105 protein-coding genes, 1 tRNA gene and 2 pseudogenes (1 of these 108 running past the window's edge) are annotated in these 113,330 nt (G+C 62.3%); 39 read left to right on the top strand and 69 right to left on the bottom strand.

What is annotated here, in order from left to right; genetic code table 11:
- Window positions 1-238 carry the 5' portion of an Lrp/AsnC family transcriptional regulator gene (locus RFM68_RS25945; RefSeq protein WP_320235874.1) on the bottom strand. 233 nt of this gene lie to the left of the window's left edge, so 238 of the gene's 471 nt are visible here — the first part of the coding sequence; the start codon lies at window positions 236-238; its stop codon lies beyond the left edge, outside the window.
- 228 nt (window positions 239-466) lie between these two features.
- Between RFM68_RS25945 and RFM68_RS25940 the strand changes: the two genes are divergently transcribed.
- The 11 genes from RFM68_RS25940 to RFM68_RS25890 all read left to right on the top strand — a co-directional run bounded on the left by RFM68_RS25940 (window position 467) and on the right by RFM68_RS25890 (window position 10,728).
- Window positions 467-1,528, top strand: coding sequence for a homoserine dehydrogenase (locus tag RFM68_RS25940; protein WP_320235908.1), 1,062 nt, complete (start codon window positions 467-469; stop codon window positions 1,526-1,528).
- Window positions 1,528-2,937 carry an aldehyde dehydrogenase family protein gene (locus RFM68_RS25935; RefSeq protein ID WP_320235873.1) on the top strand — a complete coding sequence of 470 codons (1,410 nt, stop codon included), beginning with the start codon at window positions 1,528-1,530 and terminating at the stop codon, window positions 2,935-2,937. Before RFM68_RS25940 ends, RFM68_RS25935 begins: the two co-directional genes overlap by 1 nt.
- A 133-nt stretch (window positions 2,938-3,070) precedes the next feature.
- Complete coding sequence (locus RFM68_RS25930; RefSeq protein ID WP_320235907.1) at window positions 3,071-3,850, top strand: ABC transporter ATP-binding protein; 780 nt, start codon at window positions 3,071-3,073, stop codon at window positions 3,848-3,850.
- Between the two features lie 44 nt (window positions 3,851-3,894).
- On the top strand, window positions 3,895-4,665 hold the full coding sequence (locus RFM68_RS25925) for a transporter substrate-binding domain-containing protein (RefSeq protein WP_320235872.1): 771 nt from the start codon (window positions 3,895-3,897) through the stop codon (window positions 4,663-4,665).
- 163 nt (window positions 4,666-4,828) lie between these two features.
- Window positions 4,829-5,551 (top strand): ABC transporter permease, encoded by a 723-nt coding sequence (locus RFM68_RS25920; RefSeq protein ID WP_320235871.1) that lies wholly within the window; start codon window positions 4,829-4,831, stop codon window positions 5,549-5,551.
- A 9-nt stretch (window positions 5,552-5,560) separates the two neighbouring features.
- Window positions 5,561-6,250 (top strand): ABC transporter permease, encoded by a 690-nt coding sequence (locus RFM68_RS25915; RefSeq protein WP_320235870.1) that lies wholly within the window; start codon window positions 5,561-5,563, stop codon window positions 6,248-6,250.
- Window positions 6,251-6,295: 45 nt separating this feature from the next.
- Window positions 6,296-6,586, top strand: coding sequence for a dihydrodipicolinate synthase family protein (locus RFM68_RS33670; protein ID WP_430694931.1), 291 nt, complete (start codon window positions 6,296-6,298; stop codon window positions 6,584-6,586).
- A gap of 158 nt (window positions 6,587-6,744) precedes the next feature.
- Complete coding sequence (locus RFM68_RS25905; RefSeq protein ID WP_430694930.1) at window positions 6,745-8,031, top strand: trans-sulfuration enzyme family protein; 1,287 nt, start codon at window positions 6,745-6,747, stop codon at window positions 8,029-8,031.
- A gap of 20 nt (window positions 8,032-8,051) precedes the next feature.
- The gene (locus RFM68_RS25900; RefSeq protein ID WP_320235905.1) at window positions 8,052-9,440 is read left to right on the top strand and encodes an aspartate ammonia-lyase; all 1,389 of its coding nucleotides are present in this window, start codon (window positions 8,052-8,054) and stop codon (window positions 9,438-9,440) included.
- Window positions 9,441-9,478: 38 nt separating this feature from the next.
- Window positions 9,479-10,288, top strand: a complete 810-nt coding sequence (locus tag RFM68_RS25895; protein ID WP_320235869.1) for a phosphotransferase — start codon at window positions 9,479-9,481, stop codon at window positions 10,286-10,288.
- The gene (locus tag RFM68_RS25890) at window positions 10,285-10,728 is read left to right on the top strand and encodes an Lrp/AsnC family transcriptional regulator (protein ID WP_320235868.1); all 444 of its coding nucleotides are present in this window, start codon (window positions 10,285-10,287) and stop codon (window positions 10,726-10,728) included. Before RFM68_RS25895 ends, RFM68_RS25890 begins: the two co-directional genes overlap by 4 nt.
- Before the next feature lie 27 nt (window positions 10,729-10,755).
- Here the strand turns inward: RFM68_RS25890 and RFM68_RS25885 are convergent, their stop codons facing one another.
- From RFM68_RS25885 to RFM68_RS25850, 8 genes are all read right to left on the bottom strand, one after another.
- Window positions 10,756-11,088, bottom strand: a complete 333-nt coding sequence (locus RFM68_RS25885) for a hypothetical protein (RefSeq protein ID WP_320235867.1) — start codon at window positions 11,086-11,088, stop codon at window positions 10,756-10,758.
- A gap of 124 nt (window positions 11,089-11,212) precedes the next feature.
- Window positions 11,213-12,328, bottom strand: coding sequence for an ABC transporter substrate-binding protein (locus RFM68_RS25880; protein WP_320235866.1), 1,116 nt, complete (start codon window positions 12,326-12,328; stop codon window positions 11,213-11,215).
- Window positions 12,329-12,386: 58 nt separating this feature from the next.
- Window positions 12,387-13,322 carry an SMP-30/gluconolactonase/LRE family protein gene (locus tag RFM68_RS25875; protein ID WP_320235865.1) on the bottom strand — a complete coding sequence of 312 codons (936 nt, stop codon included), beginning with the start codon at window positions 13,320-13,322 and terminating at the stop codon, window positions 12,387-12,389.
- A 48-nt stretch (window positions 13,323-13,370) separates the two neighbouring features.
- Complete coding sequence (locus RFM68_RS25870; protein WP_320235864.1) at window positions 13,371-14,426, bottom strand: ABC transporter permease; 1,056 nt, start codon at window positions 14,424-14,426, stop codon at window positions 13,371-13,373.
- Window positions 14,427-14,446: 20 nt separating this feature from the next.
- Window positions 14,447-15,943: a sugar ABC transporter ATP-binding protein gene (locus RFM68_RS25865; protein WP_320235863.1), complete on the bottom strand. Its 1,497-nt coding sequence runs from the start codon at window positions 15,941-15,943 to the stop codon at window positions 14,447-14,449.
- 79 nt (window positions 15,944-16,022) lie between these two features.
- Window positions 16,023-16,907 carry an NAD(P)-dependent oxidoreductase gene (locus RFM68_RS25860; protein WP_320235862.1) on the bottom strand — a complete coding sequence of 295 codons (885 nt, stop codon included), beginning with the start codon at window positions 16,905-16,907 and terminating at the stop codon, window positions 16,023-16,025.
- 1 nt (window position 16,908) lies between these two features.
- Window positions 16,909-17,484: a gluconokinase gene (locus tag RFM68_RS25855; protein ID WP_320235861.1), complete on the bottom strand. Its 576-nt coding sequence runs from the start codon at window positions 17,482-17,484 to the stop codon at window positions 16,909-16,911.
- Complete coding sequence (locus RFM68_RS25850) at window positions 17,453-18,220, bottom strand: SDR family oxidoreductase (protein WP_320235860.1); 768 nt, start codon at window positions 18,218-18,220, stop codon at window positions 17,453-17,455. The genes RFM68_RS25855 and RFM68_RS25850 overlap by 32 nt, the downstream gene beginning before the upstream one ends.
- A 127-nt stretch (window positions 18,221-18,347) precedes the next feature.
- Between RFM68_RS25850 and RFM68_RS25845 the strand changes: the two genes are divergently transcribed.
- Both RFM68_RS25845 and RFM68_RS25840 read left to right on the top strand, forming a co-directional pair.
- Complete coding sequence (locus tag RFM68_RS25845; RefSeq protein WP_320235859.1) at window positions 18,348-19,283, top strand: 2-hydroxyacid dehydrogenase; 936 nt, start codon at window positions 18,348-18,350, stop codon at window positions 19,281-19,283.
- A 15-nt stretch (window positions 19,284-19,298) separates the two neighbouring features.
- Window positions 19,299-20,330, top strand: a complete 1,032-nt coding sequence (locus RFM68_RS25840; protein WP_320235858.1) for an L-idonate 5-dehydrogenase — start codon at window positions 19,299-19,301, stop codon at window positions 20,328-20,330.
- Window positions 20,331-20,343: 13 nt separating this feature from the next.
- Here RFM68_RS25840 and RFM68_RS25835 read toward each other — a convergent pair whose 3' ends face one another.
- On the bottom strand, window positions 20,344-21,336 hold the full coding sequence (locus tag RFM68_RS25835; protein ID WP_320235904.1) for a LacI family DNA-binding transcriptional regulator: 993 nt from the start codon (window positions 21,334-21,336) through the stop codon (window positions 20,344-20,346).
- 613 nt (window positions 21,337-21,949) lie between these two features.
- On the opposite strand from RFM68_RS25835, the gene RFM68_RS25830 reads away from it, so the two are divergent.
- The 4 genes from RFM68_RS25830 to RFM68_RS25815 all read left to right on the top strand — a co-directional run bounded on the left by RFM68_RS25830 (window position 21,950) and on the right by RFM68_RS25815 (window position 25,474).
- Window positions 21,950-22,765, top strand: coding sequence for an oxidoreductase (locus RFM68_RS25830; RefSeq protein WP_320235857.1), 816 nt, complete (start codon window positions 21,950-21,952; stop codon window positions 22,763-22,765).
- Between the two features lie 69 nt (window positions 22,766-22,834).
- Entirely contained in the window at window positions 22,835-23,419 is a 585-nt protein-coding gene (locus RFM68_RS25825; RefSeq protein ID WP_320235856.1) for a TetR/AcrR family transcriptional regulator, read from the top strand.
- A gap of 71 nt (window positions 23,420-23,490) precedes the next feature.
- Window positions 23,491-24,399, top strand: a complete 909-nt coding sequence (locus RFM68_RS25820; RefSeq protein WP_320235855.1) for an alpha/beta hydrolase — start codon at window positions 23,491-23,493, stop codon at window positions 24,397-24,399.
- 73 nt (window positions 24,400-24,472) lie between these two features.
- Window positions 24,473-25,474, top strand: a complete 1,002-nt coding sequence (locus RFM68_RS25815; protein WP_320235854.1) for an NADP-dependent oxidoreductase — start codon at window positions 24,473-24,475, stop codon at window positions 25,472-25,474.
- A 226-nt stretch (window positions 25,475-25,700) separates the two neighbouring features.
- Here RFM68_RS25815 and RFM68_RS25810 read toward each other — a convergent pair whose 3' ends face one another.
- Window positions 25,701-25,967, bottom strand: coding sequence for a class II aldolase/adducin family protein (locus tag RFM68_RS25810; protein ID WP_320235853.1), 267 nt, complete (start codon window positions 25,965-25,967; stop codon window positions 25,701-25,703).
- A 714-nt stretch (window positions 25,968-26,681) separates the two neighbouring features.
- Between RFM68_RS25810 and RFM68_RS25805 the strand changes: the two genes are divergently transcribed.
- Both RFM68_RS25805 and RFM68_RS25800 read left to right on the top strand, forming a co-directional pair.
- Window positions 26,682-27,152: a hypothetical protein gene (locus RFM68_RS25805; RefSeq protein ID WP_320235852.1), complete on the top strand. Its 471-nt coding sequence runs from the start codon at window positions 26,682-26,684 to the stop codon at window positions 27,150-27,152.
- Between the two features lie 67 nt (window positions 27,153-27,219).
- Window positions 27,220-27,525: pseudogene (locus RFM68_RS25800) on the top strand (hypothetical protein); the annotation flags it as partial.
- Here the strand turns inward: RFM68_RS25800 and RFM68_RS25795 are convergent.
- The 7 genes from RFM68_RS25795 to RFM68_RS25765 all read right to left on the bottom strand — a co-directional run bounded on the left by RFM68_RS25795 (window position 27,507) and on the right by RFM68_RS25765 (window position 32,878).
- Window positions 27,507-27,899, bottom strand: coding sequence for a DUF1403 family protein (locus RFM68_RS25795; RefSeq protein WP_320235851.1), 393 nt, complete (start codon window positions 27,897-27,899; stop codon window positions 27,507-27,509). The pseudogene RFM68_RS25800 and the gene RFM68_RS25795 sit on opposite strands and share 19 nt — an antisense overlap.
- Before the next feature lie 217 nt (window positions 27,900-28,116).
- Complete coding sequence (locus RFM68_RS25790; protein WP_320235850.1) at window positions 28,117-28,569, bottom strand: helix-turn-helix domain-containing protein; 453 nt, start codon at window positions 28,567-28,569, stop codon at window positions 28,117-28,119.
- 63 nt (window positions 28,570-28,632) lie between these two features.
- Entirely contained in the window at window positions 28,633-29,886 is a 1,254-nt protein-coding gene (locus tag RFM68_RS25785) for a CapA family protein (RefSeq protein ID WP_320235849.1), read from the bottom strand.
- A gap of 77 nt (window positions 29,887-29,963) precedes the next feature.
- Window positions 29,964-30,812, bottom strand: coding sequence for a transporter substrate-binding domain-containing protein (locus tag RFM68_RS25780; protein ID WP_320235848.1), 849 nt, complete (start codon window positions 30,810-30,812; stop codon window positions 29,964-29,966).
- A 49-nt stretch (window positions 30,813-30,861) separates the two neighbouring features.
- A complete protein-coding gene (locus RFM68_RS25775) occupies window positions 30,862-31,611 on the bottom strand; it encodes an ABC transporter permease (RefSeq protein ID WP_320235847.1) in 750 nt (249 codons plus the stop codon).
- 11 nt (window positions 31,612-31,622) lie between these two features.
- Window positions 31,623-32,282: an ABC transporter permease subunit gene (locus RFM68_RS25770; RefSeq protein WP_320235846.1), complete on the bottom strand. Its 660-nt coding sequence runs from the start codon at window positions 32,280-32,282 to the stop codon at window positions 31,623-31,625.
- Between the two features lie 377 nt (window positions 32,283-32,659).
- Window positions 32,660-32,878 (bottom strand): helix-turn-helix domain-containing protein, encoded by a 219-nt coding sequence (locus RFM68_RS25765; RefSeq protein WP_320235845.1) that lies wholly within the window; start codon window positions 32,876-32,878, stop codon window positions 32,660-32,662.
- 228 nt (window positions 32,879-33,106) lie between these two features.
- Here RFM68_RS25765 and RFM68_RS25760 point away from each other — a divergent pair, with 228 nt between their 5' ends.
- Window positions 33,107-34,072: a LysR family transcriptional regulator gene (locus tag RFM68_RS25760; protein WP_320235844.1), complete on the top strand. Its 966-nt coding sequence runs from the start codon at window positions 33,107-33,109 to the stop codon at window positions 34,070-34,072.
- A gap of 11 nt (window positions 34,073-34,083) precedes the next feature.
- On the opposite strand, the gene RFM68_RS25755 is transcribed toward RFM68_RS25760, so the two are convergent.
- From RFM68_RS25755 to RFM68_RS25635, 25 genes are all read right to left on the bottom strand, one after another.
- Window positions 34,084-34,308: a DUF2274 domain-containing protein gene (locus RFM68_RS25755; protein ID WP_320235843.1), complete on the bottom strand. Its 225-nt coding sequence runs from the start codon at window positions 34,306-34,308 to the stop codon at window positions 34,084-34,086.
- A gap of 1 nt (window position 34,309) precedes the next feature.
- Window positions 34,310-35,452 (bottom strand): TraB/TrbI/VirB10 family type IV secretion system protein, encoded by a 1,143-nt coding sequence (locus RFM68_RS25750; RefSeq protein WP_320235842.1) that lies wholly within the window; start codon window positions 35,450-35,452, stop codon window positions 34,310-34,312.
- Window positions 35,449-36,510: a P-type conjugative transfer protein TrbG gene (trbG, locus tag RFM68_RS25745; RefSeq protein ID WP_320235841.1), complete on the bottom strand. Its 1,062-nt coding sequence runs from the start codon at window positions 36,508-36,510 to the stop codon at window positions 35,449-35,451. The genes RFM68_RS25750 and trbG overlap by 4 nt, the downstream gene beginning before the upstream one ends.
- Complete coding sequence (trbF, locus tag RFM68_RS25740) at window positions 36,507-37,196, bottom strand: conjugal transfer protein TrbF (protein ID WP_320235840.1); 690 nt, start codon at window positions 37,194-37,196, stop codon at window positions 36,507-36,509. The genes trbG and trbF overlap by 4 nt, the downstream gene beginning before the upstream one ends.
- A 3-nt stretch (window positions 37,197-37,199) precedes the next feature.
- The gene (gene trbL, locus RFM68_RS25735; protein ID WP_320235839.1) at window positions 37,200-38,576 is read right to left on the bottom strand and encodes a P-type conjugative transfer protein TrbL; all 1,377 of its coding nucleotides are present in this window, start codon (window positions 38,574-38,576) and stop codon (window positions 37,200-37,202) included.
- A 2-nt stretch (window positions 38,577-38,578) separates the two neighbouring features.
- On the bottom strand, window positions 38,579-38,905 hold the full coding sequence (gene trbK-alt / locus RFM68_RS25730; RefSeq protein ID WP_320235838.1) for a putative entry exclusion protein TrbK-alt: 327 nt from the start codon (window positions 38,903-38,905) through the stop codon (window positions 38,579-38,581).
- Between the two features lie 10 nt (window positions 38,906-38,915).
- Window positions 38,916-39,674, bottom strand: coding sequence for a P-type conjugative transfer protein TrbJ (gene trbJ, locus RFM68_RS25725; protein WP_320235837.1), 759 nt, complete (start codon window positions 39,672-39,674; stop codon window positions 38,916-38,918).
- Window positions 39,671-42,127 carry a conjugal transfer protein TrbE gene (trbE, locus tag RFM68_RS25720; RefSeq protein WP_320235836.1) on the bottom strand — a complete coding sequence of 819 codons (2,457 nt, stop codon included), beginning with the start codon at window positions 42,125-42,127 and terminating at the stop codon, window positions 39,671-39,673. The genes trbJ and trbE overlap by 4 nt, the downstream gene beginning before the upstream one ends.
- A gap of 10 nt (window positions 42,128-42,137) precedes the next feature.
- The gene (locus RFM68_RS25715) at window positions 42,138-42,419 is read right to left on the bottom strand and encodes a VirB3 family type IV secretion system protein (protein ID WP_320235835.1); all 282 of its coding nucleotides are present in this window, start codon (window positions 42,417-42,419) and stop codon (window positions 42,138-42,140) included.
- Window positions 42,419-42,745, bottom strand: a complete 327-nt coding sequence (locus RFM68_RS25710; RefSeq protein WP_320235834.1) for a TrbC/VirB2 family type IV secretion system protein — start codon at window positions 42,743-42,745, stop codon at window positions 42,419-42,421. The genes RFM68_RS25715 and RFM68_RS25710 overlap by 1 nt, the downstream gene beginning before the upstream one ends.
- Window positions 42,742-43,725 carry a P-type conjugative transfer ATPase TrbB gene (gene trbB / locus RFM68_RS25705; protein WP_320235833.1) on the bottom strand — a complete coding sequence of 328 codons (984 nt, stop codon included), beginning with the start codon at window positions 43,723-43,725 and terminating at the stop codon, window positions 42,742-42,744. The genes RFM68_RS25710 and trbB overlap by 4 nt, the downstream gene beginning before the upstream one ends.
- Before the next feature lie 531 nt (window positions 43,726-44,256).
- Entirely contained in the window at window positions 44,257-45,180 is a 924-nt protein-coding gene (locus RFM68_RS25700) for a nucleotidyl transferase AbiEii/AbiGii toxin family protein (protein WP_320235832.1), read from the bottom strand.
- The gene (locus RFM68_RS25695) at window positions 45,138-45,998 is read right to left on the bottom strand and encodes a type IV toxin-antitoxin system AbiEi family antitoxin domain-containing protein (RefSeq protein ID WP_320235831.1); all 861 of its coding nucleotides are present in this window, start codon (window positions 45,996-45,998) and stop codon (window positions 45,138-45,140) included. The genes RFM68_RS25700 and RFM68_RS25695 overlap by 43 nt, the downstream gene beginning before the upstream one ends.
- Before the next feature lie 190 nt (window positions 45,999-46,188).
- The gene (locus RFM68_RS25690; RefSeq protein ID WP_320235830.1) at window positions 46,189-46,626 is read right to left on the bottom strand and encodes a CopG family transcriptional regulator; all 438 of its coding nucleotides are present in this window, start codon (window positions 46,624-46,626) and stop codon (window positions 46,189-46,191) included.
- A 5-nt stretch (window positions 46,627-46,631) separates the two neighbouring features.
- On the bottom strand, window positions 46,632-48,620 hold the full coding sequence (locus tag RFM68_RS25685) for a conjugal transfer protein TraG (RefSeq protein WP_320235829.1): 1,989 nt from the start codon (window positions 48,618-48,620) through the stop codon (window positions 46,632-46,634).
- Between the two features lie 24 nt (window positions 48,621-48,644).
- The gene (locus RFM68_RS25680; protein ID WP_320235828.1) at window positions 48,645-50,381 is read right to left on the bottom strand and encodes a relaxase/mobilization nuclease domain-containing protein; all 1,737 of its coding nucleotides are present in this window, start codon (window positions 50,379-50,381) and stop codon (window positions 48,645-48,647) included.
- 264 nt (window positions 50,382-50,645) lie between these two features.
- Entirely contained in the window at window positions 50,646-51,353 is a 708-nt protein-coding gene (locus RFM68_RS25675) for a lytic transglycosylase domain-containing protein (protein ID WP_320235827.1), read from the bottom strand.
- A gap of 48 nt (window positions 51,354-51,401) precedes the next feature.
- Window positions 51,402-51,737, bottom strand: a complete 336-nt coding sequence (locus RFM68_RS25670) for a DUF736 domain-containing protein (RefSeq protein ID WP_320235826.1) — start codon at window positions 51,735-51,737, stop codon at window positions 51,402-51,404.
- Window positions 51,738-51,806: 69 nt separating this feature from the next.
- Window positions 51,807-52,352 (bottom strand): S26 family signal peptidase, encoded by a 546-nt coding sequence (locus tag RFM68_RS25665; protein WP_320235825.1) that lies wholly within the window; start codon window positions 52,350-52,352, stop codon window positions 51,807-51,809.
- A complete protein-coding gene (locus tag RFM68_RS25660) occupies window positions 52,349-52,867 on the bottom strand; it encodes a DUF2840 domain-containing protein (protein WP_320235824.1) in 519 nt (172 codons plus the stop codon). The genes RFM68_RS25665 and RFM68_RS25660 overlap by 4 nt, the downstream gene beginning before the upstream one ends.
- Window positions 52,868-52,964: 97 nt before the next feature.
- A complete protein-coding gene (locus RFM68_RS25655) occupies window positions 52,965-53,246 on the bottom strand; it encodes a helix-turn-helix transcriptional regulator (RefSeq protein WP_320235823.1) in 282 nt (93 codons plus the stop codon).
- A 128-nt stretch (window positions 53,247-53,374) separates the two neighbouring features.
- Window positions 53,375-53,878 (bottom strand): DUF2285 domain-containing protein, encoded by a 504-nt coding sequence (locus RFM68_RS25650; RefSeq protein WP_320235822.1) that lies wholly within the window; start codon window positions 53,876-53,878, stop codon window positions 53,375-53,377.
- On the bottom strand, window positions 53,769-54,140 hold the full coding sequence (locus tag RFM68_RS25645; protein WP_320235821.1) for a transcriptional regulator domain-containing protein: 372 nt from the start codon (window positions 54,138-54,140) through the stop codon (window positions 53,769-53,771). Before RFM68_RS25645 ends, RFM68_RS25650 begins: the two co-directional genes overlap by 110 nt.
- A 121-nt stretch (window positions 54,141-54,261) precedes the next feature.
- Window positions 54,262-54,522 carry a DNA -binding domain-containing protein gene (locus RFM68_RS25640; RefSeq protein ID WP_320235820.1) on the bottom strand — a complete coding sequence of 87 codons (261 nt, stop codon included), beginning with the start codon at window positions 54,520-54,522 and terminating at the stop codon, window positions 54,262-54,264.
- Between the two features lie 185 nt (window positions 54,523-54,707).
- Entirely contained in the window at window positions 54,708-55,034 is a 327-nt protein-coding gene (locus RFM68_RS25635) for a DUF736 domain-containing protein (protein WP_320235819.1), read from the bottom strand.
- Window positions 55,035-55,900: 866 nt separating this feature from the next.
- On the opposite strand from RFM68_RS25635, the gene RFM68_RS25625 reads away from it, so the two are divergent.
- The gene (locus tag RFM68_RS25625) at window positions 55,901-56,098 is read left to right on the top strand and encodes a hypothetical protein (protein WP_320235818.1); all 198 of its coding nucleotides are present in this window, start codon (window positions 55,901-55,903) and stop codon (window positions 56,096-56,098) included.
- A 787-nt stretch (window positions 56,099-56,885) separates the two neighbouring features.
- On the top strand, window positions 56,886-57,059 hold the full coding sequence (locus RFM68_RS25620) for a hypothetical protein (RefSeq protein ID WP_320235817.1): 174 nt from the start codon (window positions 56,886-56,888) through the stop codon (window positions 57,057-57,059).
- Here the strand turns inward: RFM68_RS25620 and RFM68_RS25615 are convergent.
- Together RFM68_RS25615 and RFM68_RS25610 are read right to left on the bottom strand one after the other, a co-directional pair.
- The gene (locus tag RFM68_RS25615) at window positions 57,049-57,813 is read right to left on the bottom strand and encodes a hypothetical protein (protein WP_320235816.1); all 765 of its coding nucleotides are present in this window, start codon (window positions 57,811-57,813) and stop codon (window positions 57,049-57,051) included. The genes RFM68_RS25620 and RFM68_RS25615 overlap by 11 nt on opposite strands.
- Before the next feature lie 193 nt (window positions 57,814-58,006).
- Window positions 58,007-58,990, bottom strand: coding sequence for an IS1595 family transposase (locus tag RFM68_RS25610; RefSeq protein WP_320235815.1), 984 nt, complete (start codon window positions 58,988-58,990; stop codon window positions 58,007-58,009).
- A gap of 147 nt (window positions 58,991-59,137) precedes the next feature.
- Here RFM68_RS25610 and RFM68_RS25605 point away from each other — a divergent pair, with 147 nt between their 5' ends.
- Genes RFM68_RS25605 through RFM68_RS25595 form a run of 3 tightly spaced genes read left to right on the top strand, consistent with a single transcriptional unit; the run spans window position 59,138 to window position 59,819 of the window.
- Window positions 59,138-59,329 (top strand): hypothetical protein, encoded by a 192-nt coding sequence (locus RFM68_RS25605; protein ID WP_320235814.1) that lies wholly within the window; start codon window positions 59,138-59,140, stop codon window positions 59,327-59,329.
- 11 nt (window positions 59,330-59,340) lie between these two features.
- Complete coding sequence (locus RFM68_RS25600; RefSeq protein WP_320235813.1) at window positions 59,341-59,550, top strand: hypothetical protein; 210 nt, start codon at window positions 59,341-59,343, stop codon at window positions 59,548-59,550.
- A gap of 5 nt (window positions 59,551-59,555) precedes the next feature.
- Window positions 59,556-59,819, top strand: a complete 264-nt coding sequence (locus RFM68_RS25595; RefSeq protein WP_320235812.1) for a hypothetical protein — start codon at window positions 59,556-59,558, stop codon at window positions 59,817-59,819.
- Window positions 59,820-59,884: 65 nt separating this feature from the next.
- Here RFM68_RS25595 and RFM68_RS25590 read toward each other — a convergent pair whose 3' ends face one another.
- From RFM68_RS25590 to RFM68_RS25545, 10 genes and pseudogenes are all read right to left on the bottom strand, one after another.
- A complete protein-coding gene (locus RFM68_RS25590) occupies window positions 59,885-60,052 on the bottom strand; it encodes a hypothetical protein (RefSeq protein WP_320235811.1) in 168 nt (55 codons plus the stop codon).
- A gap of 358 nt (window positions 60,053-60,410) precedes the next feature.
- On the bottom strand, window positions 60,411-61,340 hold the full coding sequence (locus RFM68_RS25585; RefSeq protein WP_320235810.1) for a DUF2493 domain-containing protein: 930 nt from the start codon (window positions 61,338-61,340) through the stop codon (window positions 60,411-60,413).
- Window positions 61,341-61,696: 356 nt separating this feature from the next.
- Window positions 61,697-62,755 carry a DUF7146 domain-containing protein gene (locus RFM68_RS25580; RefSeq protein WP_320235809.1) on the bottom strand — a complete coding sequence of 353 codons (1,059 nt, stop codon included), beginning with the start codon at window positions 62,753-62,755 and terminating at the stop codon, window positions 61,697-61,699.
- A pseudogene (locus tag RFM68_RS25575) lies at window positions 62,755-67,073 on the bottom strand (strawberry notch-like NTP hydrolase domain-containing protein). Before RFM68_RS25575 ends, RFM68_RS25580 begins: the two are co-directional and overlap by 1 nt.
- Before the next feature lie 161 nt (window positions 67,074-67,234).
- Window positions 67,235-69,361: a ParB/RepB/Spo0J family partition protein gene (locus tag RFM68_RS25570; RefSeq protein WP_320235808.1), complete on the bottom strand. Its 2,127-nt coding sequence runs from the start codon at window positions 69,359-69,361 to the stop codon at window positions 67,235-67,237.
- A gap of 65 nt (window positions 69,362-69,426) precedes the next feature.
- Window positions 69,427-69,834 (bottom strand): DUF2958 domain-containing protein, encoded by a 408-nt coding sequence (locus RFM68_RS25565; RefSeq protein WP_320235807.1) that lies wholly within the window; start codon window positions 69,832-69,834, stop codon window positions 69,427-69,429.
- The gene (locus RFM68_RS25560; protein WP_320235806.1) at window positions 69,831-70,793 is read right to left on the bottom strand and encodes an ArdC family protein; all 963 of its coding nucleotides are present in this window, start codon (window positions 70,791-70,793) and stop codon (window positions 69,831-69,833) included. Before RFM68_RS25560 ends, RFM68_RS25565 begins: the two co-directional genes overlap by 4 nt.
- 446 nt (window positions 70,794-71,239) lie before the next feature.
- Entirely contained in the window at window positions 71,240-72,601 is a 1,362-nt protein-coding gene (locus RFM68_RS25555; protein ID WP_320235805.1) for a DUF6538 domain-containing protein, read from the bottom strand.
- 129 nt (window positions 72,602-72,730) lie between these two features.
- Window positions 72,731-72,807: transfer RNA gene (locus RFM68_RS25550), tRNA-His, on the bottom strand.
- A gap of 342 nt (window positions 72,808-73,149) precedes the next feature.
- Window positions 73,150-73,614 (bottom strand): phasin, encoded by a 465-nt coding sequence (locus RFM68_RS25545; RefSeq protein ID WP_320235804.1) that lies wholly within the window; start codon window positions 73,612-73,614, stop codon window positions 73,150-73,152.
- Between the two features lie 242 nt (window positions 73,615-73,856).
- Here RFM68_RS25545 and RFM68_RS25540 point away from each other — a divergent pair, with 242 nt between their 5' ends.
- On the top strand, window positions 73,857-77,912 hold the full coding sequence (locus tag RFM68_RS25540; RefSeq protein WP_320235803.1) for a PAS domain S-box protein: 4,056 nt from the start codon (window positions 73,857-73,859) through the stop codon (window positions 77,910-77,912).
- Between the two features lie 252 nt (window positions 77,913-78,164).
- On the opposite strand, the gene RFM68_RS25535 is transcribed toward RFM68_RS25540, so the two are convergent.
- Window positions 78,165-80,123 (bottom strand): acetoacetate--CoA ligase, encoded by a 1,959-nt coding sequence (locus RFM68_RS25535; RefSeq protein WP_320235802.1) that lies wholly within the window; start codon window positions 80,121-80,123, stop codon window positions 78,165-78,167.
- Window positions 80,124-80,389: 266 nt separating this feature from the next.
- Between RFM68_RS25535 and RFM68_RS25530 the strand changes: the two genes are divergently transcribed.
- Window positions 80,390-82,270 carry an AsmA family protein gene (locus tag RFM68_RS25530; RefSeq protein WP_320235801.1) on the top strand — a complete coding sequence of 627 codons (1,881 nt, stop codon included), beginning with the start codon at window positions 80,390-80,392 and terminating at the stop codon, window positions 82,268-82,270.
- A 159-nt stretch (window positions 82,271-82,429) separates the two neighbouring features.
- Here RFM68_RS25530 and RFM68_RS25525 read toward each other — a convergent pair whose 3' ends face one another.
- The 6 genes from RFM68_RS25525 to RFM68_RS25500 all read right to left on the bottom strand — a co-directional run bounded on the left by RFM68_RS25525 (window position 82,430) and on the right by RFM68_RS25500 (window position 89,430).
- Window positions 82,430-83,248, bottom strand: a complete 819-nt coding sequence (locus tag RFM68_RS25525) for an ABC transporter permease (protein WP_320235800.1) — start codon at window positions 83,246-83,248, stop codon at window positions 82,430-82,432.
- The gene (locus RFM68_RS25520; protein WP_320235799.1) at window positions 83,245-84,210 is read right to left on the bottom strand and encodes an ABC transporter permease subunit; all 966 of its coding nucleotides are present in this window, start codon (window positions 84,208-84,210) and stop codon (window positions 83,245-83,247) included. Before RFM68_RS25520 ends, RFM68_RS25525 begins: the two co-directional genes overlap by 4 nt.
- Window positions 84,211-84,219: 9 nt before the next feature.
- On the bottom strand, window positions 84,220-85,359 hold the full coding sequence (locus RFM68_RS25515) for an ABC transporter ATP-binding protein (RefSeq protein WP_320235798.1): 1,140 nt from the start codon (window positions 85,357-85,359) through the stop codon (window positions 84,220-84,222).
- Between the two features lie 85 nt (window positions 85,360-85,444).
- A complete protein-coding gene (locus RFM68_RS25510) occupies window positions 85,445-86,542 on the bottom strand; it encodes a polyamine ABC transporter substrate-binding protein (protein ID WP_320235797.1) in 1,098 nt (365 codons plus the stop codon).
- A 341-nt stretch (window positions 86,543-86,883) separates the two neighbouring features.
- A complete protein-coding gene (locus RFM68_RS25505) occupies window positions 86,884-87,834 on the bottom strand; it encodes a DMT family transporter (RefSeq protein WP_320235796.1) in 951 nt (316 codons plus the stop codon).
- A 156-nt stretch (window positions 87,835-87,990) separates the two neighbouring features.
- Window positions 87,991-89,430 carry a helix-turn-helix domain-containing protein gene (locus RFM68_RS25500; RefSeq protein ID WP_320235795.1) on the bottom strand — a complete coding sequence of 480 codons (1,440 nt, stop codon included), beginning with the start codon at window positions 89,428-89,430 and terminating at the stop codon, window positions 87,991-87,993.
- 251 nt (window positions 89,431-89,681) lie between these two features.
- Here RFM68_RS25500 and aceA point away from each other — a divergent pair, with 251 nt between their 5' ends.
- The 3 genes from aceA (at window position 89,682) to RFM68_RS25485 (ending at window position 91,943) form a co-directional block, all read left to right on the top strand.
- Entirely contained in the window at window positions 89,682-90,971 is a 1,290-nt protein-coding gene (gene aceA, locus RFM68_RS25495; RefSeq protein ID WP_320235794.1) for an isocitrate lyase, read from the top strand.
- Between the two features lie 54 nt (window positions 90,972-91,025).
- Window positions 91,026-91,268 carry an SMc00767 family acetate metabolism repressor gene (locus tag RFM68_RS25490; protein WP_320213397.1) on the top strand — a complete coding sequence of 81 codons (243 nt, stop codon included), beginning with the start codon at window positions 91,026-91,028 and terminating at the stop codon, window positions 91,266-91,268.
- Window positions 91,269-91,559: 291 nt separating this feature from the next.
- Window positions 91,560-91,943 (top strand): response regulator, encoded by a 384-nt coding sequence (locus tag RFM68_RS25485; protein ID WP_320235793.1) that lies wholly within the window; start codon window positions 91,560-91,562, stop codon window positions 91,941-91,943.
- 49 nt (window positions 91,944-91,992) lie between these two features.
- Here RFM68_RS25485 and RFM68_RS25480 read toward each other — a convergent pair whose 3' ends face one another.
- Window positions 91,993-92,700, bottom strand: a complete 708-nt coding sequence (locus RFM68_RS25480) for an HAD family hydrolase (RefSeq protein ID WP_320235903.1) — start codon at window positions 92,698-92,700, stop codon at window positions 91,993-91,995.
- Window positions 92,701-92,786: 86 nt separating this feature from the next.
- On the opposite strand from RFM68_RS25480, the gene RFM68_RS25475 reads away from it, so the two are divergent.
- The 5 genes from RFM68_RS25475 to RFM68_RS25455 all read left to right on the top strand — a co-directional run bounded on the left by RFM68_RS25475 (window position 92,787) and on the right by RFM68_RS25455 (window position 98,534).
- On the top strand, window positions 92,787-93,602 hold the full coding sequence (locus RFM68_RS25475) for a hypothetical protein (protein WP_320235792.1): 816 nt from the start codon (window positions 92,787-92,789) through the stop codon (window positions 93,600-93,602).
- A 5-nt stretch (window positions 93,603-93,607) separates the two neighbouring features.
- Window positions 93,608-94,561, top strand: coding sequence for an ATP-grasp domain-containing protein (locus tag RFM68_RS25470; RefSeq protein WP_320235791.1), 954 nt, complete (start codon window positions 93,608-93,610; stop codon window positions 94,559-94,561).
- 97 nt (window positions 94,562-94,658) lie between these two features.
- Window positions 94,659-96,095 carry a glutamine synthetase family protein gene (locus tag RFM68_RS25465; protein ID WP_430694928.1) on the top strand — a complete coding sequence of 479 codons (1,437 nt, stop codon included), beginning with the start codon at window positions 94,659-94,661 and terminating at the stop codon, window positions 96,093-96,095.
- Window positions 96,096-96,102: 7 nt separating this feature from the next.
- On the top strand, window positions 96,103-97,389 hold the full coding sequence (locus RFM68_RS25460; protein ID WP_320235790.1) for an NAD(P)/FAD-dependent oxidoreductase: 1,287 nt from the start codon (window positions 96,103-96,105) through the stop codon (window positions 97,387-97,389).
- 257 nt (window positions 97,390-97,646) lie between these two features.
- Window positions 97,647-98,534 carry an SH3 domain-containing protein gene (locus tag RFM68_RS25455; RefSeq protein ID WP_320235789.1) on the top strand — a complete coding sequence of 296 codons (888 nt, stop codon included), beginning with the start codon at window positions 97,647-97,649 and terminating at the stop codon, window positions 98,532-98,534.
- Here RFM68_RS25455 and RFM68_RS25450 read toward each other — a convergent pair.
- Together RFM68_RS25450 and RFM68_RS25445 are read right to left on the bottom strand one after the other, a co-directional pair.
- Window positions 98,518-99,837: a Mur ligase family protein gene (locus RFM68_RS25450; protein ID WP_320235788.1), complete on the bottom strand. Its 1,320-nt coding sequence runs from the start codon at window positions 99,835-99,837 to the stop codon at window positions 98,518-98,520. The two genes, RFM68_RS25455 and RFM68_RS25450, sit on opposite strands and share 17 nt — an antisense overlap.
- A gap of 136 nt (window positions 99,838-99,973) precedes the next feature.
- Window positions 99,974-100,720, bottom strand: a complete 747-nt coding sequence (locus RFM68_RS25445) for an SDR family oxidoreductase (RefSeq protein WP_320235901.1) — start codon at window positions 100,718-100,720, stop codon at window positions 99,974-99,976.
- Window positions 100,721-101,118: 398 nt separating this feature from the next.
- Here RFM68_RS25445 and zwf point away from each other — a divergent pair, with 398 nt between their 5' ends.
- From zwf to edd, 3 genes are read left to right on the top strand one after another with little or no spacing between them, the layout of a single operon-like run.
- Window positions 101,119-102,588, top strand: a complete 1,470-nt coding sequence (gene zwf, locus RFM68_RS25440; protein ID WP_320235787.1) for a glucose-6-phosphate dehydrogenase — start codon at window positions 101,119-101,121, stop codon at window positions 102,586-102,588.
- Window positions 102,570-103,286, top strand: coding sequence for a 6-phosphogluconolactonase (gene pgl / locus RFM68_RS25435; protein WP_320235786.1), 717 nt, complete (start codon window positions 102,570-102,572; stop codon window positions 103,284-103,286). The genes zwf and pgl overlap by 19 nt, the downstream gene beginning before the upstream one ends.
- A 60-nt stretch (window positions 103,287-103,346) precedes the next feature.
- The gene (edd, locus tag RFM68_RS25430) at window positions 103,347-105,170 is read left to right on the top strand and encodes a phosphogluconate dehydratase (RefSeq protein WP_320235785.1); all 1,824 of its coding nucleotides are present in this window, start codon (window positions 103,347-103,349) and stop codon (window positions 105,168-105,170) included.
- 195 nt (window positions 105,171-105,365) lie between these two features.
- Here edd and RFM68_RS25425 read toward each other — a convergent pair whose 3' ends face one another.
- From RFM68_RS25425 to RFM68_RS25410, 4 genes are all read right to left on the bottom strand, one after another.
- Entirely contained in the window at window positions 105,366-107,024 is a 1,659-nt protein-coding gene (locus RFM68_RS25425) for a vWA domain-containing protein (RefSeq protein ID WP_320235784.1), read from the bottom strand.
- A 93-nt stretch (window positions 107,025-107,117) separates the two neighbouring features.
- A complete protein-coding gene (locus RFM68_RS25420) occupies window positions 107,118-108,116 on the bottom strand; it encodes a GlxA family transcriptional regulator (protein ID WP_320235783.1) in 999 nt (332 codons plus the stop codon).
- 16 nt (window positions 108,117-108,132) lie between these two features.
- On the bottom strand, window positions 108,133-109,032 hold the full coding sequence (gene folD, locus RFM68_RS25415) for a bifunctional methylenetetrahydrofolate dehydrogenase/methenyltetrahydrofolate cyclohydrolase FolD (protein WP_320235782.1): 900 nt from the start codon (window positions 109,030-109,032) through the stop codon (window positions 108,133-108,135).
- A 194-nt stretch (window positions 109,033-109,226) separates the two neighbouring features.
- Complete coding sequence (locus RFM68_RS25410; protein WP_320235781.1) at window positions 109,227-111,674, bottom strand: GumC family protein; 2,448 nt, start codon at window positions 111,672-111,674, stop codon at window positions 109,227-109,229.
- Between the two features lie 201 nt (window positions 111,675-111,875).
- Between RFM68_RS25410 and RFM68_RS25405 the strand changes: the two genes are divergently transcribed.
- Entirely contained in the window at window positions 111,876-113,171 is a 1,296-nt protein-coding gene (locus tag RFM68_RS25405) for a lipopolysaccharide biosynthesis protein (RefSeq protein WP_320235780.1), read from the top strand.
- Window positions 113,172-113,330 lie beyond the last annotated feature (159 nt).

Genomic DNA, 113,330 nt, shown 5'->3' with positions numbered 1-113,330 from the left:
AGTTTTCGCGCTCGATCTCCATTCCGACAATGAACGTCATCGGACTTCCAGCAACCTTGCGGTCCACAAGGGCGATTTCCGCGGAGATGATACCTTCCTCGCGCATCCGCTTAAGGCGGCGCTGAACAGCCGACGCTGAAAGGCCAACCATGTCTCCGATGGCTTCCGCCTTCATCTGACAGTCCCGCTGCATGATCTCAAGGATGGTTCGGTCGAATTGATCCAGTAGTTCCGCCATCTTCTCCTCGCACCGGTGACTTGCCGCAGCCTATAGTCCACATCCGCGGTCTATCGTCAAAATTTGGCCGATGCCCGCTTCTTTCCCGCGATAACTGATGGGTTTGTGCGTTTCCGGGCATTTTGCCCGCCCAGCGTGCACGGTGACCAATTCTTTGGCCATTTTGCAAGCTTCGATCTGCCTCTCTGCTCGTTCATCATCGATCCATCACTCACGAGAGGAACTGGCATGATACAGTACAACATCGCGCTCATCGGTTTCGGCGGTGTCAACCGCGCTTTGGCCCAGATGATCGCCGAAAACAATGATCGTTGGAATGCCGAGCTTGGCTTGCGGCTAAACATCGTCGCCGTTACCGATCTCCATCTCGGCTCGGTCATTTCTCCCAACGGTATCGACGCGCGCTTGCTCGTAGAGACCAAATTCGCCAGGGGCGGGTTCGCGCAACTGTCCGGGGGCAGTGCCGAGGCTGACAATGAAAAGGTCATCAAGCAGGCGCCGGCTGACATTGTCGTCGAGGCGACCTTCACCAACCCGGTCGATGGCGAGCCGGCCATCTCCCATTGCCGTTGGGCACTCGAGACCGGCAAGCACGTCGTCACAACCAACAAGGGCCCGGTTGCTCTGGCTGCCCCAGAGCTGAAGTCACTGGCGGCACGGCACGGCGTAAAGTTTGAATATGAGGGGGCCGTCATGAGCGGTACCCCGGTCATTCGTATGGCTCAAAGGACGCTTGCCGGCGCCGGGCTTCACGGTTTCGAGGGTATCCTAAACGGCACCTCCAACTTCGTTCTTGGTCGTATGGAAGGCGGACTCGGCTTGGAGGAGTCGATAAAAGAAGCACAAGATCTCGGCTATGCGGAAGCCGACCCCACCGCTGATGTTGAAGGTCACGATGTCCGGCTGAAAGTCGTCATCCTGGCAAATGAACTGCTGGGCGGAAAGCTGACGCCGCAGGATGTTGCCTGCAACGGCATTTCGGGCCTGACCGCGGCCGACATCGACGCGGCGGCACGGGAAGGCTATCGCTGGAAGCTGATCGGTTCGGCCTCGGTGAGCGGCGACGGCGGCATCGCGGCCCGCGTGGCGCCGCAGCGCCTTCCGCTCGATCATCCGCTCGCCGCCGTTGGCGGAGCGGTCAATGCCATCTCGTTCAAGACGGATCTTCTGGGCGCCGTGACGGTGACCGGACCCGGCGCAGGCAGGGTCGAGACGGCCTATGCGCTGCTCTCCGATATCATCGCCATCCATCAGTCTCGCCCTTCCGCCAACAAGAAGGAAGCCGCGTGATGACCGCTGCAAAATTGCGGATCGCCGATATCAGCGAACAGATCACCGTCAGAAATCCCTATGACGGAACGACGATCGGCAGCGTCGAAAGCACGGTTGCCGACCAGGTCGGCACGCTCATCGCTCGTGCCAAAATCGGAACTGTGTTGTCGCGCGCACTGCCGAGACACAAGCGGGCGACAATACTGGAAAAGGCTGCCGGCGTCGTCGAAAGCCAGAGAGAAGATTTTGCCCGGTTGATTGTACGGGAAGCCGGCAAAACCATCGTCCAGGCGCGCAAGGAAGCTTCACGCTGCGTCAATACGCTGAAGCTCTCCGCGGAGGAAGCAAAGCGCAACGCCGGTGAGGTTATTCCGTTCGACGCTTACGCTGGTTCCGAGGCGCGTCAAGGCTGGTTCACGCGGGAGCCGCTCGGGATCATCGCGGCGATCACTCCCTACAACGACCCGCTCAATCTTGTCGCCCACAAGCTCGGGCCGGCTATCGCCGGCGGCAATGCCGTCTTGCTGAAGCCGTCCGAATTGACCCCGCTTTCGGCGATCCGCCTGGTCGAAACGCTGGTCGAAGCCGGCCTGCCCGAGGAGATCGTTACGATCGCTGTCGGCGGCCCTGACCTCGGTAGGGCGATCATCTCGGAAAGAGAGGTCCGAATGGTGTCTTTCACCGGGGGTTTTGCGACCGGAGAAGCAATCGCCAGGACGGCAGGGCTGAAGAAGCTCGCCATGGACCTCGGCGGCAACGCACCGGTCCTCATCATGTCGGATTGCGACTTCGCGCAGGCTGTCGATGCGTGCGTCTCGGGCGCCTACTGGGCTGCCGGCCAGAACTGCATCGGCACCCAGCGGATTCTCATCCAGGCGCCTCTCTATGAGCGGTTCCGTGAGGCATTTGTGGCTGGAACGCGTAATCTGCTTGCCGGAAATCCGGAGCGCGAGGATACCGATGTCGGGCCGATGATTTCGGAACGGGCGGCCGAACGCGCCGAGACGATGGTCAATGAGGCCATCGCTGCGGGAGCAACGCTCCTTTGCGGGCACCATCGGGCAGGAACGGTCTATCAACCAACCGTGCTAGAAGGCGTGCCGCAGACGTGTGGATTGTGGACGGATGAAGTCTTTGCCCCCGTCGTCATGCTGCAGCCTTTCGACACGCTCGCCGATGCGATCGTGATGGCGAACGATCCCGAATACAGCCTGCACGCAGGTGTCTTCACCAGAAACATCGGCGACGCATTGGACGCCGCCGGGCAGATCGAGGCAGGAGGAGTGATGATCAACGACTCTTCCGACTATCGGTTTGATGCCATGCCGTTCGGCGGCTTCAAGTATGGCAGCATGGGCCGTGAAGGCGTGCGCTTTGCCTATGAGGAGATGACACAGCCAAAAGTCGTCTGCATCAACCGGCCCTAAGTCAGTTTTCTCCGCACAAAAGGCGTCATGTCGCGCAATTTCCGCGCAGCGGGCAAGAAATGCGCGGGAAAGCCGCATGCCGGACCGATATTATCCGGCAAAACGCAATAAGAATTCGACAGGGGACCAAGGCATGACGAAAAGGGCTGCTCCTGCCTTGCTCGTGGATGATGTTCACAAGAGCTATGCCATGCATGAGGTCCTGAAGGGGATTTCGCTGTCGGCGCAGAAGGGCGATGTCATCTCGCTCATTGGGTCCTCAGGATCAGGCAAGAGCACGTTTCTTCGATGCATCAATTTTCTCGAAATTCCAGATCGCGGCCGCTTCGTCATCAATGGCGAAGAGGTTCTCATGAAGCCTGATCGGGGCGGACGCGGGCATCCGGCCAGTTGGCGGCAGATCGAGCGTATCCGGACCGGCCTGGCCATGGTGTTTCAGAGTTTCAATCTCTGGCCCCACATGACCGTACTCGACAATGTCATCGAGGCCCCCGTTCATGTGCTGGGGATGGGCCGCAGGGAGGCGATCGATCGGGCCGACAGTTTGCTTGCGAAGGTCGGACTTTACGACAAACGACACGCCTATCCGGCCTTCCTGTCGGGCGGCCAACAGCAGCGTGCATCCATCGCTCGTGCCCTTTGTGTCGACCCGGCAGTGATGCTGTTCGACGAGCCTACTTCCGCTCTCGATCCCGAACTTGTCGGCGAAGTCCTGAAGGTTATTCGTGATCTCACGGACGAGGGGCGAACCATGCTGCTCGTAACGCATGAGATGAAATTCGCGCGCGACGTCTCCAGTCACGTGATGTTCCTGCACCAAGGGCGTGTCGAAGAAGAAGGGCCGCCGGCTCAAGTCTTCGGTGCGCCGATAAGCGCCCGTTGCCGAGAATTCACGGGCGCGCTGAGCGGCTGACCCTCCTGTTTCCAACCTGACGAAAACTCAAAAAGGGGAATTGCATGAAATTGCTGTCCATCCTGCTGACAGGGGCCGCGCTCGCGCTTTCAAGCGTCACGGCGAGCGCCGAAGTTCGCTTCGGCATCATGAACGAACCCTATCCGCCCTTCTTTACCAAGGACCCCTCCGGCAAGTGGGTCGGCTGGGAAATCGAGCTGATGGATGCCGTCTGCGCCGAGATGAAGGAAACCTGCTCGGTCGTCGATATGTCCTGGGACGGCCTCATTCCGGGGCTCCAGGCGAAAAAGTTCGATGTCATCTGGTCGTCGATGTCGATTACCGATGAGCGCAAGCAGACGATCGACTTCACTGACAAATACTACAATACCCCGAGCAAGCTGATCGGCGCCAAGGATGGCACGGCCGGAGCTTCGCCGGACGATGTTTCGGGAAAGACCATCGGCATCCAGGTTTCGACAATCCAGTCCGAATACTACAAGAAATATTTCGCCGACAAGGCATCGGAAAAGACCTATACGACGCTCGATGAGGCCTTCCAGGACCTTGCCGCCGGCCGGATCGACTACGTCTTCGGCGATTCCATCCCGCTGTCGGAATTCCTCAAATCCGACTTCGGCAAGGACTGCTGCAAAGACATGGGCAATGTGAAAGACGACCCGGCCATCCTCGGATCTGGGATCGGCGGCGGGCTGAGAAAAGGCGACGAGGCACTGCGCGAGAAGCTCGATGCGGCAATCGCCGCTGTCAAGGCAAACGGGAAGTATGCGGAAATCTCGAAGAAATACTTCGATTTCGATCCATACGGTAAATGAGTGCGGGCCACGGCGGATGACGTAGCCTCATCCGCTGTCCCTGTGTTTGCCCAACGTTTTTGCCGCGGTCATTGCCCGCTGCACCGCCGGATTGTCCCCGGGAACGGAAGCGCCTCCCGCTTCGCGGCTTTCGTTCCCAGTGACAAATCAAGATAGGCCTTAGATGACGTCGTCCCAATCGATCCTGGAAATGCTTTCACCCTATCCGCCTGGATGGGGCGGCGTGCTTCTCAAAGGCGCGCTTTCGACCATCTCGATATCGCTGGGTGCTTACCTTGTCGGGATGCTGATCGGTCTTGGGGGGGCACTTGGCAAACTCAAAGGCAACCGGCCGGTCCTGTTTCTTCTCGACCTCTACACGACCGCGGTTCGCGCCATTCCTGAACTGATCCTGATCATCGGGCTCTATTATGCCGGCACCGACGGCCTGAACCGGATTCTCTCGAGCTTCGGTATACCCGCCATCGAAATCAACGGTTTTGTCGCGGCCATCGCCGTGCTCGGTATCGTCCAGGGCGCCTATATGACGGAAGTGCTTCGTGGCGCGATCCTCGCGATTCCTGTTGGGCAGATCGAGGCGGCCAGTTCCTTTGGCATGCGTCCGTGGTTGAGGTTTCGTCGTATCGTTCTGCCGGCCTTGATGCCGAATGCCCTTCCCGGACTTGCCAATCTCTGGATGTCCGTGACGAAGGACAGCGCGTTGATCGCGGTCGTCGGCTATCAGGAACTGGCGCTCGCGACGCGGATCGCGGCCGGCAACACGAAGCACTACTTTGTGTTCTTCCTCGTCGCTGCCGCCCTTTATCTCGTCATCACGCTTCTCTCCAACGTCGTTTTCGGCCTGCTGGAGAGCCGCTATCGGCGCGGACAACCGAAAAACGTTTAGGACGGGCCGATGAATTTCTCATGGATATTGTCCTACTGGCCGCTTATTGCCGCAGGCGCGGTTCAGACTGTGCTCCTGCTCGTCATCTCCGTAGGGTTCGGTTTCATTCTGGCGATCGGCCTCGCGCTCGCGCAGGTCAGCGGGCCGAGATGGCTGAAATGGTTTGCCCGTGGCTACTGCACCTGCCTTCGCGGCACGCCACTGCTAATCCAGTTGTGGTTGCTTTACTACGGCGTCGGTTCGCTGTTGCCGATGGTACCGGGGCTGCGCGGTAGCTTCCTCTGGCCGATCGTGCGCGAGGGCTTCTTCTTCGCAGCGCTCAGTTTCACGCTCAACTATGCCGCCTATGAAGCTGAGGTGTTGCGTGGCGCGCTTCTCGCCGTCCCCAAAGGCGAGCTTGAGGCTGCTCGCTCCTTCGGCATGACTTCTTGGACGCTATTGAGACGGATCTGGCTGCCGCGCGCCATGCGCATCGCATTGCCGACGATAGCGGGCGAGGTCGTCCTGCAACTGAAAGCGACCCCCCTCGCCTTCACCGTAACAGTGATGGATCTCTACGCCGTCGCGTACAAGGTCAGGCAGGACACGCTGCTGGTTTACGAACCACTGATCGTTGTCACGGTCTTTTATATCTTCCTCACCCTTCTGATCACCCGCAGCTTCAAGATGGTCGAAGCCCAAGTTCCCGTGCGCCGCTGATCTATCAGTTCTGCCCAGACGGGACGAAATTCAAGGAATTCACGCATGTTCACCGGTTCGATTGCCGCCCTCGTCACCCTCTTTCGCGCTGGAAAAGTCGACGAGAAAGCCCTTCAGGATCTCGTGCAATGGCAGATCGATGAAGGCACGCATGGCCTCGTTCGCGCGGCGTTTCAGACAAGCGTGCCTGAGCGGCGACTTCAAGAAGGTGCTGGAAACGCGCTCGCGCGTCTTGGACGTATGACTGGCGATGTTCGGTTGCCGCTCTTCACAGTCAGCCCCGCCATTCGCACGTCATTCGCACGGAGATCGAAGAGGCGATGCTCCATGCCGTGAAGGATCGAATGGTCCGACGGAAAACGGGAGCAATGCATTTGGACGCGCTGGCGGCCCGTCGAACGCTTTCTAACCGCAGATTCCGCTCCAATCAGCGGTTACAAATACTGAGGCCGGATTAGAGTCCGCATAAATCGCATTCTGCAGGAAGGTCTTCCATGTCGTCGAACATCTCATCTCCCTTCGCAACTGACAGCTCGCGCTCGAAGGCACGCATGACCCGGTTGACCCCCGCAAGCGGCGGTGGAGCCCTGCGTCGGGAAACCTTGGCGCTCGACGGAGGACTGACCATCGATCCGATCACGAAGGCCATCGCGCCCAACATCTCAATGTCGGTCAACAATGTGTTGGTTCCCGGTGACGGTACCTTTTCCGCGGACGGAGTGTCGGACCTGACGGCTCTGCCGTTTCTGTATGCCCGCTGGACCAATCCGACTGTGCGGCAACTCGAGCAGCGCATGGCCGCACTCGAAGGTGCGGAGGATGCGCTCGCAACGGCGACCGGCGTGGCTGCGATCGCAGCCACCTTCCTTACCTTTCTCAAAGGAGGCGACCATCTGATCATCAGCGACGTCTGCTATGCGGGCGCCAACGAGCTGGCACGCCGGATACTGCCTGACTACGGCATTGAGGTGACAGCCGTGAACATGTCGGTCATTGGCGACGTTATCGCGGCCTTCCGCCCCAATACGCGGCTCGTCCATTGCGAAAGCCCCTGCAATCCAATCTTGCGCCTGACGGACTTGGCAGAAGTGGCGAAGCTGGCGCACGAGCGCGGCGCGCTGGTTTCCGTCGATTCCACGCTTGCCACGCCGGTCGCGACCCGCCCGGTCGTACTCGGCATCGATCTCGTCATCCACTCGTTGACCAAGTTCATCAACGGCCACGGCGACGCCCTCGGCGGCGCCGTGTGCGGGCGCAAGCAGCTGGTGGAGAAAATCCGCTCACGCGCCGGTGTCTATCTCGGCGCCTCTTTGTCTGCACAGAATGCCTGGCTTATCCTGCGCGGGATCGACACGCTCTTTCCCAGGCTGCGGACAATATCCGCATCAGCGATGCAGATCGCCCGCTTCCTTGCCGAACATCCAAAAATCAAGGCTGTCACTTACCCCGGCCTGGAAGCCCATCCGCAGCATGCGTTGGCAAAGCGTCAGATGGATGTGTTCGGGGGAGTTCTGACGTTCCAGACCGACGACCCGCGGGCGATGGCAGCCCAATTCGCTGACAGGCTCCGCGTAGCGCATTACGCCTTTTCGCTTGGCCACCAGCGCAGCATCGTCGTCCTTCTCGATACGATCGAAATGATGAAATCGACCTACGGTCTGCGGGGTGCACAGCTCGACGACTACCGCGCCTTCGCCGGAGACGGTGTCTTTCGCCTTTCCATCGGCCTGGAGTCGGTCGACGACCTGATCGAGGATCTTGACCAGGCGCTGCGTGCATAAGGCTCTTCCCGGGGGAAATGATGACATTGGAGCGGACCGAAACCGATATGCTCGGCGCGCGGGATCTGCCCGCCGAGGCGCTGTTCGGTATTCACACGCTGAGGGCAGCGGAAAACTTCGACGTATCGGGAATTAGCCTGCGGGACTTCCCCGAATTCATCCAATCGCTTGCCATGGTCAAAAAGGCGACTGCACGAACCAACAGAGACCTGCAACTGCTGGCTCCCGATATTGCCAATGCGATAGACCGGGCATGCGATCGACTGATGACTTGCGAGGATCTGGCCCGCCATTTCCCGATCGACATGATGCAGGGCGGCGCCGGAACGTCGACCAACATGAACGTGAATGAGGTCGTCGCCAATCTGGCGCTTCTGGAGATGGGAAAGGTGCCGGGCGACTACGCCGCGGTGCACCCGAACGACCACGTCAACCTGTCGCAGTCGACCAACGACGTCTATCCGACAGCCATCCGCCTAACGGTGCTCCGCGGCTGCGTCGCTGTGCTCGAGGCACAGGAAAGGCTGAGGGATGCCTTTGGCAGAAAGGGTGAGGCATTCGCAGAGATCACCAAGGTCGGGCGCACCCAGCTGCAGGACGCAGTCCCCATTTCCCTTGGCCAGGAGTTCGACGCCTTTGCCGAGACCGTCGACGAAGACGTAATTCAGCTTCGAAAAACCATGGATCTGATGCGCGAAATAAACCTCGGCGGTACCGCCATCGGCACTGGCGTCAATGCTCCAGCAGGCTTCTGCGCCAGCGCCTGCCAACATCTTTCGCGAATTTCACAGCTTGAAGTGGTTCCGGCACGCAACTTAGTGGAGGCGACGTCCGACACTGGCGCCTTTGTGTCGTTTTCGGGCATGCTGAAACGGATCGCTGTCAAGCTTTCCAAGATATGCAACGATCTGAGGCTTCTCTCCAGCGGCCCTCGAGCCGGCCTTGGTGAAATCAGATTGCCCCCGCGACAGGCCGGCTCCTCGATCATGCCGGGCAAGGTCAACCCTGTCATTCCCGAGATGATGAACCAGATCAGCTTTCAGATCATCGGCAATGATTTGACGGTGACGCTGGCGGCGAACGCTGGACAATTGCAATTGAATGCCATGGAGCCGGTGATCGTTCTCAACATCCTTCAATCCATGCGACTTCTGGCGCGCGGCATGGATATCCTGCGAGAACGTTGCATCGACGGCATCGAGGCGGATGCCGAGCGTTGCCGCTTTCTCTATGATCAATCGCTCGTTCTCGCAGCATCGCTCAATCCAATTGTCGGATACAGCAAGGCTGCACTTTTGGCCAAGGCGGCGCTCGCCTCCGGCACAAGCCTTCGCCATGCTGCCGAAGCCGACGGCTCGTTGAGCCGCGCTCAACTGGATCAGATTTTCGGCGTCGCGGAGCCCTCCTGAACTGTGTTGCAACGCGCTTAGCGCCGAAAGCATCGATCATGGCCGTATTCACCGACCTTTCCGATGATGACCGCGATTCAATCGCGGTCGCTTATGGCATAACCCCTTTGACCTCAGTAATCGGCATCGCCGACGGAGACACCGAGACGACGTATCTCTTCCGGTCACAGCGGGGCGAGTACATCGTCACTCTGTTTGAAAACGGCGCTGAGCCGTTCGACCTCGAGCGCGCGTTTCGGACCATGGAAGTGTTGTCGGCCGCGGGTGTTCCCTGCCCGAGGACCGTCCGCGACGAAAACGGTGAGGCAACGATCCGTGTGGCTGGGAAGCTTGTGGCGGTCGTCGGCTTTGTCCAGGGTTCGCCGTCCGCTTGCGCGAGCCCGGCCAAGTGTTTCGATCTCGGGCGGCGCATCGCGCAAATCCATCGAACGCTAATGCCTGCTTCTCCCGGCAATGGACAGGGCCTGCGAAGGGGGCCGATCCATGGGGCGCTGTTTCCGGACAATGTGTTTTTTCTCGGCGATAGCGTCAGTGGCATCATCAATTTCAGGCTTCGCCACGACGATGTTCTGATCGCAGAATTGGCAAACGTGCTGGTTCGCTGGACGATGCTTCAAGACGGAGCGCTGGATATGAACCGCGCGGAGACAATCCTGAAAGGATATTGCGGCGTTCGTCCGCTTCAGGATAATGAGCGGCAATCGCTGGCCGCGTTCGTTCTCGCCGCTGCTGCGACTTTTTTGGCTGTGTCGGACGGTGGCTCTGATCTACCGGTTCGGGTCGGAAATGCGTTTGTTTCAGCGCAAGGCTTGTTGCGGCTAAGGGAAACTCAGATTGATGCCGCATGAAACGGCTTCTTGACCGCGCAGACGAGCGCATTCTCTTGGAGCTGACCAAGAATGCGCGAATCTCGCACGCGGAACTGGCTGCGAAGGTCAATCTTTCTCGCAACGCCGTTCGCCAGCGGATCGAGCGCCTGGAGCGGGATAGCCTCATCAAGGGATATACGATCATTGCAGGCGAGGGACGCCCCGTGTCTTCGGCGATCACGGCAATGATGTTGGTCTATCGCAATGATCGTATGCGGGGCGGTGATGTCATTCAAGCGCTGCGACGCATCCCGGAGGTCATAGCTTGCGACGTAATGAGCGGCGAATTCGACCTGGTCGTGCGTGTGGAGGCGACGGAGGCAGATCGCATCCGGCAGATCTGGCAAGAGATTTCGGCATTGCCGGGTGTGCGAGATACCCTCACAGCGTTCGCGCTATCGTCGATGATCCGGCGTTGAAACCTTCATGGATTGCTGCCGGACTTGTCAGGCAGGAGCGTATTCGTTGGCCTCGAAGACGTGATGATGCACGCGGCCTGTGAACATCTTGAGTAGCTCGCCAGTCACCTCGCGGCTCTGCAATCTAACGCTGGACTGAAGCGCCTCGTTGCAGGCGTCCATATCGGGATAGCGGATAGCCAGCGCCATGGCATAGGCCGGCGCACCGTCGTCCCTCCCCGTGCCGTCCAGAACGCGCACTTCCTGCGCGCCCGGAAACTGCGTCCACAGCGGCACTAGGCTTTCCTTGACGAAGCGGCGGAACTCTTCCTCGCGTCCGGTATGGATTTCGCCTTCGAAGAGGGCGTAGCGGATGATCATTGAACAGCTCCTGCGCTGATGTTGTCGTCGCGCGGGCGAAATCGCCCGCGCTTTGTTGAACTCGCTGGGGTTTCGTTTGGGTAGCGGTGCGAGCGCATGCTTTTAGCGCCCGCGCCATGCGGGCCTACTTGCCCCAAATTTTCTTGTACTCGTCGCGGTAGCCATTGCCGGGATCGAACGAATTGTTAGGGCCGCCGTCGAACTCGACATTATCGGCCGTCACGACATGCAATGGCGACAGATAACCCGACCCTTTTTCGCCGGCGATGGCGCGGTTCAGTTCGTCGACCAGCTGCCAGCCCTGCAGGTTGAGCGGCTCGGCGACCGTCACCTTCTGGAACTGGCCGGCGCGGATGCGCTGATAGGCCGATTCCGAACCGTCGCCGGCCGCGACGTTGATCGGCGCATCGGTGCCGGCCTTACCGGCGGCGGCGAGCGAGGGTCCCATGAAGTCGAAATAGAGGTCGTTGATGGCCAGCGAATGCGTCCAGGCATCGCCGTATTTCTGCAGCAGCGACGTCGTCAGCTGCGGCATGCGCTGCGAGGTCTCGGCGATCGGCGTGTCGACATATTCGAGCACCTTGCCGCCCAGCCGCTCGATCTCCGCCTTCATCTTGTCGGCTTTGGCGATGGCGATCGCATAGGTCGAGTCGGTGAAGATGACGACGCCGAGCTTGCCCTTGGCGTCGGCATAGGCCCAGTCAGCCGCAGCGGTGGAGACCTGCATGGCGTCGGTCGATACATTGGCGAACACACCGCTCTTTTCGTCGGGCCCGATCACCGGACCGGCATGCCAGGATACCAGCGGAATGCCGGCTGCTTTCGCCTGCTCCAGCGCCGGCGCCTGTTCGACGGCGTCGAAGCCGTTGATGACGATGCCGTTGGGCTTCAGCGCCATCGCCTGGCCGAACGCCGCGGTGCGGCCACCGATCGAGCCGGCACCGTCGATCACCTTGACCTCCCAGCCGATCGCCTTGGCGGCTTCCTCGACACCGGTGGTGACGCCGAGAATGCCGCCGTTCTTGAGGTCGCCGGCCAAAACGACGATGGTCTTGCCCGGCTGCGCCTTCGGACCTGTGGTCGGACCGTCCCAGGCTGTGACTTTCTGCGCATATTTCTGCACGACAGCCATGGCGTCGGCCATGGCATCGGCTTTCGCCTGGCTGGACAACAGAGCTGGAGCCGCGATGGTGATGGCCATCAAGGCGGCGGATGATTTCAGAAATGTCCTACGTTGCATATTGGTACCTCCCTTTGCTTTCGTTTCAGAGTTTAACTGTTGGATCATCGGTGATGCGTCACCGGCTGATATCTCCGGCCACCGGGCCGGAACCGGCCGGATGGGCGTTGACATAGATGGCGTAGAGCGAAGTCTGCGCGGTGATGTAGACGCGGTTGCGCTTGGGGCCGCCGAAACAGAGATTGGAAACCAGTTCAGGAACTAGCACCCGGCCGATCAGCGTCCCGTCCGGCGCATAGACACGCACCGAGTCGGCACTCGAGGCCCAGATGTTGCCTTCGCGGTCGATGCGGAATCCATCGAACATGCCGGCCCCACACTCGGCAAAGACGTCACTTGCCCGAACCGAGCGGCCGTTGTCAGCGAGTTCATACGCGTGAATGGCGCGCGGCAGGCCCGGCACATGGCTGGCACCGGTCTCTGAGACATAGAGGGTCTTCTCGTCGTGTGAGAAGGCGAGGCCGTTCGGCTGCACCCTGTCAGTGATGACGGTACTTACCTCGCCTGAGACCGCGTCGAACCGGTAGACATGCGAGCCGCCGATCTCGGCTCTGGCGATCTTGCCCTCATAGTGGCTGTCGATGCCGTAGACCGGGTCGGTGAACCAGATCGACCCGTCGGACTTGACCACGACGTCGTTCGGCGAATTGAATCGTTTGCCGCCGATGCTTTCGACAAGCGCCTGCCAGCGCCCGTCATGCTCGAGCCGGGAGATGCGCCGCCCGCCATGTTCGCAAGCGACGACCCGGCCGTCGCGATCGAGCGTATGGCCGTTCTGATAGTCGCACGGTGTCTCGAAGACGCTGACGGAGCCATCCGTTTCGTTGTAGCGCAGCAGCCGGTCGTTGGGGATGTCCGACCACAGCAGATGCTTTGCCGAGGGTACATAGACTGGCCCTTCCGCCCAGCGGCTGCCGGTCCACAGCCTTTCAAGCTTGGCATGGCCGATAATCAGCTTGCCGAAGCGGTCGTCCAGAATCTCGTAGTCGCTCATACTGTCATTCCGAATAGGTTCCGGCACCGGGAGTGCGGCTGCGGCCGATCATTCCGCGGGTGGCTGGGCGTTCCTGATCCTGGCGTTCTGGGCGGCACCGCGCTTGCGCTGGGCGTAGCCGGCAATGCCGATAGCGACGAGCAGCGTCACCCCGTTGAACAGCGGCTCGACGAAGAACGAGCCGCCAAACTGCTGGATGCCAGAAATGCCGACGGCTAGGATGATGACACCGGTCATCGTACCCCAGACATTGACGCGCCCAGGCTTGATAGTCGTCGAGCCGAGAAAGGCACCGACAAGCGCCGGCAGCAGATATTCCAAACCGACGCTGGCTTGGCCGATGCGCAGCTTGGACGCCAGCAGCACCCCGGTCAGCGCTGTTAACAATCCTGAAGAGACGAAGGCCCCGATGACGAAGCGGCGCACGGGAATGCCGTTCAGCGCCGCAGCCTTCGGATTGGCGCCGATTGCGTAGACGTAGCGGCCGATCGGCAGGTATTCGAGGATGATCCACAGCGCAACGGCGATGGCCAACACATAGAGGCCGGTGATTGGCAGCCCGACCACCATGGTGCCGTTCAGCGCATAAAAACCGTTGGGCAAAACGCCAACGACTTGCCTGCCGCCCGTGTGCCACAGCGCCAGTGCATAGAGCACGGTGCCGGTCCCAAGGGTGGCGATGAAGGAATCGATACGGGCGACTTCTACCAGCAGACCGTTGAGGAAACCGGTCGCGGCCCCGAGCAGCAACACGATCAGCACCGCTAGCGGCCATGGGAAGCCGAACATTGTCTGCAGGCTGATGGCGAGGATGTGCCACAAGACAATGCCATAGCCGACCGTCAGGTCGATGCGCCCCGACGCCATTGGTATCATCGCAGCCAGCGACAGCAGAGCGATGATCGCCTTATCGGAGATGATCGAGCGCAGATTGAGTAGCGTCGGAAAGGTGTTCGGCAAAAGGACCGAAAACAGCAGGATCAACAGCACGGTCAGGATGACCAGTCCGTAGACGGGCAAAAGCCGGGCGATCTTCTGCCCCAGCGATAGATTGGCCATCTCACCGCGGGTCGGTTCAAGTGCGCTGGATTCGATCGATTGCATGGGCTTTGCTCCCAGAAAAGTCAGGCGGCTTCGGAAGCCGATGCCGCGGTAATCACGGCCGAAGTTGTGAGCTCTTTGCCGGTTAGTCCGCGCACGATGCGGCCGCGCGAAAACACCAGGGCCCGATGGCAGATGTGGGCGATCTCTTCGAAGTCGGTCGACACGACCACCACGGCGAGCCCGGCTTCGAGCGCATGCCCGATCAGCCGGTAGATCTCGGCCTTGGCGCCGACATCGACGCCGGCCGTGGGGTCCTCAGCAATTAGCAACGTACGGCCGGTATGCAGCCAGCGCCCAACCACAACCTTCTGCTGATTGCCGCCGGACAATGCCTCGATCGGCAGGTTTGGATCATTGGGGCGCAAGCCCACCGAGGCGCCGATGGCCTGCGCAAGGGCTGCCTCCTTGTGCGGGGCGAGAAAAGAAAACAGGCCACGCCTGCCGGCGCCTGGATTGAGAAAACTGTTTTCGCGGATCGACAGCGAGGCTGCGATCGATTCCTCGGTGCGGTCGCGCGCGATCAGCCCGACGCCGGACGCCATCGCGGTGATCGGGCTCGACAAATCGGGCGTGGCGTCGCGAATGGTCACTGCGCCGGCAAATGGCTGACAGCCGAACAGCGCACGACCGACCAGTTCCTGCCCGGCGCCGCGCAGCCCGACCAGGCCAAGCAGCTCGCCCTTGCGCACCTCGAATGACACCGGGCCGGCGCCCAGGCAAATCAAGTCGCGGACGGCACAGATGGTTTCCCCGGCCTTGGTCTCTGCCTTGGTGAAAACCTGGCTTACTGGACGGCCGACGATCATCTCGACCAGTTCTTCCGGACTGGTGTCGGCGACCTGCTTCTCACCGACCAGCCTGCCGTCGCGCAGCACAGCTACCCTGTCGGCGATGCGGAAGATCTCGTCGAGCCGGTGCGAGACATAGATCATGCCGACGCCGCGCTGCTTGAGCGGGCGGATGGCGTCGAACAGGCGATCGACCTCATCGGCCGGCAGGCTGGCGGTCGGCTCGTCGAGCACCAGCACATCGGCTTCCGTGGCTAGCGCGCGGGCAATGGCGACCAGCGACTTCTCTGTACGGGACAGATCCTGGACGCGGGTCGTCGGGTCGAAATCGCAACCGACCAGTTTCAGCGCTTCCCGCGCCCGTTCTTCCGTGGAGCGCCAGTCGATGAGGCCGGAGCGCAGTGAAAACCCTTGCGCGAGGCCAACATTCTCACCGACCGTCATCCATTCTATGAGACCGAGATCCTGGTGAATGAATGCCACTGGCTGGCGCTGGTTCGGGCGCGACGGGCGATGGTGATAGGGCTCGCCACGAAACAATATCTGACCGCCATCAGGCCTATAGATGCCGGCAAGCGTTTTGATTAGCGTAGACTTGCCGGCGCCGTTCTCGCCGAGCAGCGCCAGGATCTCGCCCTTGCCGACATCGAGTGTCACGTCGGAGAGCGCGCGGGTACCGCCAAACTGCTTGGTGATGGACTTGAACTCGATCAGTTTTTCTGCGGCCACAATGCGTTCCTCCCGAGATCGCTAAAATATGTTATCGATAACATTTTCGGGCGTCAAGCATCTAATTCGGCACCGCCGGTCAGTCGGTCTTGCCGTCGAGCAGGCGCATCATCTCGGCCGAGTCCTTCGGTCCCAACCCGGCAGCGCAGAGCAGCCGGTGAATCTCGACCACCTGGCCGGTCATCGGCAGCGGCGTCTTGGTTTTCAGCGCGAAAGCCTGCAGGGAATCCAGATCCTTCAGCATGTTGTCGATGCGGCCGGTCGGCGAGTAGTCGCGCGCGGCGAACTTCGCCATGAATTCCTGCAGGATGCTGGAATCGGCGCGCCCGCCCTTGAGCGCCGCCGGGATGGTCCTGGGATCGACACCGCCGGCCTCGGCGAGTTTGACCGCTTCGGCCACCGCCTGGAACAGCACCGCACAAAACAGCTGGTTGATGAGCTTAGTCGTCTGCCCTGCCCCACTTGGCCCCATCAGCGTGTAGTTGGCGCAAAGATGTTGCATCAAGACGCGGGCGCGTTCGAAGTTCGCCGGCTCACCGCCCGCCATCACCGTCAGCTGGCCAGCCAATGCGCCGGGAACGCCGCCCGATAGCGGGCAGTCGAGCCATTTCATTTGAGTTTCATCCGCAAGCCGTTTGGCCATATTGGCGGTCTCGACGGGGTCGATGGAAGACATGTCGATGAGAAGCTTGTCGCGCGAACCTTCGGCCGCGACGCCGCCCGCGCCGAAGACCACCGCGCGCACGATATCGGCATGGTTGAGGCTGAGGATGACGAAATCACTAGCCCGCGTCGCCTCCGCGACTGACATCGCCGATACCGCACCTTTGGCGGTCAGCGCCGCGACCTTGGCTGTGTCGAGATCAAACACCGTGACCGCTTGCCCGGTCTCGATCAGTCTTGTGGCAATCGCCGATCCCATGATGCCGGCGCCGACCACGGCGACTTTGGCTGCTTGGCTCATCTCAACGTGCCTCTCTCTTCATCCTGGCAGCGGGAATGATGCCGAGGGTGCTAAGCCCATTCAGCGCCGCAGCCGCGATACTGTCCACCGGGGCGTCGATGTCGACGCTGACCACCAGCGGCTCGTCGGCAGGACTCTCCAGCGCGGCGAGCTGGCTGTCGAGCAACGCCGGAGGAAAGAAATGACCGCGGCGCTCCGCCAATCTGGCCTGGAGCACCGCGCGCGTTCCTTCCAGGTGCACGAAGGACACCGCTCCGTATGCCGCTCGCCGCAAACGATCGCGATAAGAGGTCTTCAGCGCCGAACAGCTGACGACGAGCCCACGGCCCTCTTCATGTGCCTGACGAAGAGCAGCGCCGATCAGGTCAAGCCACGGCCGGCGGTCGTCGTCCGTCAGCGCCATGCCCGCCGACATTTTCTCGACATTGCCACGCGGGTGCAACGTGTCGCCTTCGACAAAGGCAAGGCCAAACCGCGCGGCGATCTCGATGCCGACGCTGGTCTTGCCGCATCCGCTCACACCCATCACGACGATGAGTGCGGGCTCAAAGGCAGGTCGTGATGCCGCCGTCGACATAAAGCGTGTGCCCATTGACAAAAGAGGAGGCTGGGCCGGCCAGAAACACCGCGGCGCCAACCAGTTCGCCGACATCGCCCCAGCGTCCCGCCGGCGTGCGGTTGGTCAGCCAGGCCGAGAATTCGGGACTGTCGACCAGCGCCTGGTTGAGCGGAGTCTTGAAGTAGCCCGGCGCGATCGAATTGACCTGCAGGCCGTGCTTCGCCCAATCGGCGCACATGCCGCGCGTCAGGTTGCGCACCGCGCCCTTGGTGGCGGTGTAGGGCGCAATGTTGGTTCGCGCCAATTCGCTTTGAACCGAAGCGATGTTGATGATCTTACCGCGCTTGCGCTGGATCATGTACCGCGCCACCGCCTGCCCGACGAAGAAAACGCTGGAGATGTTGGTGCGCAAAAGCTCCTCCCACTTGTCGGCGGGAAAATCCTCGAGCGGCGATCGGAACTGCATGCCGGCATTGTTGATGAGAATGTCGATGGCGCCGACGCCATCCTCGATCTGGGCAACACCGTTAGCCACCGCCACATGATCGGTGACGTCGAAGATTGCGCTGTGGGCTCTGAAACCTTTTGCCGTAAGCGCATCAACCGCCGCTTCGATTTTGCTCACTGTGCGACCATTGAGCACGATCTCGGCGCCGTGCTCGGCCAGCCCTTCCGCCAGGGCCATGCCTATGCCCTGCCCCGAACCGGTGATCAGCGCGCGCATGCCGGTCAAGTCGAACAATGAACTGCCCATGGGGTCCTCCCGAGGAATGTCCGGAAGCGGATACGATTTGCGTCGCGTCCCCGCCAGTCCCTATTGACATGTATGTTATCGATAACATAGTCAATGGGAAAAATGAACTCCTGGGAACGGACGCGCCATGACCGACATAATGATGATAGGCCCCTATCCGGAATGGGACTTGGAGGACCTCGAGCGCACCTATCGCGTTCACAAGCTCTGGCAAGTCGAGGACAAGGACGCGCTGATTGCCAGCCATGCCGGCACCATCCGAGCCATCGCCACGCGCGGCGAGCTTGGCGCCAGCGCCGCGCTGATGGCGAAACTGCCGAAGCTCGAGATTGTCTCCTGCTATGGCGTCGGCACCGATGCCATAGACCTTGCCTACGCCAGGGCCAACGGTATTCGCGTCACCAACACGCCTGATGTGCTGACCGAGGACGTGGCCGACATCGGCATCGGTCTTCTGCTTGCCGTGGCGCGCCAGATTCCCCAGGCCGACGCCTATGTACGCGATGGCAGATGGCGCAAGGCCAACATGCCGCTGGTCACACGCGTTTGCGGCAAAAGACTGGGCATTGTGGGGATGGGCCGTGTCGGCGCGGCAGTGGCCAAACGCGCTTCTGCCTTCGATTGCGACATCGCCTATTTCGATGTGCGAAAGCGAGACGACCTGCCTTACGACTTCTGCAGCGATCTGGTCGAGCTGGCGCGAACGAGCGAATTCCTGATCGTCACGCTGGCCGGCGGCGACAGCACAAAGCACATCATCGATGCTACGGTATTGGCCGCACTTGGGCCGGACGGCATCGTGATCAACATTTCGCGTGGCAGCACGGTCGATGAGACGGCACTGCTGACGGCATTGGAATCGGGAGCGATCAAGGGCGCCGGGCTGGACGTGTTCTGGAACGAGCCGACGATTGACGAGCGCTTCCTAAGGCTTTCCAATGTCGTGCTGCAACCGCACCACGCCAGTGGCACGGTAGAGACCCGCAAGGCAATGGGACAGCTGGTCCGCGACAATCTCGCCGCCCATTTCGGCGCTAGGCCGTTGCTGACGCCGGTTGTGTGAGGAAGGAGCGCCAGCATGAAGTCGATCGTCATCCACGCGGCAAAGGATTTGAGGATTGAAGAGACCGATCTCGGCGCGCTTGGCGCCGGACAAGTCGAGATATCAGTCGAAGCTGGCGGCATCTGCGGCTCGGATCTGCACTATTACAACCATGGCGGCTTCGGCGCGATCCGGCTGCGCGAACCGATGATCGTCGGTCACGAGGTCGCCGGCACTGTCAAGGCGCTGGGCGGCGGCGTGTCCTCGCTCGCTGTGGGCGACCGCGTGGCAATCTCGCCCAGCCGGCCCTGCAATGGCTGCCGCTACTGTCTGCAAGGCATGCAGAACCAGTGCCTCAACATGCGTTTTTACGGTAGCGCCATGCCGATGCCGCACATCCAGGGCGCCTTCCGCCAGCGCCTCGTCGCCGAGGCGTGGCAATGCCAAAAGGTCGCCGACCACGTCTCCATCAACGAAGCCGCCTTCGCCGAGCCCTTCGCTGTCACGCTGCATGCGGTGAACCGAGCCGGATCGCTGCTCGACAAGCGCGTGCTTGTCACCGGTAGCGGGCCGATCGGCGCGCTTTGCGTCCTCGCCGTAAGAGCCCACGGCGCGCGCGAGATCGTAGCCACCGATGTCATGGACGGGGTACTAGCGAAGGCTTTGGAGATCGGAGCCGACCGCACGATCAATGTCGCTGCCGATGGCGACAAGCTCGCCGCCTACAATGTCGACAAAGGCAGCTTCGATGTGATGTTTGAAGCCTCCGGCAATGAGCGCGCCGTGCGGGGCGGGCTCGACGTCCTGAAGCCACGCGGCGTGCTGGTTCAGCTCGGCCTTGGCGGCGACCTGTCGATCCCGCAGAATCTCATCGTCGCCAAGGAGATCGAGATGCGCGGCAGCTTCCGTTTTCACGACGAGTTCGCTCTTGCCGTCGACCTGATCAACCGCCGTCGCGTTGACGTCAAACCGCTGCTGAGCGCGGTCTATCCGCTCGATGAGGCGATCGCCGCTTTTGAGGTCGCCAGCGACCGCAACAAGTCGATGAAGGTGCAGATCGCCTTTTAGGGCGAGATGCGGGTCAGGTGCTTCCGCGCTCTATGACGCGGTAGGCGGTCAGGAATATCTCCTGCCCTCGTTTCTTCTCTCCGCCCCTGATTACCTGGATCAGCCGGCGCGCTGCCTGCTGACCGATGCCATAGCAATCGACGTTCATGGTGGTGATGCCGGGATGGCAGAAAGCGGCTACCTCATAATCGCCAAATCCCGCAATCGCGATGTCTTCCGGCACCCGCATACCACGGCGCTGGCATTCCATAAGGGCACCGAAGGCAGACAGATCCGACACGCACAGCACCGCCTCGGTATCTGGCCAGCGCTCAAGCATGCTCACGACTGCTTGGCCGCCCTGCTCGATCGAGATCGGCGGCACGCCGAACGACACCAGATGGCCGGGTGACAGACCGAGTTCCTCGATTGCCTTGATGAAGCCTTCGCGCCGCTGGCTGCCGCGCGTGTCGCGCGACGTGGTGCCGCCGATATAGCCGAATTTTCGGTAGCCCTTTGCAGCCAGGGTCTTGACCAAAAGCCCCATCGCCTCCTCATTGGAGAAGCCGACCACCTGGTCGATCGGCTTGGCCGGCAATTCCCAGGTCTCCACCACCGGAATCCCGGCGCTCTTCAGCATCCGGCGGGCCCGGTCTGTATGGGCGCCACCGGTCAGAATAATGCCTTCCGGCCGCCGGCGCAGCATTGCCTCGATCAGCTTTTCTTCCTTCTCGGTGGTGTACTCCGTGTAGCCAAGCAAAAGCTGCAGCCCGGTGCTCTCCAGCTCGTCGGTGATGCCGCGCGCCGTATCGGCAAAATTCGAATTGTTTATCGACGGCACGATGGCAGCAACGAACCCGGTCTTGCGCGACGACAGGCTGCCAGCAGACTGGTCGAGCACATAGCCGAGGTCGTTGACCGCGGCCATGATCTTTTCGCGCGTGGCCTTCGAAACCCGGCTGCCTTCCTTAAGGGCCCGCGAGACGGTCATCGCAGACACACCAGCACGGTTCGCCACGTCCGCCATTGTTGGCGCATGGTTGTCATCAGAAATCGTCGAAGCCACTTTGCCCATGAACGCCCTCCGTCAGCCAACTGCATCGTTCGACGGGAAAACAGATATCGAACTTCCTACCACCTCGTATGACCCGATGTTCCAAGCAGGGGTAGAGTACGAATCCAATCGGATCTTGGAAATGTTATCGATATCACGCGAGCTTAACAAGTGCAGCGATCAGGCGGCACGCAGAGATTCCAAGTGGCAAAGTTGTCGGGCACGCGTTCTCAAGCGACTGTGTCACCATGGGCCAAGACATGGGACGAACCGAGACCACCGGCGTCGGCTCGACCCGAAGGGACTTGGCTAACAATGCGCGCCACCTCCCGGCGTGCGTTCCCACAGGAATCGCATCGGCACGCCGGGCTTCTCGTTGCGGATCTCGGCGTCGTTCCGGCGCGCGATCGCAGCATCCACGTCGACCACGAAGGCCGGCCCATGCGAGACCGGCTCACCGTCACCCGCCCGGCCCGCTGTGATTCTCGTCTCGTGCTCCATGAGAGTACGAACATAAGTTAATCCTTGCATTGCGATCACTGAACGATTATTGTCGTATGATCATAATTCTAAATAGGAGCTCATAATGACATCAATTTCGCAGGTTGCGCTCGTAACAGGCGCCACCTCAGGCATCGGCAAGGCCGCAGCGACCGCCTTGGCCGCCGCAGGTTTCCAGGTGATCGGAACCGGCCGCAACACCGCGCAACTCACCGCGCCTCCCGGGGTGACCTACCTCGACCTCGACGTGACCAGCGACGAATCGGTCGCCTCAGCGGTCAAGCAGGTGATCGACCGGTTCGGGCACATCGACGTCCTGGTCAACAACGCCGGCGTTGGCTCAACCGGCGCAGCCGAGGAGTTCTCGATCACCCGGACGAAGGACATCTTCGACATCAACGTCTACGGCGTCATGCGCACGACCAAGGCGGTGCTGCCGCACATGCGCGCCCTAGGGCGCGGACGCATCATCAATGTCTCCTCCCTCAGCGGGTTCGTCCCCAGCCCGTTCATGGCCCTCTACGTTTCGACCAAGCACGCGGTCAATGGCTACTCCCAGTCGCTGGACCACGAGGTTCGCGAATACGGCGTCCGGGTCCTGCTCGTCGAGCCCGGCCCGATCAACACTCCGTTCGCAGGCCACAGCGTGGAGGCCGACATTCCCATGCCGCTCTATGCGGCGGGACGGCGCAATTACGACGAGCTGCTGGAGAAGAACCTCAGCAACGGCGACGACCCCGCCGTCGTCGCCAAGGTGATCGTCGCGGCGGCCACCGACCGGAACCCGAAACTACGGCGCACCGCCGGTACGACCGCCTGGACCATCAACGCGGTGTACCGCGTCGCCCCGGCCCGGATCTTCGACCGCGTCATCCGCAGGTTCAACCGGATGCCGACCTGATCGCCGCCGAGATCCACTAACCAGTCATACCGTATCCGGAGCGCAAGCCCGGCTGAGATGGAGGAACGCATGGTGCGTTACACGAAAGAACACAAGCAGGAGACGAGGCAGCGGATCATTGCGACGGCCGGTCGACGGCTCAAGCGGGACGGCATCGACGGCTCCGGAGTCGCGACACTCATGAAGGACGCGGACCTGACCAACGGCGCCTTCTACGCCCACTTCGAATCCAAGGACAGCCTCGTCGCGGAGGCAGTCGCCGACCAACTGCACACACTGCACGCCAACATCGTCGAACAGGCGGAGCCCGGCGTGGCCGGCCTTGAGCAGATCGTGCGCTGGTACCTGTCGGCCCACCACCGTGAAAACCTCGGCGACGGCTGCCCCAACGCTGCCTTGCTCGACGAGATCGGGCGCAGCCCAGATGCAATCAGGCACGCGTACACCGACGGCGTGCTGGTCGTCATCGACGGCCTCGCCGCCCGCATCGCACCCGAAGATCCGCCCTCGGCCCGCGTGAAGGCGCTCAGCCTCCTCGGCCTCATGGCCGGGACGCTACAACTCTCCCGCGCCCTGACCGACCGGCAGCTTTCCGACGACCTCCTCGAGCAGGGTCTGCGCAACGCCCTGGCCCTCGTGGACACCGAGCTCTGACCATGACCCTCAGTTCCGCGACAAGCCCCCGCACACCCGGCACCTCGCCCTCGATCAGGCAGGGAAACACGATGACCGAGCTTCCCTTCAACCCACAGCTGCCGGCCGCGCGGTTCCTTCCCCGCACCATCATCACCGCCGGAACGCTTCCCGCGCTCCGGGTCCTCACCAAGCTCACCAGGATCACTCGGCGGCCGGACGCGCAGATCGTATCCGTGGACGCCGACGTGTCGGTACACGTCTTCCGCCCGGCGTCGGCCCAGCCTCGGACCCCGGCCCTGTTGTGGATACACGGCGGCGGAATGGTGCTCGGCGACGCGGCCCAGGACAGCGGCTTCTGCCGCCGGATCGCCGATCAGCTCAATATCGTCGTCGTCTCGGTGGAGTACCGGCTGGCGCCCGAGCACCCGTTCCCGGCGCCGCTGGAAGACTGCTACACCGCGCTGCAATGGCTCGCCCGCCAACCCGACGTCGACCCCGCTCGTATTGCCATCGGCGGCGCCAGCGCCGGAGGCGGTCTGGCCGCGGCGTTGGCGCTGCTAGCGAAGGAACGCGGCGAGATCCGTCCGGTCCTGCAACTGCTGTCCTATCCAATGCTGGATGACCGGACTACAACCCGCACCGATATCGATCCGCGGCGGCTCCGCCTCTGGAGCCCGGCTAGCAACCGGTTCGGCTGGCGCTCCTACCTCGGCCCCGCCACCGCGGGAGGTAACGTACCCCCGCTGGCCGCACCAGCCCGCTACGGCGACCTCTCCGGCCTGCCGCCCGCATGGATAGGCGTCGGCACCAATGACCTGTTCCACGACGAGGACGTCACATACGCCCGGCGGCTGCAGCAGGCCGGCGTCGCCAGTACCTTGCACGTAGTGCCCGGTGCCTACCACAACTTCGACTCCATTGAAGCGAAAGCCGCCATCTCCCAGGCCTTCGTCGAGGCCCAGACGACGGCACTTGACGAAGCACTCAACGGCGGCTGAACGGACGCACACGACAGGTCACCCCGCCCGCGGCTACCTCGCGCGGCTAACACGTTTTTGGAAGGCAACTGCCATGAAGGCTTTCGTCGTTGATAAGTACAGCAAGAAGGGCATTCTGCGGCTGGCAGAGATGCCGGAACCAGTTCTCCAGGACAATGATGTCTTGGTCGAGATTCATGCCGCAGGCCTCAACCCTCTAGATTCCAAAATCCGGGATGGGGAATTCAAACTCATTTTGCCCTATCACCCACCCTTCGTCCTGGGGCACGACGTAGCGGGAACCGTCGTGCGGGTTGGGTCAAAAGTCCGCAAGTACAAGCCGGGCGATGAAATCTATTCACGGCCACGCGATGGCCGGATAGGTGGGTTGGCCGAATACATTGCCATCCACGAAGCCGACGTAGCGTTGAAGCCGAAAAATCTCACCATGGAGGAGGCCGCGTCCATTCCTCTGGTCGGCCTGACCGCTTGGCAGGTGCTGGTCGAAACGGCCAATCTGAATAAAGGCCAAAAAGTCTTCATCCAGGCCGGTTCCGGCGGAGTGGGCATGTTCGCTATCCAGCTTGCCAAGCATCTTGGCGCAACCGTCGCGACGACGGCGAGCGCGGCGGGCGCCGATCTTCTTAAAGCTCTCGGCGCCGACATCATCGTCGACTATAGGAAAGACGACTTCGAGAAAGTCTTGTCGGGCTACGACGTCGTCCTGAACAGTCAGGACGCAAAAACGCTTGAAAAATCCCTGACTGTGCTGAAACCGGGCGGCAAGCTCATTTCCATCTCCGGTCCGCCGGATCCCGAATTTGCCAAGGCACAGGGACTGAATTTGATGCTTAGGCTGGTGCTGCGCTTCCTCAGCCGCGGTATCCGCGCCAAAGCCAGACGGCGTGGCGTGAGCTATTCGTTCCTGTTCATGTGCGCGCAGGGTGATCAGCTGAGCAAGATCACATCCCTCATCGAATCCGGCGTGATCCGCCCGGTTGCGGATCGGATCTTTCCATTTGAAGCGACCAATGAGGCTCTGGCTTATGTCGAGACAGGACGCGCCAAAGGCAAGGTCATCATTAAAATCGGCTAGCAACGCTGGCTTTGTAAGAAACCAAAGACCACCTCGCTTGATATCCGCCCATGCCCCTCCGAGACCCCAGCTCGGTCGCCCTGTTTGTCTGCTTTCAGGAAGGGGCGAAGCTGGCTCTACGGCCGACCTTGGGCGCGAAACGGTCGTTCGCGTCGTGGAGAACGTTCGTCGGCCTCGAGCAGACTTTGCCGTTCCCCACCGATCCCTTGCTCGTCAAACGTCCCGATTACTTGTGCCGCGTCTCGAGCTCGGCGACCAGCCTTGCATCCAACCGCCGCACCGTCAGCGCTTTTGTCAAGATCACCAGTTTCGCCGTCTCTTCCAGTTCCTCGGCGGCGAAGACTGCGTCGCGAAAACTGCGTCCCGAAACCACCGGACCATGATTGGCCAGCAGGACGGCGGCATGTTCATGGGCATTGGCCACTACCAGCGGCCTTACGGCGGCAGAGCCTGGGTGGGTGTAAGGCAAAAGCGGCACGTGGCCGACGCGCATCACTACCTAAGGTGTAATTGGCGGGATGGCATCGTCGGGGTCGGTGTCTTCAAGGCAGGATAGTGCCGTGGCGTAGGTCGAGTGAAGATGCCCGACGCCGCCCCGACTTGAAGCCATGCACGTCCGTCCCCTTGATGGCTAGCAGAACCCCTGGAAGCTGTGTCCGAAAGTCCCTTGATCGGATGAGCAGCAACCAACCTCGATGCTCGGTTGAAACCATGAAGTAATCCTGATCTCACCTTAGCCTAACTTAAGTTGGGCCTGAGGGTTCCACCTGAAGGGGTCGGACCGGTTTGGACGACTTGCGCGACGTCGAAGCGTTTTGCTCCATTGCACGGCAAGCTTGCGGATTGATGGGCGCAGCGCATCCGCCGGCGTCTCGTCCTGCGCCATACACGGCGTCTTGGCGCGTCGGCCGACCCTCGGTGGCAGTGGGAAGGGTGGCGGCGGTGGCTAGTTTGCAAGCCGGACCGGAGGCGGGCAGATTCGTCCGGAAATGTCGATTTTTTAATTAGGCCACGGGGAAAATATAATGTTCCCAGTGGGAAGTATTAATTAAAGTTCCTTTTTGGGAGCTCCCGAAACAACTGGCGACAACCAGGAGTTAATTCAGGATGGAGTGCCGTTTCTTCATTTCAATTTACGCTAATTAACCACAATAGACCGATGATGACCCATATTAATTTGGGCTTCCGACTTAATAGGAGGGTCTCGATGACGTTGTTTCACACCACCGTCGGTGCTGCCTTGCTGGTCGCATGCCTGGACCAATCTGCGATCGCCACAACGCAGAATGTCATCTTCAATGGTACGGTCACCGCGACCTGTACGCTCGTTGTAGGCTCCAACGGCACGATGACGGTGAGTCCCGACCTCCAGTCGCTGAGCTCGCATAACAGCCGCGGTTCGGCTGGAATGGTCACGCTCGCCACCACCGGAGGTGTTTCGCTGAGCGTCGATCCGGTGACCCTCACCACCGTGCCGGCCGCTGACAGCACCGCCACCACCTGGACACCGACCTATTTGGCCAGCGGCGCCCACACGATCGCAGAAACGGGGGCGTCCACCGCCCTGACCATCCCCGGCGCCGATCTTGTCTCGGTCCATCTCGCCGGCACCAAGGGCGGCAGCAATCGCTTCGCGAACGGCAACTATCAGGCAACGGTAACGCTGCGTTGCGAATGACGTCCCCGCGAAGGAGGGGTCCTTGAAACATCCTCTGAACCTGGCGGCGGCGCTGGCCGTCGGATTGATGCCCATTGCCGCCGGCGCCCACTCGATGTCGCCGATGCGGGGTGAGGTCAACAGCTTCACCGACGCCTTCGCGGTCCGCGTCTTCCCCGCCAATCCCTACAGCCAGAAGATAAAGGTCGAAATCCGCGTCTACGATCAGAATTTTCAGCCAGTGGACGCCAAGATCTCTCCGAGTATCTTTCAACTGGGTTCGCAGGCTTCCCGTCCTGTCCTCGTGGTCGTGCCCTTCGCCGGCGCTGCCGAGCGTAAAGTGCGTATCTGTACCGAGAGCATCCCCTTTCCCAATCAACAGACGCAGATAAAGGGGACCTTTTCCAGCCGTTCGGCGCTGACGACGAGCGGTTGCCCGGCGAGCTGCCGCCAGGCACCAAGAATTGCGCCGGCGGGGCCGGGATCGGCACCGGCCGGGCAAAGCTGCCAGGCATCGCGCAGGGTGGCTTCGTCCTCGGCCCGGCCGGCGAGCCGCATGCTGGCGGCGGCGCATTTGAGCGCCAGTCGCTGCCGCCACGCGCCAGACCAAGCAGGCTGCACGCTGGCAAGCGTGTCCAGCGAAGCCAAGGCGGCGCCGGCCTGGAAGGCGGCGTCGGCGTCTCTAGACGCGGTGTCGGCGGCGAGAGCCCAGCCCGGGACGGCGGGCAGCGTGGCAGGACTGGCGGTCGCGGGATCGAGTCGAATCATGGGTTTGGAGGGTAAATCGCGCGTGCGCTTTGTACCATCAATTTCGCGCCAAAACGCACAGCCTGTCGCACAATCAAAACGAACGATAATGTTGCATTATCAGCCATTTAGGCGCAAACCTGACGAAGACCGGAGTGTTCGAAGCCGCTTCTCAGACCGGTCGCCAGGCATCTTGCCCAGCCGGTGCCAGTTCCCCGGGCAGCCTCGTCGTCATTCGTCATTGAGGGACGGTCAATTCTTCCCCGATAGCAGCGATCAGGGCAGATAGCTTGGCGCGCACCCGCGGAGGCAGTTGCATGGAACGCAAGATCAGACGCCGACCTTCCGAGCTGGCAATGAAGCCAATGCGCTCATCGGGGGGTAGAGGGGAAGGCTCACTGCGGCTCTCGCCATCCTCCGGGAGACCTTCGAAAAAGCGGCTGACCGGGACGCCCAGCGACTTGCCAATCTCGTAGATCATGGACGCACTGATGCGGTTCCGTGCGTTCTCGTATTTTTGGAGCTGTTGAAAGCTGACGCCTATCGATCGGGCAAGCTGAGCCTGCGATACGTCCGACAGCACGCGAACCGTCGCGATCTGTCTGCCTACGTGAATATCAGCGGGGTGGGGGTCACGCTTGATCTTTGGCTTTGGCGCTGCCCTGAAAGGACGCGAACGTTTCGGTTTCAACAATGCTTTCGATGCTCCAACAGGCCATTCTCCGTGCAGTGGCCCTGGTCGTTGTGTTGATCGTCAGCCAAATTTGCGCGCAGGCGGCAGGACTATTCTGCCGGAGTATCCGGATATTTCGACCCCTGCACCGAAAGCACGCGAGCGGCTTGCGAAACCCTCGAGAATATCTCGCGCCGCGTGTCCGCCCGCGGGGACGGGAACCAGTCCGCCTGTCTCGGATCCGTGGCGCCCATTTGCCTCGCCGATCACGACGGGCAGAAGGTCTATCGCTTCGAGGATTCCGTTCGCATCGTAGCGGCAAGCAGCGACAATGCTCTGCCAGACTTCGGGAGGATCCCATTCGCTCTCGTCCGGATGGACGTGAAAGAGGAAATTTCCGAGACCGTAGAAGATTGGCGAGCCATTGTAGATTTCCACCGCTTGAAGAACGGGGGCACCGTGGCTTACGAAAAGGTTTGCTCCAGCGTCAATGCATGTGCGGGCAAAGGCCTGAACCCAGCGCGGCACGTCCTGCCAGCCAGGTTCCCAATGGTGGTGGTGCAGATAGGCAATCACAAAATCGCCTTGCGTAGCCGCGTGCCGGATGGCCGACAATTGAATATTCGCACTCTGCGGATCGATCTCGATCAACCGGCTAAAGTCAGCTGCCTGGGTGAAGACGGTCCCGTAGAAATTCAGTTCTTTCCCGCTCGCCAGCTCGGGCGGGTCCTCTGGTTGCGCGTAGTTGGCGATCTCAAGATGCGAGCTTTGCAAATGATCGCCAAGCCTTGCGAGCCTCCGGAAATGCCCGTCCGGCACCCCGATCTTGCGAACCGTCTTCAGCCGGTTGACGCCAGGCCGAGCCGGACGCGAAGCCGTGCGGTTCTCGGCATACATGTTGGCCGGCCCAGGGCCTGCATCGAGCGCAAGCAGGGAGACATGGCGATAGCCCAGATGGCGCCGGCCGAGTTTCGCGGCGTTCGTCTCGTCGATCCCGATCCCGGCATGCAAGAAGCCGCGCGTCTCTACTTCGTCCAGCGTGGACTGGATGCCGCAAGGGCCGAGATCGAACGCGTGGTTGTTGGACAGGGCAAGCGCGTTAAAACCAATGTCCTGCAATGCATCCAGCACTTCAGCCTTGGAATAACCGAAGTACTTGCCCTTGGTCGGCCAACCGCCATGTTGGCCGAGGATCGTCGACTCAAAATTGGTGAAGACAACGTCACCTTGCTGCAGGAATCGTTCAACCTCCGCGAACCGTTCGTCTTGAACATGGCGGATGTCATGCGTGATTAATGATTGGCCGGTCACGACCGCACAAAATGGATCTTTCATGGAACTCGCCCTGTAGGTGTGAACGTGGGTGCTGGCGCGCAGCCAGCACCACTTACAAGTGTTTGGCTGCTATCCGGCTACTTTGAAACGGCCGGAGAAATGTCCATCTTGAACCACTTCAGGCTCAGCGCTTTGATCGTGCCGTCCTTGGTGGCAGCGTCGAGCGCCGCATTGAACTTGATGAGCAACTCTCTGTCGCCTTTCCGCATGCCGGCGCCCACACCCGGCCCCCAGAGACCACCGTTCAGCTCCGGTCCAAAAAACATCGCAACCGAGCCACCAGGCGCCTCCAAGAAATCGCGCCATGTGAAATAGTCGGCAAGGCCGCCGTCCACGCGCCCCGCTGCAAGGTCAAGCTTCAGATTGTCGAGGCTGTCGTAACTGCGAATAGTCACGACATCGCCCAGCAGTTGCTTCACGACAGCCTCCGAATTGGATGACCGCAAGACGCCGATGGCTTTGCCGCTGAGGACTGACCTGAGCCGCTCGATGGTTGTCTTCTCCCTGTCGCCAATGGTCGAGAGGTTGACCTTCTGCTTGGTGTCACCGGCGTCGAGCCCAAGTTCCTTGCGCACGATGAATTGGTTAAAGCCACTGGCGTAGGGGATCGAGAACGCGATCTGCTGCTTTCGCCTCTCGGTGATCGCCATGCCCGACATGATGACATCGTACTTGCCGACGAGCAGCGCCGGGATGATCCCATCCCAATCCTGCGCGACGAATGAGCATGTGAGCTTCATTCGATTACAAAGTTCGCGACCGACATCGACGTCGTACCCGTAGAGCTCGCCATTCGCATCTGTCCCGTCCCAGGGTGGCGAGGCACCCTCGGTGGCGATCGATATCGCGCGTTCACTTTCGGCACCGGCCGGGAATGCTGCGAGCAAGGACGCGATGGAAATGGCAATAGCCAGGGGCATGCGCATAAGGCACCTCTTTCGTTTGGTTTGGGTGGAAAGCGGTAAGGCTGCGTCGTCACGGCACGGGTGTCGTGATCTCGTGGTCAGGCAAGGCCGGCCGTAACCGCGCCTTGCGTCGTTGCTTCGGCGTGCCGTCCGTCGAAAGCCGTTGCTCCAGAATCTGGGTCGCTTTCACTGCCGTCGAGGTGAGCGCCAGATAGATCGCTCCGGCGACGATGAAGATCTCGTAAGGCGCGAACGTCGCCGACACCATCTGTCGAGCCATTCCAGTTATCTCGAGCAGCGTTACCGTGCTTGCCAGCGAGGATCCTTTGATCATCCCGACGATTTCGTTTCCGTAAGCCGGAAGAGAAATCCTGAAAGCGATCGGAAAGGTGACAAGGCGGGCGATCTGCAAGCGTTTCAGGCCAAGCGCCCTGGCGGCTTCCACGACACCTTTCGGCACGGACTGGAGACCGCGGCACAGTATTTCGGTGGTGTGCGCCGCGCTGTTTAGCGAAAAGGTAAACAGGGCGCACCAGAAGGGATCTCGCAGGATCACCCAGAAGATGCTGGCGCGCACGGCCTCAATCTGGCTCAGGCCATAATAAAGCAGGAAGAGCTGAACGAGCATGGGCGTTCCACGGAATGCGTAGGTATAAGCCAGCACCGTGAACGAGAGGCTCGGTCGCCCAAACGCGCGGGCAAACGCCAACGGCACCGACAGAAGAAATCCCGCCGTCAGCGACAGGACTGTCAGGGTCAAGGTGAGACCGATGCCCGAGGGCAGAACCAGCAAGGCGTCGAATATCAAGCCGAAGTTCATGGGGCGCCCTTCTATCGACCGAAGGCGGGATAGCGCCGCTCCGCCAACCGGATCGACAGCAAGGTGATCGTCGTCAGGAAGAGATAGAAAGCGGATGCCGCAAGGTAGAAGGTCAACGGCGCGCGCAAGGATCCGGCGCCGACATAGGCAACGCGCATGATGTCAGTCAGACCGACGACAGAGACGAGCGCCGTATCCTTGAACAGCGATATCCAAAGATTGCCGTAGGCGGGCAACGCCAGCCTCAGCATCTGAGGGCCAACGACGAACAGCCACCGCTGCAAGGTACTCAGCCCAAGCGACTTCGCAGCTTCGGTCTGGCCCGCTGGCACCGCCGCGATCGCACCGCGGAAGATTTCGGTCGCATAGCCGCTGAAGACAACGGTAAGCGCAATGACCCCCGCAGTGAAAGCGTTCACCTCCACATACCTGCCAGCGATCTTGCTGGCGAAGGTGGTTCCCCCGAAATAGATGAGGAGGATAATGAGGAGTTCTGGAACGCCCCGAACCACCGTGGTGTAAGTCGTCACGACACCTTTGAAACGGGCCGCAGGCGTGCCCTTCGAGATGGCCAACAGCAGACCGAATGCGGTGCCGAGGAATCCGCTAACGAGAGCAAGACTTACCGTAACCAGGAAGGCTACAGTAAATTGAGCAGCAAAACCACCCATGTGGCTCTTCCATCTATTCGCAATTTCGCAATACATGCCGCATCTTTCAGCGGCACATCTCTGTCTGACGACCTAAGATTGCGAAATCAACTAAGGGTATCCTGCAATAAATGTCCAGGATTACCCTCTAAATTACTGGTGCAGCTTTTTCATTCAATCTATAATTTTCAAAATTCTCTCTATAACGAATGATTATACAGGCGCTCCTTTCTCGCGTCCTGAAAATCAAGCGCCATGCAATTTGCCCGTGTCGGCGCAGCCTGCTGAGGCAGTCTCAGCGCCATCGCCTCGTGTAGTTGCGTTAAGCGCCTCTAATTCCGTCCTGTGGCGGGCAGGTGCCGGCCACGACAGAGATATCATCGTCACGCCAGTTTCAATCAGAACTCGTTGTCGGGCCGGACAAGGTCAACGTGGTCGACGCCGAGAGCTTGTGCCAGCTCAAAAAGCGTAATCACGGTCGGATTCCTCCGACCACGTTCCAGGCCGCTGAGATATTGTTGACTGAAGCCGGAACGCGCTTCCAACTCTTCCTGGGTCAGGCCTTTTTCTCGACGCAAGCGGGCGAAGTTCCGGCCGACCAATTTGCGCATATCCATGCGCCGGAAGATCGCGATTTACATACTTTGAGTTTATCAACTATAATATGTAAATGATTGGTCTGAGAGAGATATCGGCCTGTAGGCGGGCGTGGGCGCTCGGAGAGGTCGACACAGAGATTGTACCGGCTTCGTCTGCTAGACGCGCCACATGGGCATGGTCTCCTCCATCATCTGCCGCTCAATCACTACACGGCCGGTGAAGGGCTCTCGGGAAAAGGGCGTAAAATGGAGTTGCTTCAGAGCGGCCTGAAGGTCCGACAATTGCAGGTGTTTCGTCAGGTGCTGCGGACCGGATCGACGAGACGGGCAGCTGCCGCGCTCGGGATAAGCCAACCGGCAGTAAGTCAGCAGGTGAAGCAGCTTGAGACCGCGCTCGGCCTCAAACTCTTCGAGAGATCAACCAACCGCATCCTTCCATCGCGGGAGGCCTGGGAACTCCTGCGCAATGTAGAAATAGCCCTGACGTCTTTGGATCGGCTGGAGGCATCGATTTTCTCGATGAAGAACGATGAGAAGCAGCGGATCGCAATTGCCGCGCCCGCCGTCTTCGGTTTCGTGACATTGCCAAAGGTCGTGGCGACTATCCGTTCGAAAACGGCTTCGAGTGTCCGGTCAGTTTCGGGCAATTATGAGCAGGTGGGTGAGCATATCCTGTCTGGGCGGGCAGATCTCGGAATTTCAAGGCTACCTCTGGATACCCGGCTGTTTGAATGGGCACCAATCGGCTCGGCACGCAACGTGTGCATTTTCCAACGCGACCACCGTTTTTCAAAAAAGACATGTGTCGAAGCGCATGACCTGGCGGGGGAAAAGATCGTCGACATCGATCCTCAGTTTGCATCGCATCAAATGAACTTCAACGCACTGCGCTTTGTCGGAATCGAGCCGGATATACTGGTGGAATACGACTCCCATGGTTACGAGGTCGGCTTTGTTTCGGCCGGGCTTGGTGTCTCCATCACCAACGAAATCATCGTGCGTGAATATGCGGCGTTCGAACTGGGTGCAAAGCCGGTTGAGCCATCGGCCCTCTACCATTACGTTGCGATCTGGCAGAAAGGCAGGGTCTTTTCCAACGCATTGGAAGTCTCCCTCGAGGCGATCCTGTCGGCTTTTCACCCGGTAGCGCAAAGCGCACCGACTGTTCTACCGCTACACGCTGCATCCCGCGGCGCTGATCGTTCCTCTTAACCGCTTCGGAACTAAGCCTTGCGCTCCTGCTTGGCCTTTGCGAAGCCACGATCCGTGGCGATAAAGCGCTCAAGCATGGGCACGATCAAGCGCAGCGGATCAGCAGAAGGCCTTCCTGCTTCTCCTCCAAGAATCTCGGCATACCTGGTCAGGTCGCGATGCAGACGTGCGGGCAATTCCACGGAGACTTTGACAGGCTTGTCATCGGCAATCGGCGCGAGCTTCAGCTTGGCCATTTCAGTCACCGTAAGGTTCGAGGACAAGATCGCGCGTGACCAGAACGCGCACGGGAAAACCTGGCCGTATCGTTAGCGTTGGCGCTATTTCGAGCTGGCGCTGGACGATCTGCTGACCGACCTGACTGACACTGTCGGAAGCCCCGCTGCGCAGCGCGCGCACGATATCGCTTTCCTGACCGGACGAGCCAGCCTCGGCCCCAACGCTGAGTATGGTGGAGAGTGCGGCCGCCTTGAACAATTCGCCCCAGTGATAGTCGACGCCATCCTCAAGGCCAGCGTAGCCCTGCCCGTCCGCGCCAGGCTGGCGCTCCAGAACAATCGAATGGCCGTTCGGGAAAATCAGCCTGTTCCAGGCAAGCAGCACGCGGCGCTGCCCGAAACCGACTCCGCTATCGTACTGGCCAATAACGCGGGTCCCTTGGGGGATTAGAAGCGTCCGACCGGTCGGACTATCGTAGACGTTCTCCGTCACCTGCGCGGTGATCTGACCGGGCAAGTCGGAACGGATCCCGGTGATCAGCGCGGCTGGGATGACGGCTCCAGCCTGAAGCGCATAAGGTGACGCGGGAGGCACGACACGGTCTGCCGCGACGGTGCGGCGGTCGGCCGCCGCATTGAGGAACGCAAGCTGGCGATCCTGCGGGGTTTGTCCGGAAAGATTCAGACCCGAGAGGTCCGGTGTAGCGACATTACCCGAAGGCTCGGCTGTTGCCCCAGTCCTGGCTTCTGTCTGGAAGAAGACACGCGATGTGCGGGCCGCCTCCTCTTCAGCCCGCCGGCGTTGTTCAGCCTCGTCAACTGTTGGCGTTGGAATGGTAGGCGAAACGACGGGCTGCCCCTTGTTCTGAGCGTCGAGCATCGGGCGGCCGAGATCGCCCGGCAGCGGCGGCCCAAGGACAGGGCCGGTGTAGTCGCGTGGCAGGTTGGCGAGCCCATCAGCCGGCTGCCGGTTAGAGGTCGAATAGAGTTCCTCGCCGTGAATGTCTCTATCGCGCGTCTGAAGCGCGTATACCAGCGCGCCGCCGATGCCGAGCGACGCGACGAAGGCAACGCCGGCCAGCGCCTTGCGCGACAGACGGGTCACGCGCGGCGGCTCGGCACGAAGTCGCATCGGCGCAGTGGCGGTTTCGTTCTCGTTCATGACTGCTCCCCTCCCCTTTGCCTTGGCGCGTTGGTGACTTGCAACACTGAATTGGGAGTTGGCATCCAGGACAGTCGGTCCGTCTTGATCCCGTCGCTTCGGACAATCCGCACAGCCTGTTGCCGTTTGCCGCTGCCAAGACGCAGTTCGGCCGCGCCGAAAAGGCGATCGACAATCAGGATGTTTTGGTAGACCCGGCTGTTGACGATCTGGGCTTCGCCGTCCGGACCGATGACGAAGAGCGGCGGCATCTCGCCTTGCACGATCCCGCGCGGGAACTCGATATAGACGCGTCTGCCGTCGTCATAGACGGCGATGGGTTTCCAAGGCGGCGTATCACCTGTGAGACCATAGCGGTAGTTTCTCCTGGCAACGTCCGGCATCGTCGGCGCTGCGGGCATAGTCTGTTGCTTGCTGCGCGGCAGGGCCGGATATGCCCATGCCACAGCCGGCATATAGGGCTTCTCGCCCGCCCTGAGCTCAATCATGTAGCTGCGCCGGTCGGTGGTGATGACGAGATTGGTTGTGATGTCCGCGCGCGAGGGCTTCACCAACACATGGACGCGCCGGGTGACGCCCGAGCCGCTCTCGGTGTCACCGATGATCCAGCGCGCGGTGTCGCCGGCCGCAATCGGGCCGCTGCCAGTCAGGTTCTCGCCGGGTTCGAGCGCGATGTCCGTTATCTGGCCGGGTGCGGCATAGACCTGGTAGAGCGCCCCTTCGCTCCAGGGATATATCTGGATCGCGTTGTAGTAACCCTCGCGTCGAGGCTGGATACGCGCGGCCACGTTTGCGTTCTCGACGCGCGCTGTCGGCGTATCGCCAGCCACGCCCCCCAGTGTTGGTGTCCAGCCGGGTGGAATGTGTGGCGGCTTTGGTTTCTCTTCGGCGGTCCTTGCCGGGACGGATGGCAACGGTGGCACGTAGGCATCATAGGCAATGCGTGGCGGCTTCTGGAGCGTGGCACAGCTCGTGAGTACGATCCCCGAGAAGAACACCGACGCGAGTGCGGATCCACGACAAGCTGGAAATGCGACAGCACGCTTTGCGAGGCTCATTGGCTCATCTCCCGCGACCAGTTGATGGCGTTGACGTAGATACCGAGCGGGTTCACTCGAAGCCGTTCGGCGTCATGCGGCGGCTGGACCACGATCGTCAGGATCGCGGTCCAGTGTTCCGTGGTGGAGAGCTGACCGTTTTCATAACGACGCTCGGTCCAGGCGACGCGGAAAGAATCCGCGGAGGCACGGATGACCGAGGAGACCTCGACCGCCACCTGCTGCTTGCCGACTTTGGAAAAGGGTTCGTTTGCGCGGGCATAATCATTGAGCGCCGCGGCACCCTGGTCGGTGGTCCATTCATAGGCGCGCAGCCAATCCTGGCGCACGATGATCGGATCGGCCGGGATCGATCGAACCTGTTCGATGAAACGGGCGAGATGCCAGGCGATTTGCGGATCGGTCGGCTTGTAGTCGGCAGTCGCCGGCGCGACCGTCTGCGCCTGTCCGAGCGCATCGACCTGGACTACCCACGGCACGACTGATCCGCGGGCTGACATCCAGACAACCGAGCAGGCGAGGCCAGCCGAAAGGATCAGCGATCCGAAGGCCATCATGCGCCAGTTCCTCGCCTGCACACGAGCAGAGCCGATGCGCTCGTCCCAGACCTGCGCCGCCCTCTGGTAAGGCGTTTCCGGCTTAGGGGTCTTACCGTAGTGGACGGCGGGTCGTCGAAAGATGTTCATTGGTCATTTGCCTTCGGAGAGAGAAATCGAGGTTCCACTGCCGTGGGCTTCGCCGGCGCGCACGGCGTGCGCTGTGGTCTGGACGCCATGCGACAGGCGCTGGGATCGCTGAATGCGTTTGGCCCAGTCGGGTGGGCTTCTGCCGGCGCCGCCTGCCTTGCCGTCGCGACTAAACGAGGGATCGTTGGCAGCTTCGGCAGCGCCCCCGACGGTCCCCAGGGTCGATGAACCACCGGTGGCCCCGACGGCCGAATTGGCGCCGGAAGCGAAGCTCGACTTCATCGATTGGCTGGCGCGGGCGGCGGCGCGCTTAAGCGGCGAGGCAGCAGCAGACACACCAGCGCTTGCGACGCCGCCCACGCCGGAGACGATGGCGGCGGCGCCAACCTGGCCGGCAGAGCCGAGCATATAGGCACTCGACGCGCCACCTGCGAGGAACGAGCCGCTCCGTGCCGCCATTGGGGCTGCGGAAAAAGCAGCACTCCCGCCGCGCATCGCAAGGCCGGCCGTGCCGCCGGCAACCAGCGCCATGCCGCCTGCCGCGAGGCCTGTTCCGACGGCTGCCCCAGCGCCAAGCTGCGGCCCACCGGAGACAAGACCGTTGGCAATGCCGGGGCCGAAGATACCCAGACCAAGCAGTGACAGCGCCGCCAGCACGATCGCCATCGCCTGATCAATGGTGGGGTTATCGCCGCCGAAGCCTTGGGTGAACTCGCCGAAGAGCGTCGAGCCGATGCCGATAACCACGGCAAGCACCAGCACCTTGATACCGGACGAGATGACGTTGCCGAGCACCCGTTCGGCCATGAAGGCTGTCTTGCCGAAGAGACCGAACGGGATCAGCACGAAGCCGGCCAGCGTCGACAGCTTGAATTCGATCAGCGTGACGAAGAGCTGTACGGCCAGGATGAAGAAGGCGAGCAGGACGAGCGCCCAGGCGAAGAGCAGGCAGGCGATCTGGATGAAGTTCTCGAAGAAGGACACGTAGCCCATCAGCCCCGAGATTGCTTCGAGCAGCGGTCGTCCCGCATCGAGACCGGTTTGCGCCACCTTGCCGGGGCGAAGGAGGTCCTGGACCGAAAAGCCCGTACCGCTCGCCTTCAGGCCAAGATCGGAAAAGCTTTCGAAGACGATCCGGGCGAGGCTGTTCCAGTTGGAAATCAAGTAGGCGAAGACACCCACGAACAGCGTCTTCTTGACGAGCCGCGCGAGAATGTCATCGTCGGCGCCCCAGCTCCAGAAGAGAGCGGCAAGCGTCACGTCAATGACGATCAGCGTGGTGGCGACGAATGCGACTTCGCCACCAAGCAGACCGAAGCCGCTGTCTATGTAGCGCGTGAAGGTGGCGAGGAATTGGTCGATGACCCCTGTGTTGCCCATGCCTATCGCGCCTCCGACGAGGACGCATCCGGCGACGGCGAGGTGGCCATACCAGAAGCCGAGCTCGCAAACGGCGCTTTGAGCCCGAGGAACCGGTCACGCTGTTCAGCCCACAAGCGCAAACAACCGCTGTCGTGCAGAGCAGCCTCACCGAGGGTTTGGCAGCAGCGAAGGCCCTCGCCAGGCGAGTTCGGCACCAAAGCAGTCGGCGCCTGTGGAGCGACGTTATCCGGTCTTTCCACCTTCCGGGTCATCTCGAGCGCGGTTGCCGTGACGGCCACCGCGACGAAGACGACGGCGACGATGCGAGCGAAGGTCCTGCCATCCATGGCCTTGAACTCACCGGTTGAACATCTTGGCATCTGAGGCCTGGTAGCCAGAGCCGGGGATCAGGAAGCGGCGACGCTGCTCACGGCCCTGGTCGGCGGCCGCAGCACGTTCGGCTTCGGTCAGTGCCTGGGCGCGACCGTTGGCGGCGATAACGGCAGTGAGGTCGGCGAGCTGTTGAGCCTGAAGCGCCAGGAGTTGGTTGCCGGCCTGCGTCGCCTGCAGCCCGCCGGTCGCCGATTGGCTGGCGTCGACAAGCGCTGACATCTGCGTGCGATTGATGTCGATGTTTCCGACGACGCCCGCCTGCACGCGCATGGCGTCCTGGAGACCGCCAACCGTATTGTGCCAGCGCGAGCGCGCATCCGTGACGAGTTGTTCATCAGACGCGGAGAGCGAGACGCTGCCATATTGCTGCTGGAAGATCTTGTCGACCTGCTGGACGTCGAAGGCGATGTTCTGCGCCTGGCCCAGGAGCTGTTGTGTTCGCTGCACCGATTGCTGCAACTGCTGCAGTGAGGAGAACGGCAAGCTCGCAAGGTTGCGCCCCTGGTTGATCAGCATCTGGGCTTGGTTTTGCAGCGAAGTGATCTGGTTGGTGATCTGCTGAAGCGATCGCGCCGCCGTCAGCACATTCTGGGTGTAGTTCGACGGATCGAAGACGATGAATGCCTGTGCCGGCGCAGTCACCATCAGCGAGATCGCAAACGGTGAGGCGAACACTGCGGCGGCCAGCAATACTGCGCGCGAACGGTTTCCACGGCTATTCATGATTGGAGCTCCTTTTCAGCTTGCGTTACGGAGGTGGACAGGTCGGCAATGAGGTCAGCGGCCCAGCCGGCGTTTCGGGCGCGCAACCAGGCTGAGAGGAAACCATCGCGTCCGTATTCGGCGGCGATGCTGGCGATCAAAGCCTGATCGGTTTTTGAGGATGCGGCACAGAGCGCTAGCCCAATTTCGGACAAGCCAAGTTCGAAGAGGCGGTTGCCACGCCGGGACTGGCAGTAGTAGTCGCGTTTCGGCGTCGCCCGCGCCACGATCTCTATCTGGCGGTCGTTGAGGCCGAAGCGGCGATAAATCGCTGTAATCTGCGGCTCGATCGCACGCTCGTTTGGCAACAGCAGCCGGGTCGGACAACTCTCGATGATCGCAGGCGCAATGTTCGAATTGTCGATGTCGGACAGCGACTGGGTGGCAAAGATGACACTGGCGTTCTTCTTGCGCAGCGTCTTCAGCCATTCGCGCAGCTGGCCGGCGAACCCTTCATCGTCAAGGGCGAGCCAGCCCTCGTCGATGATGAGCAAAGTCGGCCGCCCGTCGAGCCGGTCACCGATACGATGGAAGAGGTAGGAGAGAACCGCAGGTGCTGCTCCGGTGCCAACAAGACCCTCGATCTCGAACGCCTGGACGGATGCCGCGCCAAGGCGCTCCGCCTCGGAATCGAGCAACCGGCCGTAAGGACCCCCGATGCAATAGGAGCGGAGAGCTTGCTTCAGATCGTTCGCCTGCAGCAGCACGCTCAAGCCGGTGATGGTGCGCTGTTCAACTGGCGCCGAGGAGAGCGACGTCAGCGCGGTCCAGATATGTTCCTTGGCATCCGGAGTGATAGGGACGCCTTCGCGCGCCAGGATTGCCACGACCCAGTCGGCCGCCCAGGCGCGCTCATAAGTGTCGTGTATGCGGGCAATTGGTTGGAGGGAGACCGAGACTTCCGTGCCTTCGGTGAGTTCGCCCCCTAAATCGTGCCAGTCGCCACCCATGGCAAGCGTAGCGGCGCGGATCGAACCGCCGAAATCGAAGGCAAAGACCTGGCTGCGCGCATAACGGCGAAACTGCAGGGCCATCAGCGCGAGCAGCACCGACTTGCCAGCGCCGGTCGGCCCGACAACGAGGGTATGGCCGACATCGCCGACATGCAGCGACAACCGGAACGGGGTCGAGCCCTCGGTCTTGCCGTAGAGCAAGGGGGGCGCACCGAAGTGCTCGTCCCGTTCCGGCCCCGCCCACACGGCAGAGAGGGGAATCATGTGGGCGAGATTGAGTGTCGAGATGGGTGGCTGGCGGACATTGGCGTAGGCATGTCCGGGCAAAGAGCCGAGCCAGGCATCTACGGCATTGACGGTCTCGACCATGGCCGTGAAGTCACGACCTTGGATGACTTTCTCGACAAGGCGCAGTTTCTCTTGCGACACGCGTGGATCGGCGTCCCAGACGGTGACGGTCGCAGTGACATAGGCCATGCCGGCCACGTCGGCCCCGAGCTCCTGCAAAGCCATGTCGGCGTCGGCGGATTTGTTGGCGGCGTCGGTGTCCATGAGCACGGAGGCCTCGTTCGTCATGACCTCCTTCAGGATCGCCGCAATGGACTTGCGTTTGGCGAACCATTGCCGCCGTATCTTCGTCAGCAGCCTGCCGGCATCAGTCTTGTCGAGCAGGATTGCGCGCGTCGACCAGCGATAGGGAAAGGCGAGCCGGTTGAGATCGTCGAGCAGACCCGGCGTGGTCGCAGCCGGGAAGCCGACGATGGTGAGCACGCGAAGATGCTGGTCGCCAAGGCGCGGTTCAAGACCACCGGTCAGCGGCTGGTCGGCCAGCAGCGCATCCAGATAGACCGGTGTCTCCGGGACGCGCACCCGATGACGCTTCGTCGAGACAGTCGAGTGCAGGTAGGTCAGCGTCTCGCTGTCGTCGAGCCACCGGCATTCCGGCATAAAGCCGTCGAGCAAGGAGAGCACGCGCTCGGTGCGGTCGACAAAAGCGCGCAGGATTTCGTTGGCATCGATGCCGGATTGTTCGCGCCCCTCGTAGAGCCACGTTTCCGCGCGCGCCGCGTCCTCGGCCGGCGGCAGATAGAGGAAGGTGAGGAAATAGCTCGACACGAAGTGAACTTCTTCCTCCTCGAACTCGGCTTTGCGCTCGGCGTCGACCAGGCGAGAGGCCGGATCGGGAAACTGGCTTTCGGGATAGGTCGCAGCGTCGTGCCGCTGCGCCTCGACGAAGATGCTCCAACCCGAACCGAGGCGACGGAAGGCATTGTTGATCCGGGAGGCCACCGCGACCAGTTCGGCCGCCACGGCGGATTCGAGATCTGGTCCGCGGAACTGCGAAGTTCGCTGAAAGCTCCCATCCTTGTTCAGCACCACGCCCGGTGCGACAAGCGCAACCCATGGCAGGTAGTCGGCAAGGCGGCTCACGGTGCGGCGATATTCGGCAAGATTCATCATCACCGCGCCCTCAAACCGACAGATGAGCGGGGAGGCGCAGATGCCGGCGGCCGACTTCCACGAACAGCGGATCGCGTTTTGCAGCCCACACCGCCGTGAAGTGCCCGAGCGCCCAGATGATGAGACCTAGCAGCCACAGACGCAGGCCAAGGCCAACCGCGCCAGCCAGCGTGCCGTTCAGAATTGCGATAGAACGAGGTGCGCCGCCGAGCAGGATGTGTTCGGTCAGGGCCCTGTGAACGGCGACGGTGAACCCTGGCACCGCGTCGAGCTGTTCGAAAGCGGTTGCCATCAGATCAGCGCCCCGCCACCGAACGAGAAGAACGACAGAAAGAAGCTCGACGCCGCGAAGGCGATCGACAGGCCAAAGACGATCTGAATCAGCCGCCTGAAACCGCCGGAAGTATCGCCAAAGGCAAGCGTCAGCCCCGTGACGATGATGATGATGACGGCAATAATCTTGGAGACCGGACCTTCGATCGACTGAAGGATCTTCTCCAGTGGCTGCTCCCACGGCATCGAAGAGCCGGCGGCATTGGCGGCCGGGGCCGCCAGGAGAGAGACGATGAGGCTTGTGGCCGCTGTAGCCAGGTGCTCGCGCGAAAGCTTGCGGATCATGAATTGTCTCCTGTGTTGTTCGGGGTGGCTTGGGAGGTGCGATAATCGCCGTCGGACCCGAGTCCATCGATGCGTGCAAGTTCGGTCAGCCGCCGCGCGGAACCACGTCCAGACAGGACAGCGACAAGGTCGATGGTTTCGGCGATCAGCGCGCGCGGGACGGTGACGACGGCCTCCTGGATGAGCTGCTCAAGACGGCGCAGCGCCCCGATCCCGGATCCGGCATGGATGGTGCCGATGCCGCCGGGGTGCCCGGTGCCCCATGCCTTCAGAAGGTCGAGAGCTTCGGCGCCTCGCACTTCGCCGATCGGGATGCGGTCTGGTCGCAGGCGCATTGAGGAACGGACCAGGTCGGCGAGCGTGGCGACACCATCCTTTGTCCGCATGGCGACAAGGTTGGGCGCGGCGCACTGGAGTTCGCGCGTGTCCTCGATGATGACGACGCGGTCGGTGCCGTTCGCCACTTCGGCGAGCAAGGCATTGGTCAGGGTCGTTTTGCCCGTGGATGTGCCGCCGGCGACGAGGATGTTCGCGCGGGCAGCGACAGCAGCGCGCAGCGTCGCCGCCTGGTCGGCTGTCATGATGCTTGCCGCCACGTAGTCTTCGAGTGTGAAGATCGCGACAGCAGGCTTGCGGATGGCGAAGGCTGGCGCGGCAACGACCGGCGGTAGAAGTCCTTCGAACCGTTCTCCGGTTTCGGGCAATTCAGCAGACACCCGCGGAGAGCGCGGATGCACCTCCGCGCCGACGTGATGGGCGACCAGACGCACGATGCGGTCGCCATCGGCGGCGGACAGCACCTCTCCCGTCTCGGCCAGACCTTCGGTAAGGCGGTCCACCCAGATACGGCCATCGGGGTTCAGCATGACTTCGACGACCGCGGGATCGTCGAGGAGCCGTGTTATCTCGGCTCCGAGCGCTGTGCGCAGCATGCGCGAACTGCGCGCGCGGCCTTCGGCATTGTTGTGCGAAACCACCATCTGGTCCCCGCTTTTCTGTCGGGAACAACTCGGATGGTCCCCGCTCGGGGATGACTAAGAGAACCGGATATTGGCTCGCTTCAACAAGAATATCGAGACGTAGTAGCGTGGCGTACAAATACAGGAGAACGGCGGCGCTGCTGCCTTTTTTCTTCGGTAGAGAGCGCTTCTGAGGTCGAACCAGTCAGCCGGCCGCCGCAACTAAGGTGGCGATATCGCCGCGAGCCGCGCCTGCCCTATTGCCGATTTTGCGGGACGGAGCCGCCGCAATACAGGCTTCCCGCATCCGTTGCTGGTTTCATACGCGATCCCGCATACTCGCCATTTATACGCAATCGCGTATAACGCCCATCTATACGCGAATCCGTATATTGCGTGCCATGACAGGAGAACGATGGTGATGACCCTCGGCGTTGGATCGGATCCGCCTGCCTTCCCCACCTCGACCCTTACCCAGCCCGAGTAGGAGCCGAGGGCGGTCGTCGTTGCCGTCACCTAGGATTTATCGACGAGTGGCAAATCTTGCTCGACTTAACTGGAACTGAGGCCGAGCACTCGCTCTAAATTCTCATACGCCGCACGATGCCTTTCTCGTGGCATGCGTTCCAGATTGTGCAGCTTCCAGCGAACCGCGGGGAGATTGTTGGCCCCCTCTACATCGAGCAGGTTCCAATCTGGACGTCTGGCTTTGAACGACAGAAGGAATTTGCGCTGATTCTCGGTCAAAGCCCTGTTGAGGTCGCTGATCAATCGTTCGCGAACGGTGAGGAGTTCGTCGAGGCTCACTTCGATCTGGGACATACGGACGAATTCGCCTTCGTAGATGCCGGCAATGTTCTTGCGGGTAGGCTGTAACAGTTCGGCCATCGTCCGGTTATGGCTGATGAGGTAAACCAGAAAGGTCTTGACCAAATCCTCGGTGAGGCCCTCGTTTTCAAAGAGCAGCTTCACGTCGAAAAGATCCCGCGGATGCTGCCGGTCGAGTGCGGCACAGATCTTTCCGGCATACAGGTCCGGGAGGGAAAGCAGCTGCATTTCGACATAGCCGAACTGCTCTTCGACTGCCGGCGATACCTCGCGCAATTCCTCAGGAAGCACGGATCCCCGCAAGACCGGCGAGAGCTCGATCTTGATGCGGTCGGCGCCCTGCGAAACGAAGAGGCGCAATGCATCGGCCTGATGCTCGAAGGAGCGAATGATTTCGGTGCCAGGCATCGCGGCGCTGATGGCGTCCGCGATGCGGGCAAGCGCCTCCGCCACGTTCTTCAATGCCGTGTCACGATCATCCATCGGCAGATAGACAAGGTCGATGTCGACGGAAAGGCGCGGAAGGTCGCGGAAAAAAAGATTGATGGCGGTACCGCCCTTCAGCGCGAACGACCTCTCGACTGCCACCAGAGGCAGGATGCGGGTCAGGAGGCGGACTTGTCGGTAGTAAGGGCTTGCGGTGTCCACATCTCCTCCGGGACGGTTATGCGATATTTTGGATCGAGTCTGCCGTCTTTGGCCAGAACCCTGTTGCCGCTACCAAGGCCGAGCGCATCGAGTGCTTTGGGAGCGGGCAGCTTTTTGAACCATGCATAATCATTGCGCTCGGCCATCCAGTAGAATAGCCGGCGAACCTTGACGCTAGTGCATTTGCGCAAAAGCTGCTCCATGCGCCGCGGCGAAAGCGTCGTCATCCCCTGAAGCAGTTGATTGGCGTGCTCGAAGGAGATCGTCGCCGGAACATCCATCAGCACCTCCAGGTAGGCCCTTTCGGGCGACGACAAGGTGACAGGCCAGAAATCTTGCCGCCGGCCCGGAGCTTCCACATCTATGAGGGTGCGCTCGAGCGGATCGTATTCGCGGTGGACGAGTCCGAATCCTAATAGCGAGGAAAGGCGGTTGTGGCGTATGAATTTTACGGTCGGTATCGCATGGTTCAGCCAGGTCGGCAAAGCAGCCTCGCTGTAAAGATGTACTGACCGTTGGCGCGACATCGGCAGGTAATGCGCAAATCCCTGCAATTCGAGCGCGGTCAGCCCGCCGACACTAAGATCCCTACCGAATATACTCTCCAAGGCAGCCACCACGCCTTGCCAGGTCAAATGCGTCCCAGGCCGCACATACACGCCCGGTGCCAGCGATTTGAGCTGGTTGCTTTTGAGCAGATTATCGACGGCGTGACGATCAAACTGCGGGCTTTGTTTCTTTAGCCACTGCTTCGTTACCGGAAGGCCCTCGGGTACCAGGGTTTGAAGTAGTTCTCGGCGATCAGCATTCGTTGGCATGAGTTTATGGATTTCTGCGTACGCGGCGATGATCGCCGCAATTCTTAATTTCTATAAACTACCACAATCGCCGTTGGTTTACAACAATGGCAATTTGCGGCGATCATCGCCGCATCGCTGGAAGAGCGTAAACATATTTGCTAATCTAAGCACCAGCCGGACCCACCGCCAACGCGCAAAGTGATGCAGCCTAAATCCCACCGGCTTCTTTCGGGTCGACGTCCTCCGAAATCTCCTGCCGCAGTTTCGGGCCCTTCGCCAGGCGCCTACCCAAGGCCGCGACGAAGGCTTCGTAGCGTTCGGCCGCCTTGGCCCGCGCGGCTTGGGCCGCGGGTTCAGGCAAGGCTGGGGTGGTCGCGAGCCAGAAGCGGACGAACACGGCAAGTGTCTCGACCGCAATGCCGATGTCGCGCTCCTGCCTGGCCAGGCGGCGGTCAACCTGATCGAGGCGTCTGGCGATCGCTGCCTCGCGACGCTCATCCGCGTCCGGCGATAGGAACGACGCAATGGCAGCCTCCGCGATCATGGACTGGGATTGTTCACGCCGCGCCGCGTAATCCGCAAGCATCACCATGACCGCCTGATCGAGATAGACAGAGATCTGCACTTTCTTCTTTCGACTGGTCATGGTGCCTACAAGTCCATGCCGTCATCGGGGTCGAGGGAAACCTGCCGCGCCACGCCCTGCATGAGGCGAGCCAGGCGTCGATTGCGGACAGCTTCGTCGTCGTCGCTGTCGTCGGGCGGCTCGACCTCGAACTCATTTTCGATCGGAGCCTTTTTTTCAACTGGACGCGAACGATTGAGTTCGGGTTGCAGCCGTCGCTCGGACTCCGTTGGATCTCCGTCGTCCTGCGGGCGCGCTCCTGCACTGTGCGCAACCTCTGTGCCAGTTGAGACCGGCAATCGGGTCCAGTCGTCAAGATCGCCGTTTTCGGATCGGGCCAGTTCGGGTGGGGGCAAGACGCGGTCCCGAAAACGGAGATCTTCGTAGTAACGTGCCTTTTTCGCCCGGATGGGCGGCGTGCCCGCCACCATCACGATCTCGTCAGTCGGGGCAAGCTGCATGATCTCTCCAGGGGTCAGCAACTGGCGGGCCGTCTCCTGCCGCGACACCATGAGATGTCCGAGCCAGGGCGAGAGCCGGTGGCCGGCATAATTCTTCATCGCCCGCATCTCGGTTGCCGTGCCGAGCGCGTCGGACACACGCTTGGCTGTCCGTTCATCGTTCGTGGCAAAGCACACACGAACATGGCAGTTGTCGAGGATCGAATTGTTTGGGCCGTAAGCCTTCTCGATCTGGTTCAGCGACTGGGCGATGAGGAAACTTTTCAAACCATAGCCGGCCATGAAGGCCAGCGCGCTCTCGAAGAAATCGAGACGGCCGAGCGCCGGAAATTCGTCCAGCATGAGCAGTAGCCTGTGCCGGCCTGTTTTGGCATGCAGGTCTTCGGTCAGGCGGCGTCCGATCTGATTGAGGATGAGGCGGATGAGCGGCTTGGTCCTATTGATGTCCGAGGGAGGCACGACCAGATAGAGCGTTGCCGGCTGTTTGCCGCCGACGATGTCACCGATCCGCCAGTCGCAGCGCCGCGTCACCTCAGCCACTACGGGGTCACGGTAGAGACCGAGGAAGGACATCGCGGTGGAAAGCACGCCGGAGCGTTCGTTGTCGGATTTGTTGAGCAGTTCGCGCGCTGCACTCGCGATGACCGGATGTGGACCTGCCTCGCCGAGATGGGGTGTCTTCATCATTGCCGCCAGCGTGGTCTCAATCGGGCGTTTCGGATCGGAGAGGAAGGCAGCGACACCGGCCAGAGTCTTGTCCTTCTCGGCATATAGAACGTGAAGGATCGCGCCGACCAAAAGCGCGTGGCTGGTTTTTTCCCAGTGGTTGCGCTTTTCAAGACTGCCTTCCGGATCAACAAGAATGTCGGCAATGTTTTGGACGTCGCGAACCTCCCACTCGCCGCGGCGGACTTCCAGGAGAGGATTGTACGCCGACGATCTCGAATTCGTCGGGTCGAAAAGCAGCACGCGACCATGCAGGGCACGAAAGCCGGCGGTGAGTTGCCAGTTCTCACCCTTGATGTCGTGGACGATCGCCGACCCCGGCCAGGTTAGCAGCGAAGGCACCACCAGGCCGACACCCTTACCCGACCGGGTCGGGGCGAAGCACAGCACATGCTCGGGCCCGTCGTGGCGGAGGTAATGGCGGTCATAGCGCCCGAGCACCACCCCGTCGGCGCCGAGCAACCCGGCAGTTTCGACTTCCCTCCTCTCCGCCCACCGCGCCGAACCATATGTCTGGACATTCTTGGCTTCGCGTGCCCGCCATACCGACATGCCGATCGCGACAACGATCGACAGGAAGCCGCCGGACACTGCTATCAACCCGCCTTCCACGAAGATATTCGGGGCGTAGGCATCGTAGAAATACCACCACCAGAACAGAGCCGGTGGATAGTAGACGGGCCAACCGGCGAGTTCGAACCAGGGCGGACCGAGTTGGGCCTGGAAGCCCAGCCTCCATGCCGTCCATTGCGTTGCCGTCCAGGTCGTCAACAGCACGATCAAGAAGACGCTGAGGATCTGACCCCAGAGGATTTTCGTCGCGGACATGGTGGCGGTCCTTTCTTGTCTCAATCAGAGGCCGAGTCCACGCTTGCGGCCAAAGCTCCAGTCGACGCCTCCGTCATCACGGGAGACACCGGAAACATGCTGGCCGAGATGCTTTTCGAGCGAGGGCGTCCACCGCACGAGCTGGAACCCAAGGCCGTCATCGAGCATGGCGAAGCGGCCCGAGGCCAGGACGATCCGCTGACGATAGGCGCCGGCTACATAGTCGCCGCCGGCGGCGCGATTGAAGGGCAGGCCGGTCTCAGCCGCGAGCTTCTCACCAACCAGTTGGAGTTCCCGACGGCGCAGCGTCTCGATCAGGTTGCGGCTGAAAATGATGCGCCCGCCAAGACGCTTCGCAAGGCCTTCGCCGGCCAGGTAATCGGCGCGCTTTTCCATAGCCTGATGAACCTCGGCGCCGAAGCCGGCTGCGCTCAAGGCGGCAGGCCCGCGCGCGATGTTCTGCCGATCGAGCCAGGTCGCCCCCGTCGCCGCGATCTGGCGATCAAGATCGAGATCAGAGCGCACCGCGAGTGCGGACCGACGTTGGCCGCGCGCATCATCGAATTTGCGCAGCTCGACGATCGATCCCGGTGTGCTGTCGCCAGCCGCCTCCAGATCGGCAAGCCTGATGTGATGGGTGCGTCCATCGACGCCGTCGACCACGGCATACGCCGTGCCAGTCAGCTCATCATCGAGCCCGCGATCGACCAAACGGCCGATGATGGGCACATCGAGGCTTTCGGCCGCGAGCACATAGCCGGCCAAGCTACGATCGATGCCCTGCTCGGACAGCGCGCGGTGCATGCGCTTGATGATGTCGCCACGCTCGCCGAGCTCACGCAACGTTGCTTCGACTTTGTCGTCGATGACCCACTGGCCTGGCCCGACCTGATCGGCAAGACCGAGAGCTTCGAGCTTACGCAGGCGGCCGACCTTCTGCACCTGATACTCGTCAGGCTGCCTATGCCCACTTGGGGCAAGATCGATGACGCCAGTGCGGACGTCGCGAAGCAGCTGCCGGTCAAGCTGGGTCCAGCGTTCGGCTTCGATCTGCCGCCCCAAATTGCGGCGGATGTCGTGATCGGAGCGGGGGCCGAGTTCCTGCGTGACGAGATCGGCGGCGCGCGCTCGCATGCCTTCCTTGATGTAGTCGCGCGAGATCACAAGGTCCTGCCCGTCGGCTATACGGCCGCGCAGGATGATATGGATATGCGGATTGTCGGTGTTCCAGTGGTCCGCCGCGACCCAATCGAGCGTCGTGCCTAGATCGTTTTCCATCTGGCTCATCAGGTCACGGGTGAAGGACTTGAGATCAGCCATATCGATCGCGTCCTCCGGCGAGACGATGAAGCGGAAATGATGGCGATCGCCATCGCAGCGCTCGGCGAAACTCTTGACGTCCGCATTGTCGGTTCCAGAGCCGAACATGCGGCCTCCTTCCCCTTCACGGGTCACACCCTCGCGCCGCAGGTAGTTGAGGTGTGCGGCCAGCGGTGCGGCGCGCGCGGAATGGCGGACGACCCGGGTCTTGATGACCGTGACGCGCGAGCGGCCGGTCAGCAGACGGTTGGCCTGGACATTGGCGATCCGGCCTCGGCCGAATCGTGATCGGTTGCCCGGACTGATTTGACCGGATCGGGAAATGCTGCCGCCTGCCTTCTTCGCCGCCGCCAGTGCCTGTGCGATGAACGGCCGCGCAGCTTGACCGCGGTTGGAGCGAATGCGGCCGGCTCGGATGCGGAACTCGCGCTGATCGGTCACGTCGCTGCCCCGCAATGTGGAAAAGCGCATGCGGATACAAAGTTTTGGGCGTTCGACGCACATTGCGCCGAACGGCCGCAATGTGCGCATCGCCCCTGAAAAACCCGACAACAACAACCGACCGGCCGACGCACAATGTGCGGGCTTTTATCTAGCCATCCCTCGGTCGTGTTGCTGGCATCTCCCCTCCCCGCACGCCATGGCACGCTGGAGCACGAGATGGTGCGAAGCGCGTTGAGGAAGCTCATGGCGCGGGCCTTTCGCTCACCTGGGTGAGAACAGACCGGTCGATCGCGATGTAGCGTCGGCCAATCCTTCCGCGGGCGCAGCGTTTGAAGTATCATCGCCGGAACGCTCCAGCTGCATCGAACCATTGTCCAGCTTGCTGATTGGCCGCGCGGCGAATAGCGGAGCGTCCTTCCAGCTGTGCTGTGCTGGGGCTGCCGGACCGAGAGCTTTGGGTGCACCGTCGTTGAGGATGGCGGTTGCAACGACGGCAACGTAAGCGCGTGTCTCCCGAGGCAGCCGCCCGCCCTGCAGCGATGCCTCGTAGCGTCCTGGGCCGGCATTATAGGCAGGAATCCAGCCGCGCGATCCGTAGCGATCAACCAACTCGCGGATATAGGCCGAGCCCGCGATGATGTTGTCGTGCGGGTCGTAGGGATCGCCGCCGAGCCCGTACCGGGCGCGCAAGTCCGACCAGGTATCGGGCAAAATCTGCATCAGACCCATGGCACCCTTGCGCGATGTGGCGCGGTGATCGCCGGCGCTCTCGGCGCCAAGGACGGCGTGGATCCAGGCCGGCGGAAGGCGGAAGCGGCGCGCCGCTTCCGCTATGTGGGTCTCGTAGGGACCGCGCGCCGTCGACGTGGCGACTGGCGGGCTGTGGGCCGGTGCAATTGCGGGAACGACGCAGTTGAAGCAGAGCCCGGCAAGCACCAGCAGAGCTGAACGTCGGGTTGCGCGAGGCAACGCAGGCGTTCCCAACTGGCTCGTTGGCCGACGGCGCGCCAACATCGCCTAGTCCTTCTCGGCGCGGTCACGCAGACGCGACCACTGCAACGACCAGGATTTTTTGTCAGCGCCGTTTTGGAACAGATAGGCGCGGATCGGCTGCGCGAAAGTCGGGTCGTCTATCTGCAGCGATATGAACTCTCCCGCCTTTTCGCTGGAGTGTTTCCAACCGGCGCCAATCGCGATGCCGTCTTCGCCACCAGCGTGCACACGATAGTCGGGCGCATTGTCCGTCTCGTTCGCTTCGGCCGCGACGATCGCAACCTCGAGGTTGAGGCTGAGCGTGCGGATTCGTCCCGAATACCCGGTCTGATGGCTAATGAACTCGCCGATCTGTGGCATTTCCTGTCTCCTGTCTTGGATGTCTGCGGTGACGATCAGACGGCATAGAGGGCGCCGCCGGTGGCGCGCTCACCGCGCTGGCGCACGCCATTGGAAGTGGCCGTCGCCCTCCTCGTCCGTCCACAGCGGAACCGCGCGGCCGATGATGTGATCGGTGGGGAGGAGGCCGAAGTAGCGTCCGTCGAAGCTGTCGCGGACGTGGCTGTTCATCAGGAAAACGGCGCCTGCGGGAATGCGCAGGCAGCCCTGCCAATCCGGCAGGCTACGACCGGCGTGATCGCGTTTGAGCGCCATACCGACGTCAGTGCCATCGACTGAAATGACCAGCCCTTTCCGGCACACGGTTTGGCCTGAAACCGCAAGGATGTGCTTGATGAGCAGCACGCGCTTCGGCAGATAGCCGCGGTCGGCGAGCAATGTTACGAGCCGTTCGGGCGGCTCAACGGCAACGAGATCGTTCGCCGAAAACGGCACGCCGCCGCCGATCAGGTACAGGCCAATCGGTGTACTGGCAGAAGCATTCCAGATGAACCTTGGCGACACCGCGGTAAACGCGGGACTGAGCACGGCCGTGGTCGCCAACACCGTCGCAAGGAAAATTGCGGGCCGCGTCATTGCTGGACCCGCCGCCGGAGCAAGTGGGCGCGGTGTAGATCCAACGTATAGGCGCGCGGCTCCTGGCCCGCCGTCAATCGGTTGTGGACATGCCGCCAGTGATCAGCCGAGACCGCTTCCGGATCGATGCCGAGTTGCTCGATGCCATCGATCAGTTGCAACACCCGCTCCACCCTGGGCCAGCCCTCAGACCTGAGCAGGATGTCGCCGCCGGGTCGCACGAAAGGCAGCGTCTGGTGTGCTTCGCCTTCGGCAACAGCGCGCACGATATCGATGCGAGAAATGATCGTGCCGAAGTCGTTCGCGGCCCAGCGAGCCAAGGCAAAGACGGTGCCTGGGCGAAACGAGACAATGCGCCGGTGGCGATCGAGAATCTTCTCCTGAGCGACCGAACCGAAGCGGATCCAGTACTCGATCTTCTTCTCAACCCATGTCAATTCGACGCGGGTCAAGCCGTCATCGTCCCTCGCGCCGAACACCGATCGGCCTGAACGGAAGTCAACGACAGTGCCCATTGGTTGTCTCCTGATTTGGCGGGGAAGCAGCCGCGTGATGGAGTTGCTGAAGTGATGCTGGCGTGGTGGATCCGCGCGCCTTCGCGCGGGGCCCAATTCAGCGTCCATACCGTCCGGCCGGCGTCGCAGCCGCGGACGGATGGCGCTTGGCCGGAAGGACAGAGCCGCGGGGGTCCGAAGTCGAGGTCACGGCCCCGCGCTCAGCCCAGGCCTGGAGATCGTCCACGGCGTAGACGACACGGCCGCCGAGTTTGCGATAGCCAGGACCGGTGCCGTAGGTACGGTGTTTCTCGAGCGTGCGGGATGACAGGCTGAGGAACTCGGCAGCTTCCTTGGTGCGCAGAAAGCGCGGCGGCAAAACGGCTAGATCTGGTCGCATGTATCGAGCCTCCGTGGGGTTTCGAGAACCGCTGGTGCTCAGCGGCGGGCAGCGACCACTGTGGCGGAAGGGCGGCTTCGCAGGGGATGGGGAAGATTGGGGGGTGCAATATTCCCACCCCGACAGCGCTAGGAGCGCTTGCGATGGCGCAGCAATTGCAGATAGCCGCCGGCGATCATGGCTCTTCCACCCTTGACGAGACCGATCACTGTGTTGCGAAGCGACGAGGTTTTCCAGGCATTGGAGGCAACGCGCCCCGTCCCATAGAAAGCGATCGCGATTTCGCGGTAGCTGGCGCCGTTCGTGCAGCCGTCGGCGGCCCGCATCATCAAGCGCAGGCGGCGCCTCTGCTGAACAGTCATTCGCGTATCGGGCGGCACCGGCCGCCTGTTATTGCCGCGCCAGAAACGAACCAGAGCCTCGATCCGCCCCAGGGTCTCGGAATCCAGCGGGATCAAGGCCGCGCGGGAACAACTCGCTTCGCTGCCCGGAAAGAGGAGGAGTTGCGTTGCGATCCCGCTGTCATGGATGGCGTGCGACCCCTGCGGACTGTCGTGGTGAGCACTGATCCCGGCGAGCGCCGTGGACCGGTCGGATGACAGGAAATCCGGCGACGGCACGAGGGCCAGCACTGCGGGGTCGGCAAGAGGCGACCACAGAACGTCTTGCGTCAATGCGGACAGGTCGGGACGGGCGGCGAAATCGCAACCCCCAGCGTTTCTGCGCTTCTGTTGGAAACGGTTGCGTCTCTGCTCCCAAACGGGCGAGAGCCGCGTAGAACCGGTGATATGAATTCCAACGGCGCAGGCACTCCCAGGCCAACCCTTCGACTGGTAAGCTGTCGAAGAATTCGTAGCTGGTGCTGTCCCGCCAACGTGACGTGTCCGGCTTCATCGTGCGGTCCTCATCAGGCTGCAAGTGGTGCCTGAATCGATTCCGGGCGATTGCGATTGGCGGAAGACCCTGGATGGGCATCGCGTGATGCTTTTTCAGCATCACCGGCCGACAATGTGCGTTAGGTGTCGGTCTTGCGCAAGAGATGACGGTAGCCGGTCCTGGTCATCCAGCGCGCCCGCGCCAGATGGCTGTCATGAACCTGTCGCGCGCGATGCGGCTCTTCTTTCGGATCGATTCCGAAGAGGATCTTGACCACCTCGCGCCAATCGGCGCCGTCGGCGTCGGCGTCAAACAAGCGCATGTAGAGCTTGATGTGGCGGCGATCATAGTCGGTGAGCTCGTCTCCCGTGGGCGCGGTGTCGTCGAACGGCTCAATCATGATGTGCACTCCCCCACGGGCGAGACGTAAAACAATTCTTACAGATGTCACGGTGGCTGCGGAGGCTGCTTCGCGAGCATCACACGATGCTGTGCCGGCATCGCCACCCCTTGAGCCTCTGTGGCTTTGATTTGATCGGGAGGTTCCGCCCGGACGATCCGGGCGGAACTTCTGATGGGCGTGTCCTATTCCGCGTTGCGGCGGCTCGGGCGGGACCAGATCAGAGTGAAACCCTCACCGTCCTCGTCGTTGAAGAGGTTGGCGAAGATCGGGCCGGTGAAGCTCGGATCGTCGAGCTTGAGGCCCAGATAGTCGCGGCCCTCGTTGGACTGCTTGGACCAGGCGGCGCCGATCTCCGCACGGCCGACGAAGACGCGGTGGCTTGGGGCATTCTCGCCGTTGGCGCGGGTTTCGGGGACGATGCGGACGCCGCGGGCTTGGACGCTGAGGGTGACGATTTCGCCAGTGAATTCGTTGTTGCCGGACTTCTTGAAGGTGCCGATGGTAGCCATGGTAGTTCTCCTTGTTTCCTGTTTGTCTCGAGCCGCACCATTGCGGTCTCGATGGTGCTCGAAAGGTCGGAGGCGATCGTCGGCGCACCCATGGGCCGAAGCGCAGCGGAGGATGGCGCGGGAGCGACTTTGTTGAAGCGCGAGGAATGACGGCGAAGCCGGCAGGGGAAGAAAGTCGTGACGCGCCATTGCGTCACAGGCGATCGAGGCGAAAGCCGTTCTTCAGACCAGAAACACCAATCGAAGAGACCGCGCAGGTGCGCTCGCCACTACGGGAAGGTCAAGGAGATCTCGGGCAACCTCAACCGACTCGGCGCCGGCAAGTGCAATCCCACTCGATCGACAATTCTATGCGACGCGGCTCGCACATGGCATCGGCGAACTCGCGTCCGCTGGTGATATCACGCAAGGCGACTATCTCGACCGCATTGCCGCAGACGGCATTGGCCTCTGGACGATCGCGCAAACACGCCAATCTGTGCCCGGAGCGAGGACGGTCCGCTGTTCTTCTTCGCGGGCGTGTGGACGCGCTGGCAGGGGGTCCGCAGGGTCAAGGACGGGCCGGGGACTCGAGCTTTGCGGCTTCCTCACGACCAAGCCCAACGCCCTCATAGCGCCGATCCACGAGAAGGCTATGCCGGTGATCTTCACTACCCGGGAGGAGGTGGAGACCTGGCTCACAGCCCCGTGGTCAGAAGCGCGGCACATGCAGCGACAGCCCCCGACGACGCCTCAGTGATTGTCGAGAAGCCGGCCATACAGATCATGTTTCCACAGCAGGCTCCGGCTCAAGGCTCGCTTTTCTAAGCCGGCTTGATTGTGACATTGGGCTGCGCGATTGTCGCTGCATAGTGCGTAGGTGATCGATGAAGCGTCGAGGCAAGGCACTGACCTTCGTACCCACAGAAATTCACGTCAGCACAGTCGACGACGACAAGGGTGTGCTAGGCATCCTTTCGATCAAGACCACGGAAGGCCTGTTGGATATTGCGCTTGATGTGCAAGCCGCAGACGCCATTTTGAACGCGGTCAGTTCCATCAAGGCGAAGCTAGACCCGGCCTAAAAGAATGCCCGGGCGGCATCCCGGGCTAGCTGGAGGTCTTGGGAGTGCGCCGATACACTCTACCCCAATCGGCACACGCTAACTTGCTTCACCATCGTGACGGGCAGATGAAGGCCATACTTGCTTGTCGCCGCGCATCAAGCGGTAGCCCTCTTCCAGGCTGCCGATAACCGTTAGGGCTTCCGTTGCTGAGTAGAAGGTTGCGATTGGAAAGGCCCGACCGTCTTGGATCGTTCGAGCTGGTAGGCCTCCCGGGTCGGCTTGTCTTCGCCCACCAAATGTTCCTCTTCAAGGAGGCATATTAGCGACACTTTATGAAGCTTTCGTGAGGCAGGTAGGTCAGACGTTTTGAGCACGGCGGTTTGCTAAACATCGTCGCGCCAGAATACCCGGCGAACCATACGGACTTCGTCAAGCCGCCTCACACGTACCTTCAAGCCCTGCCCGGCACTGGGCAGCAGTATATCCACGTCGAACTCCCGTCGCTTGCAGCGCTCGCAGCGCATGTGCCGCTCCACATCCCAGAACGGAATGTCTCCCATCAGCTTGAATAGGTCACCCGGGAGGTAGTGGCGCGTGATGTTGCAGTTGATGCAGCGGACGCGGATTAGCTGCCCAATGTCATGGGCGCGGCTTACGTCTGGACCACGCGTCGAGTTCTGCTGCTGGGCTCCGGCATGGCCAATCGATAGGAGGGTATTCCTAATTATATACGTGACATAGCCAATTCCTGCTGCTACTGATTCGAGCGACAGGCCGGCACGTCACGGAACTTAGGAAAGTTCCTATGACTGAGACGAGAGACATCAAAGAACCCTTTCACGTCACCCTCGAAATGATTGGAGCAGGCGTGGAGCTTTTTGAGAAGCATGACGCTGAGAAATATGACCCAGAAGTGCTGGTGGCGGCGATTCTCTATCGGGCGCAGGAGTTAGCCGCTGCGGAGGCTGTCACTTCTTAGCGTCGGTGATTTCGCGATGCATCAACGTTTCAAGCTCGTGTACGTCGCGCGTTGTCGTGAGCAATCGGGCGGTTGATAGAATTTCCATTAGCGCACAGTCGATATGCCCCTTGTCAAACTTCAAGGGCGGATCGGTGATAGAAAGGCGTTCGAAATCAAAATTAAGCCTGAAACCGTTTTCGAGCGCAGAAATGGAAGCGCAAGCGCGTGCCTTCCTTATAAGTTTATCAGCGTTCTCTCTAGGCTGGAGTGAATGTACTCCATGCCCAAAATTCGCGACATATTTAATAATATCGTTTCTACTTACCCACTCGCCCGTCACATACATGATGCGCTGCGCAAGAAAGTTGTCTAGTCGGCACTCCGCCACCGCGTCAGGGTCAAATCCGGCCCCGACCTGCATTCCTGACCAATCGGTTCTATGGACAATAAGGCCGGCAATCTGTGCCGTGAACGCGACGATGTTGGTCCCAGTGGCGAATATGGGGTTTGGCTTCTCTTCGACGCGTTTATAGAGCCGATGTAAATCGTGGACGGTAAGAGCTACTTTGCCCATTCGCGGCGCAGCAACCTTCGCCAGGTCTCTCTCAACCAGGATCCTGCGCAGAAGCACACTGATCCGTCGAAGTTCCGCCGCAGAGGGATCGGCTTTCGCGACTACCTCTCTTAAGTATGTTAGATCGTCAACAAGCGCGCATCCGGCTTCGAAGCTTTCGGCACGGAATTTCGCGCTTTGTTCGGGTGTGAGAGACATGGAACCAAAAGAACAGCGGAAAGAATTGAGCGACAGAGAAACCGCGCACCGCCGCGATGCTGCTCTACGCCGCGCCCTGACAACCCCTCCGTCCAAGCACGAGACGAAGGGGAAGCCAAAGGGCGAGAAGAGTCAATCGTCGGATCGAAAGCGCTGACGCTTCCGCCAGCGCATGAACGCCGCCGCCTTCTGTTTAGGCGTGAGCGGTTTCGTCAGTTTGTTGATAGGTAAGCCGCTTTCCAGTAGTGCCACGGATCAAATCATCCGAGCGCTCGCGGTCGGTAACGCCGAGGGCCGTGCGGCGATTGTAGCGGAAATCGAACTCGGCAAGGTAGCGATGCAAGTGCGCTTCGCCGCAATGCTGATAGACGCCGATCATGCCACGCTTGAAGACCGAGAACACGTTCTCAATCGTGTTGGAGTGAACAACCACGTCGCCCTCGCGACGGGCATATTCGCCAGCCGAGTGCTTGGTGGTGCGGTGTGCAGCGTATTCCTTGCCAGTAGCCTTGTAGAGATTGGACTCATCGGTCATGAGCATCGAAGCACGGTCGGCATTGCGGACCAGCACGTCGCGCACCGTGGCCTTGGTGGCGTCGTTAAGGTGGAACATGCGGGCCTTGCCGCCACGCTCCACCAGACCGACGACAATGCGCTTCTGTGCGCCGCCGCCCTTGCCCTTCTTGGTGAAGGGGCGGCCCTTGCGCTGCGCTGACACGCGGGGTGTCTCGCGCTTGCCAATGTAGGTTTCGTCGGCCTCAACGGTCTTGCCTTCGCCGCCGAGCGGACCAGATGACTTAACGTCTTCGGCCATCGCTTCGCGGATGCGGTGAGCCATGAACCAAGCGGTCTTGTAGGTGACGCCAAGCATACGGTGCAGCTGGTGCGCGGACATGCCTTTCTTGGATGAGGCATACAGGTGGAAGCCGAGCACCCATTTGCAGAGAGGGATTTTCGACCGTTCCATAACGGTGCCAACAGTGACGGTGAAATGCTCGCGGCAGGCGTTGCACTGGAACAGACCGGGACGGTGCGACTTGCCGGCAAGCTTGTGGATCGATGCCGGATCGGCGTTGCCGCAGTGAGGGCAATAGGTACCGTCAGCCCAGCGAATGCTTTCAAGGTGCTCGCGGGCCGCGTCGTTGTCATTGAAGATCGGATCGGTAAGGTTCGTCATGGTCTGTCCCTCTTGACCCTTTATCGGTCAAGGCGGCTGCTATGTCAAGTATATAATTAGGAGGGTATTCCTCAAAGAGTCAATTCGACCGTTGACATCTCGTTCCCTTTTTGTTCACTTTGGCATGGACCATTAGGAGTCAATAAAATGGACCGCATTGTCAGACTCGACACCCGCCAAGAGGCTGGCCTCCAAGCTATCGCGGATAAATTCGTCGCCACGCATCAGGGCGACGTGATGAAGGCCCTCAAGGAGATGATCGTGCTCAATGGCCGCCTGCAGGAAAAGCTTGATGCAGCGGCTGGGTCGTCCCCGCGTTCGCGCCGGCTGGCTGGATGAGGAGCGAAGCTATGGGCACTTACAATCTCGACACCACCACCAAAGCCGAACTGCACTCGGAGGCCCAAAAGCTCATCGCCAAGTATGGGAGCCCGGTGGATGCCGTGGAGGCACTGATGGCCTACAACTGCGAGCTTGAGACCCAGATACTAGCCATCGCCCACCGATATCCCGGGCTGGTCGCCATCAGCTTTGACCACACGCACCCCACAGTGGCGTGAGCGGCATGGCCGAGAGCATTCTCCCGCAGCGGCAAACCCCGAAGCTCATCGTGGTCACCGCCTTCGACCGAGACGAGGAGGGCAGCCTCCAAGCGGTCTACGGGCCGGCAGAGCAGCAGAGCGAGGAGCGGGCCATAAGGACGGCAAGGGCGCTAGCGGGAAAGCATGCTGGTGCCATTGCGTGGTCCCGCGAGGCTAACCCTGCCGTTGGCGAGTATGGGGAGCCGAAGACCCTCTTTGTCGGGGGCGACGTGCCGGATATGGAGTGACACCAAGCTACCCGACCGTATGTGCGACGCAGTGCCTTGCCGGCTCCCGGCAATGCACCGAGAGTTCATGGCGCGTGGGGATCGATCTCGCCGACGATTGCCGAAGCATCTCCGTCGTACTCGTCCGAAGGCACCACGGCGAGCGTTCCGTCGCCGGCGCGAAAGATGACGATGCTGACCATCAGGCTGGTGGCGAGGCTGAAGGCGAAGGCGTTGGCTTCTACGAGGGACATTGATCCGGCTCCTGTTTTGGAAGCGGGGATCGATCCCCGCGTGACAGGCGCCCGAAGAGTCCGGCCGAGGGCCGCAATCACCGTGAAGGCAAGGCCGAAACGGCGGCACGCTTTGCGTAGTCCGACCCTTCATGGGTTGATGGCATCAGGCCCTCGGACCGGATCAAGGAATTGCGCCGACAACCGCGGGGATTGATCCCCGCTTCCAAAACAGGAGCAGACGAGGTCCGGAACCTCGTGGTCCGGCCGCCTTGCATTCATCGACGCCATGCCGGCAGGAGCGGTCGTCCGATCAATGTGCCGGGAGCGAGAGGAATTAGAGCGAATGACCTTGGGGCGAGTTGGCCGATGCGGCCCCTCAGGATGCGCCGAACTTCATCACCGGAATGCCGAGCCTGCGGGCCTTGTCGGAGAGATTGTCCTGAATGCCCGAGCCGGGGAAATGGATGACGCCTATCGGCAATGTGTCGAGCATGGCGTCGTTGCGCTTGAAGGGCGCGGCCTTGGCGTGCCTGGTCCAGTCCGGCTTGAAGGCAATCTGTGGCACCTTGCGGTTGTGAGCCCATTTGGCCGCGATCAACTCGGCACCCTTTGGTGATCCGCCGTGTAGCAGGACCATGTCCGGATGCTTACCGTGGACCTGGTCGAGCTTAGCCCAGATTAGCCGATGATCGTTGAAATCGAGCCCGCCGGTGAAGGCGACTTTTGGCCCGGGTGGCAACAGCATCTGCCTGTCTGCATGCCTCCTCGCGGCAACGAAGTCCCGGCTGTCGATCATTGCCGCGGTCAGGTTGCGATGGTTAACCACAGAGCCCGAGCGCGGGCGCCAGATCGAGTGGGTGTGACGCTCGTAATGCTCGGCGGCCTGGTCGCGCATCAATTCGAAGGCGTTGCGGCGTTCTAGCAGCGTCTGACCTTGAGCGATCAGTTGTTCGAGTTCGACAGACTTGATCTCGGATCCATCCTGTTCGCGCTGCAGCCGCTGCTGGCCGAGCTCGTTTTCATCGAGCTCGCGTTCGATCCGCTTGGTCGCGCGATGGAACAGATTGACCGTACCCCACAGCAGCTCCTCGAGGTCGGGTTCAAGACGTGTGTCGGCCATCGCCACCAGGAGAGCGTCAAAGATGTCGGCGATACTGGCTGCGACCACCCGGCCTTCGGGAAGCGGGCGCGGATCGGGTTCGTCGTCGAAGGGACGGTAGCCGTAGAGCTGAAGCTCCTGAAGGACGTGATCGATGGGTGATGATGCGGGTTGCGGTTCGAAGTCGGTATCGTGCTCGGTGCTCATGGCGGCTTGCCTTCGTCGGATCGGCCGCGCCCATCGCGGCCTTCATGGCGACGAAGGCGATGGACGACCCGGACTTGCACCCGAAGCGCCAGCGCAGGGCCGGAACGGGAGTGAAGGATGGCGAAGCCCGGCTATTTTGTCTCGCGATGGAAAGGCCGGAGGACGGGGCCCCGCGCGGCCTGCCGCGTGGGGTGGCAAGGGCCGCCGGAAAATAGCCGGGCGCAGCCATTGCCTGTCCGGACCGGCCGGCGCCCGATCGCCCTCTGGAAGGCCGTGGGCCGGCCCTCGCCCCGCGAAGATCCACGTGCGCACCCAAGCCACGCATCATTGCACGCCGCCCCTTCTTCCCTTTCCGGTCAGGTCGCCAGCGTCATGAAGCGCGCGACATCCTGCGGCGCGATCTGGACCCGCAGGATCGCCCTCAGGGCATCGGCACCGAGCAGACGTAGATCCTCGTTGAAATCGACCAACTGCGGCGTCAGAACCATCGCCTCGATACCGGCCGCGTTGGTGCGTTCTATGAGGGTTGCCACCGCTGCGTCGCCTGCCGGATCATTGTCGCGGGCGATGTAGAGCCGCCGCAATGAGTCGGGGAACAGGATTGCTGACAAATGGGCCGCCGACAGGGCTGCCATCGCCGGCATGGCGGGCAGGACAGCGCGTTGCGACAGCATGGTCTCGATGCCTTCGCCGGCGGCCATGACATCGCGGCAGCAACCAAAGCGGACGGCGTGACCGAGCAGTTCGCCCATGGCTCGTCTCGGTGTGTCGATCGGAGCGCGGCCGAGATGGGCCTCACTGAATCCGCCCGGATCGAGCCAGGTGCGGTGAGCGCCGGTGAGCTTGCCTTGAAGGTCGGTGACCGTTGCGATCATTGCCGGCCATGCTTCGGTCGGGCCGCGGTCCGGACGGTAATAGCAGTTGGGATGAAACCGAAGGCTCCCAGTGTCATGCAGGGCTGTGATCCCGCGTCCACGCAGATACATCTCCACAAGCGTTCGTGTTATCGGCCGCGACATCGAGACCAGCCGCCTCGCCGCCTCGATGGAACCGCCAGCAGAGGGAACGGAGGGCATCCTGCGTTCGTCTCGTTCGCTCGCCGTGCGGGGCATGGACAGAAAGCTGCGCGCCTCATCGGAGACGTCCTTGAAATCGACCAGGCCAAGCGCTTCCCGAATGACGTCCAGCAGATCGCCGTGCTCGCCGGTGGCGGCATCGGTCCACTTTCCGGCGGCGCCCTTGCCGGATTCCGATCCCTTGAGACGGACAAACATCGAGCGCCCCGGTGCATTGCGGGCATCGCCGACTAGCCAGTAATTGCCAACGCGGCGACCATTCGAAAGGTAGCGACGGCACACAGCCTCGGCCCGCTGGGCAAGACGGCTTGCCAGTTCGGATGCATCACGAGGCGGCATCAGGAGGCTTCCCTCTCGCTGATGCGCTGTATCGGATGGCGCTCGATAACCTTGGCGAGCACCGTGGGTCCGCTCGCGTCCGTGGGCACGAACATGCGTAGCTTCCAGGATACGATCTCGTGGAAAAGCCCGTAGGCCGTTAGCCGCTCGCGCATGGTATCGGTGAAGCCCGACAGTTCGATGCGATTGGCGCCCATGACACGGACGCGGCGCAGATGAAGCCCTTCCGCGAGGTCGAGCATCGTGCTCCCATCCGCAAGGGCGTCGAACGCATCTTGTGCCGTCAGCGTGCTGACGCCGGTTGCGAGCGCGCCGGCGGCCCATGCGGCCGAAACCCTGCGGCCGATGATGCGCTCGCCCTCGTCGGTCTGGAGCCGATAGACACGGCTCGACTCGTTTGGAAGCCGCTTCCAGATCGGCAGCAATAGCCCCGCGACAATGTGGATGGTCGAGTCCGAGAATGCCGGGACGCCCGCGACCTCGGCGCTCCAGGCAGTAGTGAAGGTCTCGCGATCCGCCTGCTGCCAATGACTGTCCTCCATCATGCGTAGGAAGGCATGGTGTCGTTCCATCGGCCGGATCAGCCGGACCCGCCGCTCGATTTCGCCATCATCGAGCATGAACGATGGCGCGGGAACCTGCACGGCAGCGCGGCCTGAGCGTTCGTTGACCAGCAGGATGGCGCGCGGATCGTCGAGCTGGGCGATAGCTTCCTCGACCGGCACGGGTCGGTTGCGCTGGCGCTGATCGATGGTGAGGAGCTGTGTCTCGGCGCCGGTGCCCGGATGGGTGTAGATCGCCCGCCGATCGGTGACGACGAAATTCTCCGCGCGCAGCGTTTCGAGCCCAAGGTCGTAGACCCCAGCCGTGATGGCACCTTCCACCTTGGCTGTGAGCAACTGCTCGAAAGTCGCGAACAGGATGTCCTGCAGTTCGATGGTGAGCGCCAGAAGGCGATTGAGGAAAGTGGTGATCGGCGGCAGTTCGTCCTTGATGCCGTTCTCGTCCGTCAGCGTCAGCCCCGCGGTCTGCTCGAACAGCTTGAGCGAGCAGCCCTCCACCTTGCCGCGGACGATCAGCAGATAGAGCTGGCGCAGCGCATCGCGGGCATAATGCGATTCCAGATTGTCCTCTGGCCGGAACAGGCCCTGCCCGCCGGTCTGGCGCTGGCCACGCGTGATCGCGCCCAGCGTGTCGAGACGTCGGGCAATCGTGGAGAGGAAGCGTTTCTCGGCTTTCACATTGGTGGCGATCGGTCGGAAAAGCGGCGGCTGCGCCTGATTTGTCCGATGCGTGCGGCCAAGGCCCTGGATGGCGGTATCGGCCTTCCAGCCAGGCTCAAGAAGATAGTGGACGCGCAGGCGCGTGTTACATGCGGAAAGCTCCGCATGGTAGCTGCGGCCTGTCCCGCCGGCATCGCTGAACACCAGGATGCGCTTGACGTCATCCATGAAGGCCTGCGTCTCGGCGAGATTGGCCGAGACAGCGCGGCCCTCGACCATCAGGCGTTCGCCCTTCCTGACGATGCGCCGCGACCGGCCCGTCACCTCCGCTACCACGTCGGTGCCGAAGCGCTGGATGATCTGGTCGAGCGCGCCAGGGACCGGCGGCAGGCTCGCCAGCTTCTCGATCAGCGCCGTGCGGCGCGCGACCGCCTCGCGGCTTTCAACGGGTTGGCCATCGCGAAACACCGGCCTCGACGACAGGTTCCCTTCCGAATCCGTGAAGGGTTCGTAGAGTTGAACAGGGAAGGAATGCTCGAGGTAATCGAGCACATATTCGCGCGGTGTGATGTCGACGCGGACATCGTTCCATTCTTGCGTCGGCACCTCCGCCAGCCTGCGTTCCATAAGCGCCCGCCGGTGGAGACGATCTGTATCACGGTCGAATGCCCGGACTGGAGATCCTGCTCGATCGAGCGGATGAGCGTCGGCGTCTTCATCGACGTCAGTAGGTGACCGAAGAAGCGTTGCTTGGCGCTTTCGAAGGCCGAGCGCGCGGCGGACTTGGCCTGGCGGTTCAACGTGCCGCAGCCGCCGGTGATGTTGGCGGCCTGCATGGCCGCGTCGAGATGGTTGTGGATGACTGCAAAAGCACCGGCATAGGCATCGTAGATCCGCCGCTGCTCAAGCGTCAGCTCGTGCTCGACCAGTTCATATTCGACACCCTCGAAGGAGAGCGAGCGTGCCGTGTAGAGGCCGAGCGCCCGAAGGTCCCGGGCCAGCACCTCCATCGCCGCCACGCCGCCCGCCTCGATCGCCTCGACGAACTCCGCACGCGTCGAGAACGGGAAGTCCTCGCCGCCCCAGAGGCCAAGCCTCTGGGCGTAGGCCAGATTGGCGACGGTGGTCGCGCCGGTGGCGGAGACATAGACGACACGGGCGCTAGGCAGGGCTTGTTGCAGGCGCAAGCCGGCGCGGCCTTGCTGTGAGGGCGCGACATCGCCACGCTCTCCCTTGCCGCCGCCGGCGTTCTGCATGGCGTGCGCCTCGTCGAATATGAGCACTCCGTCGAAATTCGAGCCCAACCATTCGACGATCTGCCTGACGCGCGAAACCTTCTCGCCACGGTCGTCGGAGCGTAGCGTGGCATAGGTTGTAAACAGGATGCCTTCTGGAAGTGTGATGGTGCGCCCTTGCGGAAAGCGCGACAGCGGCGTGACCAGCAGACGCTCCATGCCGAGCGCGGCCCAGTCGCGCTGCGCGTCCTCAAGCAGCTTGTCTGATTTGGAGATCCACACGGCCTTGCGTCGACCCTGCAGCCAGTTGTCGAGCACGATGCTCGCCGCTTGGCGGCCCTTGCCGACGCCGGTCCCATCGCCGATGAAGAAGCCGCGCCGAAAGCGCACGGCTGCCGGCGCGTCGTCGGGTGCTGCTTTGACAACATCGAGCGTGTGGTCGACTGACCATGATCCCGCGAGAAATCTGCAATGGGCCTCGCCGGCGAGGATCACCGTTTCGAGCTGGGCGTCGGAAAGCGACGTCAGGATATCGCCAGGAAGTGTCGGCCGATAGCTGGGCTTTGGCGGGGCGACAGAGGCCATCGCTGCAGACTGGACCAGCCTGGTCGGGTGCGCCTGGGAGCCCGGAATACGGATCGTCTGCAATCCATATTCCTCGTAGATCGAGTCGGTCAGCCGCGCTCCCTCGTCGGGTGCCCAATCGACCGTCTCGTACGACAGTTCAACGCCGGCCGGCTCGGACAGCTGCCGGTGAGCTGGACCTGCGACTGTGCGGGCGAGATAGCCGCGGACCGTCCGGGGCGCGGTAATGCGGGTAACGCCCCTGGCCGCTTCGGCGGTTGGCGGCCGTGCCGGGACGTGCTTCTCGATCCAGCTGAGCAACGTGGCGACATCCGGCGCAAAGCCGGGTGAGGCCGGAAAGAAGGACGGATCGCCAGCCAGCGCCTTGTCGATGACCGTCAGCCGGGTGTCGATCGCTGTGCCATGCCTGGCGTAGACGGTTCCGCTGATCGTGGCGGTGAAGACGACGCGGCCATGCTCCTGTAGGCGCGCGAATGCATTGCGCCACGCCGGTATCTCCGGCCCGAAGCTCGCGCCGGTGATGGTGACCAGCCGGCCACCGTCGGCGAGCCGCGCGAGCGCCGAGGCGATATGGCGAAAGGTCGCGTCTGCTACGCGCCCCTGCACATTGGCGAGGACCGAGAACGGCGGGTTCATCAGCACGACAGTGGGCAAGCTGGAGGTATCAAGATGGTCGTCGATCTGCGCCGCGTCGAAGCGTCTGACCGTGAGGCCTGGAAAAAGATTGGACAGGAGGCCGGCACGCATCTCCGCAAGCTCGTTTAGCAGAAGCGAGCCACCGGCGATCTCGGCGAGGATCGCAAGCAGACCTGTGCCGGCGGAAGGTTCAAGCACTCGGTCAGTTGGCCCTATCGCGGCGGCGGTGACGGCTGCGAGACCGAGCGCGACAGGCGTCGAGAACTGCTGCAGCGCCTGGCTTTCCTCGGAGCGGCGGGTATGCGTGGGCAGAAGGTCCGCAATCTGGTTGAAAAGCGGTAAGGCGGATGCCACGGAGCCGGCTTTGCGCAGAAGCGACTTGCCGTATTTGCGAAGGAACAGGACGGTCGCGGCCTCGCAGGCGTCATAGGCCGTCTTCCAGTTCCAGGCGCCGCTCGTGTCGGAAGCCCCGAATGAGGCTTCCATCGCAGCTCGCAGGACGACGGCATCGACGCGCCGGCCGCATTCGAGGTGGGGCAGTAGAAGCAGGGCTGCCGCATAGGCTGCCGCGGCTGGATCGACAGACGTAACGGCGGAAGGAGCCGCACTGGCGGTTGTTGTCGGAGACAAAAAGTTCATCGGAGATCCTCTGGAGAGCGAGACCGGGAAAAGCCCATCGGCGCTCTCTCTGACCGCACGGGCTCAACCCGTTCCGGCCGGACACTCGCTCTCACGACAGCACGTAAAAACGCCCGGCACTCTTGGGAGCGCCGGGCGTTCGGACGGGGAGTGGCGCCGGCCTATTCGGCGGCGTCGAGTTGTTTTTCTTCCTGGTCGACCAAAGCGATTTCATTGTCACCTGCCAGGAATTCAGGCAGCGCTTCATCTTCGTCGCCAGGGTTCGTGTCGACTGCTTCTACGTCAACATCGACAAGCCGCAGAGGCTCAGGCAGCCAGCCACTATCGGCGAGCAGGCGCTCTGCTTCCTTGGCCATGTCGCCCTTCTTGAGGTGATCGATGAGCTGGAAGGCGCGCTCGCCAGCACCCTCGCGAACGGCTTCCAGGATACGCGCCTTGGTGACACGGCCGAGATAGTTGCCGACGGTGGGGCGCCATCCGGCGTCAATCATGTCGAGCCCAACTGCCCGGGCAAGATGATCGGCGTCCGCAAGGCGCTGCCGCACACCGTGCGCAGAGATGGCGCCTTTGCCGTAGCGATCAGCCCTTTCGTAAAGGGCATTGACGCCGAAGGATGCGCAATGGGCAAACAGTTCAGCCTGCTCGGTGCCCGTCAGTGCAGAGAGCGCGTTCCATAGTCCGTCGACGTCTGTTGGAAGGCGCTTTTCCCAGGCCTCGTGGCGGGCCTGGATCGAGCGCGCATACGTCGTATCCCGAAGCCCTTCGGACTGGACCGGAAAGACCGTGCCGCGGACAAAGACTTCCATCGCCACGCCTTGTGCGCGGTAGCGAGAGAAAGTGTCGCGAACGAATTTTTCAAGCACAGCCAGAAAGGCGGTTGCAGGATCATTTGCGAGCTTGTCGCGCAGAGCCAGCGTGCGATCCGCGGTCAGTTCCGTGATGAGGCGATCCGGCAATGGCTTGATGCCGTCCTCGTCATCCTCCTCCGGCCCGGTCGGCTGGCCGCCGATGGTGATGACGGCCCGCTGAACCGAACCCGCAGTCGCTGGATCGTCAGTCTCCTCGACGCTCGGGCCTGAGTCACTGCCGGGAGAAGCGGAGGCTTCATCTTCTGGCTTCACATAGCCGCGCTCGACGAGGAGCGACCCGTCCGAATCCACGCTGATGAAGACACCGGCGCGCGCGATACCGGCCGGATCGAAGCGAACGGGACGCGTCTCCAACGACTTGATGGCGGTTTCAAGCTCGCCAAACCGCTGGTCGACCTCATCCGGCAACTCGTCGGCCTCCTCATACTCGGCCTGCAGCTTGTCGAACTCGTCACGCAGCGCGGCCAGCGTTGCCTGCTCCTCTTCGGACAGATCAACGGGCGTCCCCTGGAGTTCACGCAAACCGTGTGTCGCTCCGTACGGGAAGCTCATCGCGACCTCGATCCATTTCCAGCCCTCGTTGGCTATTTCGTCGGCCATGACCTGCAGCTTCTCGGTGACGAGACGGTCGAGCAACGCTACATCCTGCAACCATCCGCCATCGTCCGACTGGAACAGGTCGCGCAACACCGCGCCCCCCGCTGCCTCATAGGCGTCGAGGCCCACGAAGACGGCCCGTTTGTCGGAGGCGCGCAGGGTGTTCTCGGTCAATATGCGCCGGATCTGGTATGGCTCTCTCGACCAGCTGTTCTTGATCGTCTCCCAGACCTGCTCCTGTCGCGTGTGGTCGTTGCTGACTGAGAAGGCTTCGAGCTGGCCGATCGTCATGCCATCCTCGGCGTAGACATCGAGAAGCGCCGGCGATACGGCCGTGAGCTTGAGGCGCTGCCTGACGATGTTGGCCGAGATGAAGAAGGCGGCAGCGATCTCCTCCTCCGACATACCCTTGTCGAGCATTTCCTTGAAGGCGCGATATGCATCCAGGGGATGGAGCGGGGCTCGCTCGATGTTCTCGGCAAGGGAGATTTCTTCCGCGAGGATCGAGCCCGAAGAACCGCCGACGATACACGGAATGGAGGCGGTCTTCGCAAGCCGCTTCTGGTTCACCAGCATCTCGAGGGCCCGATAGCGGCGGCCACCGGCCGGCACTTCAAACATGCCGGTCTCCTGACCCTCCCCGTCAAGCACGGGACGGACGTGGATGCTCTGGATCAGACCGCGTCTGGCGATCGATGCGGCCAGGTCCTCGATCGAGACACCAGCCTTGATGCGCCGGACATTGGTCTGGGCAAGCACCAGCTTGTTGAAAGGAATGTCGCGCGAAGGCGACAGGATGATCTTCTGAACGGCGTTGGCCATCGGAGTTCTCCGCGACGGGCGCCGAGAGCCTCTCTCTCGGTCCTGAACCCGTCGCGAAAATCCCTTCAACCCTCTTCCTCTCCCGTCTTCTGGCGCAATGCGGCGCGCGGCTGCCGACAGGCACCGGCGTGCAGCACGCGCTCGCCCCCTGGGATACTTCGCGCCGCGCGAGCAGCTTCGGCGTAAGCTGAGATCGGGAATTCGCCCATGAACAGCACATCGCGTTCAATCCCCAAGCCGAATGCCAGGCGAGCCGATTGCAGCTCCGATAGACTGAACCTGCCGAGCTCGGGACAGCCGAAACCGAGATCGGCTAAACCAAAGAGTGTATCGCGATCCTCGTCGAGTTCGGTCGCGAGCCAAGTGCCGGCGGCGACCGGATTGAAGAAACGGACAACTGGCACATGGTCAGCATCCTGATCGCGGCCGTTGGCGAGAAGGCGCTCGCGCAGTTCCGGAGTGAGGAGGATCATGCCGCCCTCCTGTCGTTACCCAGATCCTTGGCAATCGACAGCGCGGTTTCATCAGGCAGATGGCCGAGAAGCCAGTCAGCCGCCTTGCTGGCCCGGCTGGCGGCGCGCACGATTGCGCGGTTATCCTCTCGCAACACCTCCAGCCAGGATCCGATGTAGTCGGCGTGCCGAACGGTCGGAACAATGCTGAGCGAGGCGCAGGAAAAGGCGGCGCTGATTTCGGCCACCAGTTCCTCGAAAGCATACCTTCTGGTGCCGAAGGTCCCGGAAAGATCGCGAGCAAGGCGCGACCGATGACCGGTGGCATGACCAAGCTCATGCAGCGCGGTGCGATGCCAGTCGATCGGCTCGAAAAAGGCCTGAGGCGGCGGAACCTGAACGCGGTCGTGGGATGGCGAGTAGAACGCTTTGCTCCCCCCGATGTGGAACTTGATGCCGGTTGCCTCTATCAACGCCCTGACCCGCGGTTCGATCAGTTCCAAGCCCGGTGATAAAGGTGAAACCGCTATGGCGTCGGGCAGGTCTTCACACTGCTCAGTGTTGAAGACCGTGAACCGCTTGAGGAAGGGCACCGCCCGGGCATCGCCACCAGTCTCTTCGGCGCGATTTCTCTCCTCGCCGGGGACAAAGCGGTCGGCGTAGACAACGGTAATGCCCCGCTCGCCTTTCCGCACGTTCCCGCCGAGCGAAACCGCCTGCCGAAAGGTCAGCCAGCTTTGGGTTGGATAGCCGCGCTCGATGACGGCGCCCCAAAGGATAAGCACATTGATCCCGCTATACGCCCTGCCGGTGCTGGCATTCTTCGGCAGGGACAGGGGCGCCTTCGCGGCCGCAGACCCCCAGGGCTGGACCCATGGGAAATGACCTGCCTCCAGTTGGGAAATGATCTTATTGGTAATATCGTCGTAGAGGTTCGTCCGATCCGCACCGGCGCGGGCTCGATCGCTGTGACTAGACATCGCGGTTCTCCGCGACAGGCGTCGGAGGCCTCTCCTCCGGCTCTCAACCTGTCACCGACAACCCGGTCAACACTCTCGCTCTCCAGCGGCGCTTGGGCCGAAACGCTGATCGACCTATGTGCGCGAAATGACGCGCCAGACTACGCGTTTCGGATTTTCGCCTTTCCCAACATTGGAACTCGCGCCTCAATCTCGTTCCCGCAAGGCAGTTGGGACGCATGGACAGGATGTTGGTTGCGAAAAAGGGGAAATCGTGAGGCCGTACTCGCCGCCGCCTCGGCCTGTTACTGCGGAGCGCATCGAGCGCGTGCTCGACCGCGTAGCTGAGATAATCGTGGCGCGGGGCGACAAGGGCGAGGCATGGCTTCCTCTGTACGATCATTTGGAACGCGCCCTGCAGGATTACCAGGCGAGGAAAGAACGGATTGCCACGGTGCACGAGCGAGTCAAACGATTGAAGGATCGAACGGCAGAGCGATCTTCATAAGCTCTTCCTGCCACATCTTCATTTCACCGCCTTCGCCGTATTTGGGGCGGTCGATCATATGGCCCATCAGCATACGCCGCAGTTCCTCATCGAGCCGTGCGTTTTTCATCCGATCCTCGAAGGAGTGACGGAGTGAGTAGAAGGTGTGGCTCTCGGTGGGGAAGAGGTTGTGTTTCTTGAAATGCTTATTGACGGCCGCCGACAGCTGGCTCTCTCGATCCTTGTATTGCGGGAAGCCTTTGGGATGCTTTTTGAATACCGCCAGCGCCACCCCAACCAGCGGCACTTTACGCACTGACGATCCGGTCTTGATCTCGCGCGGGTCCTTGGGGTCCTCGCGCGGTTCGACCGAGATGTGCGGAACTTCGTGATCGAGATGAATCACGCCTTCATGAAGGTTTGCCAGTTCGCTAGGCCGGCAGCCGGTTTCAACGAACGCGAGCGCAATCCCTCGAGCTTCGTCATTGAGCTTCGCCAAAGCGCCAGGCGCGAGAATCTTGTCCCTGATCCAGTCGGTTGGGAATGGCGGCCTACTCCGCTTCGACTTGTCGCTGAAGGAGAGGTCGGCGAACGGGTTCTTCTGCTCGGGAAAGCCTATGTGTCGAAAATAGTCGTTGTAGAGCGTACGCAGGTTGCCCATGTTGCGATTACCCGTCGACGCTGAACGATCGCCGGCGCCTTCTTCCGGCGCCACGCGATCCAGCCAGTATTTGTGAACTTTGAGTGCGTCCTCGCGCGTGATGCTCCCTATTGGCTTGTCCTCGACCAGCTCGATAAACAATTCGACGCTCATTTGCCGCTTGGCTTTCCACCGCTTCCGCTGGTCCGGACTCTTGGTGCGCAATTCGTCACGAACGATGTCGGAGAAATAGAGCTTCAAGGCGTCGGAGATCTTGTCGTCAGGTCGCTCCACCATGCCGGTGATTGCATCTACCGCAGGTGACTTCGCCGGCTCGCCTATCGTCGTTTCGACGCGCTGAAGAATAGTTTCCAGCGGCTCGGCGGTGAGGATTTCGGCGAGCGGCCTGTAGACGAACCCTAGAGACTCGGCGCGCTTGATCGCCAGTTTGTACCGCATCCGCGCAGCCTGCGGATTGTCGCCGATCATCAGCGACGCCCAAAGCGCGTTGTCGGCCGCCTCGTACATATCGCGGGCAGTCCGAGCCCTTATCCTGTCTGTCGTGTCCAGAGCCTTGCGTACGAATCTGTGACGATCATCCAGGTCGCGCACCTCTTGGGGTACACGCCGGCGGTAGTGGAAATGGCCGTCCCTCAGATGAAGATAGCGGTCGGGATCGTGCTGTTCGCGTTTGCGTCCCAAGGCCTCAGACATCCTTTTGTATCACAATAGGTAGCACAATTTGTGACACAAAGCCGCATCTGGCGGCAAGTGGCTATCGCAGTTTAGAGAATTTTGACTGGAAAATCAGGCATTTAGATGAATAGCCGATGGTACCGTTGGCTGGGATCGAACCAGCGACCTCCGGATCCACAATCCGGCGCTCTAACCAGCTGAGCTACAACGGCATGCCTGCCTGAGCTAGATCGAGGTGAAAGCTTCATTCTCCGTGATCCGCTCTGTCGTTCGGCGATGCGTCAAATACGGGCTATCGGACTCTAATTCAAGGGCCTTGATAAGGTAAAGGATTGGTTTCCTCATCCGCCTTTCGTCAAGGCAAAAGAAAAGGCCGGCGGGAGGAGGTGCCGGCCTTTTCCTGTTACGAGCCAGCGGGAGGAGGTGCTGGCTGGTCACCCCGGAAACGGAGGGAGGAGGTTCCATTCCCGGGTATCTGGTTGCTCAAACTATCGCACGACTATTTGTCTGACGAAATGCGACGTTTTGATGCATCGCACAATCGTGCGCGGAAATCAGGCAGCCTTGGCGTCCTTCATTGCCTTCTCGAAGGCGCTCTTGACCGGCTTGGAGACATCCTCGACCGCCTTGGTGGCGATGGTCTGGAACTCCTTGGCCTGCTCGACGGCCATTTCGACGCGCTTGCGCAGGAACGAGGTCTGCAGCTCGACGACTTCCGAAAGGGTCTTGGCGCCGACCAGGGCTTCGAGGTGCGAGAAGCTGGCCTCGGCATTGGCGCGCAGCGTGGCGATCGCCTTGAGCGAAACGTCGCTGGAAACGGTCTTGGCGGTCTCGTAGGTCGATTCCAGAACCTTCTGGGTCTCCTCGGCGCCGGTCTTCAGCTTGGCATAGGCTTCCTTCGACTGCTCGACGCCCTTCTCGGCGAAGGCACGCATCTGGTCGGTCGCCTTGGAGGCGTCGAAGCTCGGGAATTCAACGTTTTCGATGGTCTCGGCGGTCTTGGCGGTGGTCTTGGACATTTTCCAACCTTTCGGGGCAGCGGCTTTGACAGAAAGCCGTCTCGTTCATGTATAATGGCAATATAAAGGATTTTTTGTGCATTGCAATATTTTTGTTGCACCGCACCATAAAATCTTCCCGCCGTTAACCAAGAGCCCAGAGATTTCGACCGTTGCAAGCCAGGGCTTGTGGACCTTCGGACCGTGGGCTTTTATTAACAAAGCGTTAACTGAAATGCCCGCTTCGGAGGGTTGGCCCGCGCATGCCGCCTGAAAACTATTCCTTCCTCGACGTCGCCGTGCTCGACGCGGTGCGCCGGCGCTTTGCCGCCGGCGACGCTTTGGCCATATTGTCGGCCGACCTCGAACAGGTGATCTGGGCGAACGGTCCGGGGGCATCGATGTTCGGCTATCCGGATATCGAGGGCATCATCGGCGCCTCGGCACGGCTGCCGCTGATTGCCCGGCGGCAGATCATGGCGACCAGCGGTTTTCCGGATATCGGCAGCGACCGGGCCATCACGGTGAGGCTCGCCACCGGCATGGTGAGCCGCGCCGTCGGTTTCCTGGCCAGCGCCGTGACGATGCCGGACGGCGAGAAGGCGATCATGCTGGCGATGCCGGCGGCGCAGACCAGCTCGCGCAGCGCCGGCGAGATCGCCAGCCGCGCCATCGGCGGCTTCACCGAAGCCGGTCATTTCATCGCTTTCGTCGACGCGCAAGGCGGTGTCGAGGCGGCCTCGGACGGCTTTGCGGCGCTCGGCATCGAGTCGGGGACGCTGGCTGCCCTGGTTGCGGATGTGACCGCCAGCGGCGACCGCCTTGTCAAGCGCCTTGTGCCCGGCACCGGTACCTCCTACCCGGCCGGTTTTGCGCGGCTCACCGACACGCGCCATCTGCTGGTGGTGATCGATGAGGACCAGCTCGACGGCGCGGACAGTGACCAAGACGGTCAGCCGGTGGCCAGCCAGCCCGACGGTCAGCAGGTTGCAGCGCCAGAGCCTGTCCAGGACAACAGTCCAGTGCCAGCCGCAGCGGCCGACGAACCGGCCGAGGTGGCCCCGGAGGCTGCCGAAGACGGTGCGCGGAGCGCGGAGGAACCCGTGGTTGCCACAGAGCCGGAAGAAGCTGCCCCGACAAGTTCCGAAGACACACACGCCGCCACGGAAGCCGTGGCCGACCAACGGCCCACCCAGGCCAGTCATCAGGCCAACGCCACCGAGTCCAGCCAACAGGTCGCCGATGCCGGCGCCGGCCAGCACGACCATTGGTATTTCAACGCCGGCGACGACGATGCCAGGCATGCTCAACCGGAAGCGCCGGCAAAGGACTTGCCTGAGAGCGCCGCCGTGGCGGAAGGCCTGCGGCAGGATGTCCGCGAAACCACCGGACGCGAAACCGTCACGTCGAAACGGCCGCCCCAGCCCCGCGACATCGACCGCTCCGCGCCACCGCTGCGCTTCGTCTGGCGCACCGACGCCGAAGGCAAGTTCAGTGCGCTGTCGCCCGAATTCGCAGACATCGTCGGCCAGCCCGCCGCCGACGTGATCGGCCGCCGCTTCAAGGACGTCGCCACCACTTTCGGCCTCGACGCCTCGGGCGAGATCGCCGGTCTGCTCGAACGGCGCGACACCTGGTCCGGCCGTTCGGTGTTGTGGCCGGTGGCCGGAACCGGTCTGAAGATCCCGGTCGATCTGGCGGCGCTGCCTGTCTATGGCCGCAGCCGCGCCTTCGAGGGTTTTCGTGGCTTCGGCGTCGCGCGCAGCGCCGACGCTGTAGCCGATCCGGAAGCGCTTGGCATGGCCCTGGTGCCGAATGCCGCACCTGCCGGGGCCGAGCCGTCGGTCGCGCAGCCGGCAGCGGAGCAGACGCCGCCGGAACCGTCAAAGCCCGAAGATCCCTTCCAGGGTGAAGTGCCGGCACTGACCATCGTGCCGAAGCCGGAGCGGCGCTTCGCCGACAAGGTGATAAGGCTGGCCGAGCATCGCCAGCCGGCCAACGACAAGCAGCCGGGAAGCGACAGGGGTCTGTCGATACTCGAGCGCAGCGCCTTCCGCGAGATCGGCGAGCGGCTGCGCAGGGACAGTTCTGCCCATGCCGAGCCGAGCGCCCCGGAAGCCGACAAGCAGCCCGATGCGGCTGTTGCCGGCAAGGACGAGGCAGCGGCGAAAGAGCCGGCCGGCGACGTGAAGGCCGAGGCAAACCGGCCGCTTCCGCTTGACGTGGCGGAAGACGAAGGTTCCGCGCGGGAAGCGACCCTGCCGTCCGCGTCGAAAGCCTCGGAAACTGCCGACGCGGAGGCCGATGCAGAGACCGCTGAAGCAGAGACCGAGGCGGAAGACCAGGAAGACCTGGCGCGGCTCGACGGCATCGATGGCGTCGCCGAGACCAGCGACACCGGCCAGGCCGAAATCCCGGCCGTTTCCGGCTCGCTGCTCAATTATGCCGATGGCGAGAAATCGACGGAAGAAGCCGGCGTCGTGCCTGTCTCCGAGACCGAGCAGGCAGCGGGCGCCCGACAGGCGGCCGAACATCCTGCCGCGGAGCCGCAGCAGCCGGTCGAACAGCCCGCGGCTCAGCCGGTCGCGGCTGAGCCGTCTGCCCCCGATGCGACGGCAGACGACGACAGCATGACCGCCGACGATTTTCGCGATGCGCAAGACAATGAGGATTGGGCCGGCGCCGATGCCGATGCCGCCGCGACCGCGGAAGAACAGCCGGAAGAACCGGAAGCCGCAGCGTCGGCGCGGCCGCGCCTCGAAGTGCCGCCGCTCAAACTCGCAGGCTTCGTGCCGTCCGCTTTTTCGACCGGACAAGAAGCCAAGGCGCCCGATACATCCATCCTCGCCAGACTGCCGGTGCCGCTGCTCATCCATTCGGGCGATGTGCTGCATTATGCCAATGAAGCCTTCCTCGAACTCACCGGCTACGATACGGTGGACGACCTCGCGGATGCGGGGGGCCTGGGCGCGCTCTTTGCCGACCCTTACGCCGAGGACGCCGCCGCGGACGAAAGCGACCGCTCGCTGAAGCTCAAAACCCGCCAGAGCCAGGAATTTCCGATCGACGCGCTGCTGCGCTCGGTGCCGTGGCGCGGCGGCAAGGCGCTGATGCTGGTGGTGCGGCGCTCCGGCGAAGACGATGCGGCGCATTTCACCGCCGCGAATGACGAACCGGCACTGCAGCCGGACGTGCCGGAATTGAAGTCGCGCATTGCCGAGATGCGCACCATCATCGACACCGCCACGGACGGCGTGGTGCTGATCGGCCGCGACGGCAACATCCGCTCCATCAGCCGACCGGCGGAAGCCCTGTTCGGCTTCGACAGCGACGAGGTCGCGGGCAAGCCCTTTGTCTCGCTGTTTGCCATCGAAAGCCAGCGCGCTGCCCGCGACTATCTCGCGGGCCTTTCGGAGCCGGGCGTGGCGAGCGTGCTCAATGACGGCCGCGAGGTCATCGGTCGCGAGGCGCAGGGGCGTTTCATTCCGCTGTTCATGACCATCGGCCGTCTGCCCAACGACAGCGGCTTCTGCGCCGTGGTGCGCGACATCACGCAGTGGAAGCGGGCGGAGGAAGACCTGACGCAAGCGCGCGCGGTGGCCGAGCGCGCCTCCTCGCAAAAGACGGATTTCCTGGCCCGCATCAGCCACGAGATCCGCACGCCGCTCAACGCCATCATCGGCTTTTCCGAGCTGATGGTGGACGAGAAATTCGGCCCGATCGCCAACGACCGCTATCGCGACTATCTGCGCGACATCAACCGCTCCGGCAACCATGTGCTCGATCTCGTCAACGACCTGCTGGATATCTCGAAGATCGAGGCCGGCCAGCAGGAGATGGATTACGAGGCGGTGTCGCTCAACGACACCTTGGCCGAGACGGTGGCGATGATGCAGCCGCAGGCCAATCGCGAGCGCGTCATCATCCGCTCCAGCTTCGCCTCGCGGCTGCCGGAAGTGGTGGCGGATCTGAGAAGCGTTCGCCAGATCGCCCTCAATATCCTTTCCAACGCCATACGCTACACCCAGGCCGGCGGCCAGGTGATCGTCTCGACCGCTTACGAGGCCTCAGGCGATGTCGTCATGCGCGTACGCGACACCGGCATCGGCATGACGCCGACCGAGATCGAGCAGGCGCTGAAGCCGTTCAAGCAGATCAATGCGCTCAAGCGCGGACGCGGCGACGGCACCGGCCTCGGCCTGCCGCTCACCAAGGCCATGGTGGAAGCGAACCGCGCGCGTTTCGCCATCACCTCGACGCCAGGCGAAGGAACCCTGGTCGAGGTTGGCTTCCCCTCGACCCGCGTGCTCGCCGAATAGGATTGCAAGAGTAGGATTCGGCCAAAGAAAAAGGCGTCCAAGAGGACGCCTTGAGAAATGGGATGCTGTCACAACGGGGGCTTGAGCTGAACCTCAGGGGACGAGGAACGGGATTTCTCCCTCAAGTTACACGCGACTATCGGGGTCGTCCCTTAACAAGTCCTTACCGGGCCGCAAAAAAATTTACGAATGTGTACCACCCGTGAAATCTAGGTAAATTCGCCGCATAGGTTTGGTTAACCATGAGGGGTTTCAGGTCGCGAGCTGCGGCAGGTCCCTGAACAGCTCCAGCGCCTCGGGGTTGGCGAGCGCCTCCTTGTTCTTGACGGCCCGGCCATGGACCATGTCGCGCACCGCGAGCTCGGTGATCTTGCCGGACTTGGTGCGCGGGATGTCGGTGACGGCGACGATCTTGGCGGGCACGTGACGCGGGCTGGCACCGGTGCGGATCTTGGCGCGGATTCGCTTTTCCAGATCGTCGTCCAAGGTAACGCCGGCGGCCAGCCGCACGAACAGCACGACGCGGACATCATTGTCGAAATCCTGGCCAATGCAGAGCGCCTCGAGGATTTCCGGCATCTGCTCGACCTGATTGTAGATCTCGGCCGTGCCGATCCTCACGCCGCCCGGATTGAGCGTTGCATCCGAGCGGCCATGGATGATCATGCCGCCATGGGCCGTCCATTCGGCGAAGTCGCCATGGCACCAGACATTGTCGAAACGCTCGAAATAGGCCGCGTGATATTTCTTGCCGTCGGGGTCGTTCCAGAAGCCGATCGGCATCGACGGGAAGGCTTTCGTGCAGACAAGCTCGCCCTTCTCCTGCCGGATCGGTTTGCCGTCGTCGTTCCAGACGTCGACCGCCAGGCCGAGGCCCGGTCCCTGGATCTCGCCGCTCCAGACCGGCTCGGTCGGCACGCCGAGCACGAAGCAGGAGACGATGTCGGTGCCGCCCGAGATCGAGGCCAGATGCACGTCCTTCTTGATGCCGTCATAGACGAAGCGGAAATCCTCCGGCGACAGCGGCGAGCCGGTGGAAGAGAACGTGCGCACGGTCGACAGATCGTGGCTCGCGATCGGCTTCAGCCCGGCCTTGCGAACCGAATTGATGAATTTGGCCGAAGTGCCGAAATAGGTCATCCGCTCGGCATCGGCGAAATCGAACAGCGCATTGCCATCGGGGTAGAAAGGCGAGCCGTCATAAAGCAGAAGCGTCGCGCCCGAGGCGAGGCCCGATACCAGCCAGTTCCACATCATCCAGCCGCAAGTGGTGAAGTAGAACAGCCGATCGCCATCGAGCAGGCCGGCATGCAGCCGGTGCTCCTTGACGTGCTGGATCAGCGTGCCGCCAGCCGAATGCACGATGCATTTCGGAATGCCGGTCGTGCCCGAGGAGAACAGGATGTAGAGCGGATGCGCGAACGGCAGCCGCTCGTAGCTGACAGTCCTGGCGGCGAAGGGCGAGAGCGCTTCGTCGAGCGCGGCTGCCTTGTCGATGGTGGCGGCGACATCGGCCGAGGTGCCGAGATAGTCGACGATCAGCACCTTGCGCAGCGTGGAGAGCTTCACTGCTATCGCGCGGACCTTGTCGGCCACCTCGATCGCCTTGCCGTTATACCAATAGCCGTCTGGCGCGATGAAGACGACCGGCTCGATCTGGCCGAAACGGTCGAGTACGCCCTGCTCGCCGAAATCGGGAGAGCATGACGACCAGACCGCGCCGATCGAGGCTGCGGCCAGCATCGCGGCGACCGCTTCGGGCATGTTGGGCATCATGGCGGCGATGCGGTCGCCGGCCTTGACCCCGAGCGACAGGAAGAGCTGCTGCAGCCGCGAGGTCAGCGCATGAAGTTCGTTCCAGGACAGCCGGCGCTCGACCTTGTCCTCGCCGCGAAAAACGATGGCCGGGCCGCTGCCGGTCTTCTTCAAAAGGTTCTCCGCGAAATTGAGCCTGGCGCCGGGAAAGAAGCCGGCGCCGGGCATCCTCTCGCCATCGACGAGGTTCCGCTCACCCTTGTCGCCGACAAGATCGCAAAAGTCCCAGACCAGGCTCCAGAACGCTTCGCGATCCTCGATCGACCAGCGGTGAAGCTCGGCATAGCCGGAGAATGCCAGCCCGGCTTTTGCTTCCGCCGCTTTCATGAACGCGGTCAGGGGCGCCGCATCGATCCGCTCCTGCGTCGGGGTCCACAAAGGTGTATCGGCGGCCATGATCGCTCCTCCCAAAGCGCATCGCGTTTGAGCCAGTTAAGCTCAACATCGCATATGCCATCGTCCCAAAAACGGCGCGCAACCGCGGACCGGGATCGTGCAGACCGCTTATGCATATTGCAGCGCAGCAGAGCAAGATTTTGTTCGGGCGCCCCGTGGCGGACGCTGTGCAAATGCCATCGCAAGGCCATAAAGACTTGAAAAGCGTCGGCGCTCGGTTACACCCGTCGGGCGATTTTGTCGGCAATGAAAGCATACGGGGCGAAATGCCATCATCTTTGATCCGGCGCGGTGTGTGGGCGATCGGCGTTGCCGTGCTCGTCATCGCGCTCGCGGTTGCCGCGCTGCCGCTGATTGCCTCGACCCGCATCGTACGCGACCGCATCGCCTGGGAATTGAGCGCCTGGAGCGGCTTCAGGGTCACGATCGACGGCTCGCCGCGTATCGAGGTGTGGCCGAAGTTCCGGGCCATCCTCAGCGACGTGACGCTGTCGCAATGGACCGAGACCGATGCGCCGCCGGTGGTCGAGGCCGATCGCGTCGAAGTCGATCTCTCGGCCATGGCCGCCCTGCAGGGCGACGTCGCCTTCTCGACGGCAAGGCTGGTGCGTCCGACGATCAGGGTCCAGCGCATGGCCAGCGGCTTCTATCTGCCGCCGCTTCCGACCGGCGGCCGCATCACGCGCTCGATCGATGCCGCGCGCGGCGTGGTCACCGCCAACCCGCAGACGCCCGATCTCGGCAAATTGCCTTCCGATCCGTTCGGCACCGTCGAGTTCCGCGATGGCCGCGTCGTGACTACGGCCGCCGGCAAGGAAACCGAAATCCTGAGCAGCCTGAGCGGCCAGGTGAACTGGGAAGCGATGAACAGCGAAGCCTCGCTGACCGCGACCGGGATCTGGCGTGGCGAAAGCGTGCAGCTCGATTTCTCGTCGGCGAGACCGCTGGTGCTGTTTGCCGGGGGGACCGCCCCGGTCACCCTCTCCTTCAAGGCGGCACCCGCGACATTGTCCTTCGACGGAACGGCCTCGATGTCGGACAATGCCTATCTGGACGGCCAAGCAAAGTTCGCCGCGCCTTCGCTGCGGCGCGTGCTGGAGTGGTCGCAGGCCGGCATCGCGCCCGGCGCGGCGATCGGCGCAGTCTCGATCGCCACCAAGGTGAATGCCTCTGCGGGACGCGCGAAGTTCGAGAGCACAACCGTCACGCTCAACAACAATCCGGGCATGGGCGCGCTGGATTTCTCCTTCGCCGAGGGGCGCCCGGTGATTGCCGGCACGCTCGCCTTCGACACGCTCGATCTCAGATCTTTCCTGTCGGCCTTCACGCCTGTTGCGCCCACCGGCGAAGTCGGCCCGGGCGACATCGATACCAGTTTCGCCGACCGCATAAACCTCGACCTCAGACTGTCGGCGGCACACGCCATGGCGGGATCGGTGCAACTGGCCGACGTCGCGGCGACCGCGCAGGTCAAGAACGGTCTTGCCGTGTTCGACATATCCGACGCCTCGGCCTTTAACGGCAACATCCAGAGCAGCCTGCGCTTCGACCGCAAGCCGGAGGGCACGCAGGTCGAGATGCGGCTCCTGGCGTCGGATGTGGATACGGGAGCTTTTGCCACGGCGGCCGGAATGACGCGGCTGGTGCCGGTCGGCACCGGGACGGTATCGATCATCCTCAAGGGGCCCGGCAAGGCCTGGAACTCGATCTTCGAGAATGCCGACGGATCGTTCTCGGCGACTTTCGGGCCGGGCACGCTCAACGGGCTCGACCTGCCGGCCTTCCTCAAGCGCAACCAGCAAGGCGGCTTCTTCGCGCTCGACGACGTCGCTAATGGTTCGCTGCCGATCAACGGCGCGGAGATCAAGGCAAGCATTTCGAAGGGCGTGGCGCGCCTCGACAAGGCCGAGATCAACGCTCAGAAATACAAGATCTGGCTGTCCGGCATCGCCTCCTATGTCGGGCGCGGGCTAGCGCTCTCGGGAGGCGTCATACCGAGCGGACAGCCGGCGCAGCAGCCCCAGCCGGCCAATGGTCAGGCGGCCAGCCCGGCTCCCGCGCCGCCGAGCCAGTCGCTGTTCTTCGTCGGCGGCAACTGGAGCGCGCCATTCATATCACCGATCGCTCCCGGCGTTTCCGGCCAATAGAGCGTTTCCAAGAAAAGTGTGGGCGGTAAGGCTTGGTGACTTCGCCGTAGCCTTCCCGTCCGGGATTGCATCAACAAAAAGATAGAGCGGGTCGCCGTTTCCGTGAGACGATGAACCGTTCAGGAGGCAGGGGTGCAAAAGCGTCCCCGCTTCCATCAATCAACCACGCTGCGCGGCTCGCTCGTCGAGCTGGCGCTGGATCTCGCGCCGTTTGTTGGCGATCGAGGCGATGATGACGCCTACCGCCACCACCGCGATCAGGAGGGTGCAGGCGGCGTTGATTTCCGGCGTCACGCCAAGGCGCACCTGGCTGTATATCTTCATCGGCAGCGTGGTGGCACCTGGACCCGAGGTGAAGCTGGCGATCACCAGATCGTCCAGCGAGAGCGTGAAAGCCAGCATCCAACCGGAGATGATCGCCGGCAGGATGACCGGCAAGGTGATCTGGAAGAAGGTCTTTACCGGCGGCGCGCCGAGATCCATGGCCGCTTCTTCCAGCGAGCGGTCGAACGTGACCAGGCGCGACTGCACGACGACGGCCACGAAGCACATGGTGAAGGTGATGTGCGCGAGCGTCACCGTGAAAAAGCCGCGGTCGAGCCCGACAGCGACGAAGAGCAGCAGCAGCGACAGGCCCGTAATGACTTCCGGCATGACCAGCGGCGCAAACACCATGCCCGAAAAAAGCAGTCGCCCCCTGAAGCGCGTGTAGCGCGTGAGCGTGATGGCGGCGAGCGTGCCGAGCACGGTCGCCACCGTAGCCGAGATGACGCCGACGCGCGCCGTGACCCAGGTGGCGTCCATCAGGCCCTGGTTGTGGAACAGCGACACGTACCATTTGGTCGAGAAGCCGCCCCAGACGGTGACGAGCTTCGATTCGTTGAAGGAAAAGACGATCAAAAGCACGATCGGCAAATAGAGAAACGCAAAACCCAGCACGATCGAGGAGATGTTGAAACGGCTCCAGGTCGAGTTCATTTTCCCTGCTCCTGTGCGCGTGCCTGAGCCTGCTGGAAGAACATGATCGGGATGGTCAGCACCAGAAGCAGGATCACGGCCACCGCCGACGAGACCGGCCAGTCACGGTTGGAGAAGAATTCGTTCCAGAGCGTCTTGCCGATCATCAGCGTCTGCGAGCCGCCGAGGAGGTCCGGGATGACGAACTCGCCGACCGCCGGAATGAACACCAGCAGGCAGCCGGCCACGACGCCGGGCAGCGACAGCGGGAAGGTGATCTTCCAGAAGGCGCCGGTCTGCGGACAGCCGAGGTCCTGTGCGGCCTCGATCAGCGAATAGTCCATCTTCTCCAGCGAGGAATAGAGTGGCAGCACCATGAAGGGCAGGTAGGAATAGACGATGCCGATGAAGATCGCCGTGTAGGTGTTGAGGATGACCAGCGGCTGGCTGATCAGCCCCGTGGCGAGCAGGACCTGATTGAGCAGCCCCTCGGGTTTCAGAATACCGATCCAGGCATAGACGCGGATCAGGAACGAGGTCCAGAACGGCAGGATCACCAGCATCAGCAGGGTCGGCCGGATCGTTGCCGGCGCACGCGCCATGCCATAGGCGATCGGATAACCGACGATCAGCGTGAGTATCGTCGAGATACCGGCGATGATCAGGCTGGTCACATAAGCGTTGAAATAGAGCGCGTCCTGGGTGAGCCAGGTGTAATTGTCGAAGTTGAGCTCACGGAAGCCCGCGAAGAATCCCGAGACGCCATCCCTGAAGTCGAGCACCGGCGTGTAGGGCGGCATCGCAATCGCCGTCTGCGACAACGAAATCTTGAAGACGATGATGAAAGGGACGAGGAAGAAGAACAGCAGCCAGAGATAGGGAACGATGATGACGAGGCGGTCGACGAAGCCCTTCGCCAGCCGCGTCGGCAACGTGGCGGCGGTAGCGGTCGATGGAGCGGCGGGCGCAGCGATGGTTGTCATGTCCGCCTCCTACCTGGCCAGCACGACGCCGGCGTCGGGCCGGAAGGAGACCCAAGCGCGGTCGTTCCAGGTCAGCGGATCCTCGGTGACGCGCGAGGCGTTCAACGCGCTCGCCCGCACGATCTGCCCGTCGTCGAGCTTGATATGATAGACGGTCATGTCGCCGAGATAGGCGACGTCATAGACTTCGCCTTCCAGCGCATTGACGGCATCGGCGGGCTTTTTCGAGGAGATCTTGATCTTCTCCGGCCGGATCGCGAAGACGATGTTGGAGCCCGCGGCTGCCTCGCCGCCATTGTCGACGACGATCTCAGCGCCGGTTGCGCCGGTGATACGCGTCGTGTTTGCCGTGCGCTCGGCAACCTTGCCCTCGAACATGTTCACGTTGCCGACGAAATGCGCCACGAAGCGCGAGGCCGGCGCCTCGTAGATCTCAGCCGGTGTGGCGACCTGCATAACCTCGCCCTTGTCCATGATGGCGATGCGGTCGGCCATGGTCATGGCTTCTTCCTGATCGTGGGTAACGACGACGAAGGTCAGGCCGAGTTCCTGCTGCAGATCCATCAGTTCGAACTGGGTTTCCTCGCGCAGCTTCTTGTCGAGCGCGCCGAGCGGCTCGTCGAGCAGCAGAACCTTGGGCCGCTTGGCGACCGAGCGGGCAAGCGCCACGCGCTGGCGCTGGCCGCCCGAGAGCTGATGCGGCTTGCGCTTGGCGAACTGCTCTAGCTTGACCAGCTTGAGCATCTCGGCGACGCGTTTTTCGACATCGGCTCCGGGCATGCCTTCCTGCTTGAGGCCGAAGGCGATGTTCTTCTCCACCGTCATATGCGGGAACAGCGCGTAGGACTGGAACATCATGTTGACCGGCCGCTTGTAGGGCGGGATGCCGCGCAGGTCCTGCCCGTCGAGCAGGATGCGGCCTGCGGATGGCTCCTCGAAGCCGGCAAGCATCCTGAGCAGGGTCGACTTTCCGCAGCCCGAAGCGCCGAGCAGGGCGAAGAATTCGCGCTCGAAGATGGTCAGCGACAAGTTGTTGACGGCGGTGAAGTCACCGAATTTCTTGGTGACCTTGTCGAACTGGATATATGGCTTGGCGTTCGGGTCGTTCCATGGCGCGAAATCCCTGCGGATGCTGCCAAGCGATTTCATGATCCCCACTCCGTTACTTTTTAAATTGAACTCCCCAAAAGAAAGCGATCCCGGCAGTTGGCTGCCGGGGTCGTGTCTCAATGCTTTACTGGCCGGTGACGATCTTGGTCCAGGTGCGCGTGATGACGCGCTGTGTCTTGGGATCGTATGGCGCAACGGTATAGAGCTTCTTCGTCGTCTCCTCGTCGGGATAGACCGAAGGATCTTCCAGGATCGCCTTGTCGATGAACTGCTGCGAAGCTTTGTTGCCGTTGGCGTAGAGCACGTAGTTCGACGACTTGGCGATGACTTCGGGCGTCATCATGTAGTTGATGAACTCGAGCGCGTCGGCGGTGTGCGGGGCGTCGGCGGGGATCGCCATCTGATCGAACCACATCTGGGCGCCTTCCTTCGGCACCGAATAGCCGATCTCGACGCCCTGCTTGGCTTCCTCGGCGCGGTTGCGGGCCTGGAAGACGTCGCCCGACCAGCCGATCGCCATGCAGATATCGCCATTGGCCAAAGCGTTGATGTATTCGGACGAATGGAACTTGCGGATATAGGGCCGGACCTTCAGCAATGTTTCCTCGGCCTTGGCAATGTCATCCTGCGAGGTGCTGTTGGGATCGAGGCCGAGATATTTCAGCGCCGCCGGAATGATGTCGGCGGGAGAATCCAGCACATAGACGCCGCAATCCTTCAGCTTGGCCAGCTTGTCCGGATTGAAGAACACGTCCCAGCTGTCGATCTTGTCGGTGCCGAGCGCAGCCTGCACCTTCTTGACGTTATAGCCGAGGCCGACCGTGCCCCACATGTAGTTGACCGAATATTCATTGCCCGGATCGTATTTGGCGGTGCGCTCGGAAATGACGTCCCACATGTTGGAGAGGTTCGGCAGCTTCGACTTGTCGAGCTTCTGGAACACGCCTGCCTGGATCTGGCGCGCCAGGAAGTTGGCGCTCGGCACGACGACGTCATAGCCGCTGCCGCCGGCAAGCAGCTTGGTCTCCAGGATCTCGTTGGAATCGAAGGTGTCGTAGACGACCTTGATGCCGGTCTTCTTGGTGAAGTCGTCGATAATCGAGCTGTCGATATAGTCCGACCAGTTGTAGACGTTGACGACGCGGTCTTCGGCATGACCGCTTATTGTGAAAAGCGTTAGAAACGCCGACGTCGCCGAAAGCCAGAGCGCTTTGCGGATCATGCTGTTCTCCTTTGGTGAGTATTCCCCTGCCGGCCTGTCGCAGCGTGAACGCAGGTCGGCATTTGGTTCAGACTGTTGAGCTGTCCGGAGGGCGACAGATGCGATCCGCTGGTGCCATGCCGGATCGTTGAGTAGCAGTTGCGGCCCGTAACCTCCCTCCGGGAAGGTATCAGAGCGGCGTCAGCGGCGTTCGCCGCGGCGTAAACAGAAATATGACTTTGCGGTCCGGCCCCTGCGGGGCCGGCGGAGACACTTGGCAAGATACGCCTGTCTTGTTGTTGCCGTAATTGCAGCCTGCCCGCCCGGCGACACGCTTGTCAATGGCAAACACTCATGCGGCATCAATTGGGTGACGGCAGGCCGGTGACGCCTGGACGCGCCGGCCGCGTCTGGCGCTTGAACTCAAGGCCGATATGGACGAGCAGCGCCGCGACCACGACCGCGCCGCCGATGATGGTGCGCACCGACGGGACCTCGGAATGGACGAGCCAGACCCAGATCGGCCCGAGGATCGGTTCGAAGGTGCCGAGCAGGGCGGCGATCGCCGCCGGCACCAGCCGCGCGCCCATGGCGAAAAAAGCGAGGCCAACGCCGAGATTGACGACGCCGAAGGCGAAGAGGAAGCCCATGTCCCGCCCCGAGACCGCGAACCCCGACGCCTGCAAGGCGGCGAACGCACCGGCAAGCAGCGCACCGAGGCATGTGGCCGGCACCATGCGTACATGGGCAAAGCGTCGGGTGATCACGGTTGCAACCGAAAACATCACAGCGATCAGCAGCGCCAAGCCGTCGCCGATCGGCGAGACGGCGCTGCCCAGGGATTCGGAGACCATGATGGCGACGCCGGCGATGACGGCGGCAATCGCGATCCAGGTGGCCGGGCTGACCCGTTCGCGAAACAGCAGCCAGGCAAGCAGGGCCGCCAGAAGCGGCACGCCGGCCTGCATCAGGAGGATGTTGGCGACCGTGGTGTAGGCAAGCGCCACCACGAAACTGGTCGAGGCGGTGGCGAAACAGAAGGCGACGCCAAGGCCGGGCAGGCCCATGTGCCGAAAGAGTTTCAGAGTACCGCGCCAACCGTCGCGCCAGAGCATGAACGCGATGAGAAAGGCCACGGCCCAGAGCGAACGCCAGAACACCACGGTCCAGCTGTCGTCGATTTGGATGAAACGGGCGATGGTGCCGCCGAAACTCCACATCAGCGCCGAAAGGAAAACCAGCAGCATGCCGATGCGCTCCTCTCGCGGCGAGACGGCTGGCAAGACGACGGGGGACGGGGCGGTATCGGTCATGGACATGACTGTCAGCGGGTTGCGTTAGACACGATGCACCAAGGACAACAGAGACTCTATGTCTCAGACGACAGGACTATGTCCCAATCGCGTAGCGCAAAGACGCAAACCCGGCGTGATCCAGCATACAGCGAGGCTTGGGACACATCGCCGATATCATCCCTGAAAATCGAAGGCGCTGAGGCCCGTCACCATCTCGTCGAGGCCGAGCGGGCGCGTCACCGGCGGTTCGGCGCGCGCCAGGCAGCCGACGCGCTCGCAAAGCCTGCAGGCGGGGCCTACCGGCGTGGCGAAACCCTGCCCGGGCTTGCCGGTTCCGGCCGGCAGCGCCGCGCCATAGACGATCTCGTCGCGAAAGCCGATATCGCAGCCAAGCAGGAGAGCGGTGCGCCGCGGCCGTTCTGAGAAGGCGCCTTGCGGACCTTCCAGCGTGCGGGCGATGCAAAGGAACTCGGCGCCGTCGGGCATCTCCACCGCCTCGACCAGGATCTGGCCCGGTTGCGAGAATGCCGCATGGACGGGAAGCTTCGGACAGCCGCCACCGAAGCGGCTTTGCGGATAGCCCTCGCTGCCGGCCTTGCGGAAGCGGTTGCCGGCATTGTCGACTTCCAGCATGAAGAAAGGCACGCCCGATGCGCCCTGCCGCTGCAGCATGGTCAGGCGGTTGGCGGCCTGTTCGAAAGAGACGCCGAAACGGGAACGCAAGACATCGATGTCGTAGCGGGCTCGCAGGGCGGCGGCATGGAAGGCCTGATAGGGCATCATCAGCGCATGAGCAGCATAGCGGCCGAGCTCGAAGCGGGCGAGCCGACGCGCCTCGTCGGTGCCGAGCTTCAGCGCCTGGATTTCGCCGGCGACGGCCACCGACATGCGTATGAGGCTTGCCTCCATGGCGATTTCGCGCAGCTGGTCGAAAGGCGACAGCCGCTCGGACAGAAACAGGCGCTGCGAATGACGATCGTAACGGCGGCGCCAGTTGGGCATGGTGGCGACCGGCAGCACCTTGACGACGATGCCGTGCTCGCGCCTCAGCCAGGCCTTCAGCGCGCCGAACAGATCATCGCCGGGGTCGAGGACCGATGTGAAAGCTTCCGCCTCCTCTTCCAGCGAAGCAAAGTGGTTTGGCCGGCGCTCGAACACTTCGTGGACCTCGTCGGCAGGCAGGCGCGTGCCGGACAGCGCGGTCGACCTGCCCTCCCTGGCCAGAAGCTGGTTGAGGTCGGACAGGCGCTCTGCCTGCTCGCGATAGGCGCGAAAGAGTTTTACCATCGCCGCCGAAGCGTTCGGCGCCACCTCGGCGAGATCGATCAGTTCCTGGTCGCCAGGCAGTTCGCCGGCAAGAAGCGGATCGCTGAACGCCTCGCGCAGTGCCGCGATCGAGCCTTTCGTCTCCGCCTGCAATTCATGCGGATCGACCTTGTAGACGGAGGCCAGCTTGAGAATGAGCTGCACCGTCAGCGGCCGCTGGTTGCGCTCGATGAGGTTGAGATAGGAGGGCGAGATGCCCAGTCCCTCGGCCATTGCCGTCTGGGTCAGGCCCCTGACGTTGCGCAGCCGGCGCAGCCGCGGCCCGGCAAAGATCTTGTGGTCGGCCATCCTGCCATCCTTGACAAGAATTTACATGAACATCAAATCCGGCGTCCGCTTCGATGCTTTTACAATCGTGACAAATTTACAGAGATCGCTTGTCAATGACAACACAGTTTTTCCTTTATTTTTGGTACCATTTGACGGTTTTCCTGGGTGTTTTTCGCGCTGCAATGTAAATCGTGTCATACACGAACATCACGGGGAATGCCTTTGTGACGTTCCAGCTGAAGCAGTCGCCAAACGATCCGGAGTTATCAATGACCGATTTTTACAACCTCGTCCCTTCCGCGCCGGAAGGCCGTTTCGAGGGCATCGAGCGCCCCTATTCGACGCAGGACGTGAAGCGGTTGCGCGGCTCCGTGCAAATTCGCCAGACGCTGGCCGAGATGGGCGCGAACCGCCTGTGGAAGCTCATCCACGAGGAGGATTTCGTCAACGCGCTCGGCGCGATGTCCGGCAACCAGGCCATGCAGCAGGTTCGGGCCGGGCTGAAGGCGATCTATCTCTCTGGCTGGCAGGTAGCCGCTGACGCCAACACCGCCTCGGCCATGTATCCGGACCAATCGCTTTACCCGGCCAATGCGGCGCCGGAACTCGTCAAGCGCATCAATCGCACCTTGCAGCGCGCCGACCAGATCGAGACATCCGAAGGCAACGGGCTTTCGGTCGAGACCTGGTTCGCGCCGATCGTCGCCGACGCCGAAGCAGGCTTCGGCGGTCCGCTCAACGCCTTCGAGATTATGAAGGCCTTCATCGAGGCCGGCGCCGCAGGCGTCCACTATGAGGACCAGTTGGCTTCGGAAAAGAAGTGCGGCCATCTCGGCGGCAAGGTGCTGATCCCGACCGCGGCGCATATCCGCAACCTCAACGCGGCGCGCCTCGCGGCCGACGTGATGGGCACGCCGACGCTGGTCGTGGCGCGCACGGACGCGGAAGCGGCGAAGCTGTTGACCTCCGATATCGACGAGCGCGACCGGCCTTTCGTCGACTACGACGCCGGCCGCACGGTCGAAGGCTTTTACAATGTGAGGAACGGCATCGAGCCTTGCATCGCGCGCGCCGTGGCTTATGCGCCGCACGCCGACCTGATCTGGTGCGAGACGTCGAAGCCGGATCTGGCGCAGGCCAGGAAGTTCGCCGAAGGCGTGCACAAGCATCATCCGGGCAAGCTGCTCGCCTACAATTGTTCGCCGTCCTTCAACTGGAAGAAGAACCTCGACGACGCGACGATCGCGAAGTTCCAGAAGGAGCTTGGCGCGATGGGCTACAAGTTCCAGTTCATCACGCTCGCCGGCTTCCACCAGCTGAATTTCGGGATGTTCGAGCTGGCGCGCGGCTATAAGGACCGCCAGATGGCCGCCTATTCGGAACTGCAGGAGGCCGAGTTCGCGGCCGAGGCCCGCGGCTATACCGCGACCAAGCACCAGCGCGAGGTCGGCACCGGCTATTTCGACGCCGTGTCGATGGCGATCACCGGCGGCCGGTCTTCGACCACCGCCATGCATGAATCGACCGAGCACGCCCAGTTCAGGCCGGCGGCCGAGTAACGGATAACAACCAGAGGAAACGCCCGCAGGGCATTTACATCGAGGAGAAGACCAATGGCATCGATAAGCCGCGTCAAGGAAAGGGCAGAAGAGCAATCGAGCGCAATGAGCGTCGACCAGCAGGCGACAATCCGCATGCTCGCCAACGATCTGCACAGGCTCAACCAGTCGGTCATGAAGGCAGTCGAAGCAGGCGTCTCGGTGGAGCTGGTGCGCTCGGCCAGGCACCATGGCGGCGACGGCAACTGGGGTGACCTTTTGATCCCGGTGATCGTTACGCAGCAGACTCATACTTGACGTAACGTCAACAGTCTCGGCGAATGTCTCCCGCGCGTTATACGTTCGGGAGACTATCGCATTTTTTCGATTTGCCTTCATCGTTGAGAGACACGACTTGCTCTGAATTCCAGAATTTCTTGCTATATTTTCGAACTCGACCGTTTCAGCTTGACACCGGCTACAATCTCACTCAATTGTGCCTCAGGTTTCAACCCTGCATTGAACCAGAGTGCCCGCCCGCCGATGTGTCCCGCCGACCGTGACGACCCCACCGAAAAACATTCGAAACCGGCGGCCCGCACAGGTGCGATGGCGGCGGATTTTTCCAAGGTGCTCGTCGTCGGGAAGTCGTCGATCAACCGGGTCGTGGTGTCGAAAATCGTCGAGAAATCGGGACTGAAGCCGATCTCGGAACCGCCCGAAACCGCCGAAAAAGCCCTGACCGGCCATCTGCCCGGCGCCATCATCCTGGACGGCGGGCCCGACAACAAGGATTGCGACCGGCTGATGTCGGCCATCGACGCGCTGCGGCGCGCTTCCGGCAAGCCGCTGCCCGCGGTGATCCTGCTCTCAACCAGCACTGGCACTCCGGAGAGCCTTGGCCTGTCGAGCGTGGTCGATGCGGTGGTTGCCAAGCCGATCACGCCCGATGGGCTGCAACCGGTGGTCGATCGCCTGGTCGGACGCGGCTAGACAGTTCAGCGTTTGATAGGATCGCTGCCCTTTTCGAAGCACAGGGCCATCAACCCGCGGTGGCGATGCTTTCGAGCAACGCCGGCAGCTCGCTCAAGTCGGCGATCTGCCGGAACCTTGGCGCCGCGACCGGCGCCTCGGCGTGCTCGGCCGCCCAGGTCAACTCATGCGGCACATAGATGCCCGAGCCGCCGGCCTCGATGGCCGGGACCACGTCCGACTTGAGCGAGTTGCCGACCATCACGCTCTTTTGCGGTCCGTCGCCATGGCGGCTGAAAATGCGGGCATAGGTGGCTGCGCTCTTGTCGCTGACGATCTCGACAGCGTCGAAAAGCTCGCCCAGTCCCGATTGCGCAAGCTTGCGCTCCTGGTCCATGAGATCGCCCTTGGTGATCAGCACCAGGCGATAGGCGCCGGCGAGCTTCTCGACCGTCTCGCGCGCGTGCGGCAGCGGCTCGATCGGATGGCTGAGCATGTCGCGGCCGGCGGCCAGGATTTCCGCTATCGTCGAGGCCGGAACGCGGCCTTCGGTAACCTCGATCGCCGTCTCGATCATCGACAGCGTGAAGCTCTTTATGCCGAAGCCATAGAGGCCGAGATTGCGCTTGGCGGCTTCAAGCAGGTTAGCCGAAACGTGGCTTGCCTCGCCGTGTTCGGCAAGCATGGCGATGAAGCGCCGTTCGGTCATGCGGAAGAATTGCTCGTTCTGCCACAGCGTGTCGTCGGCATCCAAGCCGATCGTGATAAGAGCGGACAGTGCCACGTCATCATCCTCGCGAAATGGTGGTGTAGACGCGTTCGCCCGGCACTGCTAGCCAGAGATCGGCAAAGCGCGGGGGGTGCATGCAGGATTCGTGGAAAGATGAGCTGGAAGGCTTCGTTGCGAGCGCGCACCAGCGCACGCCGACCGAGCTGATAAACGGCATTCGCGATATCGGCGTGGCCATGGGTCATGAAGCGGGCGAAGCGCTGCTCGACAGCCATCCGGAGCTGTTTTCCCATCGGCCTATGCTTACGCGAGCCTTCATCGAGATGGTCCATGCGCAAGACACCGCTGAAATCAGGCAGATGTTGGACCGGGACGTGCAAGAGCCAACGTCGTTCGGGCAAATAGCAACGGAAAAAACGACTATCGGCGTCATGTCCTCGAAGGACGCCTATAAACGCCTCGATGAAGTGTTCGAACATGTCGATTTCTGCCACTGCAAGTGTGCCGTGATGGTCGGCTGCGGCGGCCGCCCGTTCACCATGTTCCGCATCCATGATCAGACACCGGTTCCCGAGATAATCGGCCTGGATATCGTGCCTGACGCGGTCGAGACCGCCAATATTCTGGCTGCCAAGCTCGGCTACACACGCTGCCAAGCGGCGTTTTGCAACGGGAGCGACTACGACTATCGCGGCGCCCAGATAGTCTACGTCGCCAGCATGGTGTCGCCCAAGGCGTCTGTCGTGTCGCGCATCGCCGACACGGCCCCGCTCGACCTCCAGCTCGTTCTATGGGAACCGTACTCGCTGGCCCGCTTGTGGTCGGAGCGAGCGGAAGAGACGCTTGACCCGCGGCTGGCAGTCGTCGGCCGCACCAGCGTATCGCGCAACATGACCCGCGATGTGTTTGTCCGCTTCCGACCTGGCGCCGGGCGCGCAGGCGGGAGCTGATGCCGATGGGCATGGCCGATCGCGCGATCCTGGCCGCAACGACGGCTTGGTGCCTTCTTCGCCATCCAGTGATCTGGAACAGAACCTACGGGCACAGCGGCGTCTTTCCCGACCCGGCAAGGCCCGCTTCGTATGTCGACAAATTCCTGTGGCGGAAGATCTTCGATCACAACCCTCTTTATGTCACTGCATGCGACAAGCTGGCGTCCAAGGAATATGCCCTGTCGATATGCCCGGAACTCAAGACCGCGAAAGTGTTTTGGAGCGGCCGCGATGCGACAGAAATTCCACCGGCGCTGCTTGTCGGAAATGTCGTGGTGAAGGCCAATCATGGCTGCCGTTGGAACATGATGATCCGCAGCGGCGACGTGGACATGGCGAAGCTTTTGAGGCGAACGGCGCGATGGATGCGTTGTCGATACGGCGGGAAATTCGGCGAGTGGGCTTACAAGAACGCAAGACGGCTCATCTTCGTCGAGGAGATGCTTATCCAGGACGGTGTGCCGGTTCCGCTGGAGTATAAATTCCATGTCTCGAACGGGAAGACGGCTTACGTCTACGCCGCTCGGCGCGACGGACAGGGCAACGAGCTGAAAAGTCATTTCGACCGCGACGGGAGCTATGCACCGGTGCCACCAGGCAGCGGCAGCCAGTGGGTGAAGATCGATCTGCCGCCGTCGTTTCTGCGGATGCGCGAGATCGCGGAGCGACTGACTGCACCCTTCGACCACATGCGGTGCGATTTCTATCAGATCGACGGCGAAATCTATTTCTCCGAGTTTTCGGTCTACCCGCTGTCAGGAAAGGGCATCATCAACACCAGGCTGCGCGATCTGGCCGGCGACACATGGGACATCCGCCAGTCGTGGTTCCTGTCGACGCCGCAAAGCGGTTGGCGCAGATTCTATGCGGCGGCGCTGTTACGGTGGCTCGACGCGACCGACCGGCAAAAGCTGTAGACCAAAGAAGTCGCACCCGGGCAAGCGCCTGTCGCCTCCCCTTCCCTTCCCCCATGGCGCCCGGCTATACTTCGAAATCCGCAACACAATCTGGTGAATGATGCCGCCTGAAAAAAAGGAAGTCCGTCCGTCAAGCCGGGGGGGACGCGCCCGCACGCCTGCCTTCCTGAAAAACGAACGCGGCGTGAAGAACTGGAAAGAAGCCAGCGCCTGGCTCGAATGGCGCGGCATCGAGGACATCGAGTGCATCACGCCCGACCAGGCGGGCGTTGCCCGCGGCAAGATGATGCCGTCGAAGAAATTCACCTCCAACACCTCGCTGGCACTGCCTTCGGCGGTGTTCATGACGACGATCTCCGGCGGCTATCCCGAGGACGGCAACGGCTTCCATTATCCTGAGGATGACGGCGACCTGAAGCTTCTGCCCGATCTTTCGACGCTGACCGCGGTGCCCTGGGAAGAAGACCCGACGGCTGCGGTGATCTGCGACCTCGTCCACCAGGACGGCCGCTCGGTCGAGTTCACCCCGCGCAATGTCCTGAGACGCGTGCTTGCCGCCTATGACGACCGCGGGCTCAGGCCGGTGGTGGCGCCCGAGATCGAATTCTATCTGGTGCGCAAGAACCCCGACCCGGACTATCCGCTGACGCCGCCCGTTGGGCGCTCGGGCCGACCGATCGGCGGCGGCGCCGGTTACTCGATCGCCGGCGTCAACGAGTTCGACGAACTGATCGACGACATCTACCATTTCTCGGAACGGCAGGGCCTGGAGATCGACACGCTGATCCACGAAGAGGGCGCCGGCCAGCTCGAGATCAATTTGCGCCACGGCAACCCGATCGAGCTTGCCGACCAGGTGTTCATGTTCAAGCGCACCATCCGCGAGGCGGCGCTGAAGCACGAGATCTACGCCACCTTCATGGCAAAGCCGATCCAGGGACAGCCGGGTTCGGCCATGCATATCCACCAGTCGATCATCGACAAAAAGACCGGCAAGAACATTTTCTCGGCCGAGGACGGCTCGGAGACCGACGCGTTCTTCCATTTCATCGGCGGCATGCAAAAACATGTGCCGAACGCGCTGGTCATGTTTGCGCCTTACGTCAATTCCTACCGCCGGCTGACCCAGGCCGCATCGGCGCCGGTCAACACCAAATGGGGCTATGACAACCGCACGACCGCCTTCCGCGTACCGCGCTCGGATCCGGCGGCGCGACGCGTCGAGAACCGCATCCCGTCTTCCGATGCCAATCCCTATCTTGCGCTGGCCGCCTCGCTGGCCTGCGGGCTGATCGGCATCACGAAGAAGGAAAAGGCCACGGCGCCGGTGCTCACTACCGCAAACGAGGACGAGATCGACCTGCCGCGCAGCCTGCTCGAGGCCGTCGACCTGTTCGAGAGCGACAAGGAGCTCGGCGCCCTTCTCGGCAAATCTTTTGCCGCCACCTTTGCGGCCATCAAGCGGGCCGAATTCGAGACCTTCATGGAAGTGATCAGCCCGTGGGAGCGGGAATATCTGCTTCTCAATGTCTGACCCGATCATGAACTATCAATCCCCGATTTCCCCGGGCCGGTCGTGGTACGAAGATACAGCAGGGTCCCGCCCCCAATATCCGGCACTCGACGGCGACCGGGCATGCGATGTCGTCATCATCGGCGGCGGCTTCACTGGCCTCTCGGCAGCGGCGCACCTTGCAAAGGCGGGCACGAATGTCGTGCTGATCGACGCATACCGCTTCGGCGATGGCGCGTCGGGGCGCAATGGCGGCCAGCTCGGCACCGGCCAGCGCGCCTGGGCGGAGGAGCTCGAGGCCGAATACGGGCTTTCCCGCGCCAAAGCGCTGTTCGACCTGGCCGAAGAGGCCAAGGCGCATCTGCTTGACTTCGCCGCCGCCAACGACATCGGGATCGACTACATGCCGGGTCAGCTTTCGGTGGCGCACAAGAAGCGCTACGTCGACGACTACAAGCGTCACGCCGAGATCATGGCGAGCCGCTTCGGCTATCTGCATGTCAGCTTCATGGATGCGGCGGAAACGGCGGAACGGCTAGGCTCGACGCGTTATTTCGGCGGTACGCGCGATACCGGCACCGGGCACATTCACCCGCTGAAGCTGGTGATCGGCACGGCGAAAGTGGCGGTGGCGGCCGGCGCGCATCTCTTCGAGCAGACGCCGTCCACCGGCATCGTTTCCAATGGCGGCAAGGTGAAGGTCACGACGCCCAGGGGTACGATCACCGCCGACAAATGCCTGATCGCGGTCAACGCCTATGGCGGCAATCTGGAACCGGTGAGCGCGTCGCATATCATGCCGATCGGCTCCTTCATCGGCGCGACCGTGCCGCTGGGTGCGGCCTCCAAAGTGCTGCCGGGCGGCGAGTCGGTCGACGATTCCCGCTTCGTGGTGCGTTATTTCCGCAAATCGAAAGACGGCAGGCTCCTGTTCGGCGGGCGCGAGGTCTATGCCGTCAACGATCCGAAGGACATCCATATCCACATCCGCAAGCAAATCGCCGAGCTCTATCCGACGCTGAAGGATGTCGAGATCACGCATGGCTGGGGCGGCTATGTCGGCATCACGGTGCCGAGAAAGCCGTTCGTGCGCGAGGTGATGCCGAAGGTGATTTCGATGGGCGGCTATTCCGGTCACGGCGTCATGCTGTCGAACTTCTTCGGCAAGCTCTATGCCGAGACCGTCGCCGGCAATCGCGATCGCCTGAAGCTGATCGAAGACCTGAAGATCCCAGCCTTCCCGGGCGGCCGGCGTTTGCGAGCGCCGCTCCTGTTTCTCGCGCTCAACTGGTTCGCTCTGCGCGACAGGATTTGAGCTGGCAGCCGGGCAGAAGCCATCGATTCGACGCGGGTGGCTTCCACGCGGCAGGTTGTGGAAACCTTAACGAACACACACAATTTCGCAAAATGGCGCACTCATGCCATAATCAGCAGTAAAAGATGCCATCATGGGCGAAAATCCGGGGATTTCGCGGGCCTTGCCCGCAATGATTTCGGGACCGATGCCGATCTAAGCCAAACCTAGCGGCAATGATCGAAAGAACGTCGGCCCGCTTGTTGGAGGTGGTTTGAGTGAATGAGCCCTTCAGTTTCGGCACGCCGGAACGGCAGCGCTTTACAATGCAGTTCGGCTATAACGTACGGCCATCCTTCTGGCAGAAGGTGCAGTCGAACGCGCATCTGGTCATTGCCGCGATCGGCACTGCCGCGCTGATCGGCGTGGCCGCGGTGGCGCTGTGGCTGTGCCTGCCGGGCGACAGGCAAGTGGCCGCGGCAAGCGCCGAGCAAACCGTTCCGACAATTCCGGTGAAGACCACGAAGATCGCACCGGTGGCCGCGGCGGTCACCGTGGCGGCGGCGCCGCAGGCCGCGCGCAAGGCGGATGCGGTTTCGCCGGCAACGGCGGCTCGCGAAGCCAGCATTCCGGCGCTGGCCTCGAACAACCCGCGCTGGACGGCTTCCGACGCCGAGCCCGCGCCGGCCCAGGCCAAGGATCAACCAGCTCCATCCAAGCAGGCCGCTGACACCAGCGCCGCGCAATCAACCGATACAGCCTTCGCCGAGCCCGCTGCAGAGAACGACGCCTCGAACGCGCTGTCTGAAGTTGCCGCACCCGGGAGCGAGACGCCGGCGGCCGTGAAGAAACCGGGCGACAAGATGGATGGCGCCCAAACCGCGGCCATTCCCGAAGCCAGGCCGCAGGTTCCCGATCCGCAGCCGGCAGCGACGAACGACGCGGCCCAGGCCAAGCCGAAACCTCAAAAAGCGAGCGCGACCGCGAACGGACGCATTTTGAGGGGCGTCACCATGCGCTCGGGGCCGAAGAAGGGCGCCGCCGCGATTGGCACCATACCCGCCAAATCATCGGTGCAGGTGATGAGTTGCAAGCAATGGTGCGAGATCGTCTATAACGGCAAGCATGGCTGGGTCTACAAAAGCTACGTCAAGACCGGCGCGTGAAACTCAATCCGCCAAGCAGCCATCCAAAGCGACGTCTTCTGCGCGCAAGCCTGCGATTTGCGAGGAAGGACTTGTGTTCCTCGAACGGCACTTCATACAGGCCGCAGCTCTGACAGCTCTCTTTCTTGCCGCATGCTGGAATCCAGCATCTGACGTCGTGCGTCCAGGCCAGCGCGATCCTCTCCAGATGAAGATTACCGGAGCTCTTGAGGAGGACCAGCTCACCGGGGATCGCTGTCTTCTTGATGTGATCCGAGACTTCTTTCGGAGTGCGAATCTCCAGGAAACGGCCGCCGTCACGGTCGGCCTGGCTCGCGCGTGAGCGATGCGCATTGTCGCCGGTGTAGATGACCTCGTCAGCGATATCGCGCGCGATGCCATAGGCAGTGCCGTACTTTCTCGACGAACCGACGTAATCGGAAATCTGTCCGAGGACAATGCGTTTGCGGACGGCCTTCGCCTTGGCCATCATCTCGAGCGCAATGTGCAGCGAATGCCAGGGCGCTTTGGCGGCATCGACGATGAATTGCGGGCCACCGTCGGTCACCAGCACCTTGCAGCGGTTGGCGAGAGGTTCGAAGGATGCCGTCCTTGCCGCTACCTTCTCCGGCGGAACACCAAGTTCCAATGCCGTGACGATGGCGGCGGCGGCCGGCAGCCAGAAGTGCTCGCCAGGGAATGGTGTCTGTATGTCTATAGCGCCACCGTGCCAGCGAAGCGAAAATCCGAGCAGGTCCGGATAAGCGGCGTGGACGTCCGCCACGCGATAGTCGGCGGCCTCCGACTGGCCGAAAGTCACGATACGGCCCCTTGCGCCCGAAGCCATGTCGAGCACATACCGGTCATCGGCATTCAAGATAGCGAGCCCGCCCGGCGACAAGGCGTCAACCAGCGCTTTCTTTTCCTGAGCGACACCATCCAAGGTCCGGAATTGAGCGATATGCTCCAGCCTGACCATCGTTACGACAGCGACGTCCGGCCTTAGCAGTTCCGCCATGCCTCGGATCGAGCCGGGCTCATACGCGCCGGCTTCGAAGAGTACGTAGTCGACCTTGCCCGTGTATTTCATCCGCTTGTAGAGCGTGCGCACAAGCGCCTTGAGCGTGTTGGCAAGAACCTGCGTATGGACCGTGCCGTGACTGGCCAGGATATGTCCAAGCAAGCTGGTTGCCGTCGATTTGCCGGAGCTGCCGGTTATGCCGATCAAGGTCGCCTTGCTTCGCGCACGCGCTCGCTCCGCCCGATAACGGCGCAATCGCCGGCCGAGATCGTTGCGAATTTCACCCAGCCTGACCTTAACCACCCGCCAGTTTCCCTACCCCCGATCCGTTATCCTTTCGACGAACCATGAAGTCAAACCGGGACTCGGCCTGACAGGGTCAATCCATCCGTTCACTGCAACCATGAACGAAGAGCCGCGATGTGCTTCATGAAGCGGCTCAGATACAGCGGCCGCCGTCGACCTCCAGCGCCACGCCGGTGATGAAGGCGGCTTCATCCGAGGCCAGCCAGAGCGCCGCGTTGGCGATATCGAGCGGTGTCGAGAGCCGGCCGAGCGGGATCGAGGCGCGGAATTTTTCGCGGATCTGAGGCGTGTCGGCACCCATGAATTTCTCCAGCATGCCGGTTTCGCCGGCGACCGGGCAAAGGCAGTTGACGCGGATGTTCTTCGGCGCCAGTTCGACGGCCATCGACTTGGTGGCGGTGATCGCCCAGCCCTTGGAGGCATTGTACCATGTCAGGCCCGGCCGCGGCCTAAGCCCGGCCGTCGAGGCCGTGGTCAGGATGACGCCGCCGCCCTGCCGGTCCATGATCGGCACGACGGCAAGCGCCGCATGGTAGATCGCCTTCATGTTGACGGCGGTGATCAGGTCGAAAGTTTCCTCATCGACGCCGAGCATGTCGCCATTGCGGTGGGTGAAACCGGCATTGTTGACCATGATGTCGACGCGGCCGAAGGCGCTCTTGGCGGCATAGATCATCTCGTCGAATTCGGAGCGCAGGGAGACGTCGGTCTGCGTCCAGATCGCGTTGTTGCCGATCTCTTCGGCCACCCGTTCGGCGCCCTTGGCGTTGAGGTCGGCGACGACCACGCGCGCTCCCTCTTCGGCAAAGCGCTTCGCCATGCCCTCGCCGAAACCCGACGCGGCGCCGGTGATGATGGCGACCTTGTTTTCCAGACGCATGGTTTTCCCGCTCATTGGATTTCCGAAGTTTTGAATTGACTTTCGACCCGCAGCCCGGCGCACTATGCGCCCGGCAATATCAGCTTAAAGCGCGTCGCGCTGAAACGGATTCAGGCGACCCGCTTTGAGTCTTTGTTTTGATGCATGTCGTTGCCCCGGAACCGCTGCACACGTCCGGGAGACATGCATTAGCTTTCGTCACATTCGCGTTCTATGGTGCGGTTGCGAACGCTTCCGGAAGCCATGGCCTGCCGGCGGCACGAGTGTCGGGAAACATGTGGGCCGATGCAATAGCCAGCGATTGGTCCTCACATGTGACACCATGGCACTGGAAAATTTAAATCGATTAGAATAATACCAACCACGCTGCCGGCATCCAGCATCAATTCGGACTGACCATGACCAGCCAGATCATCCCTGTCGATCCCTTCGACTTCATCATCTTCGGCGGCACCGGCGACCTGTCGGAACGCAAGCTCCTGCCCTCTCTCTACTATCGCCAGTGCGACCATCAGTTCTCCGAGCCGACGCGCATCATCGGCACGTCTCGCTCCAAGATGAGCGATGCCGAGTTCCAAGCCTTCGCCAAGCAAGCGATATCCGATCATGTGAAGCCGGCCGACATCGACCCGAAGGAATTGGAGACGTTCCTTGCTCGGCTTTCCTACGTGCCGGCCGACGCCACGTCCGGCGCCGGCTTCGACAAACTGAAGAAAGAGATCGGCGACGGGGACCGCATCCGCGCCTTCTATCTCGCGGTGGCGCCGGCGCTGTTCGGCGACATCTCGCACCAGCTCAAGCAGCACAAGCTGATCACGCCGAACTCGCGCATCGTGCTGGAAAAGCCGATCGGCCGCGACCTTGCCTCGGCGCGTGCGCTCAACGACGCGGTCGGCGACGACTTCGACGAAAGCCAGATTTTCCGCATCGATCACTATCTCGGCAAGGAGACGGTGCAGAACCTGATGGCGCTGCGCTTCGCCAATGCGCTTTACGAGCCGCTGTGGAACTCGGCGCAGATCGACCACGTGCAGATCACCGTGGCCGAAACGGTCGGCCTCGAAGACCGCGTCACCTATTACGACAAGGCCGGCGCGCTGCGCGACATGGTGCAGAACCACATGCTGCAGCTGCTTTGCCTCGTCGCCATGGAGACGCCGTCCTCGATGGATGCCGACGCCGTTCGCGACGAGAAGCTCAAGGTGCTGAGGGCGCTGAAGCGCATCAACGGCAATGAGGCGCCCAAGCATACGGTGCGCGGCCAGTATCGCGCCGGCGCTTCGGCGGGGGGTCCGGTCAAGGGCTATGTCGACGAGCTCGGCAAGGGCAGCGACACCGAGACTTTCGTCGCCATCAAGGCCGAGATCGGCAACTGGCGCTGGGCCGGCGTTCCCTTCTATCTCAGAACCGGCAAGCGGCTTGCCACGCGCGTCTCGGAAATCGTCATCGAGTTCAAGCCGATCCCCTATTCGATCTTCGGCGAGAGCGCCGGGCCGATCTTCGCCAACCAGCTGGTGATCCGGCTGCAGCCGGACGAAGGCGTCAAGCAATACATCATGATCAAGGATCCGGGACCGGGCGGCATGCGTTTGCGCCAGATCTCGCTCGACATGAGCTTCGCGCAGTCCTTCGACGGGCGCGCGCCGGACGCGTATGAGCGGCTGATCATGGATGTGGTGCGCGGCAACCAGACCCTGTTCATGCGCCGCGACGAAGTCGAGGCGGCATGGAAATGGATCGACCCGATCCAGAACGCTTGGGAAAGCGCCCGGCAGGAAGCTCAAGGCTATACGGCCGGAACCTGGGGACCGTCAGCTTCCATCGCGCTGATCGAACGTGACGGACGGACATGGCACGAGAGCAATTGACCGCGGCCCGCTTCAGCTGGAACGGCTTTGCCGATCGCCGGGAGCTGGCGACGGCGCTTGCCGGACAGATTGCCGACCGGCTGACCGGCGCCATCGCGGAACGCGGCAGTGCGCTGCTCGCGGTGTCCGGCGGCACCACACCGGCGAAGTTGTTCGCGATGCTGTCGACCACTCCAATCGCCTGGGACAAGGTCACCGTGACGCTGGTCGACGAACGCTTCGTGCCGCCGTCCTCGCCGCGCTCGAATGCCGGGCTGGTGGCGGCGAACCTGCTCCAGAACGAGGCCGCGGCGGCGCGCTTCGTGCCGCTCTACCATGAGGCGGCAAGCATCGAGGACGCTGCGGCGGCGGACAGCGAAGCGCTGCGGTCGCTGCCCTGGCCGCTCGACGTGGTCATCCTCGGCATGGGCGGCGATGGCCACACGGCCTCGTTCTTTTCCGACGCAGGCAACCTTGGCGAATTGCTCGACCCTGCCTCGCGGCGGATCGTGCTGCCGGTGCACGCGGCAAGTGGCGGCGAGCCCCGGCTCACGCTGTCGATGGCGCGCATCGTCGCCGCCGGCTTCGTCGCGCTGCACATCGAAGGCGACGACAAGCGCACCGCTTTTGACGGCGCGATGGGGTCTGGCGCGAAAAAGCCCATCCGCAGAGTGATCGAGGCGGCGCCGAGACCGATAGAGGTGTTCTGGGCACCCTGATTGCAACATGACGGCCCCGACGGCGTTGGGAGGACGTAGCCAGGCTCGAAAGGACGGACCATGACAGCCAGACGCGATATCGAAGCCATCACGGAACGCATCCGCCAACGTTCGAAAGTCGGCCGCGAAGCCTATCTGAGCCGAATCGCGGAGGCGTCCAGCCGCACCGCCAACCGCGCGGTTCTGGGTTGCGGCAACCTTGCCCATGGCTTTGCCGTGTGCAGCCCATCGGAAAAGATCGCGCTCGGCGGCGACCGCGTGCCGAACCTCGGCATCATCACCTCCTACAACGACATGCTGTCGGCGCATCAGCCTTTCGAGACGTTCCCGGCGCTGATCAAGGAAGCGGCGCGCGAGGCGGGCGGCATCGCCCAGGTGGCCGGCGGCGTGCCGGCGATGTGCGACGGCGTCACCCAAGGCCAGCCGGGCATGGAACTGTCGCTGTTTTCGCGCGACGTGATCGCGATGGCGGCGGCGATCGGCCTGTCGCACAACATGTTCGACGCGGCAGTCTTCCTCGGCGTCTGCGACAAGATCGTGCCCGGGCTGGTGATCGCGGCGCTCACCTTCGGCCACCTGCCGGCCGTCTTCATCCCGGCCGGACCGATGACGACCGGACTGGCGAATGACGAGAAGGCCAAGGTCCGCCAGCTCTATGCCGAGGGCAAGGTCGGCCGCGCCGAACTGCTCGAGGCGGAATCCAAATCCTATCACGGGCCGGGCACCTGCACCTTCTACGGCACCGCCAACTCCAACCAGATGCTAATGGAGATCATGGGCCTGCACACACCGGGCGCCTCCTTCGTCAATCCAGGCACGCCGCTGCGCGATGCGCTGACCAGGGAAGCGGCTAAGCGGGCGCTGGCGATCGCCGCGCTCGGCAACGCCTATACGCCGGTCGGGCGCATGATCGACGAGCGCTCGATCGTCAACGGCGTCGTCGGCCTGCACGCCACCGGCGGCTCGACCAACCACACCATCCACCTGATCGCGATGGCTGCCGCGGCGGGTATCGCGCTGACCTGGCAGGACATTTCCGACCTGTCGGAGGCCGTGCCGCTCTTGGCGCGCGTCTATCCGAACGGGCTTGCCGACGTGAACCATTTTCATGCCGCCGGCGGGCTTGGCTTCCTTATCCGCGAGCTGCTCGACGAAGGCCTGCTTCACGAAGACGTGCAGACGGTGTGGGGCGAAGGCCTGCGGCCCTACGCGGTCGAGGCGAGGCTTGGTGACGACGGCGGTGTCGTGCGCGAAGCGGCGCCTCTGCAGAGCGGCGACGAGAAGGTTCTGGCGCCGTTCAAGCAAGCCTTCCAGGCGACGGGCGGCCTGAAAGTGCTCGGCGGCAATCTCGGCCACGCCGTCATCAAGACCTCGGCAGTGAAACCCGAGCGGCGCGTCATCGAGGCGCCGGCCAAGGTGTTCGACAGCCAGCAGGGGCTGAACGACGCCTTCAAGGCCGGCACACTGACCGGTGATTTCATTGCCGTCATCCGGTTCCAGGGGCCGAAGGCCAACGGCATGCCGGAACTGCACAAGCTGACCACCGTGCTCGGCATCCTGCAGGATCGCGGCCAGCGCGTGGCGCTGGTGACCGACGGGCGCATGTCGGGCGCTTCCGGCAAGGTGCCGGCGGCGATCCATGTGACGCCGGAAGCGGTCGAGGACGGACCGATCGCCAGAATCCATGACGGCGACGTCATCCGCCTTGACGCCGATGCCGGCACACTGGAAGTTCTGGTGCCGGGAACGGAATTCGCGCTGCGCCGCACGGCGGACGCCGACCTCATCGGCAACGAGTTCGGCTTCGGTCGCGAGCTGTTCGCCGGCTTCCGGCAACTGGTCGGCCGCGCCGACCACGGCGCCGCCGCGTTCGGCAGCGCCTGAAGGAGGTCTCCTCCTCCTCATGAAAAAGGGCGGCTCGTGGCCGCCCTTTTTGCGTTCGCCCATGCGATCCTAGAGCGTTTCACCGTTTCACGGAAACGGCGAACCGCTCTATCTCTTTGTTTTGACGCAATTCCGAACGGAAGGCTACGGCGAAGTCGCCGAGCCTAAACCGCCCACACTTTTCCTGGAATTGCTCTATTGCACGGTCAGCTCGGCCCGCGCGCCGGCCTTGACCGTCACGGTGCCTTCCTTCGAGCTGTTGTCCGATTTCTCCGAGACGACGGTGTAGTCCCCCGCTGGTATCGCCGCCTGGTACTTCTGGTCGTATGCGTAGCCCAGCGACTTGCGATTGCCGTTGATGTCCTTCTCCATCTCGAAAATCTCGATCTTCGAAGCACCGGGCGCGGTGATCGCCAGCACGCCGGCATTCAGGGCAGCCTTCACATCCTGAGATTCGCCAACCTTGACGCTGAACGGTTGCTCGATGACGGCGAGATCGACTGTCGAGATCAACACGTAGTCGTCGGGCGGCAGATCGAACTTGCTGTCGGGGCCATAGGCGTAGGCCACCTCTTCCCTGGTTCCGTCAATCTTCTTTTTCGCCTTGACGACCTTGAAGCCGATCCCCGAAGCGTCCGCCTTGTCGCCGCCGGCAGTGTAATAGGCGTTGGCAACGACATGTCCGACGCCGGCGATGATGTCCCTTTCCTCGGTCTTGCCGGCTGCGAGTGGGATTGTTGCGGTCGCCACGCCCTGCCCGATCGTCACAGTGACTTTCTCGTCGCCGGCCGGAAGCACGACTTTCGTGGTCCCGTAGTAGGTTGCGGGCTGATCGGCGCCCGGATAATCGATCACGACGGCAGCGCCATCGATAACGTCCGCACCTTCGCTTGGGCGCGGGTGGATGATGAGCGTGCCGGCATTCAGCGTGAACAGAGGCTTGTAGGCCTGCCCCGCCTCAATCTTGATGGTCTGCTCGGATCTGGCCTCACCGTCACGAGCGGCGACAATGTAATCGCCCGGCTCCAGATTGCCCTTGTAGGTCCCATATTCGGTGGTGACGGAATCCCCGCGCGTGCCGTCCGACTTGGCCTTGTATATCTCCCACGCGTTGCCGTCGGTGATTGGATCGCCGCCTTCGGCCAAGACCACGCTCGGCATGAAATTGAATTCCGGCTTGGCGGATTCAGGCGCAGGCGCGGGGGCCGGAGCAGGCTCGGGCGCCGGAGCCGGCGCGGCCACCGTCTCGACCAGCGCTTCCTGCAGCGCCTTCTCGTCCGAAGCCTGGATGTATTTGCCGCCGGTGTTTTCGGCCAGGCAGGCGATCTGCTTGCCTTCATCGGCGGTCAGGCCGAAACCGACGACATCGGCGGTGAAATCGACGCCCGAGGCCTTGAGTTCCTTGCCGAGCGCGCAAGGGTCGCCGCCGCACGTCTCAAGCCCGTCCGTAATGAGGACGACGGTTGCCTTGTCCTCTGTGTATTTCAGCGCTTCGGCGGCCTGCTTGACTGCGGACGTCAGCGGTGTCTTGCCGAGGAATTTCATGCTGTCGGCGGCGGACGAAATCGCGCTGGCCGAACCCGCCTGCGGCGGCACGATCAGCTCGATGTCGTCGCAACTGCCCTTGGTGCGATGGCCGTAGGCCATGAAGCCGATCTCGTCGTCGGTCGGAACCGACTGCAGCACCGTGCGCAGCGATTCGCGCGCGATCTCCAGTTTCGGCTTGCCATCGATCTGGGCCCACATGGAGCCCGATGCATCGAGGATGATGATGACCTTGTTGGCGGCAAAGCCAAAGGTGGTCATCGACAAAAGGAGGATCGCCGCAGCGACGCCCCGTGCCAGTCCCGCCATGGAAATCTCCTGATGGATCCCTCGTCCGCGCCGGGAAAGCTATTTGACGCGGCCTTGGGAGACAAGCCTGATGGAGGACGAAAAGCGGACCGCTCAGTAGGTGGTGCGGCGCTCTTCCGATGGCGGCCGGCCGAACTGCAGCCGATAGCTCTGCGCGAAATAGGAATGCGAGGTGAAGCCGGTGGCGATCGCCACATCGAGGATCGGCATGTTGGTCTGGCGCAGCAATTCGCGCGCCCTTTCCAGCCTCAGCCGCATGTAGTAGCGGCCGGGCGTCACGCTGAGGTGGCGCAGGAACAGACGCTCGACCTGGCGCACCGAAAGGCCGGCCGACTTGGCGAGTTGCACCGCAGATAGCGGCTCGTCGAGATGGTCGGCCATCAATTCGACGATGCGCCTGAGCTTCTCCGACTTGCCGGTGAGGTCCCGCTCCGGGCCGACACGCTGACGGTCGCCGGCCGAGCGGATACGCTCGTGCTGGAACTGGTTGGCAACGCCGTTGGCAAGGTTGGAACCGAAATCACCGCGCACGATCTCCAACATCAGGTCGATCGAGGTGGTTCCACCGGCGCAGGTGTAACGCTTGCGGTCGATCTCGAACACGTTGCCGGTGCAGTTGATGTCGGGAAAGCGCTCCATGAAGCCGGCGCGGTTCTCCCAATGGATGGTGCAGCGATAGCCGTCGAGCTGCCCGGCCTCGGCTAGCAGATAGGAGCCGACCGACAGCGCGCCGAGCGCATTGCCGCGCCGGCCCCAGCTGCGCAGCGCGGCCAGCACCTTGCTCTTGCCGGGGAATTCGGTGGTGAGGCCGACCGAAGCGAACAGGATGTCGACCGGCGGCATGTCGGCGACGGAGTAGTCGATCTTCAGCGGCAGGCCGTTCGAGGCCATCACCGCGTCGCCATCGGCCGAAATCGTCGTCCAGCCATAGAAATCGCGGCCGAGCAGGCGGTTCGCCGAGCGGAAGCAGTCAATGGCCGCCGCCAGCGAGAACATCGAGAATTTGTCGACCAGCAGGAAGCCGAACTGACGGCCGCCCTGAACGGGATCGTTCGTGATCGGCCGCTCGACGGGGGCAATCAGGTTCGGCAAGGATGCTGCTTTCCGGTCAGAAGGATGGCCGCTTCAACCCGGCCGCGAGGTAGGCGGAAGCTACAGTGTTCGCCATCAGCATGGCAATGGTCATCGGTCCGACGCCGCCGGGGACCGGTGTGATGGCGCCAGCATTCTTGGCTGCCTCGACATAGGCGACGTCGCCGACCAGGCGGCTCTTGCCTTCGCCCTTTTCGGGCGCCGGGATGCGGTTGATCCCGACGTCGATCACGGTCGCGCCGGGCTTCACCCAATCGCCCTTGACCATCTCCGGGCGACCGACGGCGGCGACCAGGATATCGGCGGTGCGGGCAAGCGCCGGCAGGTCCCTGGTGCGGCTGTGGGCGATGGTCACCGTGCAGTTGGCGGCGAGCAGCAGATTGGCCATCGGCTTGCCGACGATGTTGGAGCGGCCGACGACGACGGCGTTGAGGCCGGACAGGTCCTTGCCGCGCACGCGCTCGATCAGAAGCATGGAGCCCGCCGGCGTGCAGGGCACGAAGGCCGTCTCGAGCTCGCCGGTGCCGAGCTTGCCGACATTGATGAAGTGGAAGCCGTCGACATCCTTTTCCGGCGCGATCGTCTGGATGACCTTGCCGGCGTCGATATGGCCCGGAAGCGGCAGCTGCACGAGGATGCCGTGGATGGACGCATCGGCGTTGAGGTCGCCGATGATCTTCAGCAATTGCTCCTCGGTGGTGTCGGCCGGCAGAGTGTGCTGGAGCGAATGGAAGCCGCATTCCTTGGCGGTGCGCGATTTCGAGGCGACATAGACCTGGCTTGCGGGATCCTCGCCGACAATGACCACCGCCAGACCGGGCTTGGTGGCGCCCTTGGCCGAAAGCTCCGACGTCAGCGCCTTGACCTTCGAAACCACATCCTCGGCGACACGCTTTCCGTCGATCACTTCGGTCATCACGAACTCCCGTTTTAAGGCCGCATCGATGCCTGCCCCATGCCTCATTCCGGCATCTCGATCCGCCGACGCAGAGCGTGGACGGTCGAGATGCCGCGCGGCATCTTCACGAAAATTCGACAAGGCAATCCCGTCAAAGCGTCGTCGGATGCCGTAAACCCGAAACCGGTCGCTTTTATCGAAGGTCGAGTGGTTTAGAAATAGCGGCGGCGCGCGCGGCTTTCGGTCAGCTCGCGCACCGCCTCGCGGAATTCGCGCAGGCTGGCGCGGATGTCGTCGATCTGGCCCTGCTGGTCAGTGGACGACTGGCGAGCCTCGTCCGGGATCGGCGACTGCGGATGATAGGATGCCGGCGACGGCGGATAATCATCCTCGTGGGGATCGGTCCGCGTATGGTCCGGCCGATACGAACGGGAATAGCCGTGCTCGTAGGGCGGCTGGAAATTCTCCCGCACCGATGTCTCAGCCTGAGTATAACGCTCCTCCCGGCTGGGCGCGCGCCAGGCGCTTTCGGGCGGAACGGTGTCCAAGTCGGCCGTTTCAGCCGGCTCGCGCCGCACGAAATAGCGAACCGCAGAGGCCAGCGAGCCGAAAAGCCCCGGACGGCCGGCGTCATTGTCCTGCGTCGCTGGTCGTGCGACGGATTGGGTCGGAGGCGGCGCAGCCGCCGTCGCCGGAGGTGGGGCCGGGGGTGACGCAGGCGGCGGCGCGAAAGACGGAGCCGGAGGCGGCGGTGTGAAAGACGAGGCCGGCGGTGGAGCGACCGGCGAGACCGGCGGCGGAACGAGCGATGTCGGCGCCGGCGGCGGAGCGGCCCGGTTGGAATTGTTCTCCATCGCGGGAGCACGCACATCGACCCCGCGGCGCGAGCGGACGTCGGCGGTCTCGCGCAGGCTGGCAAGGATACCGCGCAGCGCACCGAGGCCGATGCCTGCGAACAGGCCGGCGAAAAGGCCAGCCACGGCCATCACCGCACGCGAAGGACCCTTGGCTTGCAGCGGCGCATAGGCATCCGAAATGACGCTGATGTTGGCGGTATTGATGTCCTTCTGCTCGCCGGTTTCCTTGGCACGCAGCAGGAACTGCTCGTAGACGGAACGCTTGGCGGCCGCCTCGCGCTCCAGTTCGCGCAGCGAAACCAGGTTGTTGTTGACGTCGCCGCTCTGCACCTTGGCCTGCGCCAGGCGCGACGAAAGATCCTGTTCGAGTTGGACGGAGCGCTTCAGGTCGACCTGTAGCGAGGAAGCGATGCGTTGCAGTTCGGCGCTGATGCGCTCGCGCGCCCCGGCAAGCTGAGCGTTGAGCGCCTCGATCTCCGGATGGCGCGGCCCGAGCTTGACCTCGGCGCGGTCGGCCTCCTGCTTCAGCGCCGCATATTGCGAACGCAACTCGCTCATCATGTTGGAGTTGATTTCCTCGGGCAAGGTGCCGCTAAGGATCGAATTGACGTTCAACGAGCGTGCCGAGGCGGCGCGCGCGTTGAGCTCGAGCGTGCGGGCGCGGGCGATGGAAAGCTGCTCGTTGAGCTTCAGCATCTGGTCGTCGCTGATCAGGTGGCCCTGCGCGTCGACGAGGTCGTGCGTCGCCCTGAAATCCTCGACCTGGCGTTCGGCGGTCTCGACGCCCTTGCGCAATTCGTCGAGCCTGGAGGTGAGCTCGTCATTGGCGCGGCCCGCCGTGTTCGATTGGATCTCGCTGGAAATCTGCTTGAACGCCTTGACCATGGTGTTGGCGATCAGGGCGGATTTTTCGGCGTTCTGCGTGGTGGCGCTGACCGAGACCACAAAGGTCTTGCCGCCACGCTCGACGTCGAGACTGTCCGCCAGATTGCCGACCGCCAGCGCGCGCCGGCGGGCTTCGTCGGCGGGGCCTGCATCCTGCCGCGACAGGATCGAGCGAAGCGTCGACATCAGGCCGATGCCGCCCGTGCCCTGACCGTTGAATTCAGGGTCATTGGTGAGGTTGAGATCCGTGACGACCTTGTTGAGAACGGTGCCCGAAGTCAGGATGCGAACCTGGTTCTCGACGATGGCGAGCGTCGCGTCCGAGGCGACCACGTTCTGCGTCAGGTCGCGATCGGTGAGCTTGAGGTCGCGCGGGTCGACGATGACATCGGTGGTCGCCTCATATTTCTTCGGCGTCGAAAGCGCGATGGCGACGCCGAGGGCGGCGCCCAGGATCGTCGTCGACAGGATCAGCGCTTTGGATCGCGTAACGCCGCGAATGACCTGCATCGGGTCGATCAGCGGTTTCCATTCCTGGTAATCGTCGCCGGCGGGTGGCCGGCTTGTATAACGAGGTTCAGGCGCGGCTTGTTGCCGATGGCTCGCCTCCGGGGCCTCATGGCCCTGGCTGAGCGAATCGGGCCGCTTTCTTCCGGTCCAGTCGTCCTCGGTGTCGACCGCATCCGAATTCAGTTGGGCCGGTTCGTGGCCAAGTCCGTCGGTATCGACGGGCTGCGGGTTCGCCTTCCCCTCGCGTTTGGAACGCGCGGCGCGATGGCGCGCGGCGGCGTCCTCGCGCCATGAAGAGTCGGCCCGGTCGCCGATTGAAACCGTGTTGTCCTCGCCACGCATAGCCTGGCCGAGCGCGAGCAGAGAGCGCTCGCGCCTCCAGTCATCACGGTTATCCCTGTCGACCATTGTCCTGGAACTTACTCTTTGGCGGCTTGGGAGCGGCGGATCGGCCAATCGTTAAGCCACGCTAAACAGGCATAGGAAACAAAAGGTTAATTTTGCGCCATGGCGGACACAGTTTCTCGCCTTGTTCGCGGCATTTCGGCGCCGCCGAGGCGGCCGCCAGAACGCCGCGTTAAACTTTCCAGCCTATCTATCGCCCCGGATATGACCCAGGCCAGCGACATGCCGCAAAGGCGGACTTTCGCGCGGATCGGCCACTTCGTGGCCACGCGCCGGAAGCTGGTATTCGATTATTTCTCGGCGATCAGCGGCGCCGGCGGCCGGCTGGTGTTCTCGCTGGCCTATTTCATCGCTTTGGCCAACACGCTTTCGATCGCCGAGTTCGGCATGTTCGCGACAGCTTCGGCCGCCGGCATCATGCTGTCGCGCATCCTCGCTTTCGGCTTCATCTCGGCGCTCTACCGCACCGCCACGATCCGTCCCAACCTGATCGGCACCTTCACTGCCGGGTTCCTGCTTCTTAGCCTGTTGTCGCTGCCGTTCCTCGCCGCCGCGTCCTATGTCGTCTACCTGATCTTCTTTGCCGGCACCGTGCCGCTGTCGGCCTACGCCGCGGTCGTCTTTGCCGAAGCGCTTTTGTGGCGGCCGGTCGAAGTGGCGCTGATCGTCAACAACGGGCTCGGCAAATTCGGGCGGGCGGCGGTGCTCGCCATCCTGGCGACGGCGCTCAGGGCAGTCGGCGCGATCCTGTTCATGCTTGGCGCGCAGCACACGATCGGCGCCTGGTCGCAGTATTATATCGGCGCCAACGCTGCCTCGCTCGTCGTCGCCTTCGCCTTCTTCTATCCGCGCCAACGGCTGAGGCTGCGCGCCGAGCTTTATTTCAGGCGGCTCGCCGATTCCCTCTACGTCGCCGGATCCGAAGTGCTGTTCTACCTGCAGATGGAGTTCGACAAGCTCCTGGTGCTGTCGATCGGCGGACCGCATCTGGCTGGCATCTACGCCATCATCATGCGGCTGGTCGACCTCACCGCGATCCCGATCCGCACCTTCTCGATGATGCTGGTGCAGCGCATGATGCGGGCGCCGGAGCTTCTGTCGCGGCTGGCGGTCAAGAGCGGCATCGAAGGCGGCGTGTTCCTGGTCTCGACCCTGGCGCTGGTGTCGCTCGGCATCGTGCTGCACTTCTTCCCGAACGCGCTCGGCAAGAATGTCGCCGAGGCAGCGCCGCTGGTCGCGCTGGCGGTCTGCGTGCCGGGACTGCGCAACCTCGTCGAATACCAGGCCGAGCTGCTCTTCGCGCGCGGCCAGACGGCGGTGCGGGCGATCAATCTCGGCCTGCTCGCCGGCTTGAAGGCGGTGCTGCTCACCTATGTGCTGACGACGATCCCCGACATGGCCAATCTGGTGCTGTCGCTCAACATCGTCTTCCTGCTGCTTTATCTCGCCTCGACGCTGCTGACCTATTCGGCGATGCGCAGGCCTGCGAAAGCTATCTAGATTCAGGTGAGGCCGGCCTGCAAATGGCGGCATCCTGCGCTTCCGGTGCTCATATGTGGACGGCCCCCTGCTTGCAAGGCTTTGGCTGGAGATGATTTGATCGGATCGCTTGCGCTCATATGTCCGGCCTTTTGCGCGCGGATATGTGAGCGCTGGCCT

The sequence above is a fragment of the Mesorhizobium montanum genome, assembly GCF_033977145.1.
In the GTDB taxonomy this organism is placed as follows: domain Bacteria; phylum Pseudomonadota; class Alphaproteobacteria; order Rhizobiales; family Rhizobiaceae; genus Mesorhizobium; species Mesorhizobium montanum.
The sequence above is the reverse complement of the archived record's forward strand: the minus strand, read 5'-3'. Positions and strand labels throughout refer to the sequence as shown.

What these genes read in the sequence shown, in the direction of transcription:
- RFM68_RS25765 (WP_320235845.1), bottom strand. Translation starts at nt 32,878, where the DNA reads ATGGATATGCGCAAATTGGTCGGCCGGAACTTCGCCCGCTTGCGTCGA.
- RFM68_RS25490 (WP_320213397.1), top strand. Translation starts at nt 91,026, where the DNA reads ATGGCATCGATAAGCCGCGTCAAGGAAAGGGCAGAAGAGCAATCGAGC.
- RFM68_RS25405 (WP_320235780.1), top strand. Translation starts at nt 111,876, where the DNA reads ATGACCCAGGCCAGCGACATGCCGCAAAGGCGGACTTTCGCGCGGATC.
- trbF (WP_320235840.1), bottom strand. Translation starts at nt 37,196, where the DNA reads ATGAACATCTTTCGACGACCCGCCGTCCACTACGGTAAGACCCCTAAG.
- RFM68_RS25560 (WP_320235806.1), bottom strand. Translation starts at nt 70,793, where the DNA reads ATGTCTAGTCACAGCGATCGAGCCCGCGCCGGTGCGGATCGGACGAAC.
- RFM68_RS25570 (WP_320235808.1), bottom strand. Translation starts at nt 69,361, where the DNA reads ATGGCCAACGCCGTTCAGAAGATCATCCTGTCGCCTTCGCGCGACATT.
- trbG (WP_320235841.1), bottom strand. Translation starts at nt 36,510, where the DNA reads ATGAGCCTCGCAAAGCGTGCTGTCGCATTTCCAGCTTGTCGTGGATCC.
- pgl (WP_320235786.1), top strand. Translation starts at nt 102,570, where the DNA reads ATGGCACGAGAGCAATTGACCGCGGCCCGCTTCAGCTGGAACGGCTTT.
- RFM68_RS25475 (WP_320235792.1), top strand. Translation starts at nt 92,787, where the DNA reads ATGCAGGATTCGTGGAAAGATGAGCTGGAAGGCTTCGTTGCGAGCGCG.
- RFM68_RS25900 (WP_320235905.1), top strand. Translation starts at nt 8,052, where the DNA reads ATGACATTGGAGCGGACCGAAACCGATATGCTCGGCGCGCGGGATCTG.
- RFM68_RS25915 (WP_320235870.1), top strand. Translation starts at nt 5,561, where the DNA reads ATGAATTTCTCATGGATATTGTCCTACTGGCCGCTTATTGCCGCAGGC.
- RFM68_RS25580 (WP_320235809.1), bottom strand. Translation starts at nt 62,755, where the DNA reads ATGCCGCCTCGTGATGCATCCGAACTGGCAAGCCGTCTTGCCCAGCGG.
- RFM68_RS25595 (WP_320235812.1), top strand. Translation starts at nt 59,556, where the DNA reads ATGGCCGAGAGCATTCTCCCGCAGCGGCAAACCCCGAAGCTCATCGTG.
- RFM68_RS25635 (WP_320235819.1), bottom strand. Translation starts at nt 55,034, where the DNA reads ATGGCTACCATCGGCACCTTCAAGAAGTCCGGCAACAACGAATTCACT.
- RFM68_RS25615 (WP_320235816.1), bottom strand. Translation starts at nt 57,813, where the DNA reads ATGTCTCTCACACCCGAACAAAGCGCGAAATTCCGTGCCGAAAGCTTC.
- RFM68_RS25545 (WP_320235804.1), bottom strand. Translation starts at nt 73,614, where the DNA reads ATGTCCAAGACCACCGCCAAGACCGCCGAGACCATCGAAAACGTTGAA.
- RFM68_RS25920 (WP_320235871.1), top strand. Translation starts at nt 4,829, where the DNA reads ATGACGTCGTCCCAATCGATCCTGGAAATGCTTTCACCCTATCCGCCT.
- trbL (WP_320235839.1), bottom strand. Translation starts at nt 38,576, where the DNA reads ATGGGCAACACAGGGGTCATCGACCAATTCCTCGCCACCTTCACGCGC.
- RFM68_RS25655 (WP_320235823.1), bottom strand. Translation starts at nt 53,246, where the DNA reads ATGCGACCAGATCTAGCCGTTTTGCCGCCGCGCTTTCTGCGCACCAAG.
- edd (WP_320235785.1), top strand. Translation starts at nt 103,347, where the DNA reads ATGACAGCCAGACGCGATATCGAAGCCATCACGGAACGCATCCGCCAA.
- RFM68_RS25855 (WP_320235861.1), bottom strand. Translation starts at nt 17,484, where the DNA reads ATGTCGACGGCGGCATCACGACCTGCCTTTGAGCCCGCACTCATCGTC.
- RFM68_RS25810 (WP_320235853.1), bottom strand. Translation starts at nt 25,967, where the DNA reads ATGCGCGTCGGCCACGTGCCGCTTTTGCCTTACACCCACCCAGGCTCT.
- RFM68_RS25870 (WP_320235864.1), bottom strand. Translation starts at nt 14,426, where the DNA reads ATGCAATCGATCGAATCCAGCGCACTTGAACCGACCCGCGGTGAGATG.
- RFM68_RS25890 (WP_320235868.1), top strand. Translation starts at nt 10,285, where the DNA reads ATGAAACGGCTTCTTGACCGCGCAGACGAGCGCATTCTCTTGGAGCTG.
- RFM68_RS25620 (WP_320235817.1), top strand. Translation starts at nt 56,886, where the DNA reads ATGACTGAGACGAGAGACATCAAAGAACCCTTTCACGTCACCCTCGAA.
- RFM68_RS25565 (WP_320235807.1), bottom strand. Translation starts at nt 69,834, where the DNA reads ATGATCCTCCTCACTCCGGAACTGCGCGAGCGCCTTCTCGCCAACGGC.
- RFM68_RS25815 (WP_320235854.1), top strand. Translation starts at nt 24,473, where the DNA reads ATGAAGGCTTTCGTCGTTGATAAGTACAGCAAGAAGGGCATTCTGCGG.
- RFM68_RS25590 (WP_320235811.1), bottom strand. Translation starts at nt 60,052, where the DNA reads ATGTCCCTCGTAGAAGCCAACGCCTTCGCCTTCAGCCTCGCCACCAGC.
- RFM68_RS25610 (WP_320235815.1), bottom strand. Translation starts at nt 58,990, where the DNA reads ATGACGAACCTTACCGATCCGATCTTCAATGACAACGACGCGGCCCGC.
- RFM68_RS33670 (WP_430694931.1), top strand. Translation starts at nt 6,296, where the DNA reads ATGTTCACCGGTTCGATTGCCGCCCTCGTCACCCTCTTTCGCGCTGGA.
- RFM68_RS25470 (WP_320235791.1), top strand. Translation starts at nt 93,608, where the DNA reads ATGGGCATGGCCGATCGCGCGATCCTGGCCGCAACGACGGCTTGGTGC.
- RFM68_RS25690 (WP_320235830.1), bottom strand. Translation starts at nt 46,626, where the DNA reads ATGACCAGTCGAAAGAAGAAAGTGCAGATCTCTGTCTATCTCGATCAG.
- RFM68_RS25935 (WP_320235873.1), top strand. Translation starts at nt 1,528, where the DNA reads ATGACCGCTGCAAAATTGCGGATCGCCGATATCAGCGAACAGATCACC.
- RFM68_RS25685 (WP_320235829.1), bottom strand. Translation starts at nt 48,620, where the DNA reads ATGTCCGCGACGAAAATCCTCTGGGGTCAGATCCTCAGCGTCTTCTTG.
- RFM68_RS25600 (WP_320235813.1), top strand. Translation starts at nt 59,341, where the DNA reads ATGGGCACTTACAATCTCGACACCACCACCAAAGCCGAACTGCACTCG.
- RFM68_RS25895 (WP_320235869.1), top strand. Translation starts at nt 9,479, where the DNA reads ATGGCCGTATTCACCGACCTTTCCGATGATGACCGCGATTCAATCGCG.
- RFM68_RS25585 (WP_320235810.1), bottom strand. Translation starts at nt 61,340, where the DNA reads ATGAGCACCGAGCACGATACCGACTTCGAACCGCAACCCGCATCATCA.
- RFM68_RS25625 (WP_320235818.1), top strand. Translation starts at nt 55,901, where the DNA reads ATGAAGCGTCGAGGCAAGGCACTGACCTTCGTACCCACAGAAATTCAC.
- RFM68_RS25885 (WP_320235867.1), bottom strand. Translation starts at nt 11,088, where the DNA reads ATGATCATCCGCTACGCCCTCTTCGAAGGCGAAATCCATACCGGACGC.
- RFM68_RS25540 (WP_320235803.1), top strand. Translation starts at nt 73,857, where the DNA reads ATGCCGCCTGAAAACTATTCCTTCCTCGACGTCGCCGTGCTCGACGCG.
- RFM68_RS25500 (WP_320235795.1), bottom strand. Translation starts at nt 89,430, where the DNA reads ATGGCCGACCACAAGATCTTTGCCGGGCCGCGGCTGCGCCGGCTGCGC.
- RFM68_RS25670 (WP_320235826.1), bottom strand. Translation starts at nt 51,737, where the DNA reads ATGCCACAGATCGGCGAGTTCATTAGCCATCAGACCGGGTATTCGGGA.
- RFM68_RS25760 (WP_320235844.1), top strand. Translation starts at nt 33,107, where the DNA reads ATGGAGTTGCTTCAGAGCGGCCTGAAGGTCCGACAATTGCAGGTGTTT.
- trbJ (WP_320235837.1), bottom strand. Translation starts at nt 39,674, where the DNA reads ATGAATAGCCGTGGAAACCGTTCGCGCGCAGTATTGCTGGCCGCCGCA.
- trbK-alt (WP_320235838.1), bottom strand. Translation starts at nt 38,905, where the DNA reads ATGGATGGCAGGACCTTCGCTCGCATCGTCGCCGTCGTCTTCGTCGCG.
- RFM68_RS25645 (WP_320235821.1), bottom strand. Translation starts at nt 54,140, where the DNA reads ATGAAGCCGGACACGTCACGTTGGCGGGACAGCACCAGCTACGAATTC.
- RFM68_RS25445 (WP_320235901.1), bottom strand. Translation starts at nt 100,720, where the DNA reads ATGCGTCTGGAAAACAAGGTCGCCATCATCACCGGCGCCGCGTCGGGT.
- RFM68_RS25940 (WP_320235908.1), top strand. Translation starts at nt 467, where the DNA reads ATGATACAGTACAACATCGCGCTCATCGGTTTCGGCGGTGTCAACCGC.
- RFM68_RS25820 (WP_320235855.1), top strand. Translation starts at nt 23,491, where the DNA reads ATGACCGAGCTTCCCTTCAACCCACAGCTGCCGGCCGCGCGGTTCCTT.
- RFM68_RS25840 (WP_320235858.1), top strand. Translation starts at nt 19,299, where the DNA reads ATGAAGTCGATCGTCATCCACGCGGCAAAGGATTTGAGGATTGAAGAG.
- RFM68_RS25665 (WP_320235825.1), bottom strand. Translation starts at nt 52,352, where the DNA reads ATGACGCGGCCCGCAATTTTCCTTGCGACGGTGTTGGCGACCACGGCC.
- RFM68_RS25795 (WP_320235851.1), bottom strand. Translation starts at nt 27,899, where the DNA reads ATGATTCGACTCGATCCCGCGACCGCCAGTCCTGCCACGCTGCCCGCC.
- RFM68_RS25925 (WP_320235872.1), top strand. Translation starts at nt 3,895, where the DNA reads ATGAAATTGCTGTCCATCCTGCTGACAGGGGCCGCGCTCGCGCTTTCA.
- RFM68_RS25425 (WP_320235784.1), bottom strand. Translation starts at nt 107,024, where the DNA reads ATGGCGGGACTGGCACGGGGCGTCGCTGCGGCGATCCTCCTTTTGTCG.
- RFM68_RS25780 (WP_320235848.1), bottom strand. Translation starts at nt 30,812, where the DNA reads ATGCGCATGCCCCTGGCTATTGCCATTTCCATCGCGTCCTTGCTCGCA.
- RFM68_RS25860 (WP_320235862.1), bottom strand. Translation starts at nt 16,907, where the DNA reads ATGAGCCAAGCAGCCAAAGTCGCCGTGGTCGGCGCCGGCATCATGGGA.
- folD (WP_320235782.1), bottom strand. Translation starts at nt 109,032, where the DNA reads ATGACCGAAGTGATCGACGGAAAGCGTGTCGCCGAGGATGTGGTTTCG.
- RFM68_RS25465 (WP_430694928.1), top strand. Translation starts at nt 94,659, where the DNA reads ATGATGCCGCCTGAAAAAAAGGAAGTCCGTCCGTCAAGCCGGGGGGGA.
- RFM68_RS25695 (WP_320235831.1), bottom strand. Translation starts at nt 45,998, where the DNA reads ATGCCAACGAATGCTGATCGCCGAGAACTACTTCAAACCCTGGTACCC.
- RFM68_RS25530 (WP_320235801.1), top strand. Translation starts at nt 80,390, where the DNA reads ATGCCATCATCTTTGATCCGGCGCGGTGTGTGGGCGATCGGCGTTGCC.
- RFM68_RS25525 (WP_320235800.1), bottom strand. Translation starts at nt 83,248, where the DNA reads ATGAACTCGACCTGGAGCCGTTTCAACATCTCCTCGATCGTGCTGGGT.
- RFM68_RS25880 (WP_320235866.1), bottom strand. Translation starts at nt 12,328, where the DNA reads ATGCAACGTAGGACATTTCTGAAATCATCCGCCGCCTTGATGGCCATC.
- RFM68_RS25605 (WP_320235814.1), top strand. Translation starts at nt 59,138, where the DNA reads ATGGACCGCATTGTCAGACTCGACACCCGCCAAGAGGCTGGCCTCCAA.
- RFM68_RS25710 (WP_320235834.1), bottom strand. Translation starts at nt 42,745, where the DNA reads ATGATCCGCAAGCTTTCGCGCGAGCACCTGGCTACAGCGGCCACAAGC.
- RFM68_RS25835 (WP_320235904.1), bottom strand. Translation starts at nt 21,336, where the DNA reads ATGGCGGACGTGGCGAACCGTGCTGGTGTGTCTGCGATGACCGTCTCG.
- RFM68_RS25485 (WP_320235793.1), top strand. Translation starts at nt 91,560, where the DNA reads ATGGCGGCGGATTTTTCCAAGGTGCTCGTCGTCGGGAAGTCGTCGATC.
- RFM68_RS25850 (WP_320235860.1), bottom strand. Translation starts at nt 18,220, where the DNA reads ATGGGCAGTTCATTGTTCGACTTGACCGGCATGCGCGCGCTGATCACC.
- RFM68_RS25410 (WP_320235781.1), bottom strand. Translation starts at nt 111,674, where the DNA reads ATGGTCGACAGGGATAACCGTGATGACTGGAGGCGCGAGCGCTCTCTG.
- RFM68_RS25460 (WP_320235790.1), top strand. Translation starts at nt 96,103, where the DNA reads ATGAACTATCAATCCCCGATTTCCCCGGGCCGGTCGTGGTACGAAGAT.
- RFM68_RS25535 (WP_320235802.1), bottom strand. Translation starts at nt 80,123, where the DNA reads ATGGCCGCCGATACACCTTTGTGGACCCCGACGCAGGAGCGGATCGAT.
- RFM68_RS25660 (WP_320235824.1), bottom strand. Translation starts at nt 52,867, where the DNA reads ATGGGCACTGTCGTTGACTTCCGTTCAGGCCGATCGGTGTTCGGCGCG.
- RFM68_RS25930 (WP_320235907.1), top strand. Translation starts at nt 3,071, where the DNA reads ATGACGAAAAGGGCTGCTCCTGCCTTGCTCGTGGATGATGTTCACAAG.
- RFM68_RS25775 (WP_320235847.1), bottom strand. Translation starts at nt 31,611, where the DNA reads ATGAACTTCGGCTTGATATTCGACGCCTTGCTGGTTCTGCCCTCGGGC.
- RFM68_RS25515 (WP_320235798.1), bottom strand. Translation starts at nt 85,359, where the DNA reads ATGAAATCGCTTGGCAGCATCCGCAGGGATTTCGCGCCATGGAACGAC.
- zwf (WP_320235787.1), top strand. Translation starts at nt 101,119, where the DNA reads ATGACCAGCCAGATCATCCCTGTCGATCCCTTCGACTTCATCATCTTC.
- trbB (WP_320235833.1), bottom strand. Translation starts at nt 43,725, where the DNA reads ATGGTGGTTTCGCACAACAATGCCGAAGGCCGCGCGCGCAGTTCGCGC.
- aceA (WP_320235794.1), top strand. Translation starts at nt 89,682, where the DNA reads ATGACCGATTTTTACAACCTCGTCCCTTCCGCGCCGGAAGGCCGTTTC.
- RFM68_RS25750 (WP_320235842.1), bottom strand. Translation starts at nt 35,452, where the DNA reads ATGAACGAGAACGAAACCGCCACTGCGCCGATGCGACTTCGTGCCGAG.
- RFM68_RS25770 (WP_320235846.1), bottom strand. Translation starts at nt 32,282, where the DNA reads ATGGGTGGTTTTGCTGCTCAATTTACTGTAGCCTTCCTGGTTACGGTA.
- RFM68_RS25755 (WP_320235843.1), bottom strand. Translation starts at nt 34,308, where the DNA reads ATGGCCAAGCTGAAGCTCGCGCCGATTGCCGATGACAAGCCTGTCAAA.
- RFM68_RS25905 (WP_430694930.1), top strand. Translation starts at nt 6,745, where the DNA reads ATGTCGTCGAACATCTCATCTCCCTTCGCAACTGACAGCTCGCGCTCG.
- RFM68_RS25830 (WP_320235857.1), top strand. Translation starts at nt 21,950, where the DNA reads ATGACATCAATTTCGCAGGTTGCGCTCGTAACAGGCGCCACCTCAGGC.
- RFM68_RS25640 (WP_320235820.1), bottom strand. Translation starts at nt 54,522, where the DNA reads ATGATTGAGCCGTTCGACGACACCGCGCCCACGGGAGACGAGCTCACC.
- RFM68_RS25805 (WP_320235852.1), top strand. Translation starts at nt 26,682, where the DNA reads ATGACGTTGTTTCACACCACCGTCGGTGCTGCCTTGCTGGTCGCATGC.
- RFM68_RS25715 (WP_320235835.1), bottom strand. Translation starts at nt 42,419, where the DNA reads ATGGCAACCGCTTTCGAACAGCTCGACGCGGTGCCAGGGTTCACCGTC.
- RFM68_RS25505 (WP_320235796.1), bottom strand. Translation starts at nt 87,834, where the DNA reads ATGACCGATACCGCCCCGTCCCCCGTCGTCTTGCCAGCCGTCTCGCCG.
- RFM68_RS25510 (WP_320235797.1), bottom strand. Translation starts at nt 86,542, where the DNA reads ATGATCCGCAAAGCGCTCTGGCTTTCGGCGACGTCGGCGTTTCTAACG.
- RFM68_RS25875 (WP_320235865.1), bottom strand. Translation starts at nt 13,322, where the DNA reads ATGAGCGACTACGAGATTCTGGACGACCGCTTCGGCAAGCTGATTATC.
- trbE (WP_320235836.1), bottom strand. Translation starts at nt 42,127, where the DNA reads ATGATGAATCTTGCCGAATATCGCCGCACCGTGAGCCGCCTTGCCGAC.
- RFM68_RS25785 (WP_320235849.1), bottom strand. Translation starts at nt 29,886, where the DNA reads ATGAAAGATCCATTTTGTGCGGTCGTGACCGGCCAATCATTAATCACG.
- RFM68_RS25520 (WP_320235799.1), bottom strand. Translation starts at nt 84,210, where the DNA reads ATGACAACCATCGCTGCGCCCGCCGCTCCATCGACCGCTACCGCCGCC.
- RFM68_RS25845 (WP_320235859.1), top strand. Translation starts at nt 18,348, where the DNA reads ATGACCGACATAATGATGATAGGCCCCTATCCGGAATGGGACTTGGAG.
- RFM68_RS25825 (WP_320235856.1), top strand. Translation starts at nt 22,835, where the DNA reads ATGGTGCGTTACACGAAAGAACACAAGCAGGAGACGAGGCAGCGGATC.